A 115,343-nucleotide genomic window follows, 5' to 3' on the forward strand; every position below is an offset into this window, starting at 1 on the left:
CGAGACCTCGATGCCGGGTTGCGCCGCCTGTAATTCCCCGATCAGCGGCAGCACCTCCGCCAGCGGGACGACAGTATCCACCGCGACCCGCAGGCGCGGCTCCCAGCCCGTCGCGACCTGGCGGGTGCTGGCCGCCAGAGCGTCGGCGGCGTAGAGCAACTGCCGCCCCTGGTCCGCGAGATGCCTGCCGGCCGGAGATAGCACCGCCCGGCGCCCCTCCCGGTGAAACAGGGTGACGCCCAGGTCCTGCTCCAGTTTTTGCACCGTGTAAGAAATTGCGGACGGCACTTTGTGCAGCACTGCCGCCGCGGCGGCGTAGCTACCCTTGCGCTCGATGGCATCGATGACTTCCAGTGCTTCCAGGCTGAGGGGGAGGCTCATAAACATCAAAATAATTGATTAATAACGGCAAAAAATATCGCTATTAATCAAATATGGCAAGTCTATACTGGAGATATGGCAGCTAAATATTTGATTTAAATTCCGGAAGGAGGCAGTAATGGGTTTGTTACAAGAGGGTAAATGGGTCGACCAGTGGTACGAGACCGAGAGCAACAAGGGTGAATTCAAGCGCCAGGAGAGCCTGTTTCGCAACTGGATTACCGCCGATGGCAGCGCGGGCCCCAGTGGCGAGGGCGGTTTCAGGGCGGAGGCGGGGCGCTATCACCTGTATGTGTCACTGGCCTGTCCCTGGGCCCACCGCACCCTGATCTTCCGCGCCCTGAAAGGCCTGGAGGAGCTGATCAGCGTCTCTGTGGTGGAGCCGCTGATGCTGGAGCATGGCTGGGAATTCTCCCAGCGCTTTGCCGATGATCTCTATGGCCTGGACTACCTGCACCAGCTGTATACCCGGGTCGATCCTGAGGTGACCACGCGGGTCACGGTGCCGGTGCTGTGGGACAAGCAGCGGGAAATCATTGTCAGCAACGAGTCGGCGGAAATCATCCGCATGCTCAACAGCGCCTTCGATGAAATTACCGGCAATACCGCGGATTACTACCCGCAGCCGCTGCGCGAGGAAATTGACGCCCTCAACGCGTGGATCTACCCGGGTATCAATAATGGTGTGTACCGGGCCGGATTTGCCACCAGCCAGCAGGCCTATGAACAGGCCTACCACGAGCTGTTCGAGGCCCTGGACAAGGTAGAGGAGCGGCTGGCCGGCCAGCGCTACCTCACCGGGCCGACGATTACCGAGGCGGACTGGCGCCTGTTTACCACGCTGCTGCGCTTTGATGCGGTGTACTTTGGTCACTTCAAGACCAATCGCCAGCGTATCGAGGATTTTCCCAATATCTCCGGCTACGTGCGCGACCTGTTCCAGCAGCCGGGAATCGCGGCGACGGTGGACCTGCCCTACATCAAGCAGCACTACTACGGCAGCCACAAGACCATTAACCCTACCGGGGTGGTGCCGCTGGGCCAGGAGATTGACTTTGCCCGCCCCCATGACCGGGATCGCTTTTAGCGTCTGCCGGCAATTGATTACAGGAGGAGAACGCCATGAACACGAGAAAACTGGTACAGGTACTTGATGCCCGACCTTCGTCCGACGGCGACGGGGTGAAGATCAGGCGTATTGCCGGGCAGCAAGCCATGCGCATTATGAATCCGTTCCTGTTGCTGGATGAAATCCGTTCCGAGGAAGGCGCCGATTATGTGGGCGGCTTCCCCTCGCATCCGCACCGCGGCTTTGAGACCATTACCTACATGCTGGAGGGAGCGATGCGTCATCGGGACCACATGGGTAACGAGGGGGTGATCGCCAGCGGCGACGTGCAGTGGATGACCGCGGGGCGGGGCGTGATCCACTCGGAAATGCCCGAGCAGGAAGACGGCCTCCTGCACGGCTTCCAGCTGTGGCTGAACCTGCCCGCGGCGCGGAAGATGGAGCCCGCAGCCTACCAGGAAATCAGCCGCGAGCAGATACCGCTGATTCCGCTGGACGGCGGCAGTCTCAGGTTGATTGCCGGTAACTTCGGCGGCAGCACCGGGCCGGTCGATTCCGGCAGCACCGAGGCCAGTTATATGGATCTGAGCCTGCAGGCGAATGCATCGGTGGAAATACCGGTCAACAGTGAGCACAACGCCATTGTCCTGGTGTTCGAGGGTGCAACCCGCGAACTGGGCGCCGGGCAAATGGGTGTCTACCGCGGCGGCGACAGCATCGTTCTGGCGACCGCAGGGCAGGCAGCGCGCATGCTGGTTCTGGCCGGGGCGCCGATCGACGAACCCATCGCCCACTACGGCCCCTTCGTGATGAATACCTCCGAAGAGATCGAGCAGGCCATTCGCGATTACAACGAGGGGCGCCTTGTTGCCTGATAGGGAGTGAACAATGTCTGACCCGATAATTTTTGATATCAAGCCCGCCGGCGTGGAGCTGGACAAGGGCGAGGAGCGGCACTGGTGCAGCTGCGGTCGATCGTCCAACCAGCCCTTTTGTGACGGTTCCCACCGGGGTACCGGGCTCGAGCCGCTGGGTTTCGAGGCCAGGGAAAGCGGTGAGGCCTGGCTGTGCCAGTGCAAGCAGACGCGCAATCCGCCCTATTGCGACGGCTCGCACAACCAGCTGTCAGCGGCGGACGTGGGCACTGAGAAGGCCCGGGCAGTGAACAGCGATACCGTGGCGCCCCGGGCGACGCCCGAGGAGCCCACGGTGGAGTACATTCATCGACTGGCGGAAGAGGGCCTGGAAAAAGTAGGGCATCACGGCCCCATGGGCGCAATGGGTGTGCCGCGCACAGAGCTGCCCGGCTGGGACGACATCCAGCTACTGGTTGCCCAGTTTGCCCGCAAGCCCCTGATGGAAACCGACCCCGTGGCGACCGGGCTGGTGATTGGTCCCAACGCACGACGCCCGCTGAAGCTGGATATCCCCCTGTTGGTGTCCGACATGAGCTTCGGAGCCCTATCGGAGGAAGCCAAGATTGCGCTGGCCACCGGAGCCGAGCGCGCCGGTACCGGCATATGCTCGGGTGAGGGCGGTATGCTGCCGGAAGAGCAGCAGGCCAATAGCCGCTATTTCTATGAGCTGGCCTCTGCCCGTTTCGGCTTTCGCGAGGAGCTGATGGCAAAGGTCCAGGCCTTTCATTTCAAGGGCGGGCAGGGCGCCAAGACCGGCACTGGCGGCCACCTGCCCGCCAGCAAAGTGACGGGCAAGATCGCCAGCGTGCGCGGCCTTGCCGAAAACACCGATGCGATCTCGCCACCGACCTTCGAGGGGCTGGAAGCGCCGGCGGATTACCGGGAAATTGCCGACCGGGTGCGGGAGATCAGCGGTGGCATCCCCATTGGCTTCAAGCTATCGGCCAACCACATCGAGGCGGATATCGACTTCGCCCTGGAGGCGAGTGCCGATTACATCATCCTCGACGGCCGCGGTGGCGGCACCGGGGCAGCACCGCTGATCTTCAGGGACAACATCTCCGTGCCCACCATCCCGGCGCTGGCCAGGGCGCGGCGGCACCTGGACCGACTGCAGCGCAGGGATGTGACCCTGATCATCACCGGCGGCCTGCGTACGCCGGCGGATTTTATCAAGGCACTGTGTCTGGGTGCCGACGGTGTGGCGCTGTCCAACTCGGCCATGCAGGCCATAGGCTGTGTCGCGGCGCGCATGTGCAACAGCAACAATTGCCCCGCCGGCATTGCCACCCAGGATCCACAGCTGCGCCAGCGCATGGAGGTGGAGAAAGGTGCCAGGCGGCTGCACAATTTTTTCACCGCCTCCACCGAGCTGATGCAGGTGATGGCGCGGGCATGCGGCCACGACGCCCTGTCCAAATTCAACCTGGATGACCTCACCACCTGGCAGCGGTCGATGGCCGAGCTATCGGGTATTGCCTACGCGGGGGTGCAGGGCTAACGGGCGCTTTCCCGGTTGCCGATACCCGGTATGCGGGTCATGGAGTAAGATAAGTCCAGGCAACGGATGTGGGCCCCTCCATGAACAAAGCGCTGTTCGCTTCCCTGCTGGTCGTGATCTGCCTCGCGGCCGGCACCTTGCAGGCGGCCGAGACCTCGCTGGAGCTGCCGCCGGTATTCCTCACCGACCTGGCGATTCCCGTCACCGTGACCGACCCCGGCGATGCAGCGCTCAGCCTGTGGGTCGATGGGGAACCAGTGTTTGAGGGCGTGACGGCCGATGGGGATGTTCTCGCAGCCCTCAGCCTGAGCGACTTTGGCCGGGCGGATATCGAACTGCGCCGGCAGGGCCAGGTTTTGCAGCAGTGGCAGGTGCCGGTTATCCCCGCCTGGGCTTGCCTGTTGCCGCCGGTACTGGCCATTACCCTGGCGTTTGTTTTGCGGGCGGTCATTCCCGCGCTGTTCGCCGGCATTGTCGTCGGCGCCTGGGCGGTGAACGGGCTCACCCTGCAGGGCGGGGTGCAGGCAGTGTTCGATGCCATGGCGGTCTACCTGCTGGACTCGCTCGCCGACCCGGACCACGCCGCCATCCTGATCTTTACCATGACAATTGGCGGTATGGTGGGCATTGTGTCTCGCAACGGCGGCATGCAGGGCATTGTCGAGCGCTCGCTGCAGGTGGCGACCACGCCGCGCAGGGGGCAGGCGGTGATAGCCTTCCTCGGTCTTACCATCTTCTTCGACGACTATTCCAATACCCTCATCGTCGGCAATGCCACCCGACCCATGAGCGACCACCTGAAAATATCCCGGGAAAAGCTCGCCTACCTGGTGGACTCCACCGCAGCCCCGGTCGCCGCCGTCGCGGTAATAACCACCTGGGTCGGTTTTCAGGTGGGGCTGATTGCCGAATCGATCGCCGGGATAGAGGGTCTGGACCAGAGCGCCTACGCCATGTTCCTGAAGTCTATTCCCTACAGCTTTTACCCCTTCCTGGCGTTGGTACTGGTATTCACGGTGGTGATCAGCGGCCGTGATTTCGGTGCCATGCTCACCGGCACCCTGGCGCTGCTGGTTTGCACCCTGCCGGTGGGCTACGGATTGCCCTGGTGGCTGATGCTGGCGGTGGCGGCTCTGGTGCTGGTGGGGATTTATCTGTACCTGGCTGAGCCGGTGAAGGCATAGTTAGTCGGGATCACAGCTGCGCTGCTCCTGCGGCGTGTTGAGCAGCTTTTCCAGTAGTAGCGGGCGATCAGTCATGATGGCATCCACGCCCAGCTCCATCATCCGCAGCATTTCTTCACAGGTATTGATTGTCCATACCTGCACCGCGAGGTTGGCGTTGTGGGCATCGCCGACAAAGTCCTCGGTGACTACCTCCAGGAAAAAACCGGGGGGCAGCTGGGAGGCGTTGATCTGGATGGTGTCGGGTGGCACCTGGAAGGCCACGTGTTCCGGCACCGGGGGAATAATACCGTCGCCCTGGGAGCCCAGTACCAGCAGTGAGCCCTGGTCCAGCGGCACCGAGGTGTGCACGCAGGGTGCGACCGCCTTGAAGTTGTTGGCCGCCTCGTCGACAAAGGAGGCCGCGATCAGGTCGCTCTGGCGACCGTAGCGCTGCAGCAGGCCGGCGACTTGCGCCTCGTAATTGCCGGTGCCGTCCAGGTCCGGCTTGAGCTCCACGTTGATCAGCTGGTGGGGGAACCTGCGCAGCGCTTCCTCCAGGGTGGGAATGCGGAAGTCAGCCGCGCTGTAGCCGGGGGGCGGGGGCACCTCGCCGCTGGCGATACCGCGGAAGGGATAGTCCCCGGCGGACCGGTCGTGGGGCGTACCCTCACCGGGCACAAACCAGTACGCCGCGTCCAGCTGGCGCAGTTCGGCCAGGGTCCGCTCCGACACCAGGCCGCTGCCGTTGGTGGTGCGGTCCACGTCCAGGTCGTGGAGGATGACCAGTTCGTTATCCAGGGTCTGGTATACGTCCATCTCCAGCACATCGGCCCCGGCGGCCGCCACCTCGGCATAGGCGTACAGGGTATTCTCCGGGAAATCGATGACGCCGCCCCGGTGGGCGTAGTTCAGCGGGTCGGCGCCAAACACGCGCCAGGGGTTGTCAGTGAGCTGGAACGGCGCATCGCAGGCGGTGTCGTCATTGGCGATGGTGGCGGTGGCCACCTCGCCGAGCGCTGTGGCATTGCCTCTCACGGAGTACCTGACCAGGAAAGTCTCTGCCGCCTCTTCCTCCGCATCGCCCAGCAGTTCCAGCTGGATGGTGGCCCCCAGCTCGCCAGCGGGAATAAGCACTTCGCCAACACCATACAGATAGTCGCTGCCTTCCTCGGCACTATCGGGTGCTGTTTCGTAGCTGACGCGCACATCCCGCGGCTGTGCTTGATCCATGATCACCGGCAGTTCCAGGTAGGGCATTTCCCCGGGGGCGCCCTCGGGGGCGGCCTGGGAGATCACGGTCAGGTTGGACGGGGGGATGTCCGGGCGGCCATCATTGTCGGAGCAGGCGGTCATTCCGGCTGCCAGCGCCAGCAGGAGGGTGGTGGTTGCGAACGAATGTCTGGTCATGGTTCCCGGCCCATCGGAGTTTGGGTGCCCATGATGCGCCAGGCATGTTATCGAACTCAAGTCAGCTGGCGTCCCGGCCGCAGGGGCGCAGGCAGGCCGTCTGTTCCTGCCGGCTATATTGTTTGTGCGCGACGCTAAAGGTGTAACATGAGCGGAAGAACTGAAAGCTGGCAAAATGTGGAGATAATGACGAGAGTTCATACCGTGACGCGCTACCGCCGGACAGGCTAAAGCCGGGCCCGGCGCAACGACGATGACCATTTCCGCCCAACTGCTCCCCGCCTGGCTGATCACCAGCGCATGGCTGCTGATGGCGCTGTGCCTGCCGCTTGTTGCCCTGCGCGCTGACTGGTCTGCCCTGCGCGCCGCCCCGGAACGGTATCACCTGCTCTATGGCGGGGTGCTGGCCTGCGTGGTGTTGTGGCTGATGTCGGTAAACACCATAGCGGGCCTCTGGCTACACCTGCTGGGCATGACCTCCCTGGCCCTTGTGCTGGGCTGGCGCTTTTCCGTGCTGGCCGGCACGGTCGCCATCCTGGCCTATACCTGGCTGATAGGCGAGACCCTCGCCGCCATTCCCGTGGCCTGGCTGCTGACAGTCGCCATCCCCGCCACGGTGAGCACCCTCCTTGCCCGCGAAGTGCACCGCCGCTGGTCGCGCAACCTCTTCGTGTATGTACTCGGCGCCGGTTTTGGTGGCGGCATACTCTGTGGCCTGGCACTGGCGCTGGCGGGGCTCGGGGTGCTGGCCCTGGCGGGCCAGGAGACGATGGTGAGCGGCGCCCTGGAAAGCTGGCCCCTGATCACCCTGATGCTGTTTCCCGAGGGCTTTATCAACGGCATGGTGATGACGACCCTGGCGGTTTTTTATCCGGATTGGGTTCGGACTTATGAGGAGGTGGGTTGAGGGGGGCCTGGCTCTCTGCTGGCTACAAACAATCGCTTCACAAATCCTGAGGCTGTCGTTACGCTGAAATAATGAGCAGCACCACTTATTACAACCGGCATGCACAAGAGCTAGGCAGGCAGTATGACGCTATCCCCTCTGAAATTGTTCATGCAGGCTGGGTAAGCCGGCACCTGCCAGAAAAGCCGGGATTTGCCTGCGATATTGGCGCTGGTTCAGGTCGCGATGCGAATTGGCTGGCATCCCTGGGTTGGGATGTAATAGCCGTGGAACCCAGCAAGGGTATGCGACAGCTGGCCGGGCCTGGCTCTGATCCCAGAGTTACCTGGCTTGATGACGCCTTGCCCGGGCTTAATAAACTGCGCGCGCTTGGGCATCGATTCGATCTCATTCTCGTCAGCGCCGTCTGGATGCATTTACCGCCGGGAGCGCAGTCACGTGAACGAGCTTTCCGGGTTCTCACCGAGCTGTTGAAACCGGGCGGGGTATTGATATTCACTCTTCGTAAGGGGAGCGATCAGGATGAAAACGCCGAGCGCGGTTTTCATCCGGTTTCAGCCGATGAATTGATTCAATTCGGCAAGCAGCGAGCAATCGCGCTCACAGACCAGTTTTCCGAGAGGGACAAACGACGGGAGCACGTAGCCTGGGAAACTCTCGTATTTACCATTCCCGATGACGGAACCGGAAGCCTGCCGCTGCTTCGCCACGTAATCGTCAACGATGACAAGTCCTCTTCCTACAAGCTTGGCCTGTTGCGTGTGTTGACGCGAATAGCCGAAGGGTGCCCTGGAATAGTGATTCATCGCAGCGAAGACTATGTCGATATCCCACTCGGCATAGTGGGACTTTACTGGCTTAAACAATACAAGCCCCTGGTGTTGACTCACAAAATTCCGCAGCTTCCAAATACCCGGCAAGGAATGGGGTTTGCCGGCGATGACTTTTACAAGCTGGCCTCGATATCTAACTACGATCTACGAGTGGGAGCCAGCTTCGATCCCGAAAGGGGAGCAATTGTCACCGGCGCGATCAGGGATGCCTGCAGAAACATTACGCAAATGCCGGCCAGGTACATAAGCTATCCCGGCGAAAACAGGCCCATATTTGAGTTTCAGTGGCAGTCGCTTCGATCGAAGGGCAGGCCCATCACACTTTCGAAAGACTATCTTTCGAAGTTTGGAACGTTCCGCATACCCGCGAGAATCTGGCAAACCCTGGGCCAGTATGCCTGCTGGCTGGAGCCCGCGATATTACGTGAATGGTCGGGGCTTACAGCCAGTTGGAGTGTCGCCGACTATCAACCGACAAACGCGAGTGTATTCGACTGGGAGGAGGGTAGGCGTGATACAGGGGTCGCAGCAAGCCGTGTTGTTGCGTTAAAGAACGACGGCATCAAGGTGCCCTGCGTCTGGACCGCCAGTAATATCAAGTCGCCGCATATCGATCACTGCTTCCCCTGGGTCAGGTGGTTGAACAACGATCTCTGGAACCTGATGCCCGCCAGCGCCAGTGCGAATCTGGCAAAGGGGGATAAGCTACCATCAGCATCCACTATGGCAGATGCGAGAAAGCGGATTCTGCAATGGTGGCAGCAAGCCTACCTCGATTCGCCACTGCGGGATAAGTTTCTATTGGAGGCCGGGTCATCCTTACCAAATCTTCGAGATGGTGACATGGAAGCGGGTGATATCTTCGCGGCAATGCTTCATCAGCGAGCACGATTGAGAAATGACCAGCAGTTAGTTGAATGGAACTCGGGGCGGTGATGGATGATTTACTGGCTATGAATACCTGTATAGATGTAGCAGCAGCGGTAATACTAAATAACGGAAAATTATTCTCCGCTAAACGCAGTTCAGGAATGCATCTGGAGGGATATTGGGAGTTCCCAGGTGGCAAGTTGGAGGACGGAGAGTCCCCTGAGCAGTGCCTTGTCCGCGAGTTAGAGGAAGAACTGTGTGTTAAGGCGGAGATTGGCCGCTACATTGGGGAAAGCGTCTACGATTATGGAACAAAAATTGTTCGGCTGCTCGCATATCAAGTGCGAATTCTTGAGGGAGACATACAGTTAATCGATCATGAAGAATTTCGCTGGTTGACTGTTGAAGAACTGGACTGCATTGAATGGGCGCCGGCTGATGTTCCCCTACTAGCGCTATGCCGTGAAGTTATGATTAGCAAATAGAGCTATACATCGCGAAAAATAAATGCGAGGTCACAAGGATGTCGAAGAAAGGGCTTTTTGAAGCGATCATAACCGAATCGTTGAATCGAGAGCTGGAAAGTCTGGACAGCGATAGTCTTTCTATAGTCAGAAAGAGCCTCCATGCTGCAGAAGTAGGTGACAGGCTGGCATTGCATCTGGGCCGAGTAGTGATGTCCGCCCTTTCGAGCGTCAACGACAAGGATCGTGTCGATGTAGGTGTGCAACTGGCGCGTGATCTGATAGATAAGATTGATCGAACGATCGCCAAGGCCGAGGCATCTGAAGATCAAGTACTAAGCTCTAAAGAGGTGCTCACTGCGGTTTGGCCTCTTAATCCCGATGGTTCTGTCCCTCAAATCGCAGAGCCATTGACCCCATTGCTCGACACTACACTGCTAACAAATGCACGCGGTGAGCCCCGAGTGGGAGCGCAGATACAGACAGAAATCCAGTCTGCCGACCGAATTGATGTCGTTATGGCGTTTATCAGGGCGAGTGGTATTCGTTCATTTATGGAAAGCCTAAGGCGACATGTTGAGCGCAGTCCATCCAGGCCCAACCTTCGTTTTTTGACCACGACCTACACCGGCTCAACGGAGCTAAAAGCACTAGAAATGCTCAAGGATATCGGGGCTGAAATAAAGGTTTCCTATGATACGAGTTCAGCGCGACTTCATGCCAAGGCATGGCACTTTCATCGTGAGTCGGGGGCTTCCACAGCCTATATTGGCTCGTCAAATTTGACCTATTCCGCGCAGGAGAGCGGCATAGAGTGGAACGTCCGGGTTTCGGGTTTGCGCAACCCGGATGTCCTAAGAAAAATGACATCCATGTTTGACGCGTATTGGTCGGGTGGTGACTTTCGCGACTTTGATGTAGGTGAATTCAAGACCGAAACTAAGTCCGACAGGTCTAGCGGGCCGTCGATCATTTTGAGCCCGGTCGAGCTCAGGTTGGAGCCTTTTCAAGAGCGATTGCTTGAGCAGATAACTGTGGCGAGGCGGCAAGGGCATCACCGTAATCTGCTTGTTTCTGCGACGGGAACAGGAAAAACCGTGATGGCGGCGGTAGATTATTCTCGATTAAAGGATCAGCTTGCTAGAAGTCGTTTACTTTTTGTTGCGCACCGGGAGGAGATTTTGGATCAAAGTCTAGCCACTTTTCGCTATGCATTGCGAGAGGCTTCATTTGGTGAGAAGTGGGTTGGTAAAAATCGCCCTGTAGTTTTTGAGCATGTTTTTGCCTCGATACAATCCCTCAATGCCGCAGACCTTGATAATCTGGATCCGCAGCACTTCGATGTCGTAGTAGTAGACGAATTTCACCACGCTGCCGCCCCGTCGTACAGCAGATTACTGTCTCACGTAAAGCCGAGAGAACTGCTGGGACTGACGGCCACACCGGAAAGAACTGACGGTCTTTCGGTGCTTGATTGGTTTGACAACCGAATTGCAGCTGAGCTCAGACTGTGGGATGCCATCGATCAGCACCGCCTTGTTCCCTTTAACTACTACGGTATTCACGATGGCCTTGATCTAAAAGATATTCCGTGGCGAAGAGGCAAAGGTTATGACATCAGTGAACTCAGCAATCTCTACACCGCAGACGATGCCTGGGTACGGAGGGTTATCAAGGAACTGATTAATCGTACAGATAATGTCCGCTCGATTAAGGCGCTTGGTTTTTGTGTCAGCATTCAACATGCCCAATTTATGGCAAAACGCTTTGATGCCGCTGGTATTTCTTCCTGTGCGGTATGGGGCGATACGCCAGATGTCGATCGAAAAAAGGCCTTAACGCAACTCGCTGATGGAAGTATACAGGTGCTCTTTTCGGTCGACTTGTTCAACGAGGGAGTTGATATTCCTTCAGTGGATACTCTGCTTCTACTCAGGCCTACCGAGAGTGCTACGCTGTTCTTGCAGCAGTTGGGCAGGGGGCTACGGAAAAGTAAAGATAAATCCGTGTGCATGGTGCTGGACTTCGTCGGTATGCACCGCAAAGAGTTTCGATTTGATCTGCGTCTTGCAGGGCTTTTAGGGGGGACAAGAAAGCACCTCAAAGATCAAGTGGAGCAGTCGTTTCCATTCTTGCCGGCTGGATGCCATATGGAGCTAGATCGGGTCGCCAGAGACGTCGTTCTAGAAAGTCTCAAATCGGCTTTGCCGAGTCGTTGGGGTGAAAAAGTTAGTGAACTCAAAGTTTTGATAGCTGGAGGCGTTGCTCCAACTCTGCAGAACTTTTTGGAGGAGAGCGGTCTAGAGCTTGCGGATGTTTACACATCCAATAAGTCTTGGTCTGACTACCTCGACGCAGTAAATGGTGATGTATCTGCCGCAGGTGCTCATGAACTGGTGTTGAGACGGTCAATCGGCCGCTTGCTTCATATCGATGATGAAGAGCGTTTAGATTTTTACATTGATATCTTGGATAACCAGGTGGCGCCGGTGCTTAGCAGGTTTACTGTCAGAGAGCGAAGAATGCTTCGTATGCTTGTTGCCGGAACTTGCGACAAAGTGTTGGGCAGGGAAGACTCTCTGGAGGAGGGTGTTTCGCTGCTGTGGGGTCATCCTCAGGTTGTAAGTGAGGTTCGAGAACTGTTCTCGTTGCTACGCCAGCAGATAGACCACGTGCATCAGCCTCTTGCTAGCCATGAATGCTCACCATTACAGGTCCACGGCAGATATACCAGGATCGAAATCTTGGCCGCTTTCGGGGTCGGTGAACACGCCAAAACGAGGCCATGGCGAGAAGGTGTTTTATGGATAGAGGATGAGCAGGTAGACGTTCTAGCCTTCACCTTGGACAAGTCTGCGGGAAATTTTTCACCCACCACAATGTATCGAGACTATGCGATTAGCAGTGATCTAATTCACTGGGAGAGTCAATCAAGCACCAGAGCAGCAAGTCCCACTGGCTCTCGATACTGTAATCACGTTCGCCAGGGTACGAAAATAATGCTTTTTGCTCGAGAGAATACTGAGGAGCGGGCGTTCTGGTTTTTGGGGCCTGCAAATTATGTGTCCCATGAGGGTGAGCGGCCTATGGGGATTACATGGAAATTAGATGAGCCGTTACCAGGTGATTTGTACGCTCTATTCGCGGCCGCGGTGGCATAAAGCCAGAGTCGACGATCAGCACTTGTGAATGGTCATACGTGGTATGTCCTCGCGCGTTTCCGCGGAAATTTTTCGCAGGGATTATTGCTTGACAAGTGGTCGGTCGATAATCGATTTAGATTGAATGGATTGAAGGAGGTCCTCGTATTGGGGGCCATCATACTTGAACTTCTGGCGGTTAAACCAAAAGCACGAGAAAGTACCAGCAAGGAGTCCCCCGTGTTTGGTTGACGGCAGCGGGAGTTGAACCCAGAGCCTGACACTGGCTGGTGAAGTGCGCAGCTTGCTACGGCCTGATGCTCAAAAATTGACTCTCAAACTGCATTCTCTCCTTCGTCAATTCACTGGTGTACTTGCCATTTCTCGGAGTCAGTCTCAGATAATCGCGCAGAACTAGAGCGCAGCGATCAGCCTTATAAGACAGTAGGTGAGGATATATCTGCTCAACCACTTGCAGCGCCTGACGATTGTAAACGCCATAGGCGAAACTGTGTGAGTGGTTGGGCTTGGATGCTTGCTTGTTTGATATGTTGCCGACGCCGGAAGCATCAACAACGAATTGGAGTAGCTGCAATTCAGTGCTGCTGATTGTCAGTCCAAGATGCCGATTTTCATTCTGATGCTTGCGCGTTAATGTAACGCTTCCCTCACCATCGACCAGGCCTGCGATATAAGCTGCTTCAGCAGTAGTCAATTTCTTGGCAACTCGATACCTCATCATTCCAAAATCCAGGCGAGGAAGGCTCTATCTTACCGCTCTTGGAGCGAGATGGTTTGGAGGTGGTCAAATATGATCTGTTGTAGCTACGGCATCGAGTCGCCAATACAAAAAAGGCCATCAAATTTATGACCATTTTTCGTTTGTTGGTGGAGGCGGCCGGTCTCGAGCCTACGCCGTCCCTACGGGACGACCCCGACAGACCTCACTGCGTTCGGCCACCGTCGCCCTTCGGGCTGCGGGTTCGAAAGCCGCCGAGTACAAATGAAAAAGGCCACCAAGTGGTGACCTTCCTCTAACTTGGTGGAGGCGGCGGGTTTCGAACCCGCGTCCGCCAGACCTCTGCCTTCGGCTCTACATGCTTAGATTCCGTTTATTGCTTTAGCCGCACACAGCCCAACGGGCAGGACGTGATTGGCGAGTTCTGTTTAATTTGACAGTAAAGCCCAGAACATACTTCACTGCGGTCCAGTTCTGTATGACAGTCAGTAAGCGCGGTACTGGCACCTTGCTAATGACCGCTAGAGCCGAAGCTACTAGATGGTGTCTTTTGACTGCTTACGCAGCCAGCTGAGCACCGTAGTTGTCGTCGTTGGCAACTATAAGGTTACAGCTTTGGATTAACGTGATTGGCTGTCATCACGGCATGCACCTCAGGGTTTGTATCCGTCGTCGAATCCAAATCGCCCCCAGGAACTTCCCATTGTACATCAGTTTATGGGGACGAACCTGTGAATTTTCAAGGCCTTTGTTGCCCTGGCCCGCTGGCTGGCCCGGGAGCGGCCGTGTATTCTGCCCGCATTCGGGAGATGGAGCAGGGCGATGGAGGGATTGATTCCGCTGGCACTTACCATGGCGGCTACCGGCGTGGTGGCCGGGCTGATAGCCGGCTTGCTGGGTGTGGGAGGCGGTATTGTCATTGTGCCGGTGCTGGATACGGCGCTGGCGATGCGCGGGGTGGATCCGGCGATACGCATGCACGTGGCGGTGGGTACTTCACTGGCCACCATTATTTTTACCTCCCTGTCCTCGTCGCGGGCGCACCATGCCAGGGGGGCGGTGGATGTGGACCTGGCCAGGCGCTGGGGGCCGTTTATCTTTGTCGGTTCGCTGCTGGGCTCAGTGGCGGCCGCCCAGGTCGAGAGCGTGGTGCTGGCGGGGGTTTTCGGGGTGGTCGCCCTGTTGATCGCCATCCAGATGCTGCTGCCCCTGGATGATTACCGGCCCTGGAAACAGGTGCCGCGGGGAGCGGGCGGCATTATCACGCCGTCGCTGATCGGAGGTCTGTCGGCGATGATGGGCATTGGCGGGGGCACCTTCAGCGTGGCGGCGCTCACCATGATGAGCCAGCCGATTCACCGGGCGGTTGGTACGGCGGCCTTTTTCGGCCTGCTGATCGCTGTCCCGGGTACGATTGGCTTTATCATCAATGGGCTGGATGACCCGCGGCTGCCCTATGGCAACCTGGGCTATGTCAACCTGATTGGCGTGGCGCTGATCTCGCCGATGACGGTACTGATGGCGCCCGTTGGCGCGCGTCTCGCCCATCGCCTGTCAAAGCGCCACCTGAGCCTCGCTTTTGGCGTATTTCTGTTGATTGTAGCGGTGCGGATGTTGCTGCGGTTTTTCGCGGTTATCGCTTAGCGACAAAGAAGCCGCAACCGAATGCGGGGTGCAATCGACTGCGGCCTGTGGGGTCAGCCTATGGCGAGGGAATTGCATCGCGCCAGGGTCCCTCACCCGGCGCTCTCCTCCATGGGAGAGTGTTGCGGTTTTCACCGTATACCTTGCAGGCCGTACCCCTGACGCTCGGATTTGGGGACGGGCCGGGGCGGCCCACGCTATAAATATGGTAGCCGGGCGGGATTTTCGCAAGGCGCCCATTAGATCGAGTTTGAATAAGCTCGCCGGCGCAAATAACAGCCTGGCTACTGCTTGACGTTATCGCGGATAATCCGCTGCTTCTGCCGGTTCCAGTCCTTTTCTTTCTGGCTGTCGCGCTTGTCGTGGGCCCGCTTGCCCTGGGCCAGGGCAATGCGGGCCTTGACCAGATGACCCTTCCAGTACAGCTGGGTGCAGACGCAGGTCTGGCCCTTCTGGGTGACCGCCGCCTGTATTTTGGCCAGCTCCTTCTTGTGCAGCAGCAGCTTGCGGGTGCGGGTGGGATCGGTGACGAAGTGGGTGGAGGCGGTCTCCAGCGGGATAATATGCGAGCCCAGCAGGAAGGCTTCACCGTCCTTCATCAATACATAGGAATCGGCCAGGTCGGCCTTGCCCATGCGCAGGCTCTTTACCTCCCAGCCAGACAGCGCAATGCCGGCCTCGAACGTCTCCAGCAGGTGGTAGTCGAAGCTTGCGCGCTTGTTACGGGCAATCACGTTGTCCGCTTTGTTGTGTTTCTTTTTTGCCATGGCGCGCATTATACGTCGCTGGACCGGCGCTGAAACGGTAATCTTTCCCTTTTCACCCCGGATGGGCTGGGGCAATCTAAGCCTATGATAATTTTAGGTATTTTTTGGTGAACCAGACGCTGGTGGGGAGCCCTGTGCAGTGGCGCAGCCGTACCACCTTTGTGCTGGCCCTGTCGGCGGCCGCAGTCGGCCTGGGCAGCCTGTGGCGATTCTCCTGGCTGCTGGGCCAGTACGGGGGCGGCGCCTTCATGCTCAGCTATATCTTCTGGCTGTTTGTGCTGGCGGTTCCACTGTTGTGTGCCGAGCTTATTCTCGGCTACTGGGGGCGGGGCAGCCCGGTACTGGCCATTCGCAACGTGTGTGACCGCTCGCTGCTGTCCCGCCACTGGCAGTGGCTGGGCCTGCTGGCCTGTGTTACCGGGGTGCTGATCGCCGGATACCAGGCTGTGGTCGCCGGCTGGAGCCTGTATTACATGGACCTGATGCGGGGTGACGAACTGTCCGCTGCCAGTGCGCCGGAGGTGGCCGCCGGTTTCAAGGCCCTGCTGGCCGATAGCTGGCAACAGCTCAGGTGGCAGAGTCTGTTTCTTGCCGCACTGCTGCTGGCACTGGCTCCGGGGGTGCGGCGGGGACTGGGCGTACTGGTCTGGCTGGCGGTACCGGTGATGATCACCCTGCTGGGCATATTGGTGCAGTACGCGCTGGAAAATGGTGACCTCGATGCGGCTCGCAACTACCTGTTTACAATAAAGCTGGTGGATTTCACCCCCCGGGCGCAGCTGGCGGCCATGGGTCACGCCCTGTTTACCCTGGGCGTGGGGGTGGGGGCCGGCCTGGTTTACGGTGCCTACGCGCCGCGGCGTATTCCCATTGGTCGCTCGGTAATAGCGGTAGCAGTGTTCGATACCGTGGTGGCGCTGCTGGCCGGGATTGCGATATTCCCGGTGTTATTCGGCCAGAACCTGGCGCCAGCGCAGGGCCCGGCGCTGCTGTTTATCAGCCTGCCCTACGCTTTTGCCAATGCCCCCCAGGGGGAAGTGTACGGCAGCCTGTTTTTCGGCCTGACGGCCATCGTCACCCTGGGTTTTGCCGCGGCGCTGCTGGAACCCGCGGTGCGGGTGCTGCAGCAGCAACTGCGGCTGCGGCGGCTCACCGCGGTCACTATTGTCGGCGGGGCCGTGTGGCTGCTGGCCTGGGCGGTCGCCGGCTCGATTGCCGCCAGCGGCGGCGACGAACCCAGCCTGCTGCAGTGGTTCGATTTTGTTACCGCTGACATCCTGCTGCCGCTGGTGTGCCTGCTGGTCGCCCTGCTGGTGGGCTGGGCGGTACATCAATCCGTGCTGCGGCCCCAGCTTGGCCGTGAGTCCAAGGTCTCCTTCTCGCTTTGGCACGCCTTCCTGCGCTATATTGCGCCCCCCGTAATCGTGCTGGTCATGGTGTCGGGATTTGTTTGGTAAGGTTGTGGATTTATGGCAAATATTAGCAGAAGCGCGCTGCTGCCCTACCGGCCCCAGCAGCTGTTCGACCTGGTTAACGACATAGAGGCCTATCCCCACTATATGGATGGCTGCGTCGGTGCCGAGGTGCTGCGCCGGGAAGAGGGGCGGGTGGAAGCGCGCCTGGACCTGTCCAAGGGTGGCGTGTCGCAGAGTTTTGTTACCCGCAACCGGATGGTGGACGCCGAGCATATTTCGCTGGAACTGGTGGAGGGGCCGTTCAGGCAGTTCCAGGGCCGCTGGGAATTCACCCCGCTGGGAGACAGCGCCTGCAAGGTCAGCCTTGACCTGAGCTTCCGGGTGAATAACGCTATTCTGGGCGCCGCTGCCTCAAAGCTGTTCGATTCGGTGACCAGTAACCTGGTGACCGCGGTGGAGAAGCGGGCGAAAGAACTGTACGGGTAGCAAAATGACTGAGCAGACTCTGATCAACGTGGAGGTGGCTTACGCGCTGCCGGAAAAACAGGCGATTATCGCCCTGCAGGTACCCGAGGGCACCTCGGCCCTGGAGGCAGCAAAGCAGTCGGGGATAAGCACCAGGTTCGATGGCATAGATCTGGACAATGCCAAGCTGGGCATATTTGCCAGGGTCGTGTCGCCGGAGCAGGTGCTGCGCGAGGGCGACCGGGTTGAAATCTACCGGTCCCTCATCGCCGACCCGAAAGAGGTGCGCAAGGCGCGGGCTGCCAGGGCCAAAGAGCGGCGCGGCCAGTAGGCGACAAGTCGTCAGCCTAGCTGGCTTCCTCTTCCTCCCCGGTGGCCGCTGCCTCCGGGGCAGCACCGAAGGCGGCCGGGGTGTAATCACCGCTCACGCCCACCAGTGAATCATCGTCGAATGTTACCGTCAGCCGCTCTTCGGCCAGCACGTCGAGGCCGTTCCGGCGGGTATAGACATAATCCCAGCGATTGCGGTTGAAGGTGTCCTCCACCAGCGGCGTCCCGAGAATAAAACGTACCTGGCGCTTGCTCATGCCGGGCTGCAGCTGATCGGCAATTTCCTGGGTAACAATGTTGCCCTGCTCAACGTCAATGCGGTACACGCCGGGAAAACCAACGGCACCACAGGCGCTGACAAGGGTTATCGCCAGGGCGACAAGGAGGATACGCATCGGCTAGAACTTCCACTTCACTTCTTGGGGTGGCATCATACCGCTACTGAATCCCACAGAGAACCCCTTCCCCATGGCAGAAGAGAATCAGGAGCTACGCCGCGCCGGTCTGAAAGTGACCCTGCCGCGAGTGAAAATCCTGCAAATACTGGAGTCCGCAGCCGAAGAGCAGCGCCACCTCAGCGCCGAGGAAGTGTACGATGCCCTGCGTGATTCCGGGGAAAATGTGGGCCTGGCCACGGTGTACCGGGTGCTGACCCAGTTCGATACCGCCGGCCTGGTGACGCGGCACAATTTCGAGGCCGGGCGGGACGGTTCCAGTACCTCCCATTCAGTGTTCGAGCTGGCCCGCGGCGAGCACCACGATCACATGGTGTGCATGGAATCCGGCGAGGTCATCGAGTTTCACGATGAGGTGATTGAGCAGCGCCAGCGGGAGATAGCCAGCGAGCATGGCTATGAGCTGGAGGACCACTCCCTGGTCCTTTACGTGCGCAAGAAGGGCTAGGGCCAACTCAGTTACTGTGAACAGGCCCTAGCCTTCCAGCATCTCCCGGGCGTGAGCCAGGGTCTGCTCGGTGATCTTCACGCCCCCCAGCATGCGGGCGATCTCATCAATTCTGCCATCGGCGTCCAGCTGGCTGAGATCGGTGTGTACCGATTTCCTGTCAGCTGTTTTGTTCACCTGCAGGTGCTGTTGGCCCTGGGCTGCCACCTGGGGCAGGTGGGTCACGCATAAGACCTGCGCCTGTGCCGCGAGGCCCCGCAGCAGGCGCCCGACCACTTCTGCCACCGCGCCGCCAATGCCTACGTCCACCTCGTCAAAGACCATGCTCGGGACGGTCCCGGCGCTGGCGGTGACCACCTGAATGGCGAGGCTGATGCGCGACAGTTCGCCGCCGGAGGCAATCTTGCCCAGGGGCTGGGGCGCGGCACCCGGGTTGGTGCTGATGAGGAACTCGATGTCTTCCCGGCCGTGGGGGTGGGGTGCGGCGTCGTCCCGGGGCCTGAGGGCGATTTCCAGGGTGCACTGGGCCATGGCCAGGGTGGCGAGGATACCCTGGGCCGCGGCCACCAGTTTCTTGCCGGCTTTTTGCCGCTGCTTGCCGAGCTTGCCCGCTGCGGTGTGGTATTCGGCGGCCAGTTTCGCCATCTCTGCCGCCAGCTCGTCGATACGCTCGCCGCTGCCCGACAGTGACTGCAGCTCTTCCTCCAGGTGCTGGTGGGTGGCGATGACGTCCTCGGGCATAACCCGGTGCTTCCTGGCCACATCGTAAATCGCCTCCAGCCGCTGCTCCACATCCGCCAGCCGTTCCGGATTGATCTCGACCCCGTCGATGTGGCGCTCGATCTCGCTGCGGGCCTCATTGAGCTGGATGGCGGCGCTGTCCAGCAGTTCGCGGGCGCCGGCGATGGCGGCGCCGCTGTTAACGTCGCCGGCCAGCAGCTGCAGTGCCCTGCGGGTGCCGCTTTCCTGCTCCTCACACAGCTCCAGGGCGGCGTGGGCGCTGCTCAGGATCTGCTCCGCGTTGGCCAGGGTTCTCTGTTCCTGCTCCAGTTCCGCCAGTTCGCCTTCCTGCAGGGCCAGGGCGTTCAGTTCGTCCACCTGGTAGGCCAGCAACTGCGCCCGCGCGGTGTGTTCGTCCCGGCTGCCGGCCAGCAGTTCCAGTTCGCGCTGGGCCCGCAGCCAGGCGGAAGCCAGCTGCTCCACCTGCGAGGCCAGCTGCTGCTGTCCCGCGTAGGCGTCCAGCAGCGCCCGCTGTACCGGCTTGCGCAGCAGTGACTGGTGAGCGTGCTGGCTGTGGATGTCGATCAGCATGGCGCCGAGCTGGGCGCAGTCCTGCAGGGTGCAGGTGCTGCCGTTGATGTAGGCCCGGCTGCGGCCCTCGGTGGTAATCACCCGGCGCAGGATGCAGTCATCTCCCCCCGTCAGGTCGCGGCTTTGCAGCCAATTCCGGGCGGCTGGAATGTTGGAGATATCGAAGGTGGCGGTGATATCGGCCCTGTCGCAGCCGTGGCGCACCGCTTTCGGGTCGGCCCGGTCGCCCAGGCACAGGCCCAGGGCGTCCAGCATGATGGATTTGCCGGCGCCGGTCTCGCCGGTGATCACCGTCATGCCGGGGGCAAATTCCATCTCCAGCGCGGAAACAATGGTGTAGTTGCTGATGCTGATATGGCTAAGCATGGTGGTCCCTGTCGGTTTTCCCATTTATACCCCAGATGGATGAGCGCATAAACATCGGCTGAGCCCGGGCAGTGGTTTTGTGTTTATTCCCCATTGTGATACAACCGTGGCAGCAACAGATGCAGGTACGCATGACCAATAGTGTGATTTCAGAACGGGCCAGGGTGCTGCTGAAGACCCTGGTTGAACGGCATATACGTGACGGCCAGCCGGTTGGTTCCCGCACCCTGCTGGAGGAGGCCGGCCTGCCGGTGAGCGCTGCCACTATCCGCAATGTCATGTCCGACCTGGAAGAGCGCGGCCTGGTGGTTTCGCCCCACACCTCGGCCGGGCGCATCCCCACCGCCATGGGCTATCGCCTGTTCGTCGACTCCCTGCTGCAGGTCCGGCCGCTGGAACGGGAGGCGATATCGGTGTTGCGCGACCAGCTGAACCCGGACAAATCGGCGACCGAACTGGTGCAGAGCGCGTCGTCGCTGTTGTCCAGTATCACCGCCCAGGCGGGTCTGGTGACCGTGCCCCGGCAGGAGGCGGGTCAGCTACGCCAGGTGGAGTTCCTGCCCCTCTCCGGTGACCGGGTGCTGGTGATCCTGGTGATCAACGAGCGGGAGGTGCAAAACCGCATCATCCACACCCAGCGGCCCTTTAGCGAGGAGCAACTGCGCGAGGCCGCGGCGATGGTCAACCAGCGCTTCGCGGGCCGGCCGCTGCAGGAGGTGCAGGAGCAGATCCTGCGCGAGATGCAGGAGGCGCGCAGCCAGATCGACAGCTACATGCAGGCCACCCTGGACCTGGCCAACCAGGCCCTGGACCAGGAGCCCGGCGAGGATGAGTACGTGGTAGCCGGCGAGTCCCGCCTGTTGAACAGCGCCACTGCCGATGAAATGGACAAACTGCGGGAGCTGTTCGACGCCTTCGAGCAGAAGAAGGACCTGCTGCACCTGCTGGAGCGCTGTACCCGGGCCCAGGGAGTGCAGGTGTTCATTGGCGAAGAGGCCGGCTACGAAGTGTTTGGCGACTACTCGGTGATCACCGCGCCCTACGGCGACGGCGTCCGCGCTCTGGGGGTGCTGGGGGTGATCGGACCGACCCGGATGGCCTACGAGCGGGTGATCCCGATAGTGGATGTGACCGCTAAAATGCTCAGTTCAGCCCTGGGTAAGTAGCTATTCTGTGCAGCGCCCCAAAAAGCTCCCGCCAGATTTTAGCAAAAGCTAACCTTTTAGCGGTGGAAGCTCGAGGAATTATCTGAAAAAATGTCCCTGCCAATAATAAGGGCGTTTTAGGTTTTAGGGTTATAACGACATTTTTGGGGAAATAGGGGAATAGAAGCATGCTTCGCAAGTTTGTTACAGGTCTGGCTCTGGCCGGATTTGCATCAGTTTCAATGGCGGTTACCGAAACTTTTGATCATACCGGGGCCGTGCAAACCTGGGTGGTTCCCGCAGGTGTTACCGAAGTTTCGCTGGAAGCCTGGGGCGCCGAGGGGGGAGGTGCATACGACTGCAGCGACGTAAACGAAAATGATGGCGGCCTGGGTGGTTATGCGACCGGCACGCTGGCGGTTACAGAAGGACAGACTCTGGAGATCTATGTCGGCGGCTTTCCTGGGGATCCCGGTCCGGTGAGTGGCCAGCCCGGTGGTTTCAATGGCGGTGGTGATGGCGGTCGTTATGGAGCGGGCGGGGGTGGCGCCAGTGACGTGCGTGTTGGTGGTTCCACCCTGGCTGATCGAGTGCTTGTAGCTGGCGGTGGCGGTGGTGGAAACGGCGGCTGCCCCCAGCACGGAGCTGGCGGTGACGGAGGCGGTCTGGTTGGCGCTGATGGTACTGCTGGTAACAACTGGACTCCCGCAGGCGGTGGCAGTCAGGTGGCCGGCGGCGCTGCAGGATCTTCACCGGGTACAGCGGGAGCCTTGGGGCTCGGGGGCAGTAATGCAGCGTATCATATCGCCGGTGGCGGCGGTGGTTACTACGGCGGTGGATCTGCTTATGCTGCGGGTGGTGGCGGTGGTTCGTCATACATCGGCGGCGTGAGCGGTGGGTCAACGGCTGCCGGTCAGCGATCCGGCCACGGCAGCGTGGTTATCACCTATGTCATCGACGCCAATCCCAACGCGGTGGATAACGCCAGGCCGGTACCCGCGATTTCTGCATGGGCGAGTTTCTGTCTCGTATCACTGATGCTGGCAGCGGGCCTGATAGGAGTGCGTCGCAGGTTGGATTGACAGCGTTATTTCCTGTAGATCCAGACCCCGCAATCGCGGGGTTTTTTTTGAGCGTTTGTTGATCCGGAGTAATTTGTCCGTGTATTGGGCCATTTGGTCTTGAAATTCGCCGGTCCGTCCCCAATCTCCAAGCAGAGTTGATGTGTGCGCAACCATACGGAGTAAAAACGTGGCCGAGCAAGACCCGAAACAACCCGAAATCGAGCCCCGGGAGGCGGAAACCGAGAGTCCTGAGGCCCAGGTGGAAACTGCCGAGGAGGCCGGGGTGGCAGACGCCGCCGAGGCCGCCCCGGAGTCGGCTGAAGAACCCTCGCTGGAGGAGGAAGTCAGCCGCCTGCAGGATGACCTGGCTGCCGCCCGTGATGCGGCCCTGCGCGCCCAGGCCGACGCCCAGAACGTCAAGCGCCGTGCAGAGCAGGATGTGGAAAAGGCCCGCAAGTTCGCCCTCGAGCGCTTTGCCGGCGAATTGCTGCCGGTGGTGGACAACCTGGAACGGGCGCTGGAATCAGCGGCCGGGGACGATGAGGCCATCAAGCCCATTGCCGAGGGCGTGGAGCTGACCCTGAAAAGCTTCCTGGACGCGCTGGGCAAACAGAATATCGAGATGGTCGACCCGGCCGGCGAGCCCTTCGATCCCAACCTGCACCAGGCCATGAGCATGGTGGAGAACAGCGAGGTTGAACCCAATACGGTGATTGCAGTGATGCAGAAAGGCTACACCCTCAACGGGCGCCTGATTCGCCCGGCGATGGTGATGGTGAGCAAGGGCGGCTAGTTACGCCATAAAAGGGGTTGAATCAGGCCAGATTGACCCCAAATACAGAACATCGAAACTGAAAGCGGCGCCACGGGCGCCAGAAAGACTGGAGACAACAAATGGGCAAGATTATAGGAATCGACCTGGGTACCACTAACTCGTGTGTATCCGTACTGGATGGCGACAAGCCCCGCGTTATCGAAAACGCCGAGGGTGATCGCACTACGCCGTCTGTGGTGGGTTACACCGATGACGGTGAAATCCTGGTTGGCCAGAGCGCCAAGCGCCAGGCGGTGACCAATCCGCACAATACCCTGTTTGCGGTGAAGCGCCTGATCGGCCGCAAGTTCAAGGACGATGTGGTGCAGAAAGACATCAGCATGGTCCCCTACAAAATCATTGAAGCCGATAACGGCGACGCCTGGGTAGAGGCCAGGGGCGAGAAAATGGCGCCCCCGCAGGTGTCTGCCGAAGTGCTGCGCAAGATGAAGAAAACCGCCGAGGAATTTCTGGGCGAGCCGGTAACCGAAGCGGTAATCACCGTACCGGCCTACTTCAACGACTCCCAGCGTCAGGCCACCAAGGACGCCGGCAAGATCGCTGGCCTGGACGTCAAACGGATCATTAACGAGCCCACCGCGGCCGCGCTGGCCTACGGCATGGACAAGGCCAAGGGCGACCGCACCGTGGCGGTATACGACCTGGGTGGCGGTACCTTCGATATCTCTATCATCGAGATCGCCGAGGTGGATGGCGAGCACCAGTTCGAGGTGCTGTCTACCAATGGTGACACCTTCCTCGGTGGCGAGGACTTTGACCTGCGCCTGATCGAGTACCTGGCGGCGGAGTTCAAGAAAGAGAGCGGTATCGACCTGCACAATGATCCGCTGGCCCTGCAGCGCCTGAAGGAAGCTGCCGAGAAGGCCAAGATCGAGCTGTCTACCTCACAGCAGACCGAAGTCAACCTGCCTTACATCACCGCAGACGCCTCTGGTCCCAAGCACCTGGTAGTGAAGCTGAGTCGTTCCAAACTGGAATCCCTGGTCGAGGAACTGGTCAAGCGTTCCATGGAGCCGGTGAAAATCGCCCTCAAGGACGCCGGCCTGTCTCCTTCCGAGATCGACGATGTCATCCTGGTGGGCGGCCAGACCCGCATGCCGCTGGTACAGGGCAAGGTTGCCGATTACTTTGGCAAGGAGCCGCGCAAGGACGTCAACCCCGATGAAGCCGTGGCCATGGGTGCATCTATCCAGGGCGCGGTGCTGTCCGGCGACGTGAAAGATGTACTGCTGCTGGACGTGACTCCGCTGACCCTGGGCATCGAGACCATGGGCGGCGTGGCGACCCCGCTGATCGAGAAGAATACGACGATCCCCACCAAGAAGTCGCAGATCTTCTCCACCGCGGAAGACAACCAGACCGCCGTGACCATTCACGTGGTCCAGGGTGAGCGCAAGCAGGCCTCCGGTAACAAGTCACTGGGTCGATTTGACCTGGCCGACATCCCGCCGGCCCAGCGCGGTATGCCGCAGATCGAGGTCACTTTCGACCTGGATGCCAACGGTATCCTGCACGTGTCCGCCAAGGACAAGGCGACCGGCAAGGAGCAGTCGATTCGCATCACTGCCTCCGGTGGTCTGTCGGATGAGGACATCGAGAAAATGGTGGCCGACGCCGAGGCCAATGCCGAGGCCGATGCCCGGTTCGAGGAACTGATTACCGCCCGCAACACCTGTGAGGGGCTGGTGCACGCGGCCCGGAACACCGTCGAGGAAGCGGGCGAGCACGCTACCGACGATGAGAAAGCGGCCATTGAGACCGCCATCGCGGAAGCGGAAGAGGCGCTCAAGGGCGAGGACAAGGACGCCATTGACGCGGCGGCCACCAAGCTCACCGAGGCGACCGGTCCCGTGGCCCAGAAGATGTATGCGGCCCAGGCCGAGCAGGCCCAGGCGGCGGGCGCCGATGGCGGTGAGTCCGACTCTGCCGCTGGCGACGATGTGGTCGACGCCGAGTTTGAAGAAGTGAAGGACGACAAGAAGTAACAGGGTCTTGTGGCCTGCTGACACCGGCAGGGCGAGAAGGCAGGCCGCTTGCTCCAGCTTCGAGCAATATCGTCATTCCCGCGCAGGCGGGGATCCAGGCAGAGTTGGGCCCCGAGCCTCACTGGATGCTGGATTCCCGCCTGCGCGGGAATGACGTTTAGAGAGGCCTGCTGGTTTGCTGCTTCAGGACGCAACGGTTTAGGAAGAACTGTCGATCCCCTGCTGTGGGGACCGACGGTTTAAAGCGATACAGAAAACGCTGGACGATTTATGTCAAAACGCGACTACTACGAAGTCCTCGGTGTCGACAAGAACGCCGACGGCAAGGATATCAAGAAGGCCTACCGGCGGGTGGCGATGAAGTACCACCCGGACCGGAATCCCGATGATCCCGATGCCGACGAGAAGTTCAAGGAGGCGACCGAGGCCTACGATGTCCTGATGGACAGCGAGAAGCGCTCGGCCTATGACCAGTTTGGTCACGCCGGCGTGGACCCGAATATGGGTGGCGGTGCCGGTGGCTTTGGCGCCGGCAGCTTCAGCGACATTTTCGGCGACGTGTTTGGCGATATTTTCGGTGGCGGCGGCGGCGGTCGCGGCCGCGGCGGGCCCCAGCGCGGATCAGATCTGCGCTACACCCTGGACATTTCCCTGGAAGACGCGGTCCGCGGCACTACCGTGGAAATCCGCGTGCCCAGCCTGTCTGCCTGTGATACCTGTCACGGATCCGGCGCCAAGAAGGGCTCCAGTCCGGTGACCTGCTCTACCTGCGGCGGTGCCGGCCAGGTGCGCATGCAGCAGGGTCTGTTCCAGGTGCAGCAGACCTGCCCCTCCTGTCGTGGTCAGGGTCAGACTATTTCCGACCCCTGTCATACCTGTCATGGCCAGGGGCGGGTGGAAAAAACCCGCACGCTCTCGGTCAAGGTGCCCCCGGGGGTGGATACCGGTGACCGGATCCGTCTTTCCGGTGAGGGTGAGGCCGGCCCCCACGGCGGGCCCGCCGGCGACCTGTTTGTCCAGATGTCGGTCAAACAGCATCCTATCTTTGAGCGCGACGGTAAGCACCTGTACTGCGAAGTACCGATCACCTTCGTGGATGCCGCTCTCGGCGGTGAACTGGAAGTGCCGACGCTGGACGGCAGGGTGAATCTGAAGATTCCGCCGGAAACCCAGACTGGCAAGCTGTTCCGGTTGCGTGGCAAGGGGGTGAAACCGGTGCGTGGCGGCAGCGTGGGCGACCTGCTGTGTCGGGCGGTGGTGGAAACTCCGGTCAACCTGAGCAAGCGCCAGAAGGAACTGCTGGAAGAATTCCGGGAGACGCTGGGCGAGGATGGCAAACGCCAGTCACCTCGCCAGCACAACTGGTTTGAGGGCGTGAAGAGCTTTTTTGACGACATGACATCATGAGCGCGCGCATAGGAATCACCGGTGCCGCCGGCCGCATGGGCCGCACCCTGATCGAGGCCATCGACCTGGCGGGCGATGCGCTGCAGCTGGCTGCCGCCATCGAACGACCGGAGAGCAGCCTGGTAGGGGCCGATGCCGGTGAACTGGCGGGCCTGGGCAGCAACGGCATTACCGTGGTCGGCTCTTTGGAAGAGGTGATTGGCGATATCGATGTGCTGATAGACTTCACCGTCCCCGCCGCTACCCTCGCCAATGTGGCGCTTTGCGCCGGGCACCGTGTCGCCATGGTAATCGGTACCACCGGCTTTACCGCCGAACAGCAGGCAGAGATAGAGGCCGCTGCCGAAACCACCGCCATCTGCAAGGCCTCCAACTTCAGCACCGGGGTCAATGTCTGCTTCAAGTTACTGGACATGGCGGCGCGTGTACTGGGTGACGATGTCGACATCGAAGTCTACGAGGCCCATCACCGGCACAAGATTGACGCCCCCTCCGGGACTGCCCTGAGCATGGGCCAGGTGGTGGCGGATGCACTGGGCCGTGACCTGGACAAGGTCGCTGTGTACGGCCGGGAAGGGCAGACCGGTGCCCGCGAGCGGGAAACCATTGGCTTTGCCACGGTTCGCGCCGGCGATATCGTCGGTGACCATACGGTAACATTCGCCGCCGAGGGTGAGCGGGTGGAAATTACCCACAAGGCTTCCAGCCGGATGTCCTTTGCCCGCGGTGCTGTGCGGGCTGCCGGCTGGCTACACGGCCAGGGTGCGGGCCTCTACGACATGCAGGACGTGCTCGGCCTCAAGTAAGGAGAATTCCCGTGAGTGAACATATCGTCAACATCGATGAGACCAATGCCGCAGCCCTGCTGATCGAGGAGTCCCACAAGCGCCCGGTGGTGGTGGACTTCTGGGCGGACTGGTGCGAGCCCTGCAAGGTGTTGATGCCGGTGCTGGAGAAAATCGCCACCGAATACGCCGGCGCTTTCCTGCTGGCCAAGGTCAATGCCGATGAGCAGGGCATGATTACCCAGCAGTTCGGTGTCCGCTCCCTGCCCACAGTAATGGTGATCAAGGACGGTCAGCCGGTGGACGGCTTCGCCGGCGCGCAGTCGGAACAGGAGGTGCGGGCGATGCTGGGCAAGTACCTGCCCAAGCCCTGGGACGGGCTGCTGCAACTCGCCCGCGAGGCCATGGACGAGGGTGACTTTGCCCGCGCCCTGACGCCGCTGCGCCAGGCCTGGGAAGAATCCGGGCAATTGCACGAGATCACGCTTCCCTATGCCCAGGCGTTAATCGAGTGTATGCGCCTGGACGAGGCACAAAGCCTGCTGGATGGGGTGCGCATGGCCGACCAGGACGCCGCCTACGAGCAGTTGCGGGCGCAGCTGGAGATAAAGCGCGAGGCCGCCAGGTCGCCCGAGATCGAGGCCCTGGAAAAACAGCTGGCAGAGGACCCGGAGAACCTGGACCTGATGCACCAGCTGGCGGTACAGTTTACCAACGCCGGCCAGTTCAGGGACGCCATGGAGTACCTGGTGACCATCCTGCGCAAGGACCTGGACCACGGCGATGGCGCCACCAAAAAGGCATTGCTCGACAGCATCGCCAGTCTCGGCAAGGGCGATCCCCTGGCTGCTGAGTATCAGCGCAAACTGTACAGCCTGCTTTACTGATCCTCCACCGGCCGCCTGATGCCAGTCAAAGGGTCCTCGCTTTCCCTGTGCATGATCGTCAGGAATGAGGCCTTCTTCCTGCGTGACTGCCTGAGCCAGGCGGCGCCTCATGTGGACGACATCGTGGTGGTGGACACCGGGTCCACCGATGATACCCCCGCTATCGCCCGCGAATTTACCACCAGGCTATTCGACTTCCAGTGGCGGGACGACTTTGCCGCGGCCCGTAACCACGCTCTGGACCAGGCCCCGGGCGACTGGATTATCGTTCTCGATGCCGACGAAGTCATCGCCCCGGAAGACTGGCAGCGCCTTCGCGCGCTGATTGCAGCTACCGACAGGGATGCTTTCTTCCTGACCCAGTACAACTACAGCGTGGAGCCCCTGGACCGGGACTGGGTCCCGCTCGTCGCCAGAACCGCCTACTCCCGCCACTACGCGGGTTATCGCCCCAACCCGATCGCCCGGCTGTTTCGCAACCGCAAGGACATTCGCTACCAGGGGCGGGTGCATGAAGTCATAGACCGCTCCCTGGCCCCGGGAAGCTGGGAAGTACTCGATATACCCATTCATCACCACATGGACGAAGATCCGTCCAAGATGAAGGTTGATCGCCAGCTCAATTACCTGCGTATTATTGAGCAGGATCTGGACGCAGAAGATGACGGCCGGCTGTGGACCGCCGCGGGGACGATTTGCCTTTACTATGTGGACGATCTGCGCAAGGGCATCTCCTACCTGCAAAAAGCGGTGGAACTCGGTTACCGGGTTGAGGACAACCGGGAGCGCATTGCCGAGACTCACTATCGGCTGGGCGAAATTGACAGTGCCTACGAGATCTACCTGGCACTTTATGAGAGCGGCTACCGCAGCGCCAATCTCGGCAACAACCTGGCCAACCTGGCGGTTAAAAAAGGGCGCTTCGGTTTTGCCGCGGATCTGCTGGAGGAGGCCATCGCGCGGGGAATCACCGACCCGCAGATGCGAATCCGGCTGGAGCACAATATTCGCTACCTGCGCGAGCAGGAAGACAGAAGCTGAAAGCGACCGCCGGATAGTGCGCTGCGGTCAATTTTGGTGAGAGCTGTCAACATTGCCTGCCCCGGCTGGCCGGGCTAGGGTACCTGCCGGCTTCCCGGATCCGCCGAAGCCAAAACCACTTGAGCGCAATAGGAGGTCAAGCAGTGGATACCAGGTTTGCCCCGGAAGACATCGCCTTTCGCGATGAAGTAGCAGAGTTTTTTGACAGCGCCTATGACGAGGATATCGAAGCGCGCCTGTCCAGCCCTGATCCCGACATCTTCAAGCCAGCCATTATCGAGTGGCAGAAGCGCCTGTACGAGCGCGGATGGATAGCCCCCGGCTGGCCCACTGAATACGGCGGCACCGGCTGGGATGCCACCAGGGCCTTTATTTATGAAAGTGAGCGCTCCAGCCGCGGCATCCGCGATGTCATCCCTTTCGGCCTGAAAATGGTCGGCCCGGTGATTTATACCTTTGGTACTGACGCGCAAAAAGAGCGTTTCCTGCCGACGATTCTCCGCAGTGATGAGTGGTGGTGCCAGGGCTACTCCGAGCCGGGCGCTGGCTCTGATCTCGCCTCCCTGAAGACCAGGGCGGTGCGTGACGGCGATGAATACGTGGTTAACGGGGCCAAGATATGGACCAGCTATGCCCAGTTTGCCGACTGGATTTTCTGCCTGGTGCGCACCAGCACCGAGGGCAAGCAGCAGGAGGGGATCAGCTTCCTGCTGATTGATATGAGCACACCGGGGATCAAGATCAACCCCATCGTTTCAATTGATGCTCACCACAGCCTTAACGAAGTCGAGTTCAACGACGTGCGGGTGCCGGTGGTTAATCGCATCGGCGAGGAAAACAAGGGCTGGACCTACGCCAAGGCCCTGCTGGCGCATGAACGCACGGCGATTGCGGGCGTGGCAGACTCCAAACGCGGGGTGGAAATCATCAAGCAGTACGCCAGTGCCGAGGTTAACCGCGGTACCCGCCTGATTGACGAGCCCCTGTTCCAGAAGCGCCTGTCCGACCTGGAAATCGAACTGATGGCGTTGGAATTCACCGAACTCCGGGTGCTCGCTTCGGTGGCTTCCGGTGGCGCGCCGGGTGCTGAATCCTCACTGCTGAAGATCAAGGGTACCGAGGTCCAGCAGCAGGTGCAGGAGCTGACTATGGACGTGGCCGCCTACTTCCAGGGCGTGTTGCCAGGAGGCCCCGAGCCTGAGGTGCTGGGCAACTCACTGGGCCCACGGGCATTCAAGAGCTACATGTACGGGCGCGCTGCCACCATTTATGGCGGCTCCAATGAAGTCCAGCGCAACATCATTGCCAAGGCCGTGCTCGGCCTGTAATACCAGGGAGAACTGACAAATGAACTTTGACTTTACCGAAGAACAGGTCATGTTGCGCGACAGCGTTGCCCGGTACGTGCAGGACGACTATGACTGGGACACGCGGGTGGCAATTGCCAGCTCCGATGAGGGCATGGACCGCGCCCGGTGGCAGACCTTTGCCGACCTGGGCTGGCTGTCGATTCCCTTCGCCGAGGAGCATGGTGGCTTTGGCGGCGGTGCCGTTGACGTAATGCTGGTGATGGAGGAACTGGGCAAAGGCCTGGTGCTTGAACCCTATCTTGCCACTGTGCTGCTCTACGGCGGTCTGCTGCAGAAAGGCGGCAGTGCCGAGCAGCAGGCCAGGCACATCCCGGCTATTATCGACGGCTCCAGCCTGGGTGCGTTCGCGTACCTGGAGCGCCAGAGCCGTTATGAACTGGCCGACGTGAAAACCACTGCCAGTGCCAGCGACGGCGGTTACGTCCTCAGCGGCGAGAAGGTCGTGGTGTTCAACGGCGCCAGCGCCGACCAACTGATTGTCTCCGCCCGCACTAGTGGCGAGCAGGGCGACGACTCTGGTATCAGCCTGTTCCTGGTACCCGCCGATGCTGATGGCGTGGAGCGAATCAGCTACCGCATGATGGATGGCCAGGTGGCGGCCAATGTCCAGTTGAAGAATGTTAAGGTGGACGCCGGCAGTCTGGTGGGCGAGCTGGACAAGGGCCTTGCCTTGATGAACGCGGTGGTGATGGACGCCAACGTCGCCCTGGCTGCCGAGGCGCTGGGCATTATGGCCCAGCTCAACAGCAAAACGGTGGAATATACCCGAACCCGCGAGCAGTTTGGCGTGGCGCTGGGCAAGTTCCAGGCTCTGCAGCACCGCATGGTCGATACCTTCATCGGCTACGAGCAGGCCAGGTCGCTGTTGTACCGTGCCGTGTGTGCGCTTACTGATGACGCCGAGGATGAGGTCCAGGTCATCCATGCCCTGCGGGTGATGATCGACAAGGCCGGCAGGCACATTTCTGGCGAGGCCATTCAGCTGCACGGCGGCATGGGTATTACCGATGATCTGGACATCGGCCACTATGCCAAGCGCCTGATGATGATTAACACCACCTTTGGTAATGGCGATTATCATCAGGCGAAATTCAACGCAGTACGCTATAACTAGGCTACCATCCAATGGCCCGTCGCCTTGAACCGGGGCGGGCACTGATTTCAGGAGACATAACATGAAACTGGGCTTCCTGCTGGGCTACTCCGGCAAGCAAATCAATATTCCCATGGATCTGATCAAACATGCGGAATCTTTGGGCTTTGACTCGGTGTGGACCGCCGAAGCCTACGGTAACGATGCCGTGACCGCCGCCAGTTGGGTGCTGGCGCAGACGGAGAAGATCCGGGTTGGCACCGCGATCATGCAAATGCCCGCCCGCACACCGGCCATGGCAGCCATGACCGCCATGTCGCTGGACCAGCTGTCTGGCGGTCGCTTTATCGTTGGTCTCGGGGCCTCCGGGCCACAGGTGGTCGAAGGCTGGCACGGCGTACCCTACGGCAAGCCGGTGACGCGTACCCGGGAGTACATCAAGATCATGCGTGCCATTATGGAGCGCCAGGGGCCGGTGGAGTTTGACGGCAAGCTGTACCAGTTGCCAAACCAGGGCGAAGGCACGACCGGCCTGGGCAAGCCGCTCAAGTCCATCCTGGAGGCCAGTCCCGATATTCCCATTTACACCGCGTCCATTACCCCCGCGGGGCTGCGCTGCGCCGGTGAGGTGGCGAACGGCGTGTTCCCGGTGTGGATGGATCCCAACAAGTTCGACATTATTGGCGAGCATCTGGAAGCCGGGTTTGCCAAGGCAGGAAATGGCAAAAGCCTGGATAATTTCGATGTGGCGCCATTCGTTTCCGTGGCCATGAACGATGACCTCGATGCCGCCTTCGATTCACTGCGGCCCTGGCTCGCCCTCTATATCGGTGGTATGGGAGCCAAGGGCAAGAACTTCTACCACGATTATACGACCCGGCTGGGCTATGGCGAGGCGGCAGACAAGATCCAGGACCTGTACCTGTCCGGCAAGCAGGCCGAGGCCTGTGCCGAAATACCGCGGCAATTGATAGACGAGATTGCCCTGGTTGGTCCCAAGGACCGTATTCGCGAGCGCCTGCAGCCCTGGAAAGAGGCCGGTAAGAAGGGGCATGTGGGAACCATGTTACTGGGTGTGCACGACCCCGAGGTGCTGGAACTGTTCGCGGCGGAGTTGCTCTGATGGATGTGGCTGGGAAACTGGTCGTCGTCACCGGTGGTGCCAACGGCATAGGCCGCGCCCTGTGTGAGCGATTCCATGCGGAAGGCGCCCGCAAAGTGGTGGTGGCCGACCTGGAAGAAAGCAATGCCCGGGCCGTGGCGCAAACCATCGACGGCGATGCCTACGGTGTCGACGTGCGCGATGAATCTGCAATCCAGGCCATGGTCGACGCGGTGCAGGCCGGGCACGGCACCATTGACTTGTTCTGCAGCAACGCCGGTATTATCGCCCTTGACGGCGAACCCTGGTGGGCGACCTCGGCGCCCAATGAAACCTGGCAGGCGATGTGGGAGATCCATGTGATGTCCCATGTATACGCCGCCCGCGCCTGTCTTCCGGCCATGCTGGAGCGGGGTAGCGGCTACATTCTTAACACCGCTTCCGCCGCGGGGCTGCTCAACCAGATAGGCGACGCTGCCTACTCTACCACCAAGCATGCGGCCATCGGTTTTGCCGAGGCCCTGGCGATCACCCACGGTGACGACGGTATCAAGGTCTCAGCGCTCTGCCCGCAGGCCGTGGCTACACGTATGATTGGTGACAGTGGCGATGGCGGAACGGCAGGCGTCGACGGGGTGCTTACCCCGGAAGCGGTGGCTGATGCCGTGGTAGCGGGTCTTGCAGAAGAGAGCTTTTTGATTCTACCGCACAAGGAAGTGGTGGAATATCGCCGTCGCAAGCACGAGGATTATGACCGCTGGCTGAGCGGGATGCGCAAGCTGCGGCGTACGATGGGCGTGCCGTCTGTCTGAAGCACCTGCGCTGTGGCTACTGATCAACGCAAGGAGCGATTTGCGCGAACCATTCTCAATGGTTTCGAGGCGTTTTTTGCCGAGTTCCAGAATATCACCCTGGCCGCCAGGACGCGTTTCGAGAATGCGGACTGGCACGGCCTGCAGGAATCCTCGCAACAGCGCATAGAACTGCGCAAAAAGAAAACTTCGGAGATCATCCAGTATGTTGAATTGATCGCCGGGGAGCATCTCAAGAGTTTTGATTTCTGGCATGACGTGCGGCCGATTTACACCCGGCTGATTGCAGGCCACAACAATTTCGAGATCGCCGAAACCTTTTACAACTCCGTGTTTTGCGCAGTGTTCAAGCACCGCAAAATCCGCAACGACTACGCGTTTGTGTTTTCGCCACAGGGCGACATGCCGCCGGCGGATGTCAGTGCGGTCTACCGCAGCTACAGTCTGCAGGGCTCCCTTGAGTCGATCTGGACCCGGATGTTGCAGGACTACGCCTTCGATATTCCCTATGAAAACCTGCAGCGGGACGTGGGCAATATCATGAAGGTGGTGGGTACCTACCTGCAGCACGAAATCGACCTGTCACCCCCGGACCTGCGATTCGAGGTGCTGGATCGCCACTTTTTCCGCAACAAGGGTGCCTATATCGTGGGGCGAATAGTCAGTGGCGATGCGTCCATGCCATTCGTGCTCCCGGTGTTGCACAACGAAAATGGCGCGGTGTATGTGGATACCGTGCTGTTTGGCGCCGACAAGCTCAGCGTGGTATTCAGTTTTACCCGGTCATACTTCCTGGTGGATGCGCGTATACCGTCGGCCTATGTGCTGTTCCTGCAGCAACTGATGCCGGCCAAGCCCATTTCCGAAATTTACAGTGCCATGGGCTACAACAAGCACGGTAAAACCTATTACCATCGCTGCGCCTACCGGCACATGACCAGCACCACTGATAAATTCATCATTGCCCCGGGAATCAAGGGCATGGTGATGACGGTGTTTACCCTGCCGTCCTATGATTTTGTGTTCAAAATCATCAAGGACAGGTTCACTCCGCCCAAGGACATGACGCGTGAGCAGGTCAAGGAGAAGTACGCGCTGGTGAAACGCTGGGACCGGGTGGGCCGCATGGCCGACACCCAGGAATTCACCAACCTGGCCTTCGCCCGGGAGCGGTTCTCGGACGAATTGATGGAGGAGTTGTACAAGGTGGCGCCGTCACAGATAGAGGAACATGGCACAGCGTTGATTATCCGCCACGTTTACGTGGAGCGACGGATGACGCCGCTGAACCTGTATCTGCAGGATTGCAGCGAGGAGCAATTGCACGATGTGATGGATGAGTACGGTAATGCCATCAAGCAGCTGGCCGCCGCCAATATTTTCCCCGGTGATATGCTGCTGAAAAACTTCGGCGTTACCCGCCACGGGCGGGTGGTGTTCTATGACTACGATGAGATCCAGTTGTTGACGGAATGCAACTTCAGGGAAATTCCGCCGCCGCGCAACGAGGAGGAAGAATTCTCCAACCAGCCCTGGTACTCGGTGGGGCCCAATGACATTTTTCCGGAAGAGTTCCCTTTATTCTTTTCCGGTAACCAGCGGGCACGAAAAGTGTTCGACGAAATTCACAGCGACATTTACCAGGCCTCCTTCTGGCAAAACGTGCAGGAGCAGGTCCGCAGCGGCTATGTGGAGAGTTTCTTCCCCTATCGCCGCAAGTTCAGATTTGACAGGGGAGCAGCCGTTTAATGGCTACCATATACATTATTCGACACGGCCAGGCGTCTTTTGGCGCGGCCAATTACGACCAGCTTTCGCCCCTGGGGCAATTGCAGGCCAGAAAGACAGGCCAGTACCTGGCCCGCAGCGGGGTGAAGCTGGACGCCGCCTACAGCGGAGACCTCTGGCGGCAGCGGGAAACCTGCCAACTCACCTGTAACGAGCTGGCGGGGGATATTCCCCATACCATCGACGCCCGTTTCAATGAAATCAATAACGATGAACAGCTAAAAAAACTGGCGCCGCTGATCGCCGCGCAGGACGACCGCTTCAGGCGCTTGCTGGAGGACGGCCTCACTGACAGCAAGCAGTACCAGAAAGTGATCGACGCGGTATTCAACTACTGGGTCAGCAATGATTGCAGCGCGCACGGTATCCAGAGCTGGGAGGAGTACTCAGTGGCTGTGCATGATGCGCTTGCCGAGCTAATGCGTAGGGAGGGCAGTGGCAAGACAGTGGCGATTTTTACCTCCGGTGGCACTATCGCCACCCTGGTCGCCCATGTCCTTGGCCTGGACGGCAGCCAGACCTACCAGTTTTACGAGCCGGTGTTTAACTGCTCCGTGACCCAGCTGTTTTATTCCGGAGAGAAGGTGTCCCTGTCCTATTTCAATGACCGTTCTTTCCTGCAATTGCTGGGCGAGGAGCATGGGGAACGGCTGGTAAGCTACCGTTAGGTGCCGCCTCCGGCAGACCTCAGGCCCAGCCATTTGCCGGACCGATAGCGCACCAGCAGCATGCTGGACTTGATCAGGTAATCCAGCAGCATGACGGTGAACACGGCCTCAATGGGTAGCCCCAGTGCCAGGCAGGCCAGCGCCGGTAACAGGCGGCCGAACACAATGCCGCAAACCGTGGCCAGCAGCGGAAACCGGGTATCGCCGGCGCCGCGCAACGCACCCGACAGGGTGATATCAACCGCCATCACCGGCTGGGCGACAGCAATGATATAGATAAAGGTGACCGTCAGGTTGATGGTCGCCTCATCTTCTATCATGAATCCCGCCAGGTCGCGGGCGAAAACGGCCAGCAGCACGGAGAACAGGCTCATCGCCGCCAGGGCCATGCGCAGACCGCGCCAGCCGGCCTGCTTGGCCTGCTCGGGGTTCCCGGCCCCCAGTTGTTGACCCACCAGGGTTGCAGCCGCAATGCCGAAACCGAAGCCCACCACGATGGAGAAAGCAACGATACTGATGCCGATGCCGTAAGCGGCATAGGGCGCAGTACCGTAGCGGGCGACGATGGCAAAGAACGCCAGGAAGGCGATTTGGATGAACCCCTGTTCCAGTACCGAGGGAGCGCCGATGCTGATCAGCTGACGAGCCGATGCCAGGTCGATTCGCCACTGCTTTACGGCCTTGATGTTGAACTTGCCACGCCACCAGACGGCGGCGAATACCGAGGTAACTATCGCCCCCGCAAGACTGCCACCAAAAGCGACACCGGGTACCCCCAACGCTGGCAGAAAGCCAATGCCGTGGGCCAGGCAGTAGGCAAACGTAACATTGAACAGGCTGCTGGCGGTGAGAAACAGCAGCGGGGTTATCACATCGCCGGTGGCCCGCAGGGCAGTGGATAACAGCATGTTGATGGCAGTGAATATATTGAATACTCCCAGCCAGAAGATAAAACTCGCAATCTGTTGAGTCGTTTCGGCATCCAGGCCAAACACGCTGGCGACCGCCAACGGGGCGAAAATCACCGGCATGGAGAGCAATATGGCCACGGCCAGGCCGATGGCCAGAGAGGTCCACGCCACAAGTTCGGCCTCCGCCAGCTTTCTAGCGCCCCAGTTGCGCGCTACCATGGCTGTCGTGGCGATGGAGACCCCCATCAACACGGCCTGCACCAGGAAAAAGATGCGGTGGCCGCTGGTGACCGCCGCGACCGCGCTGTTGCCCAGGCCGGAGACGATCTTGATGTGGGTAAAGCCGACGGTGGTAAACAACAGATTGGAAAGAATGGTCGGCCATGCCAGTTGCCATACCCGGCGACTGGTGGAAGATACCTGTTGCTGCTCGGAATCCACGGCGGCCTCAGCCGTGGCCGGCCAGCGACTTGCACTCCCGGTGGCGGAAACAGTCGACGGTGTGATCGTTGACCATGCCTGTAGCCTGCATATGCGCATACATGATGGTTGAGCCAACGAAGGTAAAGCCGCGCTTTTTCATGTCCTTGCTCAGCGCATCGGAAACCGGACTGGTTGCCGGGACCTCGGATACCGACCGCCACCGGTTCTGGATTGGTGTACCGTCGACGAAGTCCCATACATAGTTGGCGAAGCTGCCTTTTTCCGCCTGCACGTCGAGAAAGGCCCGGGCATTTTTGCGAGTGCCAAACACCTTCAGCCGGTTGCGGATGATGGCGGGGTCCAGCAGCAGTTTTTCCAGCCGCTCGTCACTGTAGCGGGCAACTTTCTGCGCGTCGAAATTACTGAATCGCTTGCGGTAAGCCTCGCGCTTGCGCAGGACCGTAATCCAGGACAGTCCGGCCTGGGCACCCTCCAGCACCAGGAATTCGAACAGGGTGTGATCGTCCCATACAGGCACACCCCACTCTTTATCGTGGTACTGCATGTACAGCGGGTCGGTGCCGCACCAGGTGCAACGGGTTACAGGCATTCACTGCTCCTATAGGGGAGCAACGAGTATGGGGCTGGTATCGGTTCCTGTCCAGCCACTGGCACCCGCCAGGCGCATATGCCAGACTTTGCCGGTTGATGAGCGGGAGCAAAACGATGACGGATACAGTGTTATACCGCCGGGCGGGGCATATTGGTTACCTGACCCTGAATAATCCGGCCCGGCACAATTCACTGGGGCAGGGCGAGCTTGAGGCTATCCAGGCCTTTCTCGCCGAGGTTGAGCGGGATGCAGCGGTGCGGGTGCTGGTGGTAAGTGGCACCGGCGACAAGACCTTTTGCGCCGGTGCCGCCCTGAATGAACTGGGAGCGGGGAAGATAAGTGGTGATTGCTTCCAGGCCACGACCGACCAGCTTGCGGCATTGTCTATTCCCACCGTCGCTTCCCTGAACGGTAATGTGTTTGGCGGGGGAGTGGAACTCGCATTGAGCTGTGATTTTCGCATTGGTATAGAGGGTATTCGTATGCGCGTGCCCGCTGCCGCAATCGGCCTTTGCTACCCCCTGAGCGGGATCAACCGCTTTGTCCAGCGTCTGGGGGTCAATCTGGCCAAGCGCATCCTGGTGGCTTCGGAACAGTTTGACGCCGACGCCATGAAGGAAATCGGTTTCCTGGACCACCTGGTAATGCCTACCCAGCGGCAGGAGGCTACCGATGACCTGGCGCACCATATCGCCGGGCTGGCACCGCTGGCGGTGCGCGCGATGAAGCAGATATTGCAACAGGCGGCTTCTGGCGCGATCGATGAAGTGGCGGCCGCTAAACTGGCGGCCATGTGCCTGGAGTCAGATGACCTGCAGGAAGGCTTTGCGGCCCAGCGGGAAAAGCGCAAGCCGCTGTTCAAGGGCGCCTAAGCGGGGGACAGAGGCCCGTGGCAACGCAGCTGCCTGTCGATTGCCATCCACGGGAGGCCGAGCTTCTGCAGCCAGTTGATAGCAGCCTGTTCCGTTTTCAGTCGGGCAATGGTCGCGGCGCCGCAGGCGTCCAGGCAGCTGTCTGCCACCACGCTAACGCTCAACATGCCCGGAACCGGATAGCCGTCGACGGGGCTGAGCCCGCGGCCGAAATGCTCATCCCGAAAGCCGATGCGGCGCTCGAAATCGCCGCGCATGGCGAACCCCTTGCCGCTGACCTTGATCCGGTTGATGGCGGTGCGGCTTCCCATGGGGTGGCGCAGGCCAAGCAGCCAATTGGCACCGTCCGCCTGCTTGCCAATGGTCGCCGCATCATGGGCCATTTCAATCATCGCGTGTTGCACCCCCTCCTTGAGCAACTTGCGGCGAACAGAATCAATGGCATAGGGACGTATGCAACTGGTCAGGTCCAGCAGCATTCCTTTGGTCGGCAGCAGTGCGCCCTCGTCCGTCAATTGTAGCTGCGACCAGCCTACCAGCTTGAGCATGTCCTTGAGCTGGCTGTCGGTCGCCTTCAGCTGGCCATGCTCATCGTAGCAGTGGTCCAGAATACTTACAGTGGGGTCGAACAGGTGACTGCTCTCCTCCCACAGAACAGTGACAAAATCGAACAGACTGCGGGCTTCCGCATCCAGCGGCGTGTAGCAACCGGTACCTGCTGCCTGGTTGATGCGGCTGATCAGGCTGTCGGGGTGATAAGCGCTGAATTTGCTCTCCAGCCGTTCCAGCTCAGCCAGGGCGATAGCGACAATCTGCTCCGCCTCGCCGCGCAGTGATACCAGAGCCAGCTGACAGGAACTGCCGAAACAGTTGACCCTCTTCCTGTGCATCATGGCACTGCTGAACCTCCGGTGTGCGCATTTAATGCGCCTATACTATGAGCAGGTTAGGCGGATGGCAACGGCCTTGCCGCCGTGCCTCTCATCCGCGGACTACTGGTCAGGCAGTACCAGCTGCAGCCTGGCTATGTATCCGTTCTTGGTGGTGTTGCTGTAAGATGCGCCCATGGCCGCTGCCAGTGATTGAATCACTTTCCGGCCTGATCCGCCCTGTATTTTCCCTTCGGCCCTGTTATCACCGGTGCCGTCATCAGCCACCACCAGAATCAGCAGCGGATCCGCACCGGCTTCGCGAACAACATCGATTGAAGTCTCGACGAAATTGGCGTGAGACGCAGGGCTGAATGCGTGGACCATGCTGTTGTGCAGTAACTCGTAAAGAATCACCGCCAATGGCGAGGCCACGTGCGCCGGCAGAGTTTCGCGAGTCACCCGGTTAATTGAAGTGATGGTTGCCGGATCCACGGTGGCTTCTGCCAGCAGGTAGTTGGTAATGCCGTCCACGTAGGTGTGCATGTCAGCTTCCAGCTGTCCTTCCTGGAAGAAATAGCATTGCTCCAGCAGCTCAAGGGCTTTGATGTGACCCTGAAGCTTGGCCCGGCCTGACTCCTCCACATTGAGATCACCCAGGCACTGGGAGATCAGGTCCAGCGTGGCCAAATTGTGTTGCGACACCGCCCTGACCAACTCGTCCTGGTACTCGTGGCTCTCCTGCAGGTCATCCTGAGCCTGGTCCGCAGCGTCATGCATTTCCTGGGCAATACGAAGTGCCTCCTCCTTGAGCAGATGAGAACGATAAGTGCGCATGATCATCCAGACCATCAAAATCGCCAGCATCGCGTAGCCGCCAAAAGCCCACCAGGTTTTCCACCACGGCGGCAGCACCACAATAGTCAGCGCAACCTCATTGGCACTCCACACCCCAGCGGCATTTGCGCCCCTCGCGCGGAAGGTATATGTCCCCGGATCCAGTCCGGTGAATCTGACGGTGTTGTTGGTGCTCGCCTCAGTCCAGGTGTCGGTGAGGCCTTCTAGTGTGTGGGTGTATTGGTTATCGTCGGGGTTCTGGTAGTCCAAAAGATTGATTACTACCGCAAATGATCGTTCGTCATGCGTAAGCTCTAGATTTTCAAGTTCGGAAATTTCGTCAGATCGAAGGCTTTTACTGTGACTAAGTATAATTTGCGTGATCTTGAGTGGTATGTTGTCGTTAGAAAGGTGCTGCTGGTCTGCTGGTATCCGGCTATAGCCGTTTAGCCCTCCGAAATACATATAACCAAGGGAATCGATGAAATATGAGCCGTAGTTGAAATCATCCCCCTGTAGACCATCCAGTTTTGTTAATCGGAGATTTACTTTACCTCCCGAATCTATCTTGTAGATACCACTCTGCGTTGAGCACCATAGGTTAAATTCATTATCAAAAATCATTCCATAAATGGTTGCATTCTCTATTGCCGGGTCTTGGCTGAATCGCTCGAGCTGCAAAGTTTCGTTCACACTTGAGACCGCTCCAAGTGAATAGATGCCGTGCCCTTTCGTCCCGATGAGTAACCTACCATCGTCAGTCTCAGCTAGAGTAAGTAGGACGGGATGGTCATTCAATTGCTGGAAATTTGCCTTGACTACTCTAAACTGGTTTTCGGCTGTATCTAGCTTGTATAGATGTCGTTCTGATGTGGCAAAGATTGTCCCTGTTTGGGTTTCGAACAAGTGGTTAAATGATGTCTCTCCGCCACTCTGAATACGAACCAGACTATTTCCTTGAGCTTTGTAGATTCCTCGGTTATAAGTTGACAAATAGATAGAGTCGTCACCAGTATTCAGGATTTTCGTTACTTCTAGTTTTGTTGTTTCAGAAGCTGAAATTGATTGAACTTCACCATTAAGAATGTCGATTTTATGCACACCGTCTTTAGCAAGGCCGGCCCACAGTTCGTTGTCACGTACTGCCAATGTCGTAATTCTGTTATCTGGTAGCCCATTACCTTCGGGAAAATGCAGCCGATGATGCCCCTTGGTGCCCTCACTGTAAACGTATATTCCGTTATAAGTCCCTACCCAGATTCTTCCATCTTCGGATTGAGCAAATGCAAGAACGTCGTTGTCGACGTTGCTACTCCTATTGTTGAAGCTTTGAATACTGGTTGGTGCGATTTGATCTAACCCTTGAAAGGTACCGACAAAGAGTACATTGCCATCATAAAACAATCTGGTTATGTTGTTATTTGATAACAGGGAATTGGATTGATTTAAATGCGAATTTACATGCAGTTCACTCGATGTAACTATCAAGCCTCTATCAGTGGCGATCCAAAGTTCGTCACCCAGATGTAGAAGGTCCGAGATGCTCGAGATGTTGTAACCAGAAAGGTCGAGCGAGGACTCTATCTGGTTGGCTTTCGTGTTGAACCGGTGCACGTTCGCATCCGATGTGGATATGTATACTTCCTCCGCACTGACCACCGCTGCTGCGGTTATATCAATGCCTGCTAGATTTAATGATTGTTCAACGATGCTATTAGAGCGAAATTCAATAAAAACAATAGAGTTATTCGTTGCCAGCAAAGTAGTCTCATCATCAATTTTGGCAGCACCAACTACATCGGAAATTTCTGCGCGAGACAATTCTGAGGTTAGCCAATCGAGTTCTGGTTTATCTGACAGATTTAGAGTGACAGTGCCACTTTTGGAGGAGGCTATAAAATAGTCTTCTGCAATTGTATGCAAATCTTTCAGTTCAATAGTGCTTGGTTGACTTACAGAAGTGAAGTCGGAGATTTCATTTGAAAATTCGTAGATCCCTTGTCCAAATGTTGCAATTAGCAGATTGCCGTTTTTCCTCTCTCCGATGCCCCGGATATCAGTGCTTCCCAGCGAACCATCGCCATGGTTGGATCCCCCGAACTTTTGCACGTCACTTCCCTCGAATTTGTAGAGCCCCTGCTGTGTCCCGATCCAGAGAAATCCATTCCGATCCTTAAAAATTCTTGTAACAGTCGGCTGAGCCAGCTCAATTGACAGAGGCGATCGGTGGATTTGTGGTGGAACGGAAGCTGCAGGTTCCGAGAGCACAACAAGAACTGTGACTAATATTGTCTTGAAACAATGGAATAAAGACAGTTTCCCATAATGGACATAATTCCTTTCATTAATTACGGGCATAAGTACTTCGGTTGGAAAGATATTTCGAGTGAAATTCTATTAGGTACTCCTCATATGCGTCTTTTAGCATTACTAAGTTATTCTCGACATCGTCTAAGTTTCCATGCTTGCTGCTAGCCTCAATTTGAGAGCTTATAGATCGTACTTTTTGCGCTCCTATATTTGCGCTCATCGATTTGACAGCGTGGGCGGACTTCGTCAACTGTTCAATATCAAGATCGTTGACGTTCATTCGAATTTCCTCGAGCTTCTGCTCCATCTGTTTTTTGTAGCCGTCGAAGATGTCCGGCAGAATTTGGTTGCCCGTCTGGTTTTCAATATCAATTATTGCTTTAACTGCTTGTTGGTTAATTATCTGTGACTTCTCAGTTTTTTGATCGGGTGTGTCTTCGAAAGCTTCTTCGATGATAGCTGTCGAATTCGCATTTTTCGCCCTGGATATATACCTCCTGCTGAATGAGGAAATAGCGTTCCTAATATCTGAGACTGTAAACGGCTTTCCGACATAAAGATCCATTCCTGAGGCCTTGCACTTGGCCTTGTCCTCTTTACCAAGTCCTGCGGTTAGGGCAATTATTGGCGTTCGACTTGAGCTTCGGACTGCTTCAGATTCACGGATTTTTTGCGTTGCCAGAAAGCCGTCCATTATAGGCATCTGGCAATCCATGAAAATCAAATCGAAGTTATCTTCGTTGTATCTAGCCACAGCATCTAATCCGTTCTCTACAACCTCAACGCTATGGCCAAGCATAGCAATCATCTCGCGTATGATTTTCTGGTTGGTTGCCACATCCTCTGCAACTAGAATCTTCAATTTATTGGTGCTAAATAATTTCGCATTTTTCTGAGGTGCATTCAGAGAGGCCTTAAAATTCTGTACATCGGAAAGTGCATCTTGTATCGAATTCAAAGTAATCGGTTTTGTTACATGTATCCAAGCTCCCAGATTGGAGGCACTTCTGTTGTCAGAGAGTGATGATAGTAAGATTCCTACGTGGCTTCCGTTGTTATTGGTGACTTCAGAAAGTAGTTCCAGGTTTTCGAGCGAATCTGAATCTACGATTACAAGATCTGAATCGGTTTGAAAATCTGGTTTGTCTTGTCGTGAGCAAGTCCACCCCAATGTAGCTATGTGAGATTCAATCATTCTGTAAGTTGAATCATTTTTACATGTTACTGAGGCGGTCTTCTTGTAAGTGCTATCCATATTTTCTTGATAAGACCTGACCTCTAACGGAACTGTTATTGAAATTGATGTTCCTCGGTTGGGAGATGACTCAATATCAATTCGACCGCCCATTAACTCAATGTAGTGTTTTGATATAGATAGCCCCAGGCCTGTACCACCATACTCTCTTGTAGTGCTCGTATCCGCCTGGGTGAATACATCGAAAACCTTCGCCTGGGTTTCCGGAGTCATTCCAATACCGGTATCGGTAACAGTGATAGTCACCAAACATTTGCCTTCATGATCCTCGACTTCTCCAGAACCCAAGATAATGTCAACGTTACCTTTATGGGTGAATTTAATTGAATTGCTAACCAGATTCATAATTACCTGGCGGATTTTTGTGGGATCTCCAATGACTGTCCGTGGAGAATTGGTTTGAAATATGCTATTCAGCGAAAGCTTTTTGCGCGAGGCCGGCTCGCCTTGCAGGTAGCAAACTTCGTCTATGAGTTCTAGCAGATCAAATTCGATACTCTCCAACTCTATTATAGTTGCTTCAATTTTTGAAAAATCTAGAATTTCGTTGATCAGTTCCAGCAGCGATTCGCCACTATTGTGAGCGGCTTTAGCGAACTGACGCTGTTGTGCTGTTAAGTCAGTGTGAAGGAGGAGTTCGGTCATGCCAATCATCCCATGCATCGGGGTACGAATTTCATGACTCATTGTTGCTAAAAAATCTGATTTAGCGCTATTCGCTGCTTCAGCAGCTGCCCGTGCTTCCTGTAGATCTTGAGTTCTTTCTTGGACCTTTGCCTCGAGCTCCTTTTGCCTTTCTAGAGCAATCTCTTGCGATCGCATTTGACGGTAAAACAAGTAACCGATGATCAATAAAGAGATTAGGCTGTACACGGCGTAAGCGTAGGAACTGCGCCAAGGTGCGGGGTGGACCCTTATTGGGAGGCTAAGCGCGTCCCAGTTCCATACTCCCTCGGGGTTTGCGGCCGCGAATCTTAAGGTGTAGTTTCCCGGCGGAAGCGTTGTGAATGAGGCAACCCGAGCATCCTCAGAAACAACCCAGTCGGGGTTTAAGCCCTCAAGCATATAGGCATATTGGACGAGGTCAGGATTTGAGTAGTCTGAGGCGTAGGTTTCGATTGTCAGTACCCTGTCTTCGTAGCCTAGTTCGAGAGCTTCTAATTCATAGTACGGCTTTTCAAAAAATACCTGCTTGTTCATGATTTTTATTGAGGAGATATTTACCAGAGGCGGAATTCTGGCTTGTTTGGAGAAGTTCGAATTAATAACGTTATAGCCTTTCGGGCCGCCAAAGTAGATTGTCCCATCGGCAGCCTGATAGGCTGCGCCCATATTGAACTCCGATCCTTGAAGTCCGTCCCTTTCGCTGTATTGGCGGGAACTATGGGAAGTCGGGTTGTATTTAGTTACACCTCGATTATGTGATAGCCATAGGTTTCCTTCGTTGTCTGCTTTTATCCCATATATGTTTGAACTAGGTAATCTCACTTCTCCAGAGTGATTTACAAAGTTTGATATTGAATTTTCCCTATCTTGCTTGCTCCAACTAATCAGGCCTCCACCGGCTGAGCCAAGCCAAAGTCTCTGTTGACTATCTTCATAGAAGGCCCAGACCATATCGCTAGTAATGCTATTCGAGTCTCTCGGATCTCTTTTGAATCTTTCGAAAACTCCCTTCTCAATATCAAATCGATTCAGTCCATCTTCGGTGCCTACCCAGATGTTGCCGAGTGAGTCTTCAAATAATGCAATTACTCGGTCGCTGCTAATAGAGTTTTCATTGCCAGGTGCATTCTGGTAATTTGTGAAACTACCGTCCCGATTCGAATACAAGCTGAGTCCTCCGCCGAATGTGCCTATTAGCAACATTTCATCCGAGGTTTTAAGTAAAGAGGTTACGCCGTTCGAACCAAGCGATCTTGGATTTGTTGGGCTGTGTTTGAATACCTTAAGCTCGCCGGTAAGAATATTGAGCTGGTTCAGCCCACCATCAAAGGTACCAATCCAGAGGGTTTCTTTATCTCCCAACAAGCTCATAACCACCGAACTTGACAACCCCGGTGATGTGTACTCGTTTAGCCACTCAAATTTTGTCGCGTCAGGCTTGAGCCTGTTCAAGCCATTGTCAGTGGCCACCCATAAGCTCCCATCTACAGTTTCCGCGAACGCATTAACAGCATTGCTTGACAGGTTTCCGGACGTTGCGTCGAAAACTGGAAAATGCCCTTTAGTGCCAGTTACGAGGCCATATACTGTCCCGACCCAATATTGTCCTTCTCGCGATTGGTAGACACTGGCGATAATATTCTCTGGGAGTCCTGCATTACTCGTGGTGAAACGGATGAAGCTATTCGCATTGGAATTATATAGGTTGAGTCCTTCATACGTGGCCACCCAGATATTGCCTGCGTTGTCCTCGTAAATATCAAGTACCCGGTTTGATGAAAGGGACGTATTTGAATTCTCGTCGTGCTCAATTAATGCCAGCTCGCCATTATCTAAATCTAAAATTGATATTCCAAGGTCGGTTTGCGCAGCCCACAATTTGTTGTCGGAAGTCACGAGAATGCGGTTTATACCTGCATTCGTGCGATTCGGTATCCGGATTCTTTCGACGTCAATTGTGGAGTCTTGGCTATCGACAGGCTTTAGGCATAACAGTCCCGTGGTGGTGGCCAGCCAAAGTTGACCATTTCTGTCCTCAGTAATGTCCAGGACTTCACCAAAGCCCTCTATGCCTAAAGAGGAACTTGTATAGTGCCGATATGATCCATTAGACGGGTCAAAGGAACTGAATGAATTTTTGTAGCCGAGCCACAAGAGTCCATTAGAGGCTGAAAATAGAGAGTAAGCTGTATTTGAGAATGGTGAATTCCTTTCGTTAGGGTCAGCTAGCTGAACATCAAAACCATTCACTGTTGGGTCATAGCGATTCAATCCTCCACCCTGTGTTGCTATCCAAATATCCCCATTTATGTCTTCAGTTATCTCGGTTACATTGTTAGTAGAAATTGAGTGCTGGCTCCCAGCTAGAAACCGATAATTTTCTACAGTTTGGCCTTCGTACTTGTTGAGGCCTTCTTTAGTGAGAAACCACAAGGCACCCCTGGAGTCTTGGAATGTTTGTGTAATTGTTTGCTGGGTGAGATTTTTTGAGAAGGGAGCGATGTAGAAGTCGTATTCAGATAAGGGAGAGGAGTTGGCGTGGAAAGCCAACAAGAGTAACACGACTAGGGTGAACGCCCTTGAAAACATTTAGAACTACACGTTGAGTGGTATGGGTCTCAAATTAAAGTGTAGTTTACTGGCATTTGCATCTGAAATATTGAAATAAGGCCAACAAATTAAGGCGTTACTGGCTGGAAGTAAGGCTTCTCCCAGCCAGTAACGCCTTGGAAAGGTTGCTTTGCTGTTATCCGAATTTACGCTTACCGCAAGCCCCACTTATATCCAGATTGTTCTGCCATGTTGCGGAGCCCCCATTTGTAGCCAGTCTGGTCGGAGAAGTTGCGTAGGCCCCACTTGTAGCCAGTCTGGTCGGAGAAGTTGCGCAGGCCCCACTTGTAGCCAGTCTGGTCGGAGAAGTTGCGCAGGCCCCACTTGTAGCCGGTCTGGTCGGAGAAGTTACGCAGGCCCCACTTGTAGCCGGTCTGGTCGGAGAAGTTACGCAAACCCCACTTGTAGCCAGTCTGGTCGGAGAAGTTGCGCAGGCCCCACTTGTAGCCGGTCTGGTCGGAGAAGTTGCGCAGGCCCCACTTGTAGCCGGTCTGGTCGGAGAAGTTGCGCAGGCCCCACTTGTAGCCAGACTGCTCAGAAAAACTCATGCTGCCCCACTCGTAGTTGCTGTTACCAGCGTAGGACTGGGCCTGGTCTTTGCCGGTAGATTCGGCGTTGGCCCATTTGTAGCCACTGCGAGCCGGGGCGTTGTCTGCCCAGCTTGAGTCTGATGTGGCCGTTTCGGCGGTTTTGCCCCACTTGTATCCGGCGTTGGTGCTGCGGGTGTAGGTCTTGGCATCGGCCAGGGAGTGGCTGACGCGGTGGACCAGGTTGTGGCTGGTCTGGGAAGCAGTGGCCTGGTCGACCTCTGCGAATGAGATAGATGGTACCAGCAACGCCACTGCTGCACTGGTGAGCCCCGCTGTTTTAATCGCCTTGAAAGTAGTCATGTTAGGTCGCCTTGTTTGTTTGTTTGAGTTCTCTTAACACCTGAAACGTGATCTGGTTAAAAGTTTGGTGTCCGTCCCTGAGACTCAGTTCACATTCTTTTTCCTGAATGGTTGACTTCGTTATACGAGCTGTAGTCAGTCGAATGAAGGGAGGTATATACCCATTTTGGGGTAGTTGGCGCGGCGCGCCCCGCCTGGTGTCGCTGGGCATTGCCGAATGGATCTATTTAACCTATTGAAAAATAAAGACTAATTGTATTTGGCGGCGATGAGGGCGCGGCATGCCCCGGAAGGGGTAATCGGTGGTAATTGCCAGAGCAGAAAACTTGCTGTCGGCTGGAATGCGGTGGTCAGGTCAGGGCTGTTGGGCCAGTTTTTCTATCCTGGTGCGCTCAAATTCATACATTTGCGTCCAGTCGAAGGGGTGTTCCACGGGGACCTGGTGGTCGGGTGGCAGGCGTTCAACATGGGCTTTCACGCCCCAGACCCGGGTATCGCTCACGCCCTTGGCCGGGGGCAGGGGAGAGAGCATCGTGTCCAGGCCGGGAAGGGTGATTTGCTGGTCTTCGCTTACGATTGCCGGACCCTCAAAGTGCTCCTCGCCCGCTATGTCCCGCACCAGGTTCAGGTCGATATTGCCGCAGCCCCTGTCCCCCAGGGTAATGGCCCGGGTTATGCTGACGTAGCCGTGGCCCTGCTGGAAGGGGCTGTAGGCCAGCAGGCCGTCCTCGTTGATCGCCGGTTCGGCGGTGCCCAGCAGTTTGCATTTCACGTCATCGGGCGAGAGATCTGGCTCCAGTTGCAGCAGCAGCGCGGCCAGGCCCGAGACCAGGGCTGCGGCCTGTGATGTTCCTGTCATCACCAGTTCGCCCCCGGGCAGCTGATACTCGGGGTGTTGCTTCAGCAGGCCGGATCCTGGCCGGGTGAGGCCGGTCATGTGGCCTCCGGGGGCCACGATGTCGGGTTTGATGTGCGCTTCCGGGGTGGGGCCTCTGGCGGAGAAATCGGGCACATAGTCGTCGGCCCGGGTGGCGGCGGTCCAGGAATCGGTAACGGCACCAACGGTGATGATATAGGGCAGGTTACCCGGTGAGCCCACTGTCATCGGTTCGGGTCCCGAGTTGCCCGCCGCAGCGATGACGGTAATGCCCGCTAACCAGGCCCGCATTACGGCCTGGTTTATCGGGTCCAGGAAATAGGGCCAGCGGGGGCGCGCGGAAAACGACAGGTTCAATACCTTTATGCCATATTTTTCCCGGTTGTCGACCGCCCACTGTACGCCGCGAACGATGTTCAGCAAGCCGCCCTGGCCCGACTCATCGAAAGCCTTGATCGCGACAATGGAAACATCTGGCGCAACGCCCTTGTAGCCGCCGGTGGGGCTGCCCTGGTGCAGGGTGGCGCCGCTGTGAGCCAGAATGCTGGTGAGATGTGAGCCGTGGCCGCTCTCGTCGAAAACGCTGCCTTCGCTGTGGCTGATGGCATCATAGCGGGCTACTACCCGGTCGTTACCCTGGCTGTCATTCACCAGGTTGGGGTGGTCCCACAGACCTGAGTCGAGTACTGCCACGGTGACGCCTTTGCCGCGTACCCCATGGCGATGCAGCGCATCGGCGCCCGATACCTCGCTGTAGTAGTAATTATCGGCGTTGTCACTGTAACCCGGGATCAGGCTTACATCGCAATTCTCGCCAAAGCTCAGGGTGAGTTGGTACTCACTTTGCGCGGGGGGCTCATGGGGTGAGTGCTCGAAAGCGACGGCCAGCTTCTGCTGGCCGACGAGGCCCGGCGCTTTGTCCGTGGTGAAAGCGAGTTTGAGGGGCTGTTCCCCGGTACCTGGGGACCCGGACAGCAGCGGCTGCCCGCCTAGCGTAATTGCACGCACGCCGCCCAGTGCTGCCGGCCAGCTCAACTCCAGCTCGCGCAGCTGTTGCGGCGCGCTGCTTTTGTTGTACAGGCGCCAGCTGAACCCGCGGCCAGCACGGTCAATCTCCACTGCCCCGGCTACCCGGCAACCGGCTTCTGCTGGAGCGGGTTCAACGGGTTGGTCCTTTAGCGCCAGGTCGTCAATGTGGCGATCGACTTTGCCAGTGTCGAGGATGGCATCGAGCTGCTGCCGTGAAAGCCTGGCGCCGACGGCGTTGATAATGTCCAACTTGTGGGTCAGTTCGCCGTTCTGCTCCCTGACCAGTGTCGCCATGTCATCGGCCGAGGCGCCCTGCAGCAGTACGTGCAGGCGCTCATTCGCTGCAATGGACAGCGATGGCGCGACTGCCAGCAGTGCAGGCAGGAGCAAAAAACGGAGACAAGGCATGTCAGGGGGTTACCGAAGGTCGCTCAAGATTGCGTCAGCGCCCCGGAGAAATTCTGGCGCAACATGTCGGGCACATCCTCGGGGTAGATTGGTTGCGAGAAGTAGTAGCCCTGCAGCAGGTCACAGCCTCGCTGTACGAGATAGTCGAGCTGGTCCTGGTCTTCGATACCCTCGGCAATCACGCGTAAATTGAGGGTTTTCGACAGGGCGATGATGGCATCGACGATGGCGGCACCATCCGCGCTATCGAGGTCGGCGATAAAGCTCTGGTCGATTTTAAGCGTATCGATAGGAAAGCGCTTGAGGTAACTCAAAGAAGAGTAGCCGGTACCGAAATCATCCACGGCCAGTTCCAGTCCCAGCGCCTTCAGTTGCTGCAGACGCTCGATGTTGGTCTGGGCGTCGGTCATGATGGCGCTCTCGGTGAGTTCAAGCTCCAGTCGCTGGGCGTCCATCCCCGACTCCCGCAGGAACCTGCCAATCGATTGCGGCAGATCGGTCTGGTTGAACTGCAGCGGGGAAATATTGACGCATACGCGAAAGGGCTTGAGCCCCATGGAATCCCAGTACTGACAGTGACGGGCGACCTCGCTCATCACCCATGTGCCCAGCTCGATGATCTGCCCTGTACGCTCTGCCACCGGGATGAAGTCCAGCGGCGACACCATGCCCCGCTCGGGATGTTTCCAGCGTACCAGGGCTTCCATGCTGACCACTGCGCCGCTGGCGGTGGCTATTTGCGGCTGGTAGCGAAGCTCGAGCTCATGGTTGCGCAGGGCATCGCGGAGCTCCTCTTCCATCTTCAGCTGCTCTACCGCGAGGGCATTCATGGCCTCGTCGTAGAAGCGGTAGCAGGCGCGACCCTGGGCTTTTGCCGCGTACATGGCGGTGTCGGCGTTGCGCACCAGGGTATCGGGGTCCTCGCCGTCCTGGGGAAACAGGGCGATACCCACGCTGGGGGTAACTACCGGGTTATGGGACTGCAGGGGAATCGGCTCTGACAGGGTGTCCAGGATGCGCTTGGCGACCCGCTCCACCTGCATGGCATCGCCGATGTCCGACAGCACGACGGTAAACTCGTCGCCGCCCAGCCGGGCGATTTCAGTGCTGGCATCCTGGGTCTCGTCCTCGGCGCTGTTGTCGGTGTAGTAGTTGATGGCATCGTCTTCGCGCAATTCGTTGGTCAGACGCTTGGCAATTTCCACCAGCAGGCGATCGCCGCGACCGTGGCCGATGGAGTCGTTAATTCGCTTGAAGTGGTCGAGGTCGATGAACAGCAGGGCGGCGCTGGTATCGTGGCGGCGGCAACGCTTCAGGATCCGGTTGAGCTGCTCGTTGAAGCTGCGCCGGTTGGGGAGGCTGGTCAGGGGGTCATAGTAGGCCAGGTAGCGGAGCCGGTCCTCCTGCCGCTTGAGGGCGTTGAAGGCGTCACTGGCGCGCAGCATGTACTGCACGTCCCGGCCCAGCAAGGACCAGTTCACGGGTTTGGTTTTGTACTGGGTCGCCCCGGCTTCAAAGCCCTGGTCGATAGACTGGCGATCGTCGGAGCCGGTAACAATCATTATCGGGATGGACTCCCCCTGGGGCATCTGCCGCAGGCGTTTGCACACTTCCAGTCCGGTCATGCCGGGCATTTCCACGTCTAGGAACACCAGGTCGGGCCGCTCCCGGGTGAAAACGTCGAGGGATTCCGGGCCATCCGCTGCCTCTACCACCACCATGTTCTCCGCCTCCAGGCACTGGCGCGTGAGCAGGCGTACATTGAAGTCGTCATCGCAGACGAGAATTTTAGCCTTGGGGTGCGAGCGGTCTTCGCTGGACATGGAATAATGGGATAATGCTGTTATAAGCGTTCTAGGCTATCATCACTGGCACTTATCGCCTAGCCCGAATGCTACAAACAGGCGACCGGAACGTAGAAACAGAGGTGACTGAAGGGGATGGAGGTGCACTGGGCTGCCTTGGCCAGACTCCTGGCGCCGACCGCAATCGTGGGCGGCGGGCTGCTGGCCCGGGCGTATATTGATCAACTGGGCGGCGAAGCCAGGATCGTGCTCGTAAATCTCCCCTATTTTCTCGCCCTGGGGTGCCTGGTAATCGCCTACCAGTTCCGGCGCTTGCGCCTGCTGCTGGCGGCGGTGGGTACCGCGGCACTGTTCTGGCTGATCCAGAATCATCTCCAGGTGAGCCTGGCCGAGCCGGACGCCGCGCGCCTGTACCTGGTTGCCAGCTTTGGTGTGCCCCTGCTCTGCCTGTTTCTCCTGCTGGCCCCGGAACGGGGAATATTCAATACCAGCGGCCTGCTCACCGCCGTATTCTTCCTCGGCCTGGCCGGGCTCTGTTTCGCGCTGGCTGACTGGGTGGCTGCCGGTGACGCGTTAACCCGAAGCCGCTTTGCGGCCCGGCCGGTGGAAGGCTATGTGCTATCCAGCGGCGCAACCCTGCTGTTCGCGGCGGTGAGCAGCGTGGCCCTCGTGCTGGTGGTGCTGCGCGACAGCGAAACCGAGGTCGCCCTGGCCGGCGTGCTCGCCGCGGGCTACTTCTCGCTGGCACTGTTGCACCTGGATCACATATCGGTGGTCATGAGCCTGGCCGGTGGCCTCTGTGTGCTCTTGGGCCTGCTGCGCAGCTCCCATTCCATGGCCTACCGGGACGACCTGACCGGGCTGCTCAGCCGACGAGCGCTCAATGAACGGCTCAAAACCCTGGGTCGTCGCTACAGCATCGCCATGCTGGACGTGGATCATTTCAAGAAGTTCAACGACACCCATGGGCACGATGTGGGTGACGATGTGCTCAAACTGGTCGCCTCGCGGGTCAGGCAGGTGGGCAATGGGGGTACCGCCTACCGCTACGGTGGCGAGGAGTTTTGTGTGGTGTTTCCCCGCCGGTCCACGGAGGACTGCGCTGCCGCAATGGACCGTGTGAGAGAGAGTATCGCCAGTTACCAGATGTCCATCCGGGATCGCAAGCGGCGGCCGCTGCAGGCCAGGGAGGGTTCGCGCCGCCGCGGTGCGACCAACCTCAAATCCAACCACGTGAGGGTGACGGTGAGTGCGGGCATTGCCGCCCGGGGTGACAATCACCAGGACCCGCAAGCGGTGCTGTCCGCCGCGGATACCCAGCTGTACAAGGCCAAGAAAAAAGGCCGTAACTGCGTTGTATATTGAGCCCGCGCCAGGTCAGGCCGGCGGCCTCAGGAAAACAGCGGCTCGCGCCGCTTGAGGTGAACTTCGCGTACGAAGCGCGGTAACTGCTGGAGGGGGATCGCCGGGCTGTAGTAAAAGCCCTGCACCTGCTGGCATTGCTGCGCCCGCAGGTACTCAACCTGTTCGTGGGTTTCCGCCCCCTCGGCGATCACCAGCATACCCAGCCGCCGGGCCATCTCGATGATCATGGTACAAACCGCTTCCTGCTGCGGATTGTTGGGCAGGTCGCGCACAAAACAGGCGTCAATCTTCAGCGCAGAGATCGGCAGTTCGGTGAGGTGGGAGAGCTGGGAAAAACCGGTGCCGAAATCATCCAGCGAGAAGGATATGCCCAGCAGCCGGAGTTCATCCATGCGCCGCTTGACCGCTTCCGGGCTCTTCAGGATGGTGGTTTCAGTCAGCTCGAACTCAAGCCGGGACGCATTGGTGCCGCTGCGCTTGATGATGTCCTTGACGATGTCGCCGAAGCGATCATCCTGGAACTGGGAGAAGGAAATATTGACCGCCACATCCACCTCGCGGATACCCTGTTCCTCCAGCCAGACCTGGGCGGAGCAGGCGTGCTGGATGACCTGGTAGCCGATGGTTCGCATCAGGCCCATGTCTTCGCAGGCGACGATAAATTCGCCCGGGCAGAGCAGGCCGCGCTGGGGGTGATTCCAGCGCAGTAGCGCCTCCAGCCCGCACAGGCGGCCGGTAGCGAGGTCTATGCGGGGCTGGTAATGCAATTCAAACTGGTTTTTGCGCACCGCGGCGCGCAGCTCGGCAGCCAGCGAGGTGCTGCCGCCATGGTCGAAGGACAGCTGTTCACAGTAGCGGACAAATTTGCTCCCGGAGACACTCTTGGCCTGCTGCATCGCCGAGCGGGCGTAGTCCACCAGTTCCGGGAACTCCTTGCCGTCTTCGGGAAATATTGCGGCCCCGATACTGGCGTCGATGGAGACCTGTTGTTCGCTGAGAATCATCGGTGCGGTAATGGACTTGATCATTTTGTCGGCGATCAGCTCCACGTCCTTGATGCTGCTCACGTCCTCGAGCACAATTGCGAACTCATCCCCACCGAGGCGGGCGATGCTGTCGGTACTGCGCATCTTGTTGATCAGGCGGCGGGAGATGGTTTTTATCAGCAGGTCGCCATCGGTTTCACCGTAGTGGTCGTTGATGTTGGCGAACTGGTCCATGTTGATGTACAGCAGGGCGGTGCTGAAGCCATAGCGTTCGCTGCGCTCCATGGCTCGCTCCATGTGCGCGCGGAAGCCGGTGCGATTGAGTGCGCCGGTGAGCGAGTCGCGGCTGGATAGCTGCTGTATGGTGTCCCGCGCCCGCTTCAGCTGAATGGAGTAATCCAGCACCCGGTGCACCAGGGCGTCCTGCAACTGGCCCCGGACCAGGTAGTCCTGGGCTCCATACTCACGCAGTTGCGCCGCCAGCCGGTCGTCCGCCTCGTCCAGCAGCAGAATGAGCGGCACAGTCGCCTGGTTCTTTTGCGCCAGCCGCAGCAGGTACTCGGTCTCAGGGCCGTAAGCCAGGATCACGGCGTCGATCATCGGGTCCAGCAGCGCCTCCAGCGGGCGATCCATGGACTCGGAGGAGGCGAGGTTGAAACGCGCGGGCACCGCTCGGCCGAGCGAGGCAGAGAGGATCGTATGATCCGCGCTGTGCTCGGAAATGATCAGTACCGTATGCTGTTCCACCGCCAATCCCCGGTAATCCGCACTGGGCGTTCGCCAGCAGCTGTCGCCTGATAACCCCTGCATTCGTCAGGGCGGTAGCTGCTTATTCTTTATATAACATGAAGTTATACGGAATAACTCAGCGAAATTCTACTTATACTTTATTAAAAATTACCAACTCTTCCGCCGTGGTCAGTGGTGCTGGCCGGGTGCGCCATTGGCGCGCCGGGGGAGTGTACTATGCTGGCCACTGAATTCCCGGGGGCGCGACCCATGGCTGATGACGTAATGCTGGAACTGAAACAGGGGGTGGCGATAATCACACTCAATCGCCCCGACGCACACAATACCCTGTCGCCGGGCATGATCGAGGGGCTGGGGGCTGCTTACCAGCGCTGCGATGCCGATGATGCTGTCGGAGCAGTGGTGGTGACCGGCGCCGGGTCCAGTTTCTGCGCCGGCGCCGACATGAGCGGCGGTGCCCAGACCTTTGACGCAGAGGCGGTAGAGTTTGTGGTGGATTCCTGTCCGCTGGCAATGCAGGCATTTGAAGTTCGAAAACCGGTGATCGCCGCCTGTAACGGCCACGCAGTAGGGGTTGGCCTGGGTATAGCGATGCAGGCAGATATCCGGGTATTTGCCGACGAGGGTAAATATGGCTTTCTCCAGGCGCGCCGCGGCGTGGTCACCGACTTCGCCATGGAGTACCTGTTGCCGCGGATCATCGGGTTGGAAAAAGCCCTGGAACTGCTGTTGCGGGGCCAGCGCCTCAGTGGCGGCGAAGCGGTAGACTGGGGTCTGGCGGGCCGCAGCGTCCCCGCAGCGCAGGTGCTGAATACGGCGCTGGACATCGCCGGGGATATGGTCGCCAATGCCGCGCCGCTGGCCATGGCCATGCACAAACGGCTGCTTTGGCAGGGGCTGGACATGGGCTACCGCGACCTTGCGGCGAAAGAGAGTCGTTGCCTGAATCACAGCATGTCGCAGGCAGATGCCATCGAGGGTGGTACCGCCTGGGCCGAGCGGCGCGCGCCCCGCTGGAGCGGCAGCGTTGCCGGTGACTGGCCAGTATGGATGGATGACGAGGGCTGTGACTGACAGCCCCTGCCGACCGAGGCCTCAGGTTTTTGGTTCGCAGCTGAAGACGGGGATGTTGCGGTCGGTGCGCGCCTGGTATTCATCGAAGTCGGGGTACACCGCCAGCAATACCGGCCACAGCGCGGCCTTCTCCTCGTCGCTGACCTGGCGTGCGACGTAGGTCTTTTCCTCGCCCCCGGCCATGATTCTGATTTCCGGGTTGGCCTTGATGTTGTAGTACCAGACCGGGTTTCGGGGCATGCCGCCGCTGGAGGCAACCAGCAGTTTTTTGTCGCCGTGGGCAATGTGAATGAGCGGCAGGCGGCGGATTTTGCCGGATTTGGCGCCGGTCATGGTCACCATGCAAACCGGGCCGCCGAGAAAGGAATTCATCAATCGGCCCTTGCTCAGGCGGAATACCCCAGCCTGGATCTTACTGACATAGCGTAACACCCGCTTGATCGCCGGGAGTTGGCTCTCCTTGAAGGGTTTGACGTCCTCGCGGCGGGTTTTGACGTAGTCGTATTGCACCATTGCTCGTCTCCTGTGGTTATGATCAACGAGGTTAAGACAGAATTACGCGGCTGCCAATCTATGCTAAACTCGATGCCCTTTTTATCGCCCAGCCAAGACCATGAGCATCGCCTCCGACAAACTGGAAACCATCCGTGAGCAGGTGCAATACCACCTGGATCATGCCGAACAGCACCGCCTGACAGCGGCGCAGGAGGCTTCCCTGAAGGCGCAGATCAAGGCCCGCCTGGAGGCTGAAAACGCGGTTCTGGTTGCCCATTACTACACGGCGCCAGCGGTTCAGGCGCTGGCCGAGGAAACCGGTGGCTGCGTCTCCGATTCCCTGGAAATGGCGCGCTTTGGTCACGATCACCCGGCCAGCACCCTGGTGGTCGCCGGGGTAAAGTTCATGGGCGAGACCGCCAAGATCCTCACCCCCGACAAGCGGGTACTGATGCCGACCCTGGAAGCGACCTGCTCCCTGGATCTTGGCTGCCCGATCGACGAGTTCTCGGCATTCTGCGACCAGCACCCGGACCGCAAGGTGGTGGTGTACGCCAATACCTCCGCTGCCGTGAAGGCGCGGGCGGACTGGGTGGTGACCTCCAGCATTGCCCTGGACGTGGCCGAGCACCTGGCCGAGCAGGGCGAGAAGATCATCTGGGCACCGGACCAGCACCTCGGTGATTATGTGCGCCGGGAGACCGGGGCCGACATCATCATGTGGGACGGTGCCTGTATCGTGCACGAGGAATTCAAGGCCCGGGGCATTGCCGACCTGAAGGCGGTATACCCGGATGCTGCGGTGCTGGTGCATCCCGAATCGCCGGCGCCGGTGCTGGAGCTGGCGGACCGGGTGGGTTCCACCACCCAGATCATCCGGGCCTCGAAGGAAATGCCGAACCAGCGTTTTATCGTCGCCACCGACCAGGGTATTTTCTACAAGCTGCAGCAGGAATCCCCGGACAAGGAATTCATCATCGCGCCGACGGCCGGTGAAGGAGCAACCTGCCGCAGCTGCGCCAATTGTCCGTGGATGGCAATGAACGAGCTGGAATCACTGGCCGGCGTGTTTGATCGTGATGACAACGAGATATTCGTCGACCCCGAGCTGGGGAAGCAGGCCATGGTGCCCCTCAGGCGCATGCTGGACTTTGCCGCCGAGCTCAACGTCACGGTGAAGGGCAACGCCTGAGGCGGGCTAGAACTGCTCCATTTGCCGGCGCATCTCGGCGATATCGCTCAGGCGCTGGTTGATCGTGGCGCTGGTCAGGTAATCATTCTTCACCAGCTTCAGGGCGTATCGTAACTGCTTTTCGGCCTGGTCGAGATAGCCGTTGAGGATGAAGTACTCGGCGCGCGACTGGTGCAGGCCGATGATATTGCCCGACAGGCCCTGCACTTCCGCCAGCAAATACCATAACCCCGGATCCTTCTGCTGGCGCTTGCTCTGTGCAGTCAATACTTCTTCGGCGATATGTGCCTGCTGGTTCTTCATCAGCGCGTTGGCGTAAGCCATGGTCAGGGGGTGATTGCCGGGAGACAGATCCAGCTGCTTTTCCAGTTTGCTCACCGCCTTGTCCGCATTGCCGCGCAGCATGTCGATTTCCGCGTCTGCGATCACGTACTCCAGCCGGCCCGGGTCGCCAGACCAGATACTGTCGAGCTCCAGGGCGGCCTCGTCGGCGCGGCCGGCATTGGTCAGCGCGACCACCAGCCCGTACTGGGCCGCCTCCCGGGAGCGCGGCGAGCCGGCCAGCTCGCCGCGAAAGCGCTGCACCGCTTCCTCCGGGGTGTTGGCGAGCTGATTCACCACCCGCGCCCGCATCAGCTGGTAATCCAGGCTCACCGGGCGAACCGTTTTGGGATATTGCCGGGCCCGGTTGCGGGTGTCTGCGATCCGGTTCTCTGACAGGGGGTGGGTGCGCAGGAATTCCGGGATGCGGTTACCCCCGGAATAACGGGAGGCCTGCAGCATGCGCTCGAACATCGCCGGCGCTGCGTGGGGATCCATGCCTGCATCCACCAGGGTCTGCATGCCGACCCGGTCCGCCTCCTGTTCGTTGCTGCGGCTGTAACGCAGGGCGGAGTCCTGGGCCAGGGCCTGGCTGGCGCCGAGGGCGGCCATGCCGGCGTCGCCGCCCGCAGTGGCCATGATCACCAGGCCCGCAAGCATCGCGGCCAGGTTGATCGGCGCCTGGTTCTTCTGGAATTCAACCCCGCGCGAAAAATGGCGCTGGCTGAGGTGGGCGATCTCGTGGGCGAGTACGGTCGCCAGTTCGTCCTCGGTCTGGGCATACAGCAACAGGCCGTTGTGCACGCCAATCACCCCGCCGGGAACGGCAAAGGCATTGATGGTGGGGTTGTCGACTACCACCAGGTCGACACGCCGGTCAGCCAGTTGGCTATGGGTCACCAGCGCGTAGATAAGGTTTTCCAGGTACTCAAACACCAGGGGGTCATTAACCGTGGGTGCCTGGCTGCGAAATATGCGCAACCAGGTCTGGCCCAGCTGGTGCTCGAACTCGGCGGAAAACAGGCTGGTGCTGGACTCACCCAGGTTGGGGAGTTTCAGGTCCTCGGTCTGGCCGTGAACCCGGGTGACAAGCAGGGAGCACAACAGGAGCGGCAGGGCCAGGCGCCAGCGGCTTGCCGCCCAACGGGATGCCGCCCAGCGGGGTGCCGCCCAGCGGGGTGCCGCCCAGCGGGATGCCGCCCAACTCATTCGGGATAACACGATGTCGAGTCACTTTCGGTGGTGGTGATAATAGTCATCTATTGTACTGCATGCCGGGTCAGGCAGGGAGACTCAGCCTGTTTGGAGTCGGCAGTGCTGACAAAGTTCATTCCGCGGGGGTCTATGCGTATACTGTCGAGCTTCACTCCAGCACAGGAAACATGGATGACAGACGTACCGGTAACCGAAGTTGACGCCAGGGGGCTCGACTGCCCGATGCCGCTGCTGAAGGCCAAGCGCGCCCTCAACGCCATGGCCAGCGGGGAACGCCTGCGGGTGCTGGCAACGGACAGCGGCTCCCAGCGTGACTTCCAGGTATTTGCCGAACAGTCGGGGCACCGCCTGCTGGCCAGTGAGGTCGACGGCGACACTTACCGCTACCTGTTGCAGAAAAGCTGAGCCGGAGGACTTTCCTGGATGCTGGACATATTCAAAAAGTGGTCGCGCACCTACCTGTTCGAGGAGGAGTCCATTCTCCTGCTGGTGCTGCTGGCGATTGCCGTGGCCCTGCTGGTCACTATCGGCGATATTCTCGCCCCGCTGTTGGCGGCGCTGGTGCTCGCTTACCTGATGCAGGGGCTGTCCACCCAGCTGCAGAGCCACGGGGTGCCCTCCTGGCTGGGTCTGACGCTGTCCTATACCGTGTTCATCGGCGCCTTCTTTGGTTTTACCCTGGGTCTGTTGCCGCTGGTCTGGCGGCAGCTGCTGGCACTGGCCAGCGAACTGCCGCGTTACCTGGACCAGGGCCGCCAGCTGCTGAGTGTGCTGCCGGAACGCTACCCCGACATTTTTACCGCCCAGCAAATGAATGAGCTGGTGGGCATGGCCCAGGTGGAGGCGGCGAACCTCGGCCAGGTACTGGTCACCCGCTCGCTGGCATCGCTGCCGGGGCTGTTTACGGTGATGGTGTACATGATCCTGATCCCCATGCTGGTATTCTTTTTCCTGCGTGACCGGCAGCAGATTATCGGCTGGCTGGTCAGGTTCCTGCCCGAAAAGCGACCGCTGCTAACCACCATCTGGGGAGAAATGAACCAGCAGTTCGCCAACTATGCCCGCGGCAAGGTGCTGGAAATCATCGTCGTTGGTTCAGTCAGTTACTTTGCCTTCGCCTGGATGGGGCTCAACTATGCCGCCCTCCTGGGACTGCTGGTCGGTCTGTCGGTGATTATTCCCTATGTCGGCGCCGCCCTGGTTACCCTGCCGGTGGTGGCAGTGGGCTTCTTCCAGTGGGGCTTTGCAGCGGAATTTTACACGCTTTGCGTTGTCTATCTCGTCATCCAGGGACTTGATGGCAACGTGCTGGTGCCGTTTCTGTTTTCCGAGGCGGTCAACCTGCACCCGGTGGCGATTATTCTCGCTATCCTCTTTTTTGGTGGCATCTGGGGTTTGTGGGGGGTGTTTTTTGCAATACCCCTGGCAACCCTGATCAAGGCCATTATCAATTCCTGGCCGACACCTGAGATGGCGCCTGTGGCCGGGCCCGAAAAGACTGTTTCAATGGAGTAATTGATGCTGATTAATCTGAGTCGCCAGAAGTGGCAACTTCTGGCGGGTATGGTGTTCTCTGTGTTGCTGGTGGCCTGCGCCGTGCCGCCGGATGCGGGTATCAGTCCCGTGCAAAGCCCCAACGATGAGCGTGAGTACCGCCTGCTGACCCTGGCAAACGACATGCAGGTACTGCTGATCTCGGACCCGGATACTCCCAAGGCGGCGGCCTCACTCGACGTTCACGTCGGTTCCGGCGACAACCCGCCGGGCCGCGGCGGCCTCGCCCACTTCCTCGAGCACATGTTATTCCTCGGTACCGACAAGTATCCCGACGCCGCTGAGTACGAGGAGTTTGTCACCGAGCACGGTGGCAATCGCAACGCATTTACCAGCTTTGAGCACACCAACTACTTCTTCGATATCAATGCGCCCTATCTGGCCGAGGCGCTGGATCGGTTTGCCCAGTTTTTCATCGCCCCCAGGTTTGACGCCGAGTACGTGGACCGGGAAAAGAACGCGGTAGAGGCGGAGTACCAGATGGGCCTGAAGAGTGACCCGCGCCGCGGCCTGGACGTATTGCAGGAAGTGATGAACGACGAGCATCCCTTCAGCCAGTTCTCTGTCGGCAGCCTGGAGAGTCTCGCTGATCGTCCCGGGGCCAGTATCCGCGACGAGCTGCTGAAATTCTACGACCAGCATTACTCGGCCAATGTGATGCGCCTTGTGGTGCTGGGCACGGAGTCGCTGGATGAGCTGGAAAGCCTGGTTGTGCCGATGTTCTCGGAGGTGCCCAACAAGGACTTTGAGCACCAGCCGATCGACGCGCCCATGTTTGCCGAGGACGATCTGCCCATGTTCATCAAGATCAGGCCCCAGGCTACCTTGCGCCAGCTGCAGGTGCTGTTCCCCATCGCCGATTACCGCTCTGAATACCGTGCCAAGCCGCTGTCATACCTGGGCAACCTGGTGGGTCACGAGGGCGAGGGCAGCCTGCTTTCCCAGCTGAAGGCAGAAGGGCTGGCAGAGAGCCTGGCGGCCGGTTCCGGCCTGGGTTGGCGCGGCGGTGCGTTGTTCAGCGTCTCGGTTACCCTCACGGAAACGGGGGTGGAGAATCACCAGCGGGTACTGCAATTGTTGTTCGCCTACATGGACATGCTGCGCGAGCAGGGACCCAAACAGTGGCTGTACGAGGAACAGTCCCGGCTGGCCGAACTGGCGTTCCGCTTCAAGGAAGAGGGTAATCCCATGGGTTATGTCAGTAGTCTGGCCGGAGGCATGCAGTATTACGACCCGGTGGACGTGCTGCAGGGCAATTACATCATGAGCGACTATGATGCCGGCATGCTGCGGGAAGTGATGGCGGATATCGTGCCCGCCAATGCCCTGGTGGTACTGGAAGACGCGGATGTCGCCACCGACCGGGTGTCGGAGTATTACGGCGTTCCCTACTCTGTGAGGCATCTGGACGACCGGCAGCTCGCCGCCTGGCAGGGCGAGGTGGACGCCGCTTCTCTGCACCTGCCCGCTGCCAATGCTTTCATTGCCGAGGATGTATCGCTGGTAAGGGTCGGCGAGGATAATCCGGCAACGCCGCAGCGGGTGCTGCAGGAAGGACGCAAGCAGATCTGGTTCCTGCAGGACGAAGAGTTTCGCCTGCCGCGGGGTGCCACGTATATCAATTTCCGCTCGCCGCTGGTTAGCCAGAACCCCCGGCAGACAGCGCTGGCGGTGCTGTACACGGCCCTGCTCAAGGACCGGGTTAATGAATTTACCTATCCGGCGCTGCTGGCGGGCCTGAACTTCAACCTGTACAAGCACGCCCAGGGTATCAGCCTCCGGGTCAGTGGTTACAGCGACAAGCAGGACGTGTTGCTGGACAAGCTGCTGCCGGTAATGGCCAGTCCCGACTTCGATCCCCAGCGGTTTGAAAACATGCGCAAGGACATGATCCGCTCGCTGGAAAACGCGGTGGCCAAGCGCCCCAGTAGCCAGGTTATGGACGATCTCCGCGAAAGCCTGCTGTACGGCGAGTGGGGTGAGCAAGCGTTGATCGAAGAGCTGCACAAGCTGTCTGTCGATGACGTCCACGACTATGCCCAGGACTACTGGAATAGCGCCAGCGCCGAGGCGCTGATTTACGGCAACTACACCCGCAAGGCAGTGCCCGCGCTGGCAGCGCGACTGGACCGTATCCTCCCCGCCGGCACCGCAGCGGAGCTGCCCGAGCTCAAGGTGCTGAAACTGGAAGCGGGCGAGTCGGTGCTCTACCCGGTCGCGGTTGCGCACGATGATGCCGTGCTGGCCTGGTACCTGCAGGGCGCTGACGATTCCTGGCAGGATCGCGCCGCCACCTCGCTGACCGCGCAAATCATCAAGTCCGGTTTCTTCCAGCAGCTGCGCACCGAGCAGCAGCTGGGCTACATCGTCAGCGCTTTTTACTGGTCGCAGCTGGATGTGCCCGGTCTGGTGATGTTGATACAGTCACCGGTGGCGGACACCGCTGGTCTGGCCTCGGCCATGGATGCCTTCCTGGGCCAGGTGGCGGCATCCCTTGATGACGAGCAGTTTGCCCGCCACCAGGCGGCCCTGGTCAGTGAGGTGTTGCGCCCGCACAAAAACCTGTGGGAGCGCGCCGAGTTCTACTGGCAGTCCATCGCCAGGAAGCAGTACGACTTCGATGGCCGCGAGCAGCTGGCGGCTGCCATCGAGGCCCTCGACAGGGAGGCGTGGCAGCAGTATTACCAGACCGTGTTCATCGAGCGCCGCCATTCGCTGCAGGTGGCGGCGCCCGGCAAGCTGGCGCGACTGCCTGCAGGCGGCGCCCAGCGCCGGGTTGAGTCGGCGGCACAGCTCAGGGCGGGTCACGCGTATTACAGTATTGATTAGGAAAGTTCTGCTGAATGTCATTCTGGCGTAAGCCAGAATCCATCTCTCATTGATTTGCCCGGATTCCGCTGGGCGGCAACCCGCCGGGCGGCGATCCGCTGGGCGGCAATCCGCTGGGCGGCAATCCGCTGGGCGGCAATCCGCTGGGCGGCAGTCCGCTGGGCCGGCAGTCCGGAGTACCCAGGAATGACAAATACCTAATTAAGCAGAAAGGCCTGAGTTACTGTAATAAAACTACATTCTGGCCAGTGTTTTCAGCGTAAACACCGGTAAATAGCGCGATATGAGGTTGCAAAATGGAACTGAGGTTCCATTTGCCACTCCGGTGCTGTAGTATTCTTTCATTCTGGGCCGCCCGGGGAGTCTGAGTTCGGGCGGCTCTTTTGCATCTACTATACTTACAGGGTCGGCGGTCATTTAAGGTTTCAATATGGAACCATAATGTGCCTCGCCCCTAACTCGAATCCAGAGGTCAGCATGGCAGAAGACAAGGATCCAATTGAAACCCGGGAATGGTTGGACTCTCTCGATGATGTAGTCAGGAGCAGCGGGCCCGAGCGCGCCGGATTCCTGTTGCGGGAAATGGGTCGCCGTGCCCTGGAGAGCCACGTTGATCTGCCGTCGTCCATCGTTACCCCCTTTGTTAATACCATTCCTCCGGTGGAAGAGAAGGCGATGCCGGGAGACCTGTTCATGGAGCGGCGCATTCGCTCCCTGGTGCGCTGGAATGCCCTGGCGATGGTCATGCGCGCCAACGACAACAACGAGGGCCTCGGCGGGCACATATCGAGCTTCTCCTCCAGCGCCACCCTCTACGACGTCGGCTTCAACTATTTTTTCCGCGGCACCGAAAATGGCCATCCCGGCGACCTGGTGTTTTACCAGGGGCACTCCGCCCCGGGGATGTACGCGCGTTCCTACCTGGAGGGCCGAATCGAAGAGGCGCAGCTGGACAATTTCCGCCGCGAGGTCGATGGCAAGGGCCTGTCGTCCTATCCTCACCCCTGGCTGATGCCCGATTACTGGCAGTTTCCCACCGTGTCCATGGGGCTCGGCCCGATCCAGGCGATATACCAGGCGCACGTGATGAAGTACCAGCAAAGCCGCGGCCTGCTGGATCACGGCGACCGCAATGTCTGGTGTTTCATGGGCGACGGCGAATGCGACGAGCCCGAGTCCCTGGGCGCCATCGCGCTTGCCGGTCGCGAGCGCATGGGAAACCTCAATTTTGTCATCAACTGTAACCTGCAGCGCCTCGATGGCCCGGTTCGCGGCAACGGCAAGATCATCCAGGAACTGGAGGGCGTGTTCCGCGGCGCCGGCTGGAACGTGATCAAGGTGATCTGGGGGCGCAAGTGGGATCCGCTGCTGGCCAAGGACAAGACCGGTCTGTTGCGCAAACGCATGGACGAGGTATGCGACGGTGAGCTGCAGAACTACAAATACAACGGCGGCGCCTATACCCGGGAGCACTTCTTCGGCAAGTACCCGGAGTTGCTGGAGCTGGTGAAGGATTTGTCCGACGACGACATCATGTACCTCAACCGGGGCGGCCACGACCCGTACAAGGTGTATGCCGCCTACGCCGAGGCCGTGGAAGAGACCGAGCGGCCCACTGTCATCCTGGCGATGACCGTCAAGGGCTATGGCATGGGCGAGGCCGGTGAGGCCAACAACGAGACCCACTCGCTGAAGAAGCTCGATATGGACAGCCTCAAGGCATTCCGCGACCGCTTCGGTATTCCCATCAATGACGATGAGCTGGCCAGGGTACCCTACTATCGGCCCGAACCCGACAGTCCCGAAATGCGCTACATGCGCCAGCGTCGGGAAGAGCTGGGCGGGTTGATTCCGTCCCGTCGCAGTGCAATGGAACTGTTGAAGACCCCGCCGCTGGAGGCGTTCGCGAAGCAGCTGGAGAGCAGCGGCAAGCGCGAGATTTCCACCACTATGGCCTTTGTCCGCCTGCTGTCGAGCCTGGTCAAAGACAAGGAGATGGGTGAACGGGTCGTGCCGATCGTGCCGGACGAGGCCCGCACCTTCGGCATGGAAGGCATGTTCCGCCAGCTGGGCATCTACTCATCCGTGGGCCAGCGCTATACCCCCCACGATGCCGGCCAGATCATGTTCTACAAAGAGGACAAGAAGGGCCAGATCCTGGAGGAGGGTATCAACGAGGCCGGCGCTTTCTCCGCGTGGCTGGCGGCGGCAACCTCCTACAGCACCAGCGCTTACTCGATGGTGCCGTTTTATATTTACTACTCCATGTTCGGCTTCCAGCGCATCGGCGATCTCGCCTGGGCAGCCGGCGATTGCCAGGCCAGGGGCTTCCTGATCGGCGCCACCGCCGGCCGCACCACGCTCAACGGCGAGGGCCTGCAGCACCAGGACGGCCACAGCCACCTGCAGGCCAGCACGATTCCGAACTGTGTCAGTTACGACCCGGCCTATGCCTATGAGCTGACGGTGATTATCCAGGACGGCTTGCACCGTATGTACGAGCTGGGTGAAAACAAGTTTTATTACATCACCACGATGAACGAAAACTATCATCACCCGGCAATGCCCGAAGGCGCTGAGGAGGGCATCATCAAGGGCATGTACCGGTTGCGCGCCAGCGCCGGCAAGAAGCACCTGCGGGTGCAGCTGATGGGCGCCGGCACCATTTTGCGCGAGGTCGAGGCCGCCGCTGACATTCTCGAGAAGGACTACGGTGTGGATGCCGACATCTGGAGCCTGACTTCGGTGAACGAACTGCAGCGGGAGGGCAAGGCGGCACAGCGCTGGAACCTGCTGCACCCGGAGGAAGAGCCGCGAGTGCCTTATGTGACCGCCCAGCTGCAGGAGGCCAGCGGGCCTTTCGTGGCCGCAACGGACTATATCAAGTCCTATACCGACCAGATCCGTGAGTTCGTGCCCGGGCACTTCACGGTGCTGGGCACTGACGGTTACGGGCGTTCCGACACCCGCGCGAAACTGCGCGACTTTTTCGAGGTCAGTCGCGAATTTGTGGTGCTGGCAGCGCTGAAAGCGCTGGCCGAGCAGGGCGAGATTGAGCCCGCCAGGGTCAGTGCAGCCATGCAGGACCTGGGTATCAGTCCTGACAAGATCGATCCGCTGACCGTATAAAACAAGGAATATATTGTGGCTAAAGAAAAAGTGACAGTTCCGGATATCGGCGGCGCCGAAGGCGCGGAAGTGATCGAGCTGCTGGTTGCGGTGGGTGACGAGGTCAGCCTGGACCAGGGCCTGATCGTGCTGGAGTCTGACAAGGCCTCCATGGAGATCCCGTCGACCGTCGCCGGCACGGTGGTGGAGCTGCTGGTGAGCGAGGGCGAGGAGCTGGCGGAAGGCGCGCCGGTAGCGGTGATAGAAACGGCCGGCGACGAGAGCAGGGAATCGGCGGCAGAGGCAGAGGCCAACGATGAACCGGAGCAGGCTGGTGCAGAGCCGGCTGCCGAGGCGGAGGAAGCGCCGGCGCAGGGCGAAGACAGCGCTGCCGACGCGGCAGCAAGCGGGAGCGAAGAGCGCAAGGGCGAAGGCGGCACATCCAGCGCCCTGGTCGAGGTCCCGGATATTGGTACCGATGAGGCCGTCGAGCTGATCGAAATCGTGGTCAAGGTAGGAGATACGGTCGCCGAGGGTGACTCACTGGTGGTGCTGGAGTCCGACAAGGCCTCGATGGAGGTGCCCGCGCCCCACGGCGGCGAGATCACCGAGATCAAGGTCAACGAGGGCGACAGTGTGCGCCAGGGTGACCCGCTGTTGGTGATGGCCACTACCGGCGCGTCTGAGCCGGCGGCCGATGCGGCGCCGTCCGCGCCCGCTGAGGCCAAGGGTGAGACCGACAGCAAGTCCAGCGCCAAATCCGATACGGAAGAAAAACCCGAAGCCGAACCCGCCTCCCGGCCCGCAACAGCCGGGCGTGAGGCGCCTCCGGCTGCCAGCGCCGACAGTGCTGGCAAGGTTTACGCCGGGCCGGCCGTGCGCAAGCTGGCCCGGGAATTCGGCATTAAGCTGGCGGAGGTGCCGGGCTCCGGGCCCCGTGGCCGGCTGGTGAAAGAGGACCTGCACAAGTTTGTCCAGCAGCGCCTGAGCAAACCTGCCGGCGGTGCCGCCGGCGCCGGCTTGCCGGTGATTCCAGAGGTCGATTTCAGTGCCTTCGGCGAGGTGGAAATCACCACTCGCAGCAAGCTCGACAAGCTGACCGCGAACAACATGCAGCGCAGCTGGCTCAACGTGCCCCATGTGACCCAGAACGACCTGGCGGATATCACCGAACTAGAGGCATTTCGTGCCAGCATGAAGGACGAGGCGGCAAAGCGCGGGGTCAAGATCACCCCGATGCCGTTCATCCTCAAGGCCTGTGCGGTGGCCTTGCGCGACAACCCGAAGTTCTGTACCTCCCTGGCCGATGGCGGCGAATCGCTGGTGCACAAGCAGTACATCCACATCGGCATGGCGGTGGACACGCCCGCCGGCCTGCTGGTGCCGGTCATCCGTGACGTGGACAAGAAGGGTATCTGGGAGCTGGCGGAGGAGGTGCTGGAGCTGGCCGGCAAGGCCAGGGATCGCAAACTGAGCCCGGCCCAGATGCAGGGCGGCTGCTTTACGATTTCCAGCCTGGGCAATATCGGCGGTACCGGGTTCACCCCCATCGTCAATGCCCCCGAAGTGGGCATACTCGGGGTGTCGCGGGCAGACATGCAGCCGGTCTGGAATGGCCAGGAGTTTGTGGCGCGAAAAATGCTCCCCCTGTCCCTGTCCTACGATCACCGGGTCATCAACGGCGGCGACGGCGGCCGCTTCCTGACCCAGCTGGCGGCGCTGCTCGGTGACATTCGGCAACTGCTGATGTAAGCCCGGGCTCGCCCGTGTGGTGCCGCCTGGCACGGAATCTGCAAAGTTTGTAGTCTGGCGTTTTGTGACAATGGGGTACTGATGGCTGAGCAGCTGCCAGAGTGGCAGAGAAAGGTACTGGCAGACAATCAACTGACTGGGCAGTACCTTGTCGGCGCACGCAAATGGTTCAACCCGGTGGCCGAAGTGCTGGCGGCGCACCACAACAGTGCCGGCCGGCCGCTGCTGGTTGCCGTGAACGGCAGCCAGGGTTCGGGCAAATCCACCCTCTGCCACTACCTCTGTGAATACCTGGGCGCGGAACACCGGCTGTCCTGCCTGGCCCTGTCCCTGGATGATTTTTACCTGACCGCTCCCCAGCGGCGGCAGCTGGCGATTGATATCCACCCGCTGTTCGCCACCCGGGGTGTGCCCGGCACCCACGACATGGGCCTGCTGGCGCGAACCCTGGACAGCCTGCTGGCGGGCCGCGCCACCCGGGTGCCGCGCTTTGACAAGGCGGCAGATGACCGGGTGCCGGAAGCGGACTGGGAAGCAGTCCCCGCCGGCGTTGACATGGTGTTGCTGGAGGGCTGGTGCCTGGGAGCAACGCCCCAGCCCATCGATGAGCTGGCGGCGCCGGTTAACGCCCTGGAGTCGGCCGAAGACGCAGATGGGCACTGGCGTAACCATGTCAACGCGGTGCTGAGCGAGAGGTTCTCCCCCCTGTACCAACGGGTGGATGAGTGGCTGATGCTGCAGGCGCCGTCCTTCGACTGCGTGTACCGCTGGCGACTGGAACAGGAGCAGAAACTGGCTCGCCGTCGCCAGGGCGAGGGCCTGATGGACGAGGCCCAGATTGCCCGCTTCATCCAGCACTACCAACGACTCACCGAACACTGCCTGCGGCAACTGCCGCCGCGGGTCAACCATGTGTTCCGCCTCGACGCGGAGCGGGCGGTGCAGAGTTATTCGATGAATCCCGGAGGGCAGGTGTGAGCGCAGGGACCCGGGCGCTGGTATTCACCGACCTGGACGGTTCCCTGCTGGATCACCACAGCTACAGCGTCGATGCCGCCCTGCCCATGCTGGAACGGCTGGAACGGGCCGCTATCCCGGTGATTGCGGTAAGCAGCAAGACCCGGGTGGAGATCGAGTGCATCCGCGCGGCGATCGGCAATCGCCATCCCTTTGTGGTGGAAAATGGCGCCGCAATTTATATCCCCCGGGCTTACTTCGCCTCCCTGCCTGAGGGTGCGCTGGAGCGGGGCGAATACTGGGTGCTGGAGTTCTCCCCGGGCCGGCAGCGCTGGCTGCGCATGCTCCAGTCGCTGGAGCCCGACTTTGCTGGCGAGTTCGAGTACTTCCAGCGCGCCGGGGTGGCGGGTATCGCCGCAATGACCGGCCTCAGTGCCGCCGAGGCGGCCCTGGCGAACCAGCGCGAATTCAGTGAGCCGGTCAGCTGGCTGGGCAGCGAGGAGCGCAAGGCGCAGTTTGTTGCCGCCCTGCAGTCGCGGGGCGCCCAGCCGCTGCAGGGCGGGCGGTTTCTCACCCTGGCGGGCGATTGTGACAAGGGCCGGGCCCTGGCGCGGCTGCGGGCGATCTACGCCGGGCAGAGCGACCATGTGGCGATCCACGACATCGCGATCGGCGACAGTAACAACGATACTGCCATGCTGGAGGCGGCGGAAACCGCGCTGGTGATCAGGTCGCCGGTGCATGATTATCCCCCGCTGCAGCGCGAGGGCGGGGTGATCTACAGTGATGGCTGCGGGCCCCTTGGCTGGGCCGAGGGCGTCGGGCAATGGCTCGCGGAATCGGCGCCGGGCGCCAGTTGGCAATGAGGACGATGGATTATGGGTGATTTTTACCAGAACGGCATTATCACGACCCTGCATGACCTGGCCAACCGGCCGCTGGAGGCCATGGAGGAGGAGTTGCTGGCGTTCTCCCGGGAGCGGCCCCTGGGCCTGATCCTGCCTTCCCTGTACTCGGAACTGCAGGGGGAGGCGCTGCCGGCCATTGTCGAGGAACTGAAGCCGGTCTCCTACCTGTCGGAGATTGTTATCGGCCTGGACCGGGCGGATGAATCCCAGTACCGGGAGGCCCTCGGGTTCTTCGGCCAGTTGCCCCAGCGTCACCGGGTGTTGTGGAACGACGGCCCGCGCCTGCAGGCGCTGGACCGGCAGTTACAGGCGCTGGACCTGGCGCCCCGTGAACTGGGCAAGGGGCGCAATGTCTGGTATTGCATGGGCTATACGCTGGCGTCCAATCGCGCTGAATCGGTGGCCCTGCACGACTGCGATATTGTTACCTACAGGCGTTCCATGCTGGCGCGGCTGATCTATCCGGTCGCCCACCCGCGCTTCAACTATGAGTTCTGCAAGGGTTATTACGCCCGGGTTGCCGACGGCAAGATCAACGGCCGGGTCAGCCGGCTGCTGGTTACGCCGCTGCTGCGGGCGCTGAAAATGAATCTCGGCAAAATGGAGTACCTGGAATACATGGACAGCTTCCGCTACCCGCTGGCGGGGGAGTTCTCGTTCCGGCGCGACGTGCTCAACGATATCCGCATTCCCAGCGACTGGGGGCTGGAGATCGGGGTGCTGTCCGAGATGTATCGCAATTATGCCAATAACCGGCTGTGCCAGGCGGATATCGCCGATGTCTACGACCACAAGCACCAGGCCCTGTCGGCAGACAACGATGCCGGCGGCCTGTCGAAGATGTCCATCGATATCTGCAAGGCCCTGTTCCGCAAGCTTGCCACCCGCGGGGTGACCTTCAACACCGAGAGTTTCCGCTCCCTGAAGGCGACCTACTACCGCATAGCCCTCGACTTCGTCGAAACCTACCACAACGACGCGGTGATGAACGGTCTCAGCCTCGACATTCACAACGAGGAGAAGGCGGTGGAGCTGTTTGCGGAAAACATCATGAAGGCCGGGGATGCGTTCCTCGACCGGCCCATGGAGCGCCCCTTTATTCCCAGCTGGAGCCGGGTAATCAGCGCCATTCCCGGTGTGCTCGGGCAGCTGCGCGAGGCGGTAGAGGAAGACCACCGGGAATTTGGCACGGCGGGTGGATGACATGCTGCAGCAAAGTGCTGAAAGCGGCCTGATAGACAAGGTCCTGCACCATGTCGAGGCGATTTATCGCGATACGCCGACGGTGGTTGACTATGACACGCTGGCCAGGGAACTGCTGGCGCTGATGCGGCTCGACGAGCTGGCACCGGCGCCACCCCAGCACGTCAATCACTGGAGCCAGCGCGACGCGATCATGATCACCTACGGTGACACCCTGCTGCGGGAGGGGGAGCTGCCGCTGGTCACGCTCAAGCAGTTTCTCGACAACTACGCCGATGGTCTGGTCACCGGTGTGCACATCCTGCCCTTCTATCCCTGGAGCTCAGATGACGGCTTCGCGGTACTCGACTATTCCAGCGTCAACGAGTTCCTCGGTAGCTGGGCCGACATTGCCGCTATAGCCGGCGAATACGACCTGATGGCGGACCTGGTGATTAATCACTGCTCGGGACGCAGCCTCTGGTTCGAAAACTTTCTCCAGGGCAGGTCGCCGGGCAAGGGCTATTTTTACACGGCGTCGCCGGATGCCGATCTCAGTGCCGTGGTCAGGCCGCGCACCTCCGAGCTGCTGCGCGAAGTGCAGACGCCGGAGGGAACGCGTCACGTGTGGTGTACCTTCAGTCACGACCAGGTCGACCTGGACTTCCGCAACCCCGAGGTGCTCAAGCAAATGGTGTCCATCGTGCGCCAGTACCTGGACAATGGTGTGCGCATCTTCCGTCTCGACGCGGTGGCCTTCCTGTGGAAAATCCCCGGCACCAGCTGTCTCAACCTGGAGGAAACCCACGAGGTGGTGCGCCTGTTTCGCACCCTGGTGGAGCACGCCGTGCCCGGGGCGATGCTGATCACGGAAACCAATATTCCCAACCGGGAAAACCTGTCCTACTTCGGTAATGCCAACGAGGCTCACTGTGTTTACAACTTCTCCCTGCCACCGCTGCTGGTCAACGCGCTGGTCACGGGCGATTGCCGGCATCTGAAAACCTGGATGATGAGTATGCCGCCGGCGCAGAACGGCACCGCGTATTTCAATTTCGTCGCCTCCCACGACGGGATCGGCCTGCGGCCCGCGGAGGGACTGCTCAGCGACGAGGAGCTGGAGGAACTGGTCACTACCATGCGCCGCTTTGGCGGCCATGTCTCTTACCGGGCGCTGGAAGACGGCCAGAGCAAGCCCTATGAAATCAACATTGCCCTGTTCGATGCGCTGCAGGGCACCACGTCCGGGCCGGACAGCCGGGGCGTGGACCGCTTTGTCTGCGCCCATGCCATCATGCTGGCGCTGGAGGGTATTCCGGGTATTTACATCCACAGCCTGCTGGGCACGCGCAATGACTACGAGCGGGTCGAGCACAGCGGGCATTACCGCGCCATCAACCGCCACCAGTGGCAGTATGACGCGCTCATCGAGGAGTTGGAGCGCGCGGATTCCTGCCACGCGCAGGTGTTTGCCCGGATCAAGGCCCTGCTGGCGCTGCGCCAGTCGCAGCCGGCATTTCATCCCAACGCGACCCAGTTTACCCTGCACCTGGGCGATGCCCTGTTCGGGTTCTGGCGGCAGAGCATGGACCGCCGCCAGAGCATCTTCTGCATCAGCAATATCAGTCGCGAGCCCCTGCCCCTGGCGCTGTCCGCCATCAACCTGATTGGCGATGGCGACTGGGTTGACCTGATCAGTGGCGCACACTTCCACAGCCGCGAGGAGATGGTCGAACTGGCCCCCTACCAGACCGTGTGGATTACCAATGCCACCGGCCCCGGGCTGTCCTGATCTGCGCCCAAGCCTGTGGTAAACTGCGGTCCTTTCCAACAAGAACAGTTCCAGCGATTATCCAGGACCAGCAGCCATGATTATCAAGCCTCGCGTACGCGGATTTCTATGCATCACCACTCACCCTGCCGGCTGTGAAGCCAACGTAAAAAAGCAGATAGATTTCGTAAAGGCCAGGGGGCCCATAGCGGGTGGACCCAAGCGGGTGCTGGTCATCGGCGCCTCCACCGGTTACGGCCTGGCATCGCGCATCAGCGCCGCCTTCGGCGCCGGGGCATCGACGCTGGGGATATTTTTTGAAAAAGAGGGCACCGAGAAAAAACCGGGTACCGCCGGCTGGTATAACTCCGCCGCCTTTCACCGTTTTGCCGAGGCCGAGGGCCTCTATGCCAAGAGCATAAACGGCGATGCCTTCTCCGACGAGATCAAGCAAAAAACCATCGATACCATCAAGGCCGACCTGGGCCAGGTGGATCTGGTGGTCTACAGCCTGGCGGCCCCCCGGCGCCAGCACCCGGTGACCGGCGAGATCCACAACTCCACCCTCAAGCCCATCGGCAGCGACACCGTGCAGAAGGGCGTCAATACCGACAAGGAAGAAGTCCAGGACTTCCACCTGGAGCAGGCGACCCAGGATGAGATCGACAACACCGTGGCGGTGATGGGTGGTGAAGACTGGCAGATGTGGATCGAGGCCCTGGATGCGGCCGGCGTCCTGGCGGATGGCGCCAGGACGACCGCCTATACCTATATCGGTGACAAGCTGACCTGGGATATTTACTGGCACGGCACCATCGGTGCCGCCAAGAAAGACCTGGACAAGCGGGTGATAGCGATTCGCGAGCGCCTCGCGGCCAGGGGCGGCGACGCCCGGGTCTCGGTGCTCAAGGCCGTGGTCACCCAGGCCAGTGCGGCGATTCCGGCCATGCCGATCTACCTGGCCCTGCTGTTCAAGGTAATGAAGGAGCGCGGCACCCACGAGGGCTGTATCGAGCAGGTGGATGGCCTGTTCCGGGACTCGCTGTACGGTGCCAAGCCCTGCCTCGATGAGGAGGGGCGACTGCGGGCCGATGGCAAGGAGCTCGAGCCGGAAGTCCAGGCGGCGGTTGCCGAGCTGTGGCAGGACATCAATACCGATACCCTGCACGAGTTGTCGGATTTTGCCGGCTACAAGCGCGAGTTCCTGCAGTTGTTCGGTTTTGAGGTCGACGGGGTGGATTACGAAGCGGATGTCTCTCCCGTCGCCCCGATCGCCAACCTGGTCTAGCGCCCGTGCTGGATCACGGCATTGCCTTCAGGCTCAATCCACGGGTGCGGCGTATTGTGGCGCCGAACCCGGGAGTGATGACCGGCGCCGGCACCAATACCTACCTGCTGGGTGAAGAGCAGGTGGCGGTGCTGGACCCGGGGCCGGCCATCCCCGAGCATGTCGATGCCATCCTGGCGGCGGCCGGCGATCGCATTCGCTGGATTATCTGCACCCACACCCACCCGGACCACTCACCGGCCTGGCAGGCCATCCACGCCGCCACCGGCGCCGAAGTGATCGGCGCCCCGCCGGCGGATGACATGTTCCAGGACGACACCTTCCGCCCGGATCGCAAACTGGCCCACGACGATGTGCTGGCCACGGATGAATTCACCCTGCGGGCAGTGCACACCCCGGGCCATGTCAGCAATCACTACTGCTTCTTCCTGGAGGAGGAGCGCATGCTGTTTGCCGGCGATCACATCATGAACGGCTCCACCGTGGTGATCGTGCCCCCCAGTGGCGACATGAAGGCCTATATAGAGTCCCTGCAGCTGCTGCTGCGCTACGACCTCAAGCTGATCGCGCCCGGCCACGGCGAGGTGATGGAGGACTCCCGGGCCATTGTCGAGTGGCTGGTAAACCACCGCCTCAAGCGCGAGCACAAGGTGATCGACGGCCTGCGCCATACCGGCCGTACCTCCATCGAAAACCTGGTCAAGGTGGTCTACGACGATGTGGACGTGGGCTTGCACGAAATGGCCAGCCTGTCCCTCTCGGCGCACCTGATCAAGCTGCAGCGGGAGAACCGGGCGCTCCAGCACCCTGCGGACCAGTCCTGGGAGCTGCTCGAAATCTGAGGCCCCGTGGTGCGTCCCGGGCACCGCTGACCCGCGCTGGTTCCTGCCGGCGCCCTTACCTGTGTATCCCGACCTTGTCGCTGTACCACTCCTGCCACTGCACAGGGGGCCACCCGGCGGGGTCTGCGCTCGCCAGGTGGCGCGTTTTTGCGCGAATCGGGTAATTAGGCGGTGATCCCTTATAACTATTTGCGATATTCGTAGAATATGGGTCCAAAATTTACGCAATTCGCTTGTAAAACGGCGAATAGCCGCCTACTATACCCATCCCTGCCACCTGTGGACTGCGTGAGTACCAAGACCCTATGTCAGCCGATTCCTACCAGGCCCGAACCCTGCCCCAGGTCGTCATCGATGCGGCGGCCGCCTACGGCGAGCGCCCGGCCATTACCGATGGGCCGGTCAGCCTGAGCTACCGGGAGCTGGACCTCGCCCGGGTACAGGCCGCCCGCGCTTTCGTCGCCGCCGGTCTCGAGAAGGGTGAGCGCGTTGCCATCTGGGCACCGAATGTCTACCAGTGGATCATCGCCGCGATCGGCGCCCAGAGCGTCGGCGGTGTGGTGGTGCCTCTGAACACCCGCTACAAGGGGCCGGAAGCGGCCTATATCATCCGGGCCAGCGGCGCGCGTCTGCTGTTCACCGTGGGTGACTTCCTCGGGGTGAGCTACCCGGCCCTGCTGCAGGACCAGGAGCTGCCGGGCCTGGAGCGCATCGTCACCCTGTGTGGCGCCGCAGACGGCGCCCAGGCCTGGGAAGACTTCCTGGCCGCCGGCGAGACCGTGAGCGTGGAGGAGGTGGCGGCCCGCAGCGCGGCCTTGAGCCCCGACGACACCCTGGATATCCTCTTTACCTCCGGCACCACCGGCAACCCCAAGGGCGTGGTGACCGGTCACGGCCAGAATATTCGTGCCTTTGAAACCTGGAGCGCCACGGTCGGCCTGCATGCCGACGACAATTACCTGATCATCAACCCCTTCTTCCACTCCTTCGGCTACAAGGCCGGCTGGCTGGCCGCCATCATCCGCGGGGCCCATATCCTGCCGGTGCTGAACTTTGACCTGGATGCGGTCATGGAGCAGATCCAGCGGGACCGGGTGTCGATGATTCCCGGGCCGCCCACCATTTACCAGTCGCTGCTGGCACACCCGCGTCGCGGCGAGTATGACCTGTCCAGCCTGCGTCTGGCGGTGACCGGGGCCGCCCCGGTGCCGGTGGCGCTGGTGGAGCAGATGCGCGAGGAGCTGGGCTTTGAAGTGGTGGTGACCGCCTATGGGCTTACCGAAACCTGTGGCGTGGTGACCATCTGCCGCCCCGACGACAGCGCCGAGCGTATCTCCCATACCTCGGGCTGCGCCATGAAGGGCGTGGAAGTGAAGTGCGTGGACCCCGACGGGGAGACGGTGGAGGCGGGCGCCGAGGGGGAGATCTGGTGCCGCGGCTTCAACGTGATGCAGCGTTATTTCAACAATGAAGCGGCCACTGCAGAGGCCATCACCGCAGACGGCTGGCTGAAAACCGGCGACGTTGGCGTGCTGGATGCCGACGGTTACGTGCATATCACCGGCCGTATCAAGGAGATGTTTATTGTCGGCGGTTTCAACTGCTACCCGGCGGAAATCGAGAACATCCTCTGTGATATGCCCGGAGTGGCGCGAGCGGCGGTTATCGGGATCCCGGACGAGCGGATGGGCGAGGTGGCTCGCGCCTATATCGTGCCGGCCGCCGGGGCCGACCTGGACGAGACGGGCGTGATCGCCTGGTCGCGCGAGCACATGGCCAATTACAAGGTGCCGCGCAGTGTGCAACTGCTGGCCGAGCTGCCGCTGAACGCCGGCGGCAAGGTCGACAAGCTGGAGCTGGCCCGGCGCGCGGAGCAGGAGGCGGGGTGAACGATCTCGCCGCCAGTGCTGCCGCGATGCCGATCGAGCTGGACGACATCGACCAGGGCATTATCGCCCTCCTGCGGGACGACGGCCGCATGTCCTACCGGGCCATCGCCAGGCAGCTGGATATTACCGAGAACAAGGTGCGCGCCCGGGTCCGGCGTATGGAGGAGTCCGACACCATGCGCGTGGTCGCGGTTACCGATATCGAGGCTGCCGGCTACGACATGCTGCTGGCGATCGGTGTGCGGGTGGAAGGGCGCTCCCCGGAGGAGGTGGCGCGGGATATGGCTGCCATTCCCGAGGTGTTCTCGGTCAATGTGGTGGTTGGCGCCCACGACCTGGAGATCCTGGTTGTTGCCCGGGACCAGGCGGCGCTGGATGAACTGATCTCGGTGCAGCTGGGCGGCATGCCCGGCGTGCGCCGCCTGACCCCGGCGCTGGCGCTGGACGTGCTCAAGAACCAGCCGGACTGGGTGCCTTTCCATGCGGCGTAGGCTGGACAAGGTCGACCAGGCCATCGTTGATTATCTGTCCCGGGATGCACGCACCAGCAACCGGCAGATCGCCGAGGACCTCGGTGTTACCGAGGGCACCGTGCGCGGCCGTATCAAGCGCATGGAAGAGGAAAAGCTGATCCGCATCACCGCGGTGACCAATATCGATCGCTTCAAGGATGCGGCCCTGGCCTACATCTGGATCGAGGTAGAAAAATCCGGGCAGACCCGCGAGGTAGCCCGGGCGCTGGCGGATATCCCGGAGCTGGGATTCGTCGGTGTGATGCTGGGGCGTTCCGACATCCTGGCCATCACCATGGTGCGCAACACGGAGCATCTGTCCGAGTTCGTGCACCGCAGTATCAGCGGCATCGACGGGGTGCGTTCTACCCAGAGCACCCTGGGTGTCAATTTCGTCAAGCACGATTACCGCATGGCGCGGATCGTGAACTAGAGATGAACCAGAGGAAGGAAAGCCTGATGAACAAGCAAATGACGGCTCGCGAAGTCGTTGCCCAACTGGAAGATGGCATGACCATCGGTATCGGCGGCTGGGGCCCCCGGCGCAAGCCCATGGCCCTGGTGCGTGAAATCCTGCGCTCCGACCTGAAGGACCTCACGGTGGTCGCCTACGGTGGCGCCGATGTCGGCATGTTGTGCGCGGCGGGCAAGGTGAAGAAAGTGGTATTCGCTTTCGTCTCGCTGGACTTCATTCCGCTGGAGCCCTACTTCCGCCAGGCGCGCCAGTCCGGCGCCATCGAGGTGATGGAGATTGACGAGGGTATGATGCTGCTGGGCCTGCGCGCAGCAAGCTGGGGTCTGCCCTATATTCCCACCGAGATAGGCCTGGGCACCGATGTGCTCAGGGTGAACCCGGGAATCAAGGTGATCGACAGCCCCTATGACGACAAGGAGTGGGTGGCCATGCCGGCACTGCAGCTGGATGCCGCCCTGCTGCATGCCGACCACGCCGATGTGCGCGGGGTGTGCCAGGTTTCCGGTCCGGATCACCACATGGACGACTGGTTCGCCCGCGCCGCCGACAAGACCTTTGTCAGCTGCGACGAGCTGGTGGAGAGTGATTATTTCAACGATCCGGTCCAGGCGCGCCTGGTGCACTGGGAACGCTGTCACACGACCGGCGTGGTGCACATTCCCGGTGGCGCCCACCCCAGTTCCTGTACCCCCCTGTACGGCTTCGATGTGCCCCACACCAAGACTTATGTGGCGTCGGCGAAGGAAGAGGGCGGCCTGCAGGGCTACCTGGACAAGTTCCTCGGCGCAACCGAGGAAGAGTACCAGCAGAACGTCGGCGGCCTGGAGGCCATCAAGTCCATCGAACTGCCCACCTACTGACCGGCGAAGGAGTTAAGGAACATGACTGCAGCAACTGACTACACCCTGGCCGAACTGTGCATCGTGGCGGCCAGCAAGGCTTTCGCCGACGACGGCGAAGTACTGGCCACCGGCATTGGCGTGGTCCCGCGCCTGGCCGCCAGCCTGGCCATGAAGACCAGCAACCCGGACCTGATGATGACCGATTCCGAGGCCTTCCTGCTGAGCGAGCCCAATCCCCTGGGCAAGCGCGGTGACGACTTCGTGCAGGCCAACGAGACCTGGATGGGGTTTTCGCGGATCTTCGACAACGTGTGGAGTGGCAAGCGCCACGCGATGCTCGGCCCGACCCAGATCGACAAGTGGGGCCAGACCAACACCTCCGCCCTGGGCGGCACCTATGAAAAGCCCAAGGTGATGATGCTGGGCGCCCGCGGTTTCCCGGGCAACTCCATCTCCCATCCCAACAGCTTCTTTGTTCCGGCCCATAACACCCGCGTGTTCATGGACGGCGAGTGCGACTTCGTGTCTTCCATTGGCTACAACCCGGCGCGCCTGCCCAAGGGCCACAGCCTGGATGACGTCGACATCCGCCTGGTGGTGACCGACCTGTGCGTGATGGATTTTGGCGGCCCGGACCACCAGATTCGCCTGCTCTCCCTGCACCCCGGCGTGACCGTGGAGCAGGTGCAGGAGAACACCGGCTACCCGGTGCACATCGAGGGTGATATTCCCACCACCGAAGCGCCGACCCAAGAGCAGCTGGACATCATCGCCGCCATGGACCCGCACAACCAGCGCTCCTTCCAGATCAAGGACAATCCACCCGGAACGCCGGATCGTGGGGACAGGTCCTGAACCAGGCCTGATAAGAGGACTGATCGATGCTTGAAACACGCCTGACCGAACTGCTGGGTTGCAAGTACCCCATCGTACAGACCGCCATGGGCTGGGTCGCCGACCCCAGGCTGGTGGCGGGCAGCTGTAATGCCGGCGGCTTCGGCTTCCTCGCCGGGGCCACCATTCCCGCCAATGAAATGGAGCGGGACATCCTGCGGGTGAGGGAGCTCACCGACCGGCCCTTCGGTGTGAACTTCCACATGTACCAGCCCAACGCGGCGGACATCGTGGACCTGGTGATACGCCACGGGGTTCGCGCGGTGAGCTACTCCCGTTCCCCCGGCCCCGAGTTCATCCGCAAGCTGAAGGAAGCCGGCGTGGTCTGCATGCCCACCGTGGGCCTGCCCAAGCACGCCATCAAGGCGGTGGAACTGGGAGCCGACGTGGTCACCGTGCAGGGCGGGGAGGGCGGCGGCCACACTGGCGCCGTGCCCACCACGTTGCTCATTCCCCAGGTGGTGGACGCCGTGGGCGACAAGGTGCCAGTGGTGGCCGCTGGCGGTTTCAAGGATGGCCGCGGTTTGCTGGCGGCCCTGTCCTGGGGCGCTGACGGTATCGCCATGGGCACCCGTTTCCTGATGACCGAGGAGAGCCCGGTGCCGCGGGAAACCCTGCAGCGCTATATCGACTGCAAGAACCCGGGGGAGATCATCGTCTCCAGGGCGATGGACGGACTGCCCCAGCGGATGATCATGAACGAGCTGCTGGCGGAGCTGGAAAAAGCCGGTGCGCTGAAAAAGTTCATCATCGCCCTGCGCAACGGCCTGCGTTTTCGCAGGCACACCGGTGCCAGCCTGCTGCAGCTGCTGCAGTCGGCATGGCAGATGCACAAGGACGCCGACATCACCACCGCGCAGGCCATCATGTCCGCCAACGCGCCCATGATCATCCAGAAGGCCATGGTCGATGGCGAGCCTGCCAGTGGGGTGCTGCCCTCCGGCCAGGTGGCGGGTGTGATCGATGAACTGCTGAGCTGTGAAGACCTGATCAATTCCATCGTGACCGAGGCGGAGCAGCGCCTGGCACTGCTGGCGCAGCGCGCCGTTTAAGCAAGAGGAAAGCAACATGAGCCAACCGTTCAAGGTAAGTATCGACAACGGCATCGCCGAGATGATCCTCGATCATCCGCCGGTGAACGCCTTCAACTCCGCCGGCTGGTTTGCCATCGCCGATGAGATCGACGCCCTGGGCGCCAATGACGAGGTGCGCGTCATTATCATCGGCGCGGCCGGCAAGGGTTTCTGTGCCGGTGTGGATATCAAGGAACTGGCTGCCGACGGCAGCAAGATCGTCGACGTCAACAAGGGCAACTACGAGACCTTCCGCGCCATCCACCGCAATCCCAAGCCGGTGATCGTGGCCCTGCACAGCTTTGTACTGGGTGGCGGTATCGGTATGGCCGGCGCCGCCGATATTATCGTGTGCTCGGACTGCGCCCGCTTCGGCGTGCCGGAAATCGACCGCGGCGCCATGGGCGGCGGCGCCCACCTGCAGCGCATGTTTCCGGTGCAGAAGGTGCGCTACATGTACTTCACCGGTGAGTTCATAGACGCCCAGGAAGCCTATCGCCTGGGCGCGGTGGAGAAGGTGGTGCCGCTGGAGCAGCTGCTGCCCACCGCCCGTGAGATCGCGGGGAAAATTGCCGAGAAGTCCCCGGCCATGGTGCGCCTAGCCAAGGAGGCCCTCACCGGTATCGAGGACGGCAACCTGGAAGACAAGTACCGCTGGGAGCAGGGTTTCACCCTGGAGGCCTACACCATGGGTGACTCCCAGGAATCCCGCGACGCTTTTGTCGAAAAGCGCGACGCGACATTTTAAGTGACGTCGTCCCCGCGGCGCTACGTTTTTAGTAACGTCATCCCCGCGGCGCTACGTTTTTAGTAACGTCATCCCCGCGAACGCGGGGACCCAGAACGACACAACTATTGACTGGATTGCCGCTTGCGCGGAATGACGAGGAAAGAGGCAGATTATGGATCTCGCATACACCGACGAACAAAACGCCTTCCGCGAGGAAGTGCGCAGCTGGCTCGCGGCCAATGTGCCCGCCGAACCACTGCAGACCTTCGACACCGCCGAGGGCTTTCAGCAGCATCGCGAGTGGGAAGCGAAGCTCAACGAGGGTCGCTGGGGCATGGTGACCTGGCCCGAGGAACTGGGCGGCCGCGCCTGTGACCTCATCCAGTGGCTGATCTTCGAAGAGGAATACTACAAGGCCCGCGCCCCGCTGCGGGTCAACCAGAACGGCATCTTCCTGCTCGGCCCGACCCTGATGGAGTACGGTACCGAGGAGCAGAAGGCGCGTATCCTGCCGAAAATGGCCAACGGTGAGGAAGTGTGGGCCCAGGGGTGGTCCGAGCCTAACGCCGGTTCCGACATGGCGGCGATTCGCTCCACCGCCAGGCTGGAAGGTGACAAGTACATCATCAACGGCCAGAAAACCTGGTCTACCCGCGCAGTATGGGCGGACTGGTGTTTCGGTATGTTTCGTACCGATCCCGACTCCAGCCGCCACAAGGGCCTGACCTTTATTCTGGTGCCCCTGGATACCCCCGGCATCACCGTGCGCCCCATCCCCCAGCTGGACGGCCTGCCGGGCTTCGCCGAGATCTTCTTCGACAACGTGGAAGTGTCCGTGGACAACCGCCTGGGTGACGAGGGCGCCGGTTGGAGCGTGGCCATGGCCACCGCCGGCTTCGAGCGCGGCTTGATGCTGCGGTCACCGGCGCGTTTCCAGGAAACCGCCCGCCGCCTGGTGGAACTGTACACCGCCAACCAGGCCAGCGCCGACCGCGACCCGGCGGTCCGCGACGCGGTAATCCGCGCCTACCTGGACGCGGAGAGTTACTGCCTCACCACCTACCAGACCGCCTGCCGCCTCAACAAGGGCGGCAAGATCGGCGCCGAGTCCTCCACCAACAAGATCTTCTGGTCGGAGCTGGACCAGAGCATGCACGCCACCGCGATGAGTATTCTTGGCGCGCGGGCGGAACTGCTGCCTCACGCCCCGGATGCGCAGGGTGTCGGCACCTGGCTGGACGGCTGGCTGTTCGCCCAGTCCGGCCCGATTTACGCCGGCACCAACGAAGTACAACGCAATATCATCGCCGAGAGAATGCTCGGCATGCCGCGCAAGTAAGGAGCTTAACGATGGACTTTACCTTTACTGAGGACCAGCTGTTGTTCCAGGACTCCGTGCGGGACTTCCTGGTCAACGAAGTGACCCCGGAGCGCATTCGCGAAACCTGGGAGACTGACAGTGGCCGCTCCGCTGAATTGTGGGCCCAGCTGGCCGAGCTCGGCCTGACCGGCATGACCGTACCCGAGGAGCACGGCGGCCTGGGTATGAACGAGCTGGACTTCGTGTTGCTGGCGCAGGAGTGCGGCTACGTGGCCCTGCCCGAGCCCCTGGTGCACACGGCCCTGGTGGCGGTGCCCATGCTGAATGAAATCGGCGGTGAACTGGCCGCCGAGTGGTTGCCGAAAATCGCCGCCGGCGAGGCCAGGGCCGTTGTCGGCCTGGAGCAGAACCTGCTGGTGGAAGACGCCCATGTGGCGGACCTGTTGCTGCTGCAGCAGGGCGAGCGCATCGTCGCCGCGACCGCGGACCAGGTGACCCTGCGCCACAATGAATCCGTCGACCCCTCGCGCAGGCTCTACGCGGTGGAAGCAGGCGCGGACGCGGTCACTGTCGCCAGCGGTGACGAGGCCGCAAGGCTCAGCGCCAACGCCCTCAACCGCGGCGCCCTGGGCTGTGCCGCCCAGGCCCTGGGCCTGGCCCAGCGCATGATCGACATATCCGTGCAGTACACCAGCGAACGCCAGCAGTTCGGCGTTGCCATCGGCAGCTTCCAGGCGGTGAAGCATCACATGGCCAATGTGGCGGTGCGCCTGGAATATGCCAAGGCGCCGGTCCACCGCGCCGCCTACAGTATCGCCCACGGTGAGGAGGTGGCGTCCCACGCCGTGTCCCACGCCAAGCTGGTGGCCTGTGAAGCGGCCAAGCTCGCGGCCAGGAACAGCATCCAGGTGCACGGCGCCATGGGTTACACCTGGGAAGTGGACCTGCACATCTTCATGAAGAAGGCGTGGGCCCTGGCCAATACCTGGGGCGATGCGGCGGATCACAAAACCCGCATTGGCGAACGCATTTTTGCCGAGGGTGCGGCCCTGGGTGCCGGTGCGACTTTTGCTTGATTGACGCCCGTCATCCGCCCGTGAATGACGTCATTCCCGCGGACGCGGGAATCCAGAGACACTCCTGACTGGAGCACCGCCTGCGCGGGCATCAAGGAAAGGAGACAAGAGGACCAAAAAATGGCAGAAGCATATATCGTAGACGCAGTACGCTCCCCCACCGGGCGCCGCAAGGGCGGCCTGGCCCACGTGCACGGCGCCGACCTGGGTGCCCACGTGTTGAAGACCCTGGTGGAGCGCAACGGCATTCCCGACCACGAGTACGACGACGTGATGTTCGGCTGTGTCGACACCATCGGGCCCCTGGCCGGTGATATCGCCCGCACCTGCTGGCTGGCCGCCGGGCTGTCCGATGAAGTGCCCGGCACCACCATCGATCGCCAGTGCGGCTCTTCCCAGCAGGCGGTGCATTTTGCCGCCCAGGCCATCATGGCGGGGGTCAATGACGTGGTGATCGCCGGCGGCGTGCAGACCATGACCCAGATCCCCATCTCCTCCGCGATGACCGCGGCGGAGCCCCTGGGTTTTTCCGATCCCTTCACCGGTTCCAGCGGCTGGGTCGAGCGCTACGGTGATACCCCGCCCACCCAGTTTCGCTCTGCCCAGATGATTGCCGACAAGTGGGGCTTTTCCCGCGAGCAACTGGAAGTGTTCTCGCTGGAGTCCCACACCCGCGCCATCAAGGCCATCGAGGAAGGCCGCTTTGACCGTGAGATTGCGCCCCTGGAAGGTGTAACCATGGACGAGACCCCGCGCCAGTCGACCCTGGAGAAGATGGCGGAGCTGGATATCATTTTCGGTTGCGACAAGGTCACCGCCGGCGTCTCCAGCCAGACCTGTGACGGTTCCAGCGCCATGCTGATCGTCTCCGAGGACGCCCTGAAGCGCTACAACCTGACCCCGCGGGCCCGCATTCACCACATGAGTGTGCGCGCCGCCGACCCGATCTGGATGCTCACCGCCCCGATCCCGGCCACCGATTACGCGCTGAAGAAAGCGGGCATGAGCCTGGCGGACATCGATCGGGTCGAAATCAACGAGGCCTTCGCCTCCGTGCCCATGGCCTGGCTGAAGGAAACCGGCTACGACCCGGCGAAAACCAACGTCAACGGCGGCGCCATCGCTCTCGGCCATCCCCTGGGCGCCACCGGCACCAAGCTGATGACTACCCTGCTGCACGAACTGGAGCGCAGCGGCGGCCGTTACGGCCTGCAGACCATGTGCGAGGGCGGTGGCCAGGCGAACGTAACCATTATTGAACGTTTGTAAGTTAAACAGTCATTCCCGCGCACGCGGGAATCCAGATTAACCTGAAGACCGACTCGTTCCCTCGCACGCGGGGATGACGCTGAACCGGTCCTCAGGATAGAGACAGAGGATAGTAAACATGAGTGGAATTCTGGAAGGACGTGTAGCAATCATCACCGGTGCCGGCGGCGGCCTGGGTGCCGCACACGCACGGGTATTTGCAGCTGAAGGTTGTGCCGTGGTGGTCAACGATATCAACCAGGACGCGGCCCAGGCGGTAGTAGACGAGATCACTGCGGCCGGCGGCAAGGCGGTGGTCAACGCTTCGGATATCACCAACTACGACGACAGCCTGAATGCGGTAAAGCAGGCCATCGACAGCTTCGGCGACCTGCATATCGTGCTCAACAACGCCGGCATCAACCGCGACCGCATGTTCGCGTCCATGACCGAGGCCGAGTGGGACGCGATCATGGCAGTGCACCTGAAGGGGCACTTCTGTATTTCCTCGCACGCGGTGCACTACTGGCGCGGCCAGGCGAAGGAAGGCAAGGCGGTGGATGCACGCATCATCAACACCACCTCCGGTGCCGGCCTGCAGGGCTCCATCGGCCAGTCCAACTATGCCGCCGCCAAGGCCGGCATTGCCGCACTGACCCTGAACCAGGCGGCGGAACTGGGCCGCTACGGCATCACCGCGAATGCGGTGGCCCCCTCTGCCCGCACCGGCATGACCAGCGCGGTGCCGGAGATGGCCGAGCGCATGGCCAGGCCGGAAGACGGCAGTTTCGATCACTTCGCCCCGGAAAACGTATCCAATCTGCTGGCCTGGCTGGGCAGCGCCGAGGCGGCCCACGTTAGCGGCCGGGTATTCGAGTCCGAGGGTGGTCGCATCTGCATCTGCGATGGCTGGCGCACCACCGAGGGCGTCGACCGCGGTGCCGCCTGGGCCCCCGCGGAGATCGGCGAGGCCATGAAGGTACTGCTGGAAAAAGAAGTACCGGCGCAGAAAGTCTGGGGCACCTGATCCCGCCACGCCCCGGCGTCATTCCCGCGTGTGCGGGTATGAAGGGCGACTAAACCAACTCCCCGCACTGGCGGGGGATGACGGGAATTTCCACCGTCATCACTGGAGCAACTATGGAATTTGCATTCACAGAAGAGCAGGAAATGATCCGCGACACCGCCGCGGCATTCCTCGCCGAGGTGTCCGGCAGCGAGGCGGTGCGCGCCGCCATGGCCACCGAACAGGGCTACGATACACAGCTCTGGCAGCGTATCTGCGGTGAAATGTATTGGCAGGCCATCCACATTCCCGAGGAATATGGCGGTATGGGCCTGGGCTATGTGGAACTGGTGGCCATGCTGGAACAGATGGGCCGCTACCTGCTGTGCTCGCCGTTTTTCGCCACCGTCTGCCTGGGCGCCAATGCGCTGCTGGTAGCGGGTAACGATGACCAGAAAGCGCAATACCTGGGGCAGCTGTGCGAGGGCACACTGACCGCGACCCTGGCCTTCAATGGCGGCAGCAGTCGCTGGGACGCCGATGCCATCACCGCCACCTGGCGCCGCGAGGGCGACGGTTTTGTGCTCGACGGCGACTACCGTTACGTGATCGACGGCCATACCGCCAACACCCTGGTGGTAGCGGCCCGCGAGGCAGGCAGCAGCGGCGAGGCGGGTGTTTCGCTGTTCCTGTTGCCGGCGGATACGGCGGGGGTCAGCCGCCAGTGGCTGCCCACCATGGACCAGGCCCGCAAGCAGGCCAGTATCAGCCTTGCCGGGGTCAGCGTCGGTGCCGATGCCCTGCTGGGCGCCGCCGGCGAGGGCTGGCCACTGCTGGAAAAGGTCATCGACCTCGCCACCGTCGCCCTGGCGGCGGAGCAGGTGGGCGGCGCCCAGCAGGTGCTGGACCTGGCCGTGGCCTACACCAGCGAGCGGGTGCAGTTCGGCCGCACCATCGCCAGCTTCCAGGCCATCAAGCACAAGGCCGCGGACATGATGATGAAGGTGGAGGTGGCGCGCTCTGCCGCGTACTACGCGGCCTGCGTCGCGCAGGAAGCCCTGGCCGGGGGTGAGCCGGCCGCAGAGCTGCCGGAGGCGGCCAGCGTGGCCAAGTCCTACTGCTCCGACAGTTACTTCGCCAACGCCGGCGACGCCCTGCAACTGTTCGGCGGTGTGGGCTTTACCTGGGAGTACGACGTACACCTGTACTTCAAGCGCGCCAAGTCATCCGAGCACATGCTAGGCAACGGCGCCATCCACCGCGAGCGGCTTGCCGCCATGCTGCTGGACTCTTAAGGAGGGATAGGCATGAAGTTGAGTTTCAGTCCCGAAGACGAGCAATTCCGTGAGGAAGTTGCCGGCTGGTTGAAGGCCAACCTGGTCGGCGAATTCGAGAAACTGAAGTACCGCGGCGGCCCCGGCGACGAACACATGTTCCCCGCCGAGCGCCAGGAATGGGAGAAGAAGCTGGCCGAGGGCGGCTGGACCTGTGTCGGCTGGCCCCGCGAGCACGGCGGCCGTGGCTGTTCCATCGAGCAGCAGGTGATCTTCTTCGAGGAATACGCCCGTGCCGGGGCGCCCGGCCGTGTCGGTCATATCGGTGAGGGCCTGGCGGGCCCCACCCTCATTGCCTTTGGCACCGAAGCGCAGAAACAGAAGTACCTGCCGGGGATTCTGGCGGGCACCGAACTGTGGTGCCAGGGCTACTCCGAACCCGGCGCCGGGTCCGACCTCGCCAACGTGAAAACCAAGGCCCGCTTCGACGAGGGGAAGGGCAAGTGGGTCATCAACGGCCAGAAGGTGTGGACCTCCCTGGCCCACGAATCCGACTACTGTTTCGTGATCGCCCGTACCGACCCCGATTCGGTGGCCCACAAGGGCCTGGGCTTCTTCCTGGTGAAGATGGACCAGCCCGGGGTGGACGTGCGCCCCATCGAGCAGATCACCGGCACCAGCGAGTTCAACGAGGTGTTCTTCGACGACGCCGAGTGCGATGCGGACGATATCGTCGGTGCGCCGGGTGAGGGCTGGAAAGTGGCCATGGGCCTGCTCGGCTTCGAGCGCGGGGTGTCCACCCTGGGCCAGCAGATGCAGTTCCAGAACGAGCTGGACGAGGTGGTGCGGGTGGCGAAAGCCAACGGCGCCGCCCGGGACCCGGCCATCCGCCAGCGCATTGCCGGTATGCACGCCGAGCTCAAGATCATGCGCTACAACTCCATGCGCATGCTCTCCGGCCAGAGCAGCGGCGATGGCTCCCTGCAGAAGGAGGCACTGATCTACAAGCTGTTCTGGGCCACCTGGCACCGCGAGCTGGGCGAACTGGCCATGGACGTGATGGGTCCGGAGTGCGAGATCCTCGAGGGTGGTCCCTATGAGCTGAGCCGCCTGCAGTCCATGTACCTGTTTGTGCGCTCCGACACGATTTATGGCGGCACCAACCAGATCCAGCGCAACATCATTGCCGAGCGCGGTCTGGGTATGCCGAAAGAGCCGAAAGGCACTGCCCGCTAAGGAGAAGGAAAAGACTATGGATCTCAAGAATCCGCAATATGTAGAGGGCCACGGCCTGATCAAGGGCCGCTCCGTGCTCATTACCGCCGCCGCCGGCGCCGGCATCGGCTTCTCCGCCGCCCAGCGCGCGGCGGAAGAGGGCGCCCGCGCCATCGTCCTCAGTGATATCCACGAGGGCCGCCTGAACGCCGCCGTGGACAAGCTGAAGGAAGAAACCGGCCTGCAGGAGGTGTGGGGGCTGGTAGGCAACGTTGCCGTTGAGGAAGACGTGCGCGCCCTGATCGACTTCGCCGAGGACAAGCTCGGCGGTACCGACGTCCTGATCAACAACGCGGGCCTGGGGACCTCCAAATTGCTGATCGACATGGAAGACGATGAGTGGCACAAGGTCATCGATGTGACCCTTAACGGCACCATGCGCATGACCCGCTACATGATGAAGGTCATGAAAGAACGGGAACAGGGCGGCGTTATCATCAACAACGCCTCCGTGCTTGGTTGGCGGGCCCAGAAAGAGCAGGCCCACTACGCCGCAGCCAAGGCCGGAGTCATGGCCCTGACCCGCTGTGCCGCCGTGGAAGCCGCCGAGTTCAATGTGCGCATCAACGCCGTGTCACCCTCTATCGTCCTGCACCCCATGCTGCGCAAGTCCGCGCCGCAGGAATTGCTGGATGAACTGGAGTCGAAGGAAGCCTACGGCCGCGCCGCCGAGGCCTGGGAAGTGGCCAATGTCATGATGTTCCTGGCCTCCGACTACTCCAGCTATATGACCGGCGAGGTTGTTTCCGTATCCAGTCAGCGGTCATAATTCCCGCCACACGGAATCAGGGTCGCGGCGCAAACGGGCCCGGGGCCTGACAGAAATCACAGTTGAACCCGTCCGGGGTTCATAGGAGAAAGAGCAATGAGAGAAGCAGTTATCGTATCTACCGCCAGGACCGGCCTGGCCAAATCATTCCGTGGCGGTTTCAACAACACGGAAGCGCCCGCCATGGGCGGTCATGTCGTTCGCGCTGCGGTTGAGCGCGCCGGCATTGACCCGGCGGAAGTGGACGACTGCATCATGGGCGCCGCGGCGCAGCAGGGTACCCAGGGCTACAACATTGGCCGCCTGAGCGGTATTGCCGGCGGTTTGCCGGATACCGTTGCCGGTATGGCCATCGAGCGCCAGTGTTCCTCCGGGCTGATGTCCATTGCCACGGCAGCCAAGAGCATTATCTGCAACGAGTACGACATTGCCGTCGCCGGTGGTGTCGAATCCATTTCCCTGGTGCAGACCAAGCACAAGAATAGCTATCGCAATGTGTCCGAGACCGTGACCGCGATAGATGAAACCGCCTACATGCCGATGCTGGAAACGGCGGAAGTGGTCTCTGACCGGTACAACATCTCCCGTGAAGACCAGGATATCTATTCCCTGCAGAGCCAGCAGCGGACCGCGGCGGCCCAGGAAGCGGGTCTGTTCAATGACGAGATCGTTCCCATGCATACCGTTAAGTCGGTATTCAACAAGGAGACCAAAGAGACCAGCTATGAAGAGGTCGTGGTCGATCGCGATGACTGTAACCGTCCCTCCACGACCCTCGAGAGTCTGGCGGCGCTGGAACCCGTGTGGAAAGACGGCCAGTGGGTGAAAGAAGGTCGTTTCATCACGGCCGGTAACTCCTCCCAGCTGTCTGACGGCGCTTCTGCCTGTGTGGTGATGGATGCCAAACTGGCGGCGCAGAAAGGCCTGGCGCCGCTGGGCATTTACCGCGGCCTGGCCGTGGCCGGCTGCAGGTCGGATGAAATGGGCATAGGCCCGGTGTTTGCGGTACCCAGGCTGCTCGACCGTCACGGCCTGTCGGTGGACGACATCGGCCTGTGGGAACTGAACGAGGCTTTCGCCTGCCAGGTGATCTACAGCCGCGACCAGCTTGGCATCGACAACGACAGGCTCAATGTCAACGGCGGTTCCATTTCCATCGGCCACCCCTTTGGCATGAGCGGCGCCCGCATGGTCGGTCACGCCCTGCTGGAAGGAAAACGCCGCGGCGTCAGGTACGTGGTCGTCACCATGTGTATTGGCGGCGGTATGGGTGCCGCCGGTTTGTTCGAGGTCGCCTGAAACAGCTACCCGCATTCCTGAACGCCGGCGTTAAAGCCGGCGTTATTGCCTCGGGGCCGCAGCGGCCCCGCAACTTTACCCCGCTTTTCCTGTCCAACCGGTGCTACAATGGCGCGGACTTTGCCGCGCGGGTTAGTTGCAACGCGGCTGAATTTTGTGCAGCGGCACAGGTGGGCGATGAAGAAAATCGGCGAACTGCTGGTAGAACAGGGCAAGGTGTCAGAGCGGGACGTGGAGCGTACCCTGCTGGCCCAGAGCGAAATGGGCGACATGTTCGGCCAGGTGCTGGTGAAGCTGGGTCTGGTGTCCGAACTGGATTTTGCCCAGGTGCTGAGCCAGCAGCTGGAGATTCCCCTGCTGGCCGCGGCTGACTATCCCGAGGAAGCTATTGCTATCGACGAGGTGGCGGAGGACTTCCTGTTTTCCAACGCGGTGGTGCCGGTGGCCCGCAGCGAGGCGCGTGTTACCTTCGCCGCCGCCGTGCCCCAGGACCCCTTTCTCAGCAAAGCCCTGGCCATGGCGCTGGAGAAGCCCGTGGTTATCGTCCTCGGCCTGGAGTCGGATATCAACCGCGCCCTGCAGCTGTACCTGCAGGCCGGTGACGGCGAGGAGGAAGACGAGCTCAACGACCAGTTTGCCGGGCAGAGCGACGACGAGTTCATCGAGCACCTCAGGGACCTGGCCAGCGAGGCGCCGGTCATTCGCCTGGTCAACCAGATTATCCACCGCGCCGTGGACATGTCCGCCTCCGATATCCATATCGAACCGTTCGAGGATGGCCTGCACCTGCGCTACCGGGTGGACGGCGTGCTGCAGGAGCATCCGGATGCCCCCGCTCCCAGTCTCGCCCCGGCCATTGCCTCCCGGATCAAGCTGCTGGCACACATGAATATTGCCGAGCAGCGACTGCCGCAGGACGGCCGCATCATGACCCGGGTCAAGGGGCACGAACTGGACCTGCGGGTCTCGACCATTCCCACCGTGCACGGCGAGAGTATCGTCATGCGGGTGCTGGACCGGGAGAGCATCCGCCTCAGCCTGCCGGACATGGGCTTTAGCGAGGACACCCTCAAACGCTACCAGGAACTGCTGGCCCGGCCCCACGGCGTACTGCTGGTGACCGGCCCCACCGGCTCCGGCAAGACCACCACGCTCTATGCCTCGCTGGCCTCGCTGGACTCCGACTCGCTGAAAATCATTACCGTCGAGGACCCGGTGGAGTATCAGCTGCAGGGGGTCAATCAGATCCAGGTTCAGGCGCAGATTGAATTGACCTTTGCCCGCGCCCTGCGCTCCATCCTGCGCCAGGACCCGGACATCATCATGATCGGTGAGATGCGTGATACCGAGACCGCCCAGATCGGCGTGCAGTCGGCACTTACCGGTCACCTGGTGCTGTCGACCCTGCACACCAATACCGCCGCTGGCGCCATTACCCGCCTCGAGGACATGGGGGTGGAGCGCTACCTGATTACCTCGTCGGTGAACGGGGTGCTGGCCCAGCGCCTGGTGCGGACCCTGTGCAAGACCTGCAAGGAACCGGTGGCCCTGCCTGCCGACGCGGCGGCCCGCTCGGGTATTGCCGCCTACCTGGCGCCGGGCCAGCAGGAGGTTTATCGGGCAGTGGGTTGCCCGGCCTGCATGGAGACCGGCTACAGTGGCCGTACCTCCATTCACGAGCTGTTTCCGCTGGACGATGAAATGCACCGGGTGATCATGAGTGGTGCCGATGCCACGGTTCTGCATGCGGCGGCGCGGCGGCAGGGTATGATCACCCTGTACGAGGACGGCCTGCGCAAGGTTGCCGCCGGTCTCACCTCCATGGAGGAAGTGCTGCGGGTGACTCAGGACCAGAGTGAAACCGAAGCGGCTCCCGAGGCGGCGGTTGCGCCACAGTCATCGGTTCCCGCCTGATCGATGGCGTCCTTTACCTACAAGGCGGTTGGCCGGGACGGTAAAACCCGGCAGGGGGTTATCGAGGCCGACGGTCAGGAACTGGCCACCCGGCAGTTGCGCGGCCAGGGCCTGACCCTGTTGAAGCTGGAGCGGGGCGGCGAACTTGCCGACCCGGAGAAATCCCCGGGCAAACCGCCCAGCCGCCAGGATGTGCTGTCCATGACCTCGGAACTCGCGGTGTTGCTGCGCGCCGGGCTGCCCCTGGACCGGGCGCTGAAGGTGCTCATCGACATGGCGGTGCAGCCGCAGATGCAGCTGCTGCTGAACGAGCTGCTCAAGGCAGTCAAAGGCGGCAAGCCGCTGTCCTCGGCCATGCAGCCCCACGAACAGATTTTCGGCTCTTTCTACATCAGCATGGTGCGCTCCGGCGAAGCGAGCGGCCAGCTATCGGAGGTACTCGATCGCCTGGTGGAGTATCTGGAAAACGCGAAAACAAATCGCGACAGCGTGATTTCAGCGCTGATTTATCCCGCCATCCTGCTGGTGGTGGCGGTGCTGTCGATTGTGCTGATGCTCGGCTTCGTGGTGCCCCAGTTCGAGAGCCTGTTTGAGGATATGGGCGACGCCCTGCCGGCGCTGACCCAGATGGTGCTTTCCGGTGCCGACTTCATCAAGTCTTGGGGCTGGCTGCTGCTCATTTTGTTGGTCGGCGGTGGAATAGTCTTCCGCAACTGGTCGTCAACGGCGGAGGGCAGGGCAGCGCTGGACAGGCGCATGCTCGGCCTGCCCCTGGCCGGCGGTATTGTCTTTGAGTTCGAAGTGTCAAAATTTGCCCGCACCACGGGAACTCTGCTGGGTAACGGGGTGTCTCTGTTGAAGGCCATTTCCATCGCCATCGATACCGTGGACAACCGGGTGATACGCGAATCCCTGCAGGTGCTGCCGCCGGCGGTGAAGTCCGGCAAACGGATGTCGGTGGCGCTGGAAGAAACCAGCATGTTCACGCCCATGGTGATACAGATGGTGCGGGTGGGCGAGGAGTCCGGCAGCCTCGACAAGATGCTGCTGGAGCTGGCAAAGGTGTTCGATGATCATGTGCAGTCAGGGGTAAAACGCGGCCTGTCGCTGCTGGAGCCGGTGTTGATCCTGGCCATGGGGGCGATAATCGCGGTGATTATCATCGCCATCCTGATGGGCATTCTGTCGGTGAACAACCTGGCGGTGTAAAAACGAAGAACAAGGGGATGGGCAGGCGTTTGCCCGCGCCCCCGGGAAACAGCAATCAAGCGGGCGGCGCTTGCCGCCGGCAGAGGAATAGCAATGAAACAACAGAGTCGTCACCCATTCAGCCGCCGGCAGCGCGGTTTCACCCTGATGGAACTGCTGGTGGTGCTGGCCATTCTCGGCCTGCTGATGAGCCTGGTGGGCCCGCAGGTACTGAACCAGCTCGGTGGCGCCAAGACCAAAACCGCCGGCATTCAGATCAAGGACCTGGAGCAGGCTCTGGAGATGTACAAGCTGGATGTAGGGCGCTTTCCCTCCACCTCGGAAGGGCTGGAGGCGCTGGTCAGGAAGCCGGGGAGCGCCACTGGCTGGAACGGGCCCTACCTCAAGTCCGACGTGCCGCTGGACCCCTGGAACCGCGAGTACCACTACAAGTATCCCGGTGAGCGCGCCGAGGTGGATATCTTTACCTATGGCGCCAACGGCTCTCCCGGTGGCGAGGGTGAGGACGCCGACGTCGGCAACTGGAAGTAAGCGTCCCCCGTCGCCTCAACAGCGCCCCCATGACTGCCCTCAAGCCTGACTGTTCCACACGGGGGCAGCGCGCCTTTACCCTGGTGGAAATCATGGTTGCAATTGCCATCGTCGGCCTGCTGCTGGCGGTGGCCGTGCCCGGCTCCATGCGCATGTACCAATCCATCCAGTACCGCCAGGCGGTGCGCGACGTGCTGACTACCCTGGCCGATGCCAGGCACCAGGCGGTTGATAAAGGCAGGGCGCAGGATGTGGCCTTCGATCCGCAGCGCCGGCAAGTCAGTTTTGCCGGCGACACCCGGCAGTTGCCCGAGGGCTTCCAGCTGACGGTGACCACAGCCAGTGAGGTCAACCGCGACGGTCTCGGCCTTATACGCTTCTACCCCGAGGGCAGTTCCACCGGCGGCGACGTGGACATCGCCGCTCCCACCGGGCGCGGGGTGCGTATTTCGGTGGACTGGTTAATGGGCGGCGTGAGCCAGAGCAGCTATGACGCCGATTAAGCGCCAGCCCGGTTTTTCATTGCTGGAGATGCTGGTGGCCATTTCCATTCTGGCGTTGGCGCTGGGTTCGCTGTACCAGGCGGCCAGCGGCGCAACCCGCAACGTGCGCACCTCGGAGCGCTATGCCTACGGTGTCGAACTGGCCCGTTCGCTACTGGCCGACCATGCCATGGTGGACAGTGGCGGGGTCAACACGGCCGGGGAAACGGCCGGGGGCTACCAGTGGCGGGTGCAATCGCAGCTCCGCGATCTGGGGCGCGGCGACCTGAGGGGTGTCCAGCTGCACGACCTGGAAGTCGGGGTAGCCTGGTTCGATGGCAGTAAACGCCGCGAAATCGTCTTGAATTCAGTGGTGGAGGCTTATTCACGTGAGCGCCGCTAATGGTCAGCGGGGCTTTACCCTGGTGGAAGTCATGGTGGCCCTGACCATACTCAGCATGGTGTTGCTGGGCACGGTGACCGGTATGCGCACCCTGGGCAACACCCAGGCGTCTATCGAGCGGGCCACAGCCCGGGTCGATGAAATCCGCACCGTCAGCGGCTTTCTGCGCCAGCTGATGGAATCGGCGGTGGTTGGTGCCGGCAAGGGCGGGCTGACCCTCGGGGGCGGAACGCTGGAAGCCACTTACTTCCGGCTCGGAGCCGGGTTCGTCGAGTGGAAGACCAATCTCCTGTTCGGCGAGGCCTATGGTGGTGTTCACCTGGTGAGAATTGCCGCTGACGAGGGTCAGTTAATGCTGCGCTGGCTGGAACCGGAGCGCGTGCAGCCGGATGAGGAGCGCTGGCGGGCTGCGCCCGCCCGCCCGCTGGTTAACGACCTGGAAGGCTTCACCCTGCAGGTGCGTGAGGAATTCCAGGCGGACTGGACAGAAAACTGGGAGGAGAGCGCAACGGCACCGGCATTGGTGCGCCTGCAGATAAAGTCTTCCGGGCGCTACTGGCCCGATCTCATCATGCAGGTGCAGCGATGAAGGCGAAGCAGGGCGGGGTGGCGCTGGCGATTGTGGTCTGGTTCATCGCCGGCATGTCGTTGCTGGTGGCGGGAATTGTCTCCCACGCGAGGACGGATACGCGCACCACCCAGGTTCACCTCGCCAGAGCCAAGGCGGTGGCCTCCGGCGATGGCGCCATCCAGCTGGCGATGGTGGAGCGCAACCAGGGTTTCGAGTCGGCCGCCGCCGGGCCAATGATTTCGGAAAGCCGGCACCGTCTGGGTGAACTGGAGGTGAGAGTGCAGATTGTGCCGGCAGCGGGGTTCGTGGATGTCAATCACGCTTCCGGGGATGTGCTGGCAGCGCTGTTCCGGCTTACCGCAGGGATGACGCCCGGGGATGCGAAAACGGTGGCGGACAATGTGCTAAAGTGGCGGCAAAATACCGGTGCCCGAGAAAACCGGGCGGGTCCCAGGCGTGGCAGTCGGGAGTTTTACTCGCTGGAGGACATGCTGCGGGTGGAGGGAGTAAACCGCGCGCTGCTGGACGCCATCCGTGACTATGTGGTCGTGGGGAACTGGTCCAGCGGCAGGATGAACTGGAGCGCCTCTCCCGGGTCGATGATGCAGATGCTGGAGCAGGTTAACCCGGAGCAGTCCGGGGCGGTAGGCAAGCGCAGGGATGCCATGTTCGAAGCTGCCGCCGCCGTTGCCGGCAGCAGACGCTTGCCGGCCAGCGGGGTGTTCCGGGCGGACGCATACATCGGGTATGGCGGCCGCACCTGGCTGCGGCGGCGCTGGTTGAAACTGGAATCCGGCGGCGATTCCAGCCTGCCCTGGCGGGTGGTGCGCACCGAAGCGCCGCGCGTTGTGGGCCTACAAGAAAGCAAGGGGACCTCCGATGTTTGAATCGGGCCAAAACTGGGAGCTGTTCGGCTACGACATGCGCAACCTGGGCAAGCACTTCAATGCTGCCTGGCGCGACTTGCTGTGGGCCTATGATTCACCGCTGCGGTCCCGCCTGGACGAACCGGTCGAGTTGCGCACCCCATCCGGTACTGCCAGTTACCAGGCAGGCCAGCCCTGCGCAAAAGCGCGTACCGATTGCAGCGCGGTGTTGCTGCCCGAGGAGCTGGCGCTCACCCGGGCGCTGCGCCTGCCGCTGGCGGTAGAGGCGGATCTGGAAGAAGTGCTGGCGCTGGAAGTGAACTCCAGCAGCCCGTTTGCGGCTGCCGACACCGGCTATGGCTGGGCGCTGGTGGCCCGGGACGACCAGTTTCTGCAGGTGGCGCTGGTTATTGTGTCACTGAGTTCGGCGATGACCTACATCGGCCACCAGTACGACAGCCACGACGCCCAGGCCCAGGAGGTCTGGGTCGATGTCGAGGGTCGCATGGTGGTCATCAGGGGCTTTGGCGAGGGCCGCCGGCAGGAATGTTACCGGCGCCGCCTGTTCAGGGTGGGCGCCATGCTGGCGGCGACTGCCCTTGTGCTGTTGCTGATCGTTGCCGCCGGTGCCGGCTTCAAGAAACTCGAATTGGAGCGTCTTGAGCAGATTGCAGCCGTGGCTGCAAGTGATGCCGAGCAGGCCACGCGGATGCGCAACACCCTCGGCGCCGCCAATGCAACGACCCTCGCCGTCGACGCGGTGAGCAGCCTTTACCCCAGTCCGCACCTGGAACTGGCACGGCTCAGCCGGTTACTGGCCGACGACGCCTACGTCGAGAGACTGTCTATTAACGGCCGGGAAATTGACCTCCGCGGCCGCGCTGTCGATGCCGCGGCAATAATGCAGCTGCTGAGCAAGCAGCCCGAGTATGCGACGGTCACCACCGCCAGCGCCATTCGCAAAATCGCTGGCACCGACCTGGAACAGTTCCACTTGAAAATCCAGCTGCAGGAGGCGGTCATATGATGGCCTGGGTCAAAGCCCACCGGCGCAGCGCCGCCATTTGCGGCGCCACCGTATTGGTGCCGGTACTGGTTTACCTCAACCTGCTATTTGGTACCTGGGGCTTGCGCCAGGCCTATGCCGATGATGTGCACAGGCTGGGCCCGCGTATCGCGCGCCTGCAGGGCATACAGCAGGTGGAGGAACGACTGCGGGAGTCCGCCGGGCGAGTGCAGCGACAGACTGCGCGCCTGGTATACCCGCCCAGCGCCGAGAAAACCGACGTTGCCGCCGCCATGCAGGCGGATGTACGCCAGCTGCTGACCGACGCGGGCCTGACCGTCAGCAACAGCCAGGCTCTGCCGGTCCGCGAGGAAGAAAAGTTCGACTACATCGGGGTCAAACTGACCGTGGCCGGTGATGTCGCCAGCCTGGACCAGGCACTGGCCGAGCTGGCGGCCTTCGCGCCGTTGATTATTGTTGAGTCGCTGGACATCTGGCCGACCCGCCAGCGTTCCCGGCGCGGCGAGGTGGAGCCCCAGGAGGCCACGGCCTCCCTGCGGCTGGTGTCACTGAGGTCGGTGATATGAATCTGGTCGACCGTTACCGCAATCTCGAGGACCCCACGCGAGCGGAGCGTCGGGTTGAGCTGGCACTGGTGCTGGTGTTACTGCTGCTCGCCCTGCAGCTGCTGTGGGGCGGTTTCCGGGCCCTGTTCCCGGCCCTGCCCGAGCCGGTGCAGCCGCGCCCGGACTCCCTCCAGGTGAGTGAGCTTGTTGTGGGCGTGGAGGTCGACCCTGGGTTACGCGCCGAGATTGCCGCGAGGCCGCTGTTCTGGCCGAGTCGCCGGCCACCCGAGCCCGAGGTCGAAGCGCTTGCCGAGGCGCAGCCTGAGGCCGAGGCCGAGGCCGGTAAGCCCGGCAAAATTGACGGCATCCAGCTGACCGGCATATTTGGTGGAGGTGAGTCAGCCGGTATCATTGTCATCAACAAGGGCAAAAAACGCCGCCTGATGGTGGGCGAGAAAATCAACGGCTGGGAACTGGCATCCGTGCAGCCTTCAGAGGCGCTGTTTATTAATGGCGACCGCAAGACGGCGCTTGTCCTCAAGCAGGCGGTGATTCAGGCAGCCCCGGCAGTGTCCCCAGCCGCTGCAGCCGCTCAGGCCGCTGCCGATGACCGCGCCGGGAAACCAAAGAAAGCATCCGCAAAGCAGCGTGAGACCTCGCAGCCGGAAGACAGCGGCTCCCTCACCCTCGGCGGGCGCGCGCGTCCCAACCAGACCTAATTACAATCACATGAACAGGCCGACAGGAATGAAAACATTGCGACAGACCGCTGCCATTGCGCTACTACTGCTGGTCAGCAGTTGCACGACCATCAGCGGTACGACCTCCATGGACGTCGCCGATGATGCCGCTGCCGAATCAGCGCCGGCGCTGGCGAGCTCCGCCGCCGAGCTGGCGGCCGCCAGGGACGATGAGGAGGAGCCCGAGGCCCAGCCGGCGGTGGTGTACAAGGGCACGGATCGCCACGTGAAAATGCCCGCGCGGCAGGAACCGGTGCGCTTCCTCGGTGACGATGTCAGCCTGAATTTCGAGCAGGCGCCACTGAGCGAAGTCACCCACGCCATCATGGGTGATATCCTCAAGCTCGACTATGTGGTCGACCAGCCGATCCAGGGTCAGGTGACCCTGCGCACCCGCACCCCGATTCCCCGCGACCAGCTGCTGAATGTGCTGGAGTCCCTGCTCAAGTCGAACAACAGCATCATGATTCGCGGCACGGACGGACGCTACCTGGTCACCGGCACCAATCGCGGTACCAGGCTGGCGCCGCGGGTGTCCAATCCGCGGGACACCGCGGCGGGCTTTTCAACGGTGATTGTGCCGCTGCAGTACATCAGCGCCGCCAACATGGCGGAGATTCTCAAGCCGGTGGCCGACGAGTCGGCGTTTGTCAGAATCGACAATTCCCGTAACCTGCTGATGCTGGCCGGTACCCGGGAGCAGCTGGATGGCTGGCTGGATATTGTCGCCACCTTCGACGTGGACCAGCTGGCCGGTATGTCAGTGGGCCTGTTCCCGCTGGAAAACAGCAGCGTGGAGGAGGTTAGCCTGGCGCTGGAGGCGATGATGAACACCAAGGACGGCGGCAGCACCCTCAAGGACATGATCCGGGTGGTGCCGGTGGAACGCCTTAACAGCATTCTTATCGTGACCCCCCGCGCCCACTACCTGGACAGCGTACAAACCTGGATCGAGCGCCTCGATGCCGCCCACTACACCGAGTTCGATCAGCGCCTGTACGTCTACCCGGTGCAAAATACCACGGCCAGTCGCCTCGCCAACCTGATCAACAGTATTTACACCGGCCGCAGCCAGGGCGGCGACCAGTACAATGACCGCAGCCCGCGAGATGCGGCGGGGGTCGCGCCGGGCATGTCGCCGGAAACGCTGGGCTCCTCCAGTGGCTCATCCTTTGGCAGTAGCAATCGCCAGTCGCCCGCCGCATCGGTTTCCAGTATGAACGTGCAGGGCCCAGGCGGCAGCCGGGAAGCCGCTGTCGACGTGCGGGTGGTGGCCGATGACGAGAACAACGCCCTGATGATTTATGCTACGGCCATGCAGTACCGCATTATCGAGTCGGCATTGAAGCAACTCGATGTGGTCGCCACCCAGGTCATTATCGAGGCCAGCATTATGGAGGTGAGCCTGACCGACGAGCTGAGTTATGGCCTGGAGTGGACCTTCAAGGATGGTTTGGGAGACTACAGTGGCGAGGGCTTTCTCTCGAGTATAGCTGGGGCATCCAGTCCGTCTTCCATTGTGCCGGGGTTTTCTTATACAGTATCCAAATCGATGGGCGATATCCGGGCCGTACTCAATGCGCTGGCCAAGGAAAGCCTGCTCAATATCATCTCGAGCCCGTCAGTGATGGTACTGGATAACCACACTGCCTATATCCACGTGGGCAGCCAGGTGCCGACTATCGACTCCCAGACCGAGTCCCTGGCCAGCGACACCGGGCGAGTCACCCAGAGCATCACCTATCGGGATACAGGCGTCAAACTGGAAGTAAAGCCGTCGGTGAATGCCGGCGGTCTGGTGACCATGGACGTCAAGCAGTCGGTCACCGACGTCGGCGAGATCGATGCCGCCACTGACCAGCGCGCCTTCCTCGAGCGCAATATCGAGAGCCGGGTGGCGGTGCGTTCGGGTGAATCGGTGGTGCTGGGTGGGCTGATACGGGAGAACGCCAGTACCGCCTCCCAGGGGGTGCCCTGGCTGCACAGTGTGCCGGTGGTGGGTGCCCTGTTCGGTACCGACACCGACACCTCCAACCGCACCGAACTGCTGGTAATCATCACCCCGCGGGCGCTTTACAACGAATCCGAGCTGCGTGATGTCAGCGAGGAAATGCGCGCCCGGGTCCGTAACCTGGAGCTGATCGATCCCGCCAACCTGTGATTGGGCGCCTTGCGCGGGCTTTGGTACTTTTCACGAACTGCGCTTTTGGCCGGCGACAGCAGGTGGGCGCCAGCCCTCTAGCACCCATCTGGTGCATGCGGGTGCCGCCGGCCTGGCCCCGGGTGCTGTGGAGTAACGGCGGGCGGGCAAGCCGCATCGAGTAGCGGAAGGCGGTCAGCAAGTCGCTGCCCGCTGGCCCCATACCAAGCGCCTGTCAAATCGCGTATAATCGCGCCCTCTTTAAACAAACGGTTGTTAAAACAGTATGTTACGTAGCATAAACGTGTTGGTCCTGGTGCTGTCCGGCCTCTGGCTGGCGGGCTGTGGCGAGCAGGGCGGGCAGTCGGCCCAGCTGACGCCGGAGCAGGTCAAAGCCCTGGAAACCCGGGTCGAGGAACGCTGGCAGGCGCGCATCGCCCACGACTGGGGCAAGGCCTGGGAGTACACTTCGCCTGCTTACCGAGAAGTTTTCCCTAAGCAACTGTATGTCAAAAAGTTTTCCTATACGGCGAACTGGGAGTTGACAGGTTTGGAGGTAACTAATTATGATCCGCATGCAGCTGTAGCAAGTGTGGTGGTGCGGGTCATGTCCATGCCAACCAAACAAACCTCTGCAGCAGCTAAAGCGTTAGGTGCGATGCCCCGCGAACTGCACGAAAGGTGGATCCTTGTCGACGGTGAGTGGTGGTTTGGTGCCAACTATTAGCTGTTTTGTATGTTGACAGCTGGCTGCGGCTGGCAATAATAGCGCTAGCAACTTTGTACCATTGTTGTAAAAAAGACTAAACATTAGGAGTCTCCTTATGAACACAAACTTTAAGCCTCTCGGCCTGGTCGCTGCTGTTGCAACTGCAACTGCCGGCTATGCTGGTGTAGCAAATGCACAGGACTACGCTGCTCGCACCGAGCTGGGTGACCTGGCGATTGTTCCTTACTACACAGTAATGGAAGGCTACGCCACTGGCGTAAACATCGTTAACACTGCCGACGAAACTCAGGTTATCAAGTTCCGTTTCCGCCGTGCTACCGACTCAATGGACGCACTGGACTTTAACGTGGTCCTGTCTCCCTACGACATGTACACCGGCTTCATCTCCATGTCTGGCGACGACATCACCTGGACGTCTAACGACAACAGCTGTACCGCCCCTGCCTACAACGTGGGCGACAACAAGTTCGCGATGCCCGACATCTACCGCGAAGATGCGGAAACCGGCTACATCGAAATCATCAGCATGGGTTCTGTCGATGAAACAACCGGGTCGCAGGCGCTGGCAGTCGCTGCCAAGCACGACTCAACCGGCATGCCCGCCGACTGTGATGCGGTACGTGACAACTTCTTCGCTGGCGGTGTTTCCAACAGCAAGAAGGGTGTGGTTAGCTCTTCAGCCACTGTAGGCCCGAACATCGCCGTTGAAGGTGCGCCGCTGGCGACCACCAACTACGTTGCGTCTTCCGATTCGCTGAAAGTGTCCTTCTTTATCAAGTCGGACGCGACCGGTACAGAATTCGGTGACAACGCGGTTCACATCGAAGGCTTCCTGGACACTCCGTCCATCACCAACCAGCAGACTGGTATCTTCTCCAACGACCTGCAGGGCTTCGACTACCCCGACCTGAACGGTGGCGCACCCACCAACCCGGCGTCTCGTGGCAAGTTCAATGCGCTGCGTGAAGCGCTGGCTGCCAGCAAGCTGGTTAACGACTGGTCCGCCAACGTGGCCGGTGACTTCAGCGTCGATACCGACTGGGTAGTCACTTACCCCGGTCAGTACGTGCAGCTGGACCTGGCTGCGTACATTCCCATGACCATCTACGGTGCGGGTAATGAAGATCTGTGTCTGCGCGCGGGCGAGACTGCAGATCCTGAGCTTGGCGAAGTACCAAACTGTGACTTCCGTGACATCCCCGTCACTGCGTCCATCACTGTTTACGATCGTGAAGAGCAGGAAGTGACTGTGGAAGAAGGTGAACTGGTTGTATCTCCTTCGCCGCCGGTTATCACGCCCAAGATTACTCTGGATAACGAAGTGAACGTCATCCAGTGGGGCGGCGCGCCGGTACTGAATGCGCCTGTGGCCATCACTGGCCTGGACGTACCTGCCGGTGCCAGCTTCGGTTGGGCCTCTCTGGTAGGCTCACCGTCAGCTAACAACGACAGGCTGTGTGACTGGGATCTGGCGGCTCTGGCTCAGCTGGAAGATGATCCCGAGGCGAACGTAGATCCGTATGTTTGTGTTGAAGACCCTGCTCCCGTAGGCGATGTTGTGTTCACCAACACTGCTCCCGCAGTCGGTTTCGTAGCCTGGCAGCGTAACTTCGGTGCCAACCCGGATGCCAACTACGGTCGTATCGTAGAGCACAGCCGTTCGCAGCCTGCTTCCTAAGCTGCGTCCTCTGCTCCGTAAATACGGGTAGAAAAGCAAGACCAAAGGCCGGCACCTCAGGGTGTCGGCTTTTTTTTTGAATCTTTATCGATCAAGAGGATTTTCTTCGCCATGAAGCGAGTGAACTTATTTCCCCTGGTTACAGCGGCGTTGTTGCTGTTCTGCCTGCCGGCTGCGGCAGAGACCACCGTGGTACGCGACGGCGATGTGTCCCTGAGCAGGGAGGAACTGGCCCACCGTGTGGATGGCTGGACCGGGCAAATGCGCGAGTCCGCCCTGGCTGACCCGGGTGACCGGCTGGAGCTGATCAATATGGAAGTGGTCAACAAGAAACTGGCCCTGGCGGGGGCGGAGATTGTTGCGGCCGATCCTCAGTTGCGTTTGCAGCTTCAGAGCGTTGTCGAGCGTTTCCAGCGCGATATATTGCTGCGCCACCACCGCGACAATATGGACTACCCCGATTTCAGCAAGCTCGCCCGGGAGCAGTATGATCTGAACCCGCGCAAATACGCGCTGATACCGGAGCGGCGTATGTCCTCCCATATCCTGTTCGCCTCACCCGTCGGCCAGCCCCGCGATGAGGTACTGGCACAGGCGGCCGAGGTGCTGGAGCAATTGCGCGCCGGGGCGGATTTCGAGGAAGCCGTTGCCGAGTATTCCGAAGAGCCGGGTGCCGCGGAGAAGAAGGGCAAGGTAGACCGGTGGATGAAACTGGGTGAGAAGGGTATTTCCCCACCCTATAGCGAGGGTCTGTTCAATATTGGCGCCGTGGGCGAGTATTCCGACCTGGTGCAAACCCAGTTTGGGGTGCACATTATCCGCCTGGACGGTATCCAGGAGGAAAGTTTCAAACCCTTCGAGGAGGTCGCCGCGGAGATCGAGAAGCAGCTGCGCGATGAGTATACCGGTCTGGAAATGAAGGCCTTTGTTACCCGCTTCAATATGACTGACGAGGTGGAAATCGACCAGGCTGCCATCGACGAGATTCTGGCGCCCTACCAACAAGCGGAGTGACCGTCGCCGTTGATGTCGCCGTTCTCCTCTGTACCTACAACGGAGAGCGGCACCTGCACGAACAGCTGCGCTCGCTGGCCGCCCAGGTCGATGTTGGCTGCGAGCTCTGGGTCAGCGACGATGGCTCAAGCGATGCCACCCTGGGACTCATCCGCGGGCAGCAAACCGCGGGCGCAATCCGTTCGCTCAAACTGCTCGCTGGCGATGGCCAGGGCCACGCCGCTAACTTCCTGGGGCTGGCGGGGCGGGTGGAGAGCGCCAGCGACTACTACGCTTTCTGCGACCAGGACGATATCTGGGATGCGGACAAACTCACGCGGGCGGTCAGCTGGCTGCAAACCCAGCCGGCGATCGTGCCCGCGCTTTATTGTTCCCGCACCCGCTTTGTCGACGAAGCGGGCCGGCCTTGTGGCCAGTCCCCCCTGTTCCGCAGAACCCCGGCCTTCGCCAATGCCCTGGTGCAGAATATCGCCGGGGGCAATACCATGGTATTCAACCGCGCGGCCCTGCACGTGCTGCAGCAGGCGGGGCAGGTGGATGTGACCAGCCACGACTGGTGGCTGTACCAGCTGCTGGCCGGCGCCGGCGCCAATATTTTTTATGATCCCCGGCCCGGCCTCAGCTACCGCCAGCACGCGCGCAATGTGATTGGCGCCAATACCGGGTGGGCGAGTCGCGTCCGCCGTTACCTCGGTGCCCTCGGCGGGCGCAACCGGGGCTGGAATGATCGCAACCTGCGGGCGCTGGCGGCCAATCCCCGCTTGTTGACCCCCGCCAGCCAGCGGCAGTTGCAGCTGTTCACCCAGTTGCGCGCCGGCAGCCTGTTACAGCGCTGGCGGGCGCTGCGCAGCGGCGGCTTTTACGCCCAGACGGTGAGCGGCAACATCGGGCTTTATATCGCCACATTGCTGCAGAAAATGTAGCTGATTCACGTATAATGCGGCAGCATTTCCGCTGACTGCGAGCTCCAGACAACCGTTCCATCCAGGTTCCTATGCCCGAATCCCGTAAACTTATCGTCGTGCTTGGCGCCCATCGTTCAGGCACCTCCCTCTGTGCCGCCGCAGTGGAGGCACTGGGCGCCGATGCCTGCCTGGGTGAGCACTACGCCAATGAGGAGAATCGCAAGGGCTTTTTCGAGCACCCGGCTATTGTCGACTTCAACAACCGCCTGCTCGCCGGACTGGGCGGCAGCTGGGACAACCCCTTGTTCGACGGTGCCGCCGCACTCGCCGGCCGCGAGCTGAGTGGCTGGCGGGCCGAGGCCCGGACCCTGATGGACCGTATTTATGGCGCGGCGGCGGTGGCGGTGCTCAAGGACCCGCGCATCTGTCAGCTGTTGCCCTTCTGGCAGCGCGTATTCGCTGATTGCGGCTACGCTGCCGAAAACCTGTGCTACCTGCATACGCTGCGAAACCCGGTGGAAGTGGCCCTGTCACAACAGCAGCGGGCGGAATCCAACCGGGACTTTTACGAGTTTGGCCGGCGCCTGCCAGAAGGGGCGGCGCTGTGGCTGTCGCTGACCGCCCAGTCGCTGCTGGCGAGCAGTGATTTGCCGGTTTACTACCTGGCCTACGAAGCGCTGCTGACCCGGCCGCAACAGGTGCTGCAGGCCCTGGCCGGCTTTACCGGACTGCAGCCGGAGCCCGCGGCGGCGGCAGAATTCTGCGACAGTTTCGTCGACCCGGCGCTGTACCGCAGCAGCGCCACCGATGCCGCCCGCAGTGAGCTGGCCGAGCGCTTTCCCGAGCTGCTGGAGTTGTGGGGCTGCGTGCGCGAGCTGTCCGGCGAGGCGGCAAACCTGCAGGCCGTCATCGACCAGTGCCGCTGGATCTATGAGCGCGACGATACCCGCCAGCGTCTCAGAGACATCGTCACCCCCGCCTTTTCGCGGCTCAGTGACAGTACCCGGGAGAACCGCCTGGCGCTGACCCGGTCCACTGAAGTGCTGTCCGATTATGAGCGCCAGGTGGCGGAGCTCAAGGACAACAGCGAGCGCATGCAGCGGGAACACCAGCAGGTGCTCAGCCCGTTGCGCGAGGAAGTTTCCAGCCTGCAACAGGGCGCAACGGCCCTGCGCCAGCAACTGGGCGAGCAGGCCGCCGAAATTGCCCGCGTCTCCGCCGTTGCCGAGCAGAATCGGCTGGGGATGGTGGAACTCAATGAACAGCGCAGCCAGCTGGAGTCCGAGAAGCTGCAGCTGACCGGTGAGCGCGACCTCTACCTCGACCAGCGGGACGAGTTTATCGAGCGGGTCCGGCAGATGGAGAATTCCACCTCGTGGAAGCTCACCCGCCCCCTGCGCAGTATCAGTTTCCGGCTGCAGCGGCTGCGCGATTCGCTGGCCGGCAACTGGGTGCAGCTGCGGCTGAAGGCCATCCTGGTGTATCACCGCATGAGCCTGCGCCACCCCGGTGTGGCCTGGATCATCCGGCGCCTGGTGCGGCCGGTTTTCCGCCTAGCCAACCGCCTGTTCGGCGTGACCCCGCGGGATATGCACAGTCCCCACGATAGCGGCCTGTCGACGCCGATGCTCTACCAGCAGCGGGAGGCCAGCGACGACTTCGCCCCGCTGGTCAGCGTGATTGTGCCCAACTACAACCACGCCGATTACCTCGAGTTGCGGCTGGAATCGATCTTTTCCCAGAGCTATGACAATTTCGAGGTGATCCTGCTGGATGACGCCTCCACCGATGCCAGCGCCGCGGTGCTGCGCAGGTTCCACCAGCGCTACCCGGACAAGTCGACCCTGGTGATCAACGAGGAGAACTCCGGAGGGGTATTCCACCAGTGGGAAAAGGGGCTCAACCTGGCCCGGGGGGATATCGTCTGGATCGCCGAGAGCGATGACTGGTGCACCGAGAACTTCCTCGCCACCCTGGTGCCCTGGTTCGAGAACGAGGCCATCATGCTGGCCTACGCCCGCACCGTGTTCATGGATGGCGAGGGCGAGCAGCAGATCTGGTCGATCAACGAGTACCTGCACGATATCGACCCCCAGCGCTGGAACCGGCCGATAGTCGCCACCGGGCCGCAGATTGTTCGCGAGGCCTTCGCGGTGAAGAACATTGTGCCCAACGTCAGCTCGGCTCTGTTCCGCACCCCCCGGCAGCTGGAAATTCTGGCCGACCCGGAGTGGCGGCGGATGAAAACCTGTGGCGACTGGGTGCTGTACCTGCACCTGCTGCGCGGCGGCATGCTGGCCTACTCGCCCGAGGCCTGCAATTACTACCGCATTCACGGTGACAATACCTCGGTCAGTTCCTATTCCCAGGACGCTTTTTACCGCGAGCACGAACAGGTCGCGCTGACCGTGCAACAGTACTTTGATGTGCCGGATTCGGTATTCGAGACCCTGCGCGACAACCTCGAAATTCACTGGCGGGAAACCCGCGGTGAATACAGCGACCAGGCCCTCGAATCCTGCTACAGCCTGGCCCGGATCGCCGAGGGCAGGGCGCAGCGCGCGCCCAACCTGTTAATGGCCTCCTACGCCTTCTGTTCCGGCGGTGGCGAAACCTTCCCGGTGAGTCTTGCCAATATCATGAAAGGCAGCGGCTATAACGTGACCTACCTGGACTGCGACCGGGAGCCGCGGCTGGAAGGGGTCAGGAACCGGCTCCGTGGCGACATCCCCATCGTCTCCGACTTCAGCCAGCTGGAGCGCATCATCACCGATTTCGATATCCAGGTGATTCACTCCCATCACGCCTGGATGGACAGCACCATCCTCGATATCCTGCCCGAGGATATTGAGTGCAAGACGGTGGTCACCCTGCACGGCATGTATGAGACCATCAACGAGTACGACCTCAAGCCGATACTGCCGCGCCTGGTCAGGCGCAGTGCCCGCTTGATCTATGTGGCGGGAAAAAACCTCGATGCCATACGGCGCCACAATCTGCTGGAGCACGCCCGGCTGGCGCGGATCGACAACGCCCTGGAACCGACCGACTTCGAGCCGCTGCAGCGCCGCGAGCTGGGTATTCCCGAGGATGCATTCGTACTCACCCTGGTCAGCCGGGCGATGGAGGAGAAGGGCTGGCGCGAGGCTATCGAGATTATCGACCGGGTACGGGTCGACACCGGCAGGGACGTGCATCTGCTGCTCGTTGGCGATGGCCCCGAGTATGACCGGCTGCAAGGCGAGGCTCTGCCGGCCCACGTGCACCTGGAGGGCTTCCAGCGTAATGTCAGCGCTTACTTCGCGGTGGCGGACCTGGGTTTCCTGCCCTCGAAGTTCCGCGGCGAGAGTTTCCCGCTGGTCATTATCGAGTGCCTGCAGACCGGGGTGCCGTTTTTGGCGACTGACCTGGGCGAAATCGCCCGTATGCTGACCGGCCCCGGGGGCATGGCCGGCGCCGTGGTGCCGCTGGATGGTGATACGATTGACATCGCAGCCATGGTCCAGCAGCTGGCGGCAGTGCTGACCGGGGAACAATACTACAGGGCGATGCAGGACGCGGTGCCCGGGGCGGCGCAGAAGTTCGATCCGGCTATTCTCGCCAGTAAACACGATGCCGCCTACCGGGCGGCGCTGCAAGTTACCGTCTAGCACCCTGCGTGGGCCGGACGATTGAACAGAGAGACGTCATGAAGAAGAAATTGTATCTGCATATCGGTATGGGCAAGACCGGTACCACTGCTCTGCAGAATTTCTTCTGGGAAAATCGCAAAGTGCTCGCCCGCCACGACGTGTGCTATCCCGAACACGGCCTGATGTCCAACGCCCATCACCTGCTGTCGCCCCATGTGCCGCGTTTCCTGGAGGACCAGTGGTCTTTCCAGGCCGTTGATGAGTGGGCGCCTGAGCTGGTCAAGTCGCGGCAGAACAGGATTCTGCTGTCGTCGGAGCTGATGGCCTGGGCGGACGAGGCCAGTGCGCGCAAGTTTTGCGCCCAGGTCTCGGCACACTTTGACCTCAACGTGGTGGTGTACCTGCGCCGGCAGGACAACATCATCATGGCCAGCTACAACCAGCAGATCAAGGCTGGCCCCCAGCGCCGGCGGATTGACCTGATTTACCGCAAGCAGATCGAGCGCTTCGACTTCCCCCGGATCCTGGCGCCCTGGGCCGATTCCCTGGGACCGGGCAAACTGATCGTGCGCCCCTACGAACGCCAGCAGTTCTACGGCGGCGATATCCGCCGGGACTTCATGAAGCAGGTGTTCAAGCTGGAGCTGGGAGAGGACTTCGCTCTCAGCAGCGCGAATTCCAACCCGCGGCTGTCGCTGGCGGCGGGGGAGTACAAACGCATGGTCAACTGCCTGGTGGACGATGCCGAACACAACCAGCGCTTCAACCAGGTGCTGATGGACTACTCGGCGGAGCAGGATGCCTCATCCACCAGCGTGTTTTCCAGCCAGTCGGTGCTGTCGCCGGAGCAGCGGCTGGAGATCATCGACGCCACCCGGGACGCGAACCAGTTTATCGCTCGCAAGTACCTGTCGCGCGCCGATGGCCGCCTGTTCGAGGAGCCGGAACCGGAAACGGACCAGCCCTGGCAGGGGCTGGACCTGTCCGAGGAAAGCGCCGCCGGGATGACCGAGTATATCCGGGCCCGCGAGCCCCAGTTGCTGGATCACCTCGCCGGGCAGATCGAGCACTATCGCAATGCCCTGGCCTACCAGAAGCGCCATGCCGCCCGCATCCTGGCCCGCAGTGTGCTCGGTACCAGCGAGGCGGCACCGGTGTACCGGGTGGAGTCCGGGGACGCCAGCCCGATTGTTATCGGCGGGGTCGGTGGCAGTGGCACCCGGCTGGTCATCAGCCTGCTGCGCAAAATGGGCGTGACCTTCGGCGGCGAGTTGAACGACTCACTGGACAACCTCTGGTTCAGCCTGCTGTTTGTCCGCCGCTCGATACTGCTGCAATCCGATGAGGAGCTGGACAAGCTGGCCTGGCTGTTTACCAACGCCATGCGCCACGGCGTGGAGCTGACCGATGAATTGCGCGGCCTGCTGGATACCGCCTGCGCGTGCGACCGCAGCCCGGTCATTCCCCGGGAACAACTGGTCCAGGCCCGGGAATCGCTGCTCGGGGCCCCCCTGAGGAACCGGCGCGATGAGCACTGGGGCTGGAAAGAGCCCAATTCCCACGTGTTGCTGCCCCAGCTGGATCGCTGCTTTCCGCAGATGAAGTTTGTCTACGTGATGCGCAATGGCCTCGATATGGCATTCAGCAACAACCACAACCAGCTGCAGTATTTCTGGGGCGACCTCATGCTGGAGGGCGATACCAGTCCCACGCCGCAGAACCTGCTGCGCTACTGGATTGCCGCCCACAAGCGCATGCAGGGCTTCCGCCAGCGCCTGGGTCACCGTCTCCATTTCCTCAGTTTTGACCGCCTGTGCCAGGACCCGGAAGGTGAACTGGAGGCGCTGCGCGAATTTGCCGGCATCCAGATCAGCCGGAAGGCGGTGACGGAACTGGCGGCGAACGTGTCGCCGCCGGCAACCATGGGCCGCTTCCGCAATCGCGACCTGTCCATTTTTGACCCGGCCGATGTGGAGTTTGTCCGCCAGCTGGGTTTCGACGTCGAGTGATTTTCCCCGGTACAGTGACAGGGGGCGTCGCGCTTGGTTGAAGGAAGCTCCGACTGGCGCGCATCGGTATTCAACCGGCGCATCCTGATCTGTGTATTTACCGGCTTTGCTTCCGGAATGCCGCTGTACGTGCTGTTCCAGCTGGTGCCCGCCTGGTTGCGCGACGGCGGCGTATCGCTGGCGGAAATCGGCCTGTTTGCGCTGGTGGGCATTCCCTACACCTGGAAGTTCGCCTGGGCGCCGCTGATGGACCGCTGGGCGCCCCCCTTCCTCGGCCGCCGGCGCGGCTGGATGCTGATCTTCCAGCTGGCCTTGCTGCTGAGTATCGCCGGGCTGGGCGCATTCCAGCCGGCGCAGGATACGGCGGTGATCGCCTGGATCGCATTTTCCGTCGCCTTTTTCAGCGCCAGCCAGGACGTTGCCCTGGACGCGTACCGGCGGGAGATTCTGCCGGACGAGGAGCTGGGGCTGGGCAATTCCATCCACGTGCAGGCCTATCGCATTTCCAGCCTGGTGCCGGGATCCCTGTCGCTGATCCTGGCGGATATCCTGCCCTGGGGCAGCGTGTTCTGGATAACCGGCGCCTTCATGCTGGTGGGCGTGCTGATGACCCTGCTGGTGGCCGAGCCGGATACCGAGTACCCGCAGGCGGCGGGGCTGCGCGAGGCCGTGGTGGCGCCATTCAGGGAATACCTGCAGCGCCGCGGCTGGCAGGGGGTGCTGCTGGTGCTGGGCTTCATGTTCCTGTACAAGATCGGTGACAACATGGCCACCGCCCTGGCCACGCCGTTCTACCTGGATCTCGGTTTCTCCATGACCGAGATCGGCCTGGTGGCCAAGCACGCGGCCCTGTGGCCGGCGATTTTTGGCGGGTTGCTGGGTGGCGGCTTGATGATCCGGCTGGGCATCAATCGCTCCCTGTGGCTGTTCGGTGTGGTGCAGGTGGTGAGTATCCTGGGGTTTGCGGTGCTGGCCGCGGTCGGTCATTCCCTGTGGCTGCTGGCCGTGGTCATCAGCTTCGAGTACCTGGGTGTGGGTATGGGCACGGCGGCATTCACCGCCTTTATCGCCCGGGAAACCAGCAGGGTTTATGCCGCCACCCAGTTCGCCCTGTTTACCGCGCTGGCGGCACTGCCGCGGACCTTCGCCAACGCCAGCACCGGCATTATTGTCGAGCAGGTGGGCTGGCTGCAGTTTTTCCTGCTGTGCGCAGTGCTGGCCATTCCGGGAATGCTGATGTTGTTCTGGGTGGCGCCCTGGCGGGAGCGGACAGCTCAAAAACCACAGCAAGTGCAAAAAGAACGAGAGCGCATTGATTCCCGCACAGTGATTCTACACGCCGGGATGCACAAGACTGGATCCAGCGCCATTCAGGATTATCTCTACCAGCATCTTGACGACCCGGAGGTCGAATACTTTTCGGCCGGCCGTGCAAACTCCTCCCTTATACTGCTCGAGGCGTTCCATACTCGTCTGGGTCGTGAACCTGCTTTTCGGGATAAAAACTTCAGTGAGGAGCAATTAAAGCAAAAGCAGCAAATGGCGCTGGAGCAGTTCAGGCGGCGCCTCGGGGAGACCAGCAAGCCGACCGTCATAATTTCAGCAGAATCTATCAGTCTGCTGGATCACCAGGCGTGTGCGAATCTCGCATCCGAACTGGGGAAGTACTTCACCAGAATAAAAGTAGTGATTTACATCCGGCCGCTCCATTCAAGAGTGGAGAGCGCGTTTCAGGAGAAACTGAAGCAGCGATTTGTTCCGCTTGACCATAAAATCGTGGTTAATTTCAGGCGCCTTATCGGTATCTATGACGATGTATTTGGCCGCGATCAGGTGATTTTGCGCGCCTATGACCGGACTCTATTTCCTGGCGGTAATGTGATCAATGATTTCCTCCAGGTGGTCGGACTCCCGGCGATGGCGCCTCAGAACGCGAATTCAAATTTGGGATTGAGTCTGCCGGGGGTGCAATTGCTTTACATCTACCGCACTTACTTCCCGCAGGCTGCCCCCGGAGACAGGGCGCTGGTTGGTCGTCTGGCTACGCTGTCTGGTGACCGTTTTCGTTTGCATCCTACATTGTTACAACAAATACTGGTTGAGCGCGACGGTGCTGGGTATGAATGGCTAAGAGAGCGGGCGAACATACATCTGTACGACACGGAGCAGCGAGATGGGGTGCAAGTGACGTCGGAGCAGGAGCTTCTGCATGTGTCGGATAGCACGATTGCCTGGCTTGAGAGTCAGACTGGCCGCCCGGTGGTGGTATCCGGGGAACCTGGCTTAGAGGAAATAGCTCTTGCCCTGAAGGGCTGGGCGAAAGTCATGCACGAAAGCGGCGAGCACTAATTGGCTGCGCTGATGGGATTTTTGAGTTGAAGCAACTGGTATTACATATTGGCATGGCCAAGACCGGGACCAGTTCTGTTCAAGCATCTCTGGGCATGGGCTCGGTTGCGTTAGCGAAGCATGGGGTCTATTACCCCCAGTGGAAACCGTTTAACCATTCCCATGACTTCACTGTCCTATTTCTAGAAGAGCCTCAAAAGAGTTTTCACTACCAACAGCTGGCACCGATCAGTGACGAGGACTGGCAAGCGGAATTGCAGCGCCTGGAAGAGAAGTGGCGCTCGTTCTTCTCCATGGCGGAGGAGGGCAACTGGGTCGTATCGGCAGAAAGTCTGTGTCGACTGTCGGAGTCCGGGCTGGCGGCATTGAAAGCA

General features: G+C 60.6%; 93 protein-coding genes, 1 other RNA gene and 1 pseudogene (2 of these 95 cut by a window edge). 76 read left to right on the forward strand and 19 right to left on the reverse strand.

What is annotated here, in order from left to right; translation table 11 throughout:
- Positions 1-381: the beginning of a LysR substrate-binding domain-containing protein gene (locus DWB85_RS00170; RefSeq protein ID WP_162845941.1), read on the reverse strand. 516 nt of this gene lie to the left of the window's left edge; 381 of the gene's 897 nt are visible here — the first part of the coding sequence; the start codon lies at positions 379-381; the stop codon falls past the left edge of the window.
- A gap of 118 nt (positions 382-499) precedes the next feature.
- On the opposite strand from DWB85_RS00170, the gene DWB85_RS00175 reads away from it, so the two are divergent.
- The 4 genes from DWB85_RS00175 to DWB85_RS00190 all read left to right on the forward strand — a co-directional run bounded on the left by DWB85_RS00175 (position 500) and on the right by DWB85_RS00190 (position 5,052).
- Entirely contained in the window at positions 500-1,468 is a 969-nt protein-coding gene (locus DWB85_RS00175) for a glutathione S-transferase family protein (RefSeq protein ID WP_117951929.1), read from the forward strand.
- Between the two features lie 35 nt (positions 1,469-1,503).
- Complete coding sequence (locus DWB85_RS00180) at positions 1,504-2,325, forward strand: pirin family protein (protein WP_117951932.1); 822 nt, start codon at positions 1,504-1,506, stop codon at positions 2,323-2,325.
- 13 nt (positions 2,326-2,338) lie between these two features.
- Positions 2,339-3,868, forward strand: a complete 1,530-nt coding sequence (locus DWB85_RS00185) for a glutamate synthase-related protein (protein WP_117951936.1) — start codon at positions 2,339-2,341, stop codon at positions 3,866-3,868.
- A gap of 80 nt (positions 3,869-3,948) precedes the next feature.
- Positions 3,949-5,052 carry a Na+/H+ antiporter NhaC family protein gene (locus DWB85_RS00190; RefSeq protein WP_117951939.1) on the forward strand — a complete coding sequence of 368 codons (1,104 nt, stop codon included), beginning with the start codon at positions 3,949-3,951 and terminating at the stop codon, positions 5,050-5,052.
- Here the strand turns inward: DWB85_RS00190 and DWB85_RS00195 are convergent, their stop codons facing one another.
- Positions 5,053-6,441 carry a glycerophosphodiester phosphodiesterase family protein gene (locus tag DWB85_RS00195; RefSeq protein WP_162845942.1) on the reverse strand — a complete coding sequence of 463 codons (1,389 nt, stop codon included), beginning with the start codon at positions 6,439-6,441 and terminating at the stop codon, positions 5,053-5,055.
- Between the two features lie 253 nt (positions 6,442-6,694).
- On the opposite strand from DWB85_RS00195, the gene DWB85_RS00200 reads away from it, so the two are divergent.
- The 4 genes from DWB85_RS00200 (at position 6,695) to DWB85_RS00215 (ending at position 12,676) form a co-directional block, all read left to right on the forward strand.
- The gene (locus DWB85_RS00200; RefSeq protein WP_117951945.1) at positions 6,695-7,348 is read left to right on the forward strand and encodes an energy-coupling factor ABC transporter permease; all 654 of its coding nucleotides are present in this window, start codon (positions 6,695-6,697) and stop codon (positions 7,346-7,348) included.
- Between the two features lie 71 nt (positions 7,349-7,419).
- A complete protein-coding gene (locus DWB85_RS00205) occupies positions 7,420-9,117 on the forward strand; it encodes a class I SAM-dependent methyltransferase (protein WP_117951947.1) in 1,698 nt (565 codons plus the stop codon).
- The gene (locus DWB85_RS00210) at positions 9,099-9,536 is read left to right on the forward strand and encodes a (deoxy)nucleoside triphosphate pyrophosphohydrolase (protein ID WP_205422629.1); all 438 of its coding nucleotides are present in this window, start codon (positions 9,099-9,101) and stop codon (positions 9,534-9,536) included. The genes DWB85_RS00205 and DWB85_RS00210 overlap by 19 nt, the downstream gene beginning before the upstream one ends.
- A 38-nt stretch (positions 9,537-9,574) precedes the next feature.
- Positions 9,575-12,676, forward strand: coding sequence for a DUF3427 domain-containing protein (locus tag DWB85_RS00215; RefSeq protein ID WP_117951950.1), 3,102 nt, complete (start codon positions 9,575-9,577; stop codon positions 12,674-12,676).
- A 286-nt stretch (positions 12,677-12,962) separates the two neighbouring features.
- On the opposite strand, the gene DWB85_RS00220 is transcribed toward DWB85_RS00215, so the two are convergent.
- Both DWB85_RS00220 and ssrA read right to left on the reverse strand, forming a co-directional pair.
- Complete coding sequence (locus DWB85_RS00220) at positions 12,963-13,397, reverse strand: LAGLIDADG family homing endonuclease (RefSeq protein ID WP_205422630.1); 435 nt, start codon at positions 13,395-13,397, stop codon at positions 12,963-12,965.
- Between the two features lie 298 nt (positions 13,398-13,695).
- Positions 13,696-14,085: a transfer-messenger RNA gene (gene ssrA / locus DWB85_RS00225) on the reverse strand.
- 131 nt (positions 14,086-14,216) lie between these two features.
- Here ssrA and DWB85_RS00230 point away from each other — a divergent pair.
- On the forward strand, positions 14,217-15,038 hold the full coding sequence (locus DWB85_RS00230; protein ID WP_117951952.1) for a sulfite exporter TauE/SafE family protein: 822 nt from the start codon (positions 14,217-14,219) through the stop codon (positions 15,036-15,038).
- 284 nt (positions 15,039-15,322) lie between these two features.
- Here the strand turns inward: DWB85_RS00230 and smpB are convergent, their stop codons facing one another.
- The gene (gene smpB, locus DWB85_RS00235) at positions 15,323-15,805 is read right to left on the reverse strand and encodes an SsrA-binding protein SmpB (protein WP_162845943.1); all 483 of its coding nucleotides are present in this window, start codon (positions 15,803-15,805) and stop codon (positions 15,323-15,325) included.
- 134 nt (positions 15,806-15,939) lie between these two features.
- On the opposite strand from smpB, the gene DWB85_RS00240 reads away from it, so the two are divergent.
- The 3 genes from DWB85_RS00240 to DWB85_RS00250 are packed head-to-tail and all read left to right on the forward strand — an operon-like array spanning position 15,940 to position 18,016.
- Positions 15,940-17,262, forward strand: a complete 1,323-nt coding sequence (locus tag DWB85_RS00240; protein WP_239017176.1) for a sodium-dependent transporter — start codon at positions 15,940-15,942, stop codon at positions 17,260-17,262.
- Positions 17,263-17,274: 12 nt separating this feature from the next.
- On the forward strand, positions 17,275-17,706 hold the full coding sequence (locus tag DWB85_RS00245) for a type II toxin-antitoxin system RatA family toxin (protein WP_117951958.1): 432 nt from the start codon (positions 17,275-17,277) through the stop codon (positions 17,704-17,706).
- Positions 17,707-17,710: 4 nt separating this feature from the next.
- On the forward strand, positions 17,711-18,016 hold the full coding sequence (locus DWB85_RS00250) for an RnfH family protein (RefSeq protein ID WP_117951960.1): 306 nt from the start codon (positions 17,711-17,713) through the stop codon (positions 18,014-18,016).
- A gap of 16 nt (positions 18,017-18,032) precedes the next feature.
- Here the strand turns inward: DWB85_RS00250 and DWB85_RS00255 are convergent, their stop codons facing one another.
- Positions 18,033-18,410 carry an outer membrane protein assembly factor BamE gene (locus tag DWB85_RS00255; RefSeq protein WP_117951962.1) on the reverse strand — a complete coding sequence of 126 codons (378 nt, stop codon included), beginning with the start codon at positions 18,408-18,410 and terminating at the stop codon, positions 18,033-18,035.
- 73 nt (positions 18,411-18,483) lie between these two features.
- Here DWB85_RS00255 and fur point away from each other — a divergent pair, with 73 nt between their 5' ends.
- Positions 18,484-18,918 carry a ferric iron uptake transcriptional regulator gene (gene fur, locus DWB85_RS00260; RefSeq protein ID WP_117951965.1) on the forward strand — a complete coding sequence of 145 codons (435 nt, stop codon included), beginning with the start codon at positions 18,484-18,486 and terminating at the stop codon, positions 18,916-18,918.
- Between the two features lie 27 nt (positions 18,919-18,945).
- Here fur and recN read toward each other — a convergent pair whose 3' ends face one another.
- Positions 18,946-20,595, reverse strand: a complete 1,650-nt coding sequence (gene recN, locus DWB85_RS00265) for a DNA repair protein RecN (RefSeq protein ID WP_117951968.1) — start codon at positions 20,593-20,595, stop codon at positions 18,946-18,948.
- A gap of 131 nt (positions 20,596-20,726) precedes the next feature.
- On the opposite strand from recN, the gene hrcA reads away from it, so the two are divergent.
- The 14 genes from hrcA to DWB85_RS00335 all read left to right on the forward strand — a co-directional run bounded on the left by hrcA (position 20,727) and on the right by DWB85_RS00335 (position 36,577).
- A complete protein-coding gene (hrcA, locus tag DWB85_RS00270) occupies positions 20,727-21,761 on the forward strand; it encodes a heat-inducible transcriptional repressor HrcA (protein WP_117952439.1) in 1,035 nt (344 codons plus the stop codon).
- Between the two features lie 221 nt (positions 21,762-21,982).
- Positions 21,983-22,822, forward strand: a complete 840-nt coding sequence (locus tag DWB85_RS00275; RefSeq protein WP_162845944.1) for a glycine-rich protein — start codon at positions 21,983-21,985, stop codon at positions 22,820-22,822.
- A gap of 169 nt (positions 22,823-22,991) precedes the next feature.
- Positions 22,992-23,597, forward strand: coding sequence for a nucleotide exchange factor GrpE (gene grpE, locus DWB85_RS00280; protein WP_117951974.1), 606 nt, complete (start codon positions 22,992-22,994; stop codon positions 23,595-23,597).
- A 101-nt stretch (positions 23,598-23,698) separates the two neighbouring features.
- The gene (gene dnaK, locus DWB85_RS00285; protein WP_117951978.1) at positions 23,699-25,624 is read left to right on the forward strand and encodes a molecular chaperone DnaK; all 1,926 of its coding nucleotides are present in this window, start codon (positions 23,699-23,701) and stop codon (positions 25,622-25,624) included.
- A 270-nt stretch (positions 25,625-25,894) separates the two neighbouring features.
- On the forward strand, positions 25,895-27,031 hold the full coding sequence (gene dnaJ, locus DWB85_RS00290) for a molecular chaperone DnaJ (protein WP_117951981.1): 1,137 nt from the start codon (positions 25,895-25,897) through the stop codon (positions 27,029-27,031).
- The gene (dapB, locus tag DWB85_RS00295; protein WP_117951984.1) at positions 27,028-27,837 is read left to right on the forward strand and encodes a 4-hydroxy-tetrahydrodipicolinate reductase; all 810 of its coding nucleotides are present in this window, start codon (positions 27,028-27,030) and stop codon (positions 27,835-27,837) included. The genes dnaJ and dapB overlap by 4 nt, the downstream gene beginning before the upstream one ends.
- Before the next feature lie 11 nt (positions 27,838-27,848).
- Positions 27,849-28,703 (forward strand): thioredoxin, encoded by an 855-nt coding sequence (trxA, locus tag DWB85_RS00300; RefSeq protein WP_117951987.1) that lies wholly within the window; start codon positions 27,849-27,851, stop codon positions 28,701-28,703.
- An 18-nt stretch (positions 28,704-28,721) separates the two neighbouring features.
- Positions 28,722-29,744 (forward strand): glycosyltransferase family 2 protein, encoded by a 1,023-nt coding sequence (locus DWB85_RS00305; protein WP_117951990.1) that lies wholly within the window; start codon positions 28,722-28,724, stop codon positions 29,742-29,744.
- Positions 29,745-29,887: 143 nt separating this feature from the next.
- Positions 29,888-31,072, forward strand: coding sequence for an acyl-CoA dehydrogenase family protein (locus tag DWB85_RS00310; protein WP_117951992.1), 1,185 nt, complete (start codon positions 29,888-29,890; stop codon positions 31,070-31,072).
- Positions 31,073-31,091: 19 nt separating this feature from the next.
- A complete protein-coding gene (locus tag DWB85_RS00315; protein WP_117951995.1) occupies positions 31,092-32,228 on the forward strand; it encodes an acyl-CoA dehydrogenase family protein in 1,137 nt (378 codons plus the stop codon).
- 61 nt (positions 32,229-32,289) lie between these two features.
- The gene (locus DWB85_RS00320) at positions 32,290-33,330 is read left to right on the forward strand and encodes an LLM class F420-dependent oxidoreductase (RefSeq protein WP_117951998.1); all 1,041 of its coding nucleotides are present in this window, start codon (positions 32,290-32,292) and stop codon (positions 33,328-33,330) included.
- A complete protein-coding gene (locus DWB85_RS00325) occupies positions 33,330-34,121 on the forward strand; it encodes an SDR family oxidoreductase (RefSeq protein ID WP_117952001.1) in 792 nt (263 codons plus the stop codon). Before DWB85_RS00320 ends, DWB85_RS00325 begins: the two co-directional genes overlap by 1 nt.
- A 12-nt stretch (positions 34,122-34,133) precedes the next feature.
- On the forward strand, positions 34,134-35,870 hold the full coding sequence (gene aceK / locus DWB85_RS00330; protein ID WP_117952004.1) for a bifunctional isocitrate dehydrogenase kinase/phosphatase: 1,737 nt from the start codon (positions 34,134-34,136) through the stop codon (positions 35,868-35,870).
- Complete coding sequence (locus tag DWB85_RS00335; protein WP_117952007.1) at positions 35,870-36,577, forward strand: histidine phosphatase family protein; 708 nt, start codon at positions 35,870-35,872, stop codon at positions 36,575-36,577. The genes aceK and DWB85_RS00335 overlap by 1 nt, the downstream gene beginning before the upstream one ends.
- Here the strand turns inward: DWB85_RS00335 and DWB85_RS00340 are convergent.
- Complete coding sequence (locus DWB85_RS00340; RefSeq protein WP_162845945.1) at positions 36,574-37,929, reverse strand: MATE family efflux transporter; 1,356 nt, start codon at positions 37,927-37,929, stop codon at positions 36,574-36,576. The genes DWB85_RS00335 and DWB85_RS00340 overlap by 4 nt on opposite strands.
- 7 nt (positions 37,930-37,936) lie before the next feature.
- Positions 37,937-38,521 carry a DNA-3-methyladenine glycosylase I gene (locus DWB85_RS00345; RefSeq protein WP_117952014.1) on the reverse strand — a complete coding sequence of 195 codons (585 nt, stop codon included), beginning with the start codon at positions 38,519-38,521 and terminating at the stop codon, positions 37,937-37,939.
- Between the two features lie 116 nt (positions 38,522-38,637).
- Between DWB85_RS00345 and DWB85_RS00350 the strand changes: the two genes are divergently transcribed.
- Positions 38,638-39,396, forward strand: a complete 759-nt coding sequence (locus DWB85_RS00350) for an enoyl-CoA hydratase/isomerase family protein (RefSeq protein ID WP_117952017.1) — start codon at positions 38,638-38,640, stop codon at positions 39,394-39,396.
- Here DWB85_RS00350 and DWB85_RS00355 read toward each other — a convergent pair.
- The 7 genes and pseudogenes from DWB85_RS00355 to DWB85_RS00380 form a co-directional block, all read right to left on the reverse strand.
- The gene (locus DWB85_RS00355; RefSeq protein ID WP_162845946.1) at positions 39,393-40,286 is read right to left on the reverse strand and encodes an FAD:protein FMN transferase; all 894 of its coding nucleotides are present in this window, start codon (positions 40,284-40,286) and stop codon (positions 39,393-39,395) included. The genes DWB85_RS00350 and DWB85_RS00355 overlap by 4 nt on opposite strands.
- A gap of 102 nt (positions 40,287-40,388) precedes the next feature.
- Positions 40,389-43,211 carry a two-component regulator propeller domain-containing protein gene (locus tag DWB85_RS00360; protein ID WP_239017177.1) on the reverse strand — a complete coding sequence of 941 codons (2,823 nt, stop codon included), beginning with the start codon at positions 43,209-43,211 and terminating at the stop codon, positions 40,389-40,391.
- Between the two features lie 33 nt (positions 43,212-43,244).
- Positions 43,245-43,460, reverse strand: a pseudogene (locus DWB85_RS19910) (two-component regulator propeller domain-containing protein); the annotation flags it as partial.
- On the reverse strand, positions 43,447-47,922 hold the full coding sequence (locus DWB85_RS00365; protein ID WP_117952028.1) for a hybrid sensor histidine kinase/response regulator: 4,476 nt from the start codon (positions 47,920-47,922) through the stop codon (positions 43,447-43,449). The pseudogene DWB85_RS19910 and the gene DWB85_RS00365, both read right to left, overlap by 14 nt.
- 173 nt (positions 47,923-48,095) lie before the next feature.
- The gene (locus DWB85_RS00370) at positions 48,096-48,833 is read right to left on the reverse strand and encodes a hypothetical protein (protein WP_117952031.1); all 738 of its coding nucleotides are present in this window, start codon (positions 48,831-48,833) and stop codon (positions 48,096-48,098) included.
- Between the two features lie 355 nt (positions 48,834-49,188).
- Positions 49,189-51,129 carry a S8 family peptidase gene (locus DWB85_RS00375; protein ID WP_162845947.1) on the reverse strand — a complete coding sequence of 647 codons (1,941 nt, stop codon included), beginning with the start codon at positions 51,127-51,129 and terminating at the stop codon, positions 49,189-49,191.
- Positions 51,130-51,170: 41 nt separating this feature from the next.
- Entirely contained in the window at positions 51,171-52,970 is a 1,800-nt protein-coding gene (locus tag DWB85_RS00380) for a putative bifunctional diguanylate cyclase/phosphodiesterase (RefSeq protein WP_117952037.1), read from the reverse strand.
- Between the two features lie 138 nt (positions 52,971-53,108).
- Between DWB85_RS00380 and DWB85_RS00385 the strand changes: the two genes are divergently transcribed.
- Positions 53,109-54,317 carry a GGDEF domain-containing protein gene (locus DWB85_RS00385; protein ID WP_162845948.1) on the forward strand — a complete coding sequence of 403 codons (1,209 nt, stop codon included), beginning with the start codon at positions 53,109-53,111 and terminating at the stop codon, positions 54,315-54,317.
- Positions 54,318-54,343: 26 nt separating this feature from the next.
- Here the strand turns inward: DWB85_RS00385 and DWB85_RS00390 are convergent, their stop codons facing one another.
- On the reverse strand, positions 54,344-56,050 hold the full coding sequence (locus DWB85_RS00390) for a putative bifunctional diguanylate cyclase/phosphodiesterase (protein ID WP_162845949.1): 1,707 nt from the start codon (positions 56,048-56,050) through the stop codon (positions 54,344-54,346).
- A 252-nt stretch (positions 56,051-56,302) separates the two neighbouring features.
- Here DWB85_RS00390 and DWB85_RS00395 point away from each other — a divergent pair, with 252 nt between their 5' ends.
- Positions 56,303-57,127: an enoyl-CoA hydratase/isomerase family protein gene (locus DWB85_RS00395; protein ID WP_162845950.1), complete on the forward strand. Its 825-nt coding sequence runs from the start codon at positions 56,303-56,305 to the stop codon at positions 57,125-57,127.
- A 21-nt stretch (positions 57,128-57,148) separates the two neighbouring features.
- Here DWB85_RS00395 and DWB85_RS00400 read toward each other — a convergent pair whose 3' ends face one another.
- On the reverse strand, positions 57,149-57,640 hold the full coding sequence (locus DWB85_RS00400; RefSeq protein WP_117952049.1) for a nitroreductase family deazaflavin-dependent oxidoreductase: 492 nt from the start codon (positions 57,638-57,640) through the stop codon (positions 57,149-57,151).
- Between the two features lie 100 nt (positions 57,641-57,740).
- Here DWB85_RS00400 and nadA point away from each other — a divergent pair, with 100 nt between their 5' ends.
- Positions 57,741-58,814 carry a quinolinate synthase NadA gene (nadA, locus tag DWB85_RS00405; RefSeq protein ID WP_117952053.1) on the forward strand — a complete coding sequence of 358 codons (1,074 nt, stop codon included), beginning with the start codon at positions 57,741-57,743 and terminating at the stop codon, positions 58,812-58,814.
- A 6-nt stretch (positions 58,815-58,820) separates the two neighbouring features.
- Here the strand turns inward: nadA and DWB85_RS00410 are convergent, their stop codons facing one another.
- Positions 58,821-60,344 carry a M48 family metalloprotease gene (locus tag DWB85_RS00410; RefSeq protein WP_117952056.1) on the reverse strand — a complete coding sequence of 508 codons (1,524 nt, stop codon included), beginning with the start codon at positions 60,342-60,344 and terminating at the stop codon, positions 58,821-58,823.
- Between the two features lie 177 nt (positions 60,345-60,521).
- Between DWB85_RS00410 and DWB85_RS00415 the strand changes: the two genes are divergently transcribed.
- From DWB85_RS00415 to DWB85_RS00635, 45 genes are all read left to right on the forward strand, one after another.
- Positions 60,522-60,755 (forward strand): sulfurtransferase TusA family protein, encoded by a 234-nt coding sequence (locus DWB85_RS00415; RefSeq protein ID WP_117952059.1) that lies wholly within the window; start codon positions 60,522-60,524, stop codon positions 60,753-60,755.
- An 18-nt stretch (positions 60,756-60,773) separates the two neighbouring features.
- A complete protein-coding gene (locus DWB85_RS00420) occupies positions 60,774-61,865 on the forward strand; it encodes an AI-2E family transporter (protein ID WP_117952062.1) in 1,092 nt (363 codons plus the stop codon).
- 3 nt (positions 61,866-61,868) lie between these two features.
- A complete protein-coding gene (locus DWB85_RS00425; RefSeq protein WP_239017178.1) occupies positions 61,869-64,733 on the forward strand; it encodes an insulinase family protein in 2,865 nt (954 codons plus the stop codon).
- Positions 64,734-65,210: 477 nt separating this feature from the next.
- On the forward strand, positions 65,211-67,862 hold the full coding sequence (aceE, locus tag DWB85_RS00430) for a pyruvate dehydrogenase (acetyl-transferring), homodimeric type (protein ID WP_117952065.1): 2,652 nt from the start codon (positions 65,211-65,213) through the stop codon (positions 67,860-67,862).
- Positions 67,863-67,877: 15 nt separating this feature from the next.
- Complete coding sequence (gene aceF / locus DWB85_RS00435) at positions 67,878-69,593, forward strand: dihydrolipoyllysine-residue acetyltransferase (RefSeq protein WP_117952068.1); 1,716 nt, start codon at positions 67,878-67,880, stop codon at positions 69,591-69,593.
- An 81-nt stretch (positions 69,594-69,674) separates the two neighbouring features.
- Positions 69,675-70,571, forward strand: coding sequence for a hypothetical protein (locus DWB85_RS00440; RefSeq protein WP_117952071.1), 897 nt, complete (start codon positions 69,675-69,677; stop codon positions 70,569-70,571).
- The gene (locus DWB85_RS00445; protein WP_117952074.1) at positions 70,568-71,416 is read left to right on the forward strand and encodes an HAD-IIB family hydrolase; all 849 of its coding nucleotides are present in this window, start codon (positions 70,568-70,570) and stop codon (positions 71,414-71,416) included. The genes DWB85_RS00440 and DWB85_RS00445 overlap by 4 nt, the downstream gene beginning before the upstream one ends.
- A 12-nt stretch (positions 71,417-71,428) precedes the next feature.
- Positions 71,429-72,661 (forward strand): glycosyltransferase family protein, encoded by a 1,233-nt coding sequence (locus DWB85_RS00450; protein WP_117952077.1) that lies wholly within the window; start codon positions 71,429-71,431, stop codon positions 72,659-72,661.
- Position 72,662: 1 nt separating this feature from the next.
- A complete protein-coding gene (locus DWB85_RS00455; protein ID WP_117952080.1) occupies positions 72,663-74,432 on the forward strand; it encodes a sugar phosphorylase in 1,770 nt (589 codons plus the stop codon).
- Positions 74,433-74,508: 76 nt separating this feature from the next.
- The gene (fabV, locus tag DWB85_RS00460; protein WP_117952083.1) at positions 74,509-75,699 is read left to right on the forward strand and encodes an enoyl-ACP reductase FabV; all 1,191 of its coding nucleotides are present in this window, start codon (positions 74,509-74,511) and stop codon (positions 75,697-75,699) included.
- A gap of 5 nt (positions 75,700-75,704) precedes the next feature.
- Positions 75,705-76,541, forward strand: coding sequence for an MBL fold metallo-hydrolase (locus tag DWB85_RS00465; protein ID WP_338055609.1), 837 nt, complete (start codon positions 75,705-75,707; stop codon positions 76,539-76,541).
- A 305-nt stretch (positions 76,542-76,846) separates the two neighbouring features.
- Complete coding sequence (locus DWB85_RS00470) at positions 76,847-78,430, forward strand: FadD3 family acyl-CoA ligase (protein ID WP_117952085.1); 1,584 nt, start codon at positions 76,847-76,849, stop codon at positions 78,428-78,430.
- The gene (locus tag DWB85_RS00475) at positions 78,427-78,921 is read left to right on the forward strand and encodes an Lrp/AsnC family transcriptional regulator (protein ID WP_117952088.1); all 495 of its coding nucleotides are present in this window, start codon (positions 78,427-78,429) and stop codon (positions 78,919-78,921) included. The genes DWB85_RS00470 and DWB85_RS00475 overlap by 4 nt, the downstream gene beginning before the upstream one ends.
- The gene (locus DWB85_RS00480) at positions 78,911-79,375 is read left to right on the forward strand and encodes an Lrp/AsnC family transcriptional regulator (RefSeq protein WP_117952091.1); all 465 of its coding nucleotides are present in this window, start codon (positions 78,911-78,913) and stop codon (positions 79,373-79,375) included. Before DWB85_RS00475 ends, DWB85_RS00480 begins: the two co-directional genes overlap by 11 nt.
- Before the next feature lie 26 nt (positions 79,376-79,401).
- The gene (locus DWB85_RS00485; protein ID WP_117952442.1) at positions 79,402-80,277 is read left to right on the forward strand and encodes a CoA transferase subunit A; all 876 of its coding nucleotides are present in this window, start codon (positions 79,402-79,404) and stop codon (positions 80,275-80,277) included.
- Positions 80,278-80,298: 21 nt separating this feature from the next.
- Complete coding sequence (locus DWB85_RS00490) at positions 80,299-81,114, forward strand: CoA-transferase subunit beta (RefSeq protein WP_117952094.1); 816 nt, start codon at positions 80,299-80,301, stop codon at positions 81,112-81,114.
- 26 nt (positions 81,115-81,140) lie between these two features.
- The gene (locus tag DWB85_RS00495; RefSeq protein WP_117952097.1) at positions 81,141-82,205 is read left to right on the forward strand and encodes an NAD(P)H-dependent flavin oxidoreductase; all 1,065 of its coding nucleotides are present in this window, start codon (positions 81,141-81,143) and stop codon (positions 82,203-82,205) included.
- Between the two features lie 16 nt (positions 82,206-82,221).
- Positions 82,222-82,974, forward strand: a complete 753-nt coding sequence (locus tag DWB85_RS00500) for an enoyl-CoA hydratase family protein (RefSeq protein WP_117952100.1) — start codon at positions 82,222-82,224, stop codon at positions 82,972-82,974.
- A 154-nt stretch (positions 82,975-83,128) separates the two neighbouring features.
- Entirely contained in the window at positions 83,129-84,295 is a 1,167-nt protein-coding gene (locus DWB85_RS00505; protein WP_117952103.1) for an acyl-CoA dehydrogenase, read from the forward strand.
- Between the two features lie 11 nt (positions 84,296-84,306).
- On the forward strand, positions 84,307-85,353 hold the full coding sequence (locus tag DWB85_RS00510) for an acyl-CoA dehydrogenase family protein (protein ID WP_117952106.1): 1,047 nt from the start codon (positions 84,307-84,309) through the stop codon (positions 85,351-85,353).
- A gap of 120 nt (positions 85,354-85,473) precedes the next feature.
- Positions 85,474-86,622 (forward strand): acetyl-CoA C-acetyltransferase, encoded by a 1,149-nt coding sequence (locus DWB85_RS00515; RefSeq protein ID WP_117952109.1) that lies wholly within the window; start codon positions 85,474-85,476, stop codon positions 86,620-86,622.
- A gap of 118 nt (positions 86,623-86,740) precedes the next feature.
- Positions 86,741-87,628, forward strand: a complete 888-nt coding sequence (locus DWB85_RS00520; protein ID WP_117952113.1) for an SDR family oxidoreductase — start codon at positions 86,741-86,743, stop codon at positions 87,626-87,628.
- A 113-nt stretch (positions 87,629-87,741) separates the two neighbouring features.
- Entirely contained in the window at positions 87,742-88,902 is a 1,161-nt protein-coding gene (locus DWB85_RS00525; protein ID WP_117952115.1) for an acyl-CoA dehydrogenase family protein, read from the forward strand.
- A 12-nt stretch (positions 88,903-88,914) separates the two neighbouring features.
- Positions 88,915-90,117: an acyl-CoA dehydrogenase family protein gene (locus DWB85_RS00530; protein ID WP_117952117.1), complete on the forward strand. Its 1,203-nt coding sequence runs from the start codon at positions 88,915-88,917 to the stop codon at positions 90,115-90,117.
- Positions 90,118-90,133: 16 nt separating this feature from the next.
- Entirely contained in the window at positions 90,134-90,925 is a 792-nt protein-coding gene (locus tag DWB85_RS00535; protein ID WP_117952120.1) for an SDR family oxidoreductase, read from the forward strand.
- A 96-nt stretch (positions 90,926-91,021) separates the two neighbouring features.
- On the forward strand, positions 91,022-92,224 hold the full coding sequence (locus tag DWB85_RS00540) for an acetyl-CoA C-acyltransferase (protein ID WP_117952122.1): 1,203 nt from the start codon (positions 91,022-91,024) through the stop codon (positions 92,222-92,224).
- Between the two features lie 177 nt (positions 92,225-92,401).
- Positions 92,402-94,138, forward strand: a complete 1,737-nt coding sequence (locus DWB85_RS00545) for a GspE/PulE family protein (RefSeq protein WP_117952126.1) — start codon at positions 92,402-92,404, stop codon at positions 94,136-94,138.
- Positions 94,139-94,141: 3 nt separating this feature from the next.
- Positions 94,142-95,347 (forward strand): type II secretion system F family protein, encoded by a 1,206-nt coding sequence (locus DWB85_RS00550; protein ID WP_117952129.1) that lies wholly within the window; start codon positions 94,142-94,144, stop codon positions 95,345-95,347.
- A gap of 93 nt (positions 95,348-95,440) precedes the next feature.
- Positions 95,441-95,878 carry a type II secretion system major pseudopilin GspG gene (gspG, locus tag DWB85_RS00555; RefSeq protein ID WP_117952132.1) on the forward strand — a complete coding sequence of 146 codons (438 nt, stop codon included), beginning with the start codon at positions 95,441-95,443 and terminating at the stop codon, positions 95,876-95,878.
- A gap of 29 nt (positions 95,879-95,907) precedes the next feature.
- Entirely contained in the window at positions 95,908-96,381 is a 474-nt protein-coding gene (locus DWB85_RS00560) for a pilus assembly FimT family protein (RefSeq protein WP_117952135.1), read from the forward strand.
- On the forward strand, positions 96,368-96,763 hold the full coding sequence (locus DWB85_RS00565) for a type II secretion system protein (RefSeq protein ID WP_117952138.1): 396 nt from the start codon (positions 96,368-96,370) through the stop codon (positions 96,761-96,763). The genes DWB85_RS00560 and DWB85_RS00565 overlap by 14 nt, the downstream gene beginning before the upstream one ends.
- A complete protein-coding gene (locus DWB85_RS00570; protein ID WP_162845951.1) occupies positions 96,750-97,352 on the forward strand; it encodes a prepilin-type N-terminal cleavage/methylation domain-containing protein in 603 nt (200 codons plus the stop codon). The genes DWB85_RS00565 and DWB85_RS00570 overlap by 14 nt, the downstream gene beginning before the upstream one ends.
- On the forward strand, positions 97,349-98,221 hold the full coding sequence (locus DWB85_RS00575; RefSeq protein WP_117952145.1) for a hypothetical protein: 873 nt from the start codon (positions 97,349-97,351) through the stop codon (positions 98,219-98,221). The genes DWB85_RS00570 and DWB85_RS00575 overlap by 4 nt, the downstream gene beginning before the upstream one ends.
- Entirely contained in the window at positions 98,214-99,227 is a 1,014-nt protein-coding gene (locus DWB85_RS00580) for a PilN domain-containing protein (protein WP_117952148.1), read from the forward strand. The genes DWB85_RS00575 and DWB85_RS00580 overlap by 8 nt, the downstream gene beginning before the upstream one ends.
- The gene (gene gspM, locus DWB85_RS00585) at positions 99,227-99,793 is read left to right on the forward strand and encodes a type II secretion system protein GspM (protein WP_162845952.1); all 567 of its coding nucleotides are present in this window, start codon (positions 99,227-99,229) and stop codon (positions 99,791-99,793) included. The genes DWB85_RS00580 and gspM overlap by 1 nt, the downstream gene beginning before the upstream one ends.
- Complete coding sequence (locus tag DWB85_RS00590) at positions 99,790-100,491, forward strand: hypothetical protein (protein ID WP_117952154.1); 702 nt, start codon at positions 99,790-99,792, stop codon at positions 100,489-100,491. Before gspM ends, DWB85_RS00590 begins: the two co-directional genes overlap by 4 nt.
- Before the next feature lie 28 nt (positions 100,492-100,519).
- Entirely contained in the window at positions 100,520-102,673 is a 2,154-nt protein-coding gene (gene gspD, locus DWB85_RS00595; protein WP_117952156.1) for a type II secretion system secretin GspD, read from the forward strand.
- 283 nt (positions 102,674-102,956) lie between these two features.
- Positions 102,957-103,379, forward strand: coding sequence for a hypothetical protein (locus tag DWB85_RS00600; RefSeq protein ID WP_205422631.1), 423 nt, complete (start codon positions 102,957-102,959; stop codon positions 103,377-103,379).
- A 97-nt stretch (positions 103,380-103,476) separates the two neighbouring features.
- On the forward strand, positions 103,477-105,060 hold the full coding sequence (locus DWB85_RS00605) for a hypothetical protein (RefSeq protein ID WP_133300532.1): 1,584 nt from the start codon (positions 103,477-103,479) through the stop codon (positions 105,058-105,060).
- A gap of 111 nt (positions 105,061-105,171) precedes the next feature.
- Entirely contained in the window at positions 105,172-106,074 is a 903-nt protein-coding gene (locus tag DWB85_RS00610; protein WP_117952162.1) for a peptidylprolyl isomerase, read from the forward strand.
- Positions 106,071-106,997: a glycosyltransferase family 2 protein gene (locus DWB85_RS00615; protein WP_117952166.1), complete on the forward strand. Its 927-nt coding sequence runs from the start codon at positions 106,071-106,073 to the stop codon at positions 106,995-106,997. The genes DWB85_RS00610 and DWB85_RS00615 overlap by 4 nt, the downstream gene beginning before the upstream one ends.
- Before the next feature lie 71 nt (positions 106,998-107,068).
- On the forward strand, positions 107,069-110,629 hold the full coding sequence (locus DWB85_RS00620) for a glycosyltransferase (protein ID WP_133300533.1): 3,561 nt from the start codon (positions 107,069-107,071) through the stop codon (positions 110,627-110,629).
- A 38-nt stretch (positions 110,630-110,667) separates the two neighbouring features.
- Complete coding sequence (locus DWB85_RS00625) at positions 110,668-112,620, forward strand: sulfotransferase family protein (RefSeq protein WP_117952172.1); 1,953 nt, start codon at positions 110,668-110,670, stop codon at positions 112,618-112,620.
- 33 nt (positions 112,621-112,653) lie between these two features.
- The gene (locus DWB85_RS19720; protein WP_275399552.1) at positions 112,654-114,969 is read left to right on the forward strand and encodes an AmpG family muropeptide MFS transporter; all 2,316 of its coding nucleotides are present in this window, start codon (positions 112,654-112,656) and stop codon (positions 114,967-114,969) included.
- A gap of 254 nt (positions 114,970-115,223) precedes the next feature.
- Positions 115,224-115,343, forward strand: partial view of a hypothetical protein gene (locus DWB85_RS00635; RefSeq protein WP_117952175.1) — the 5' portion only. It continues 765 nt past the right edge of the window; only the first 120 of its 885 coding nucleotides appear in the window; the start codon lies at positions 115,224-115,226; its stop codon lies beyond the right edge, outside the window.

This window comes from Seongchinamella sediminis, from assembly GCF_003457605.1.
In the GTDB taxonomy this organism is placed as follows: domain Bacteria; phylum Pseudomonadota; class Gammaproteobacteria; order Pseudomonadales; family Halieaceae; genus Halioglobus; species Halioglobus sediminis.

Coding starts and splice junctions, on each gene's coding strand:
- DWB85_RS00605 (WP_133300532.1), top strand. CDS start 103,477: ATGAACACAAACTTTAAGCCTCTCGGCCTGGTCGCTGCTGTTGCAACT.
- DWB85_RS00495 (WP_117952097.1), top strand. CDS start 81,141: ATGCTTGAAACACGCCTGACCGAACTGCTGGGTTGCAAGTACCCCATC.
- DWB85_RS00480 (WP_117952091.1), top strand. CDS start 78,911: ATGCGGCGTAGGCTGGACAAGGTCGACCAGGCCATCGTTGATTATCTG.
- DWB85_RS00420 (WP_117952062.1), top strand. CDS start 60,774: ATGCTGGACATATTCAAAAAGTGGTCGCGCACCTACCTGTTCGAGGAG.
- DWB85_RS00370 (WP_117952031.1), bottom strand. CDS start 48,833: ATGACTACTTTCAAGGCGATTAAAACAGCGGGGCTCACCAGTGCAGCA.
- nadA (WP_117952053.1), top strand. CDS start 57,741: ATGAGCATCGCCTCCGACAAACTGGAAACCATCCGTGAGCAGGTGCAA.
- DWB85_RS00410 (WP_117952056.1), bottom strand. CDS start 60,344: ATGAGTTGGGCGGCATCCCGCTGGGCGGCACCCCGCTGGGCGGCACCC.
- DWB85_RS00490 (WP_117952094.1), top strand. CDS start 80,299: ATGACTGCAGCAACTGACTACACCCTGGCCGAACTGTGCATCGTGGCG.
- DWB85_RS00580 (WP_117952148.1), top strand. CDS start 98,214: ATGTTTGAATCGGGCCAAAACTGGGAGCTGTTCGGCTACGACATGCGC.
- DWB85_RS00610 (WP_117952162.1), top strand. CDS start 105,172: ATGAAGCGAGTGAACTTATTTCCCCTGGTTACAGCGGCGTTGTTGCTG.
- dnaK (WP_117951978.1), top strand. CDS start 23,699: ATGGGCAAGATTATAGGAATCGACCTGGGTACCACTAACTCGTGTGTA.
- DWB85_RS00565 (WP_117952138.1), top strand. CDS start 96,368: ATGACGCCGATTAAGCGCCAGCCCGGTTTTTCATTGCTGGAGATGCTG.
- DWB85_RS00230 (WP_117951952.1), top strand. CDS start 14,217: ATGGAGGGATTGATTCCGCTGGCACTTACCATGGCGGCTACCGGCGTG.
- DWB85_RS00245 (WP_117951958.1), top strand. CDS start 17,275: ATGGCAAATATTAGCAGAAGCGCGCTGCTGCCCTACCGGCCCCAGCAG.
- DWB85_RS00540 (WP_117952122.1), top strand. CDS start 91,022: ATGAGAGAAGCAGTTATCGTATCTACCGCCAGGACCGGCCTGGCCAAA.
- DWB85_RS00500 (WP_117952100.1), top strand. CDS start 82,222: ATGAGCCAACCGTTCAAGGTAAGTATCGACAACGGCATCGCCGAGATG.
- DWB85_RS00505 (WP_117952103.1), top strand. CDS start 83,129: ATGGATCTCGCATACACCGACGAACAAAACGCCTTCCGCGAGGAAGTG.
- DWB85_RS00535 (WP_117952120.1), top strand. CDS start 90,134: ATGGATCTCAAGAATCCGCAATATGTAGAGGGCCACGGCCTGATCAAG.
- DWB85_RS00450 (WP_117952077.1), top strand. CDS start 71,429: ATGGGTGATTTTTACCAGAACGGCATTATCACGACCCTGCATGACCTG.
- DWB85_RS00510 (WP_117952106.1), top strand. CDS start 84,307: ATGGACTTTACCTTTACTGAGGACCAGCTGTTGTTCCAGGACTCCGTG.
- DWB85_RS00485 (WP_117952442.1), top strand. CDS start 79,402: ATGAACAAGCAAATGACGGCTCGCGAAGTCGTTGCCCAACTGGAAGAT.
- DWB85_RS00255 (WP_117951962.1), bottom strand. CDS start 18,410: ATGCGTATCCTCCTTGTCGCCCTGGCGATAACCCTTGTCAGCGCCTGT.
- DWB85_RS00205 (WP_117951947.1), top strand. CDS start 7,420: ATGAGCAGCACCACTTATTACAACCGGCATGCACAAGAGCTAGGCAGG.
- DWB85_RS00575 (WP_117952145.1), top strand. CDS start 97,349: ATGAAGGCGAAGCAGGGCGGGGTGGCGCTGGCGATTGTGGTCTGGTTC.
- DWB85_RS00590 (WP_117952154.1), top strand. CDS start 99,790: ATGAATCTGGTCGACCGTTACCGCAATCTCGAGGACCCCACGCGAGCG.
- DWB85_RS00515 (WP_117952109.1), top strand. CDS start 85,474: ATGGCAGAAGCATATATCGTAGACGCAGTACGCTCCCCCACCGGGCGC.
- DWB85_RS00215 (WP_117951950.1), top strand. CDS start 9,575: ATGTCGAAGAAAGGGCTTTTTGAAGCGATCATAACCGAATCGTTGAAT.
- recN (WP_117951968.1), bottom strand. CDS start 20,595: ATGCTTAGCCATATCAGCATCAGCAACTACACCATTGTTTCCGCGCTG.
- DWB85_RS00180 (WP_117951932.1), top strand. CDS start 1,504: ATGAACACGAGAAAACTGGTACAGGTACTTGATGCCCGACCTTCGTCC.
- gspM (WP_162845952.1), top strand. CDS start 99,227: ATGGCCTGGGTCAAAGCCCACCGGCGCAGCGCCGCCATTTGCGGCGCC.
- gspD (WP_117952156.1), top strand. CDS start 100,520: ATGAAAACATTGCGACAGACCGCTGCCATTGCGCTACTACTGCTGGTC.
- DWB85_RS00185 (WP_117951936.1), top strand. CDS start 2,339: ATGTCTGACCCGATAATTTTTGATATCAAGCCCGCCGGCGTGGAGCTG.
- DWB85_RS00560 (WP_117952135.1), top strand. CDS start 95,908: ATGACTGCCCTCAAGCCTGACTGTTCCACACGGGGGCAGCGCGCCTTT.
- DWB85_RS00210 (WP_205422629.1), top strand. CDS start 9,099: ATGGAACTCGGGGCGGTGATGGATGATTTACTGGCTATGAATACCTGT.
- fabV (WP_117952083.1), top strand. CDS start 74,509: ATGATTATCAAGCCTCGCGTACGCGGATTTCTATGCATCACCACTCAC.
- DWB85_RS00400 (WP_117952049.1), bottom strand. CDS start 57,640: ATGGTGCAATACGACTACGTCAAAACCCGCCGCGAGGACGTCAAACCC.
- DWB85_RS00625 (WP_117952172.1), top strand. CDS start 110,668: ATGAAGAAGAAATTGTATCTGCATATCGGTATGGGCAAGACCGGTACC.
- DWB85_RS00550 (WP_117952129.1), top strand. CDS start 94,142: ATGGCGTCCTTTACCTACAAGGCGGTTGGCCGGGACGGTAAAACCCGG.
- DWB85_RS00520 (WP_117952113.1), top strand. CDS start 86,741: ATGAGTGGAATTCTGGAAGGACGTGTAGCAATCATCACCGGTGCCGGC.
- DWB85_RS00200 (WP_117951945.1), top strand. CDS start 6,695: ATGACCATTTCCGCCCAACTGCTCCCCGCCTGGCTGATCACCAGCGCA.
- DWB85_RS00345 (WP_117952014.1), bottom strand. CDS start 38,521: ATGCCTGTAACCCGTTGCACCTGGTGCGGCACCGACCCGCTGTACATG.
- DWB85_RS00195 (WP_162845942.1), bottom strand. CDS start 6,441: ATGACCAGACATTCGTTCGCAACCACCACCCTCCTGCTGGCGCTGGCA.
- dapB (WP_117951984.1), top strand. CDS start 27,028: ATGAGCGCGCGCATAGGAATCACCGGTGCCGCCGGCCGCATGGGCCGC.
- DWB85_RS00275 (WP_162845944.1), top strand. CDS start 21,983: ATGGCGGTTACCGAAACTTTTGATCATACCGGGGCCGTGCAAACCTGG.
- fur (WP_117951965.1), top strand. CDS start 18,484: ATGGCAGAAGAGAATCAGGAGCTACGCCGCGCCGGTCTGAAAGTGACC.
- DWB85_RS00530 (WP_117952117.1), top strand. CDS start 88,915: ATGAAGTTGAGTTTCAGTCCCGAAGACGAGCAATTCCGTGAGGAAGTT.
- DWB85_RS00220 (WP_205422630.1), bottom strand. CDS start 13,397: ATGATGAGGTATCGAGTTGCCAAGAAATTGACTACTGCTGAAGCAGCT.
- DWB85_RS00415 (WP_117952059.1), top strand. CDS start 60,522: ATGACAGACGTACCGGTAACCGAAGTTGACGCCAGGGGGCTCGACTGC.
- DWB85_RS00355 (WP_162845946.1), bottom strand. CDS start 40,286: ATGCACAGGAAGAGGGTCAACTGTTTCGGCAGTTCCTGTCAGCTGGCT.
- DWB85_RS00320 (WP_117951998.1), top strand. CDS start 32,290: ATGAAACTGGGCTTCCTGCTGGGCTACTCCGGCAAGCAAATCAATATT.
- DWB85_RS00620 (WP_133300533.1), top strand. CDS start 107,069: ATGCCCGAATCCCGTAAACTTATCGTCGTGCTTGGCGCCCATCGTTCA.
- DWB85_RS00350 (WP_117952017.1), top strand. CDS start 38,638: ATGACGGATACAGTGTTATACCGCCGGGCGGGGCATATTGGTTACCTG.
- DWB85_RS00455 (WP_117952080.1), top strand. CDS start 72,663: ATGCTGCAGCAAAGTGCTGAAAGCGGCCTGATAGACAAGGTCCTGCAC.
- DWB85_RS00470 (WP_117952085.1), top strand. CDS start 76,847: ATGTCAGCCGATTCCTACCAGGCCCGAACCCTGCCCCAGGTCGTCATC.
- DWB85_RS00325 (WP_117952001.1), top strand. CDS start 33,330: ATGGATGTGGCTGGGAAACTGGTCGTCGTCACCGGTGGTGCCAACGGC.
- dnaJ (WP_117951981.1), top strand. CDS start 25,895: ATGTCAAAACGCGACTACTACGAAGTCCTCGGTGTCGACAAGAACGCC.
- smpB (WP_162845943.1), bottom strand. CDS start 15,805: ATGGCAAAAAAGAAACACAACAAAGCGGACAACGTGATTGCCCGTAAC.
- hrcA (WP_117952439.1), top strand. CDS start 20,727: ATGACCAATAGTGTGATTTCAGAACGGGCCAGGGTGCTGCTGAAGACC.
- DWB85_RS00315 (WP_117951995.1), top strand. CDS start 31,092: ATGAACTTTGACTTTACCGAAGAACAGGTCATGTTGCGCGACAGCGTT.
- DWB85_RS00380 (WP_117952037.1), bottom strand. CDS start 52,970: ATGTCCAGCGAAGACCGCTCGCACCCCAAGGCTAAAATTCTCGTCTGC.
- aceE (WP_117952065.1), top strand. CDS start 65,211: ATGGCAGAAGACAAGGATCCAATTGAAACCCGGGAATGGTTGGACTCT.
- DWB85_RS00395 (WP_162845950.1), top strand. CDS start 56,303: ATGGCTGATGACGTAATGCTGGAACTGAAACAGGGGGTGGCGATAATC.
- DWB85_RS00175 (WP_117951929.1), top strand. CDS start 500: ATGGGTTTGTTACAAGAGGGTAAATGGGTCGACCAGTGGTACGAGACC.
- DWB85_RS00440 (WP_117952071.1), top strand. CDS start 69,675: ATGGCTGAGCAGCTGCCAGAGTGGCAGAGAAAGGTACTGGCAGACAAT.
- gspG (WP_117952132.1), top strand. CDS start 95,441: ATGAAACAACAGAGTCGTCACCCATTCAGCCGCCGGCAGCGCGGTTTC.
- DWB85_RS00305 (WP_117951990.1), top strand. CDS start 28,722: ATGCCAGTCAAAGGGTCCTCGCTTTCCCTGTGCATGATCGTCAGGAAT.
- DWB85_RS00525 (WP_117952115.1), top strand. CDS start 87,742: ATGGAATTTGCATTCACAGAAGAGCAGGAAATGATCCGCGACACCGCC.
- DWB85_RS00365 (WP_117952028.1), bottom strand. CDS start 47,922: ATGTTTTCAAGGGCGTTCACCCTAGTCGTGTTACTCTTGTTGGCTTTC.
- DWB85_RS00545 (WP_117952126.1), top strand. CDS start 92,402: ATGAAGAAAATCGGCGAACTGCTGGTAGAACAGGGCAAGGTGTCAGAG.
- DWB85_RS00335 (WP_117952007.1), top strand. CDS start 35,870: ATGGCTACCATATACATTATTCGACACGGCCAGGCGTCTTTTGGCGCG.
- DWB85_RS00190 (WP_117951939.1), top strand. CDS start 3,949: ATGAACAAAGCGCTGTTCGCTTCCCTGCTGGTCGTGATCTGCCTCGCG.
- DWB85_RS00425 (WP_239017178.1), top strand. CDS start 61,869: ATGCTGATTAATCTGAGTCGCCAGAAGTGGCAACTTCTGGCGGGTATG.
- DWB85_RS00250 (WP_117951960.1), top strand. CDS start 17,711: ATGACTGAGCAGACTCTGATCAACGTGGAGGTGGCTTACGCGCTGCCG.